Genomic DNA, 113361 nt, shown 5'->3' with positions numbered 1-113361 from the left:
TTGTTAGCGCGTATTGATCCGGTTAAGATCGGCACCCACCATTTGTATAGCGGTCGATGCGACGCGCCAACGCCGCTGATTGGCCGGTTCTGACCCGTTGCGGTCATTCAGATCCGAGACAAATTTCGTGCTTGCAAAACCTCTACCTTTGCAAGACCCAGAACGCTCATTATGGAACGCTGATTGTATGCTATGAACGTGTCACATCTATAACTTCAAAGTGTAGTTCCCGGCCTCGTCAAAATAGGGGGACATCGCCAGTCCTGCCGCATTGGCGAGGTGATCGAGGGTTCCCCGAAGCCCTCGTGCGGCTGTCGCGTCGTCGGCCGGAACTTGCTCAAAAATGGATTCGACCAAATGATAGGGCTGGTTCTTTAAAGTGCTTGACGGCATGTCGACAGACAGCGCGCCCTGAGGCAGGAAGTCTTGCAGCAAACGAAGGCCGCCTACACCCGTAAGGCTCGCCAAAATCGCTATAGGAGGCTCTGCGCCGAGCCGATGCAGCGCCTGCATGTAGAGCCGGGCATAGCGAATTATCGTAGCTTCTAGATGCGGCAAGATTAGCCCGTCGGAACCCCGCGCGATTGACGAACCTACCGCCTCGACAGCCCCCGTACGGAACACCTGCGTATAAGCGCGCTGGGGCTTAGGCGGGCCATCCATATTCGATGTGACGGTGAGGCCGTCAAACGTGATTTGATGACGGCGAGCATGCGTGTCGAGTAACGTTGGAAACTGATTTGGGTTACCGGCCGCTTGCTGGATCGGAAAAGTGCTACCGATACTGACGGCACTAAAGGGCACGATATGCAGAGCAAGCACACCACCATCGAGCAAGGTAACGGGTGTATCGCCGCCTTCGATCCGTGCTGACCGCTCGATGCGGAAGTTTCGGATTTTGTCGGCGACTGTGGCGGAGAGGGAAAAGACCGCGCGAAGCTCATCGACATCGATCATATATTTGCCGTTGCTGTCGCGCGCGTAGAAACGAAAGACGTTTTGATAAGTGACCTGGTGGGGCGGATTCCAGCTCTTGGCGATACGCATGACGATAGCTGCGCCCCCGCCTGCCAGCCGCACGGCGGCGGTTGACACTCCCGAGATCGCCGGTCGGATGCCAGACCTCAACAACTGCTCAAGGCGCAATATTTCCTTGTCGGGATCAGGGTTGCTTATGCCTACGATTTGCGAGGGCAATCCGTTCGTCTCGTCCATCCCAAAAACCAAGTAGCCGCCCTGGCTGTTTGCAAACGAACTAGCGTCGTATAGAAATTCTTTTTTGTCGGCGTCAGTCGATCCGACGGAATCTCGTTTGTAGTCGAGCGATTTTCCTTCCGGCTCGACGCCGATCAGGTCAACTAGATCGGTCTCGGTTAATTGAGTGGGCTGTCTATCTGCAAAAAGCATGGCGATTACCATTCCATGAGCACGTTGTAACTGCTCCGGCGGATTGCCGGTCAAACCGCGCCGGATGCGACGCGTCCTTTCGACCAAGCTCTACGTCGCTTCAAATAGTCTTCGTGCTTCGCTGCGCGGTCGCTCTCATATTCATCGATGATTCGGGCGATGTAATCCGGCGTTACCTCGTATACCGACCACCCTGGCTGTCCCGGAACCGGCTCCTCCTCGTTTCTCTCTGAGAAACCGGGAGCCGCCCCCAATTTTATCGCCCGCTTGTCTTTAGTGTGAGCGTGCGCCGTTATGTCGGCCAATTGCAGCAGCGGGCTGCATTCCTTTTTTTCAAGAGCGTAAGAGCGGAGTAGGTCAATTCCGCCCGTATCAAGCCTCCACCTTCTGTCCTCAAATAACCGGGCGGTGTCTTTTGCGTTCTTGTGCCCGTCTTCAACCACAACGGAGAGCTTGCTTTGCGGGCCATAGCCCATCACGGTTCGCATGAGCCCGTCAAGGACGCCCATGAAGCAGATGCCATATTGACTGGTACGATGCATCTTCTGGGGGCGACGGTCCAAAAAATAGGTTTTGTAAGTCTCATACGACAGCGATACCGTGAAGCACTCGGTGAGGTGTGACGCCCCCAGCCGGCCGAATTCCGTGTAGATATCGAAGCACTTTTCTGCTGACCATCCCTCGAACTCGCCCTGCAAGGCTCGAAATTCAGAGGCGTGAAATACCGTGAAGCCGAACTCGCGCTGGATGCGCGTCAGGGCGCGCCGGCATCTTTCCCAGCGACCAGCGGTCGAGAGCATGGCCGACATCACCATGTCCGGCGCGGGGCCGTGCGTATCGCTTTCGTCTATGTAAGCGGTAAAATTCATGTGTGAGCGCGCCAGTCGTCGGCATTCGCGTCTGCCACTCGGATTCTTGCCCCTCGCTTTAGCCAATTTTCCACCAATACGACAGTGCAGGACAACATGCCAAGCCCCTCTGACATGCTCGCTGTGAGCCAAACGGCTCAGCGTTTAGCCTCAGGCTACTATGCATTCCTTGTGGCTCACTTGGTCGCGGTGAACCCGAAATCGATCAATTCACTTCCGCCCCCAAAGGCGCTAGGCGAGGACCCGATTGGCGAAATCAAACGAAAGGACGGAACCACTCACACATTAAACCTGCGCCACTACCTTGATTTGCTCCGCCAAGATCATGGGCTGCAACGAGAGCTGTTACGGGCATGGGCCATGGGCGCGCTGCTGACACTAGGCGACGAACTAGAGAAACATGGCTATTTTGATCGAGTTCCAGAGTTGGAGCTTGTATATCACCTACGAAACGGAGTCGCTCACGGAAACCGCGTCAACATCACAAAAAACGGGCGAGCTCGGTTGGCAAGGTATCCAGCTCATAATCGAAACGCCGCTGTGAAAAGCCCTGCCGGGGTCTTTTATGAAATAACGCCTTTCCTGTCAGGGCAAGTGCTCTTCGACTTCATGGGGCCTGCCGACGTTATCGACTTACTGCAATCGGTCGAAATTCACCTCTCCAATGCAGCCGGTGCACGTCCGTAACGTCCATTCTGTTAAGCCCCGCCACCACTCAAAATCCTCGCTTTTTGAGTGGTGGCGCAAAAGGCGCATAAGCTCCAGTATGGAGTCCTCTCGGGCGAAGGTCTGCTCCCTGGCGCCCCTTGGCCGTTCGGGACCGCGAACGAGGAACTCTGGCCCGAATCGGTCATTGACCTTTGATGACCAGAAGGTCTCAAATCGGATGCAAGCGGCCCTTCCCAACGAATCCCGACGTGTCTACTATCGCGGGCGCTGCAATTCGTTCGTCAAGCGTGTTAACGGGGCTCGCCGGATGCGGATTTTTGTCTTTTACTCACGTTCGTTATTCTGGCCTGCAAGCCTTTACCGACTCGGCCGAACCGACAGAAGCCGCCGCACCTGTGTCGAGAGCCAAATCCTGCGGCGAATCTATCCCGAACACATCTACCGAAGAATTCAACAAGAAATGTATTGCATTGGCTGGCCCACTGGCGGCTATGCGAGGCGGAATGCTTGTCCTGCGCATGGACAATGGTGACAGAAAAAACTTCAATAACAAGGATGGAACTGGCGCAATGGAAGGAGGCTATGGCTATGGCCTCGCTGATTTTTATCCATCGACGCATATTTTCGTCGTGGCAGACTTCGGGGTAGACGCGGGTCGCATCATTGCTGTCGATGGTCGAACAGGACGCACGTTGGATTTCGGATATGCATCCCCTCATTTTTCGCCGCTCGGAAATTGGGCGCTTACGATCGAATATGATGTAGACGGAGTGACCGAGTCTGATTTCGCGATCCTCGATGTCCGAGGCAAAAAGCCAATTAAAATATGGGCGTCTAAAACTAGTAAGAAACGCTTGCCGGCGAAAGCCAAATTCGCTGCCTGGGTCAATGACAGAACGATAAGCTTTACGAGCTCCGGGCAAAAATCTGTGTTTCTTTTCCAAGCCGACAATGGCGCTTGGGACATAAGCACAACGATGCCTTCGAATTGAGGATGGCATCGATGACGGGCTGCCTGCGCATCCGCTTGCCGATGCCAAATCGATTCAAGTGAGCAAAGTTCCGAAATCTGCCTTCGATCGATTCCGGTCGTTTCGACGGTCTGCCTACGAACGTCCCCTTTTGGCGCCCCTTGGCCGTTTGGGACCGCGAACGAGGAACTGTGACCCTAAGCAGACCCTCAGCCCTGCATCCATGAAGCGAGCGGCTACGGACCTGCAATCCGCTAGACCTCTGGCCAGGATTTGCCTGCTAAGTAGGATTCATGGGCTTGATCAGCCGCCATAAGCCGATCGCAGATCGCGGATATCAGGAACCATATAATCGGCCACCTCCTGCCCACCCATGAATCGCGCGAAGTCCTCAGCGGTTTCGAGGCTGAAGAGGGCGACGCTGTAAAGCAGTTGCGGACGCGGGCGGTTCCATTCAATGTTGGGAGTGAAGCGCCCGTCGCCCTGAGTATAAAGGTGATGAGCATACAGATCACTCCATGCGCCATGCACATTCTGCGAAGCACCCGCGAATATCCCAAGGTAGGCTTTGGCAAGTCCTACGGCCTCGGCCTTCTCGTATAGGTTCTTTCCGCCCCAATCCCGTTCCCTTTTCGCGGGAGTTCCTCGGGCGCGACGCCCGAACTCTTGAACATCCGATCGATCGAGCGACGCATCCGATCCTCGATCGGACGTATGATGCCGCTACAAGCGTCGACGTTTTCATTGATCGCCTTGAGCAGGCGGCGCTCATGATCGAGCGAGTGCCTCACATAGCGATCAAGCAGAGCCAGATCGTACTCCTGCAGCAGATAGCGGATTGCCACAACGGTCTCGAAGGCGAGGCGCGCAAAAATGAAGCTGGTTTCCCGGCGATGCTGCACGGTCTGATCCAGCATAGCTGAAAGCAGCTTATAAAGGCGCACCATGTTGCCGCCGATAACAGCTTGATCTCGTGTCCAAGTTCCGTCGGGTCCGAGGATGCTAATGGCAATAGTGATGTAACTGCCGGTTTCGATCATGAGATCGAGTCCGAGACTCAAATAGTCTCGCTCGCTCTTGAAACCAGCAAGCCGTTCCGGGCTTACGTCGACCCGATCAATCTCTGGAAAAGGGGAAGCTCTCTTGCCTTCAGGGACTGCGTCTTTCATGCCATGTTCCGCTAAAGGAATCCGTTTCGCAGCCGCTCCGATTGCTCGGAGCGGTGCGTTCGATCAATCCTGAAAAACACGTTTTCGCCGCGTCACGGGTGGCAGTCACCCGAATACCGAACCTCGACGCCGACCACATCGGTCCACGAGGCGCCATCGTCTTTTGTTTGCAGATGAATCACCCCGCCGTACTTCGTTTCTCGATAAAATACCGAGGCCTTCTGGGCGCGGTTTGCGGAGCCGACAAGCTTTTCCGGGACAAACGGGGTGACGACCGGCTGAGACCCGGCCGGGCAAACGGGTTTTGGAAATTCTCGACCGCTGATCGCAGTCCCGCTGAAATCCGGGTCGAGGAAATTTGCTGACGCTTGCCCGCCGGCAACAACGGCGCCGAGCAACAAACCAAAGACGCCGACTGTTCTCTTCTTCGTCATGAAATAATCCTCCGTGGCCTATGCTTCGTCCGCGGCGCCCGCGAGAACCGCGGTTCGCCGGCGCGCAGCGCCGATGTCGGAATCGACCGAGGGAAAGACCGACCTTCCGCGCCTTCCGATACCGAAGGGTCCGTTCACCGATCACAGCTCCTAAATCGAGCCGCTCACCGCTTCGACCCCACCCGCCTGGCCTGCTGCTTGCGCGGCCGGCCCGAGACGATCGGCCGCGCGATCGTCGCGGGCATGGGATCGGCGTCCACGAGGACTCGCACCGATATTCCCAGCTTTCGAGCCATGCGGTCGAGCGTCGGCAGCGACAGCGTCGCCGTGCCCATGCAAATATTATAATATGTCTTATCGGAGACACCGAGCACTTCGACCGCGAAGCGCCGGCGCGGTATTCCGCACTTTTCCTCGATCTGCAGTAGCTTCGATCGAACGATCTTCAGCAGCTCAGGGCTATCGTTTTCGCAGGTTTTTTCACTCATTGGCGCATCACAGCCCGAATCGACTCCTCCGCGACTCTACCATCGAACTGGGCGGAAGAAGACGACTTACTTTCATTCCATCATAATGTAGGCTGTATGCTCGATTTGATTCGATGGAGGAGAACAGGCCCCGAAAAAAGAAAAGCCCGGCGCGACGGCCGGACCTCTCCAAGATCGCTAATGGGGGACGCCAATCCCTCAAAAGCCGGGAATATGAATGCACCGGCCACATTAGCGATCTTCCGAAAAATTGCAAGAGGTTGCGCGTCCCGCGCCACAGGATTTCTTTGCCTGTTTTCCGCTTAAATAGCGGAGAGCAAACGATGAATCACGCCCAGACGACAGGCTCGACGGGCCGTCGGCCCGACTTTGCCGCGAGTTATCACGCGAAAAAATTGTTCGACGCGCCCTTGTTCGCGGTCACAAACAAGGAATTGCTCAAAGCCGCTCGGAACGCCGTGAAAGCGCTGCGCCTCGATCGCAGCGAGCGCCAAACCCTCGAGCAGCTCGCGCTGTGCTTCGGCGGCCAACAACTCGCCCACGGCCTCTTATGCTGGCCCTCGAACGCTTCGATCTGCGACGCAACCGGAATGAGCGACAGCACCGTCCGCCGCGCGCTCTCCAAGCTCTGCCGCCGCGGGCTCATCACGCCGCGCGAGTCCGCAAACGGTAAACGGTTCCCGATCAAGAACGCGAGCGGGGAAATCGTCGACGCCAGAGGCTTCGACCTCACCCCCCTCTTTGCGCGCGCAGGCGAGTTTGCCGACCATGTGCGCATTGTCGAAATCGATCGACGCTTGAAGCGTCAACTCCGCGACGATCTCACGGCGATCCGCAACAAAGTGTTATGATCTGTGCGCGGACGACCCTCATGGTCTCGCCGGCGTCGCGAAGCGCGCCGAAGAGGTTCCCAGACCTTCTCGCGACAGTTCGGCCGACGAGCTCGCCGGAATCATCGGGTCATTCGCAGAGCTCGCCGAAGAAGCTCGGACACTCCGTTACACCGAAACCCTATCGGAGAATATAAGCGGGTATGCCCATCAAAATGACGGGCATACAAAACAAGAAGCTAAACGCTCTATCGAAGATTGCAACCAACGGAGCGACGCTAACGCGTCGCAACATCCTCACGAGAAGCGCGCCTCCGGCGCAACTTTTGACGCTAGCCGAGAAGAAGTGTCTGGGACCGTTCGGAAAACCGAACAGCATTCCGTGACCTTCGAGCTCGCAATTCCAAAGGATCTGTCCTTGTGGCGTGAGGCGTGCCCCGAGATCGAGTCCTTCGCTCCCGTTCGGTCGATCGAGGAAGCCTCCGCGACAGGCGCGACGCTCATCAAAGCCTGCGGACTTGCGCGCCACGCTTATGAGGACGCCATCCATCGTCTCGGCGCCCTCAACGCCGGGCTCCTCGCGCTCTTCGTCTACCAGCGACACGCAGACGGCGAACGCCCGGGCGGCACGCCCAGTTCGATCGCCGGGCGGCCTGTTCGTCACCTTCCTCCGGGATCGCCGACGGCCGCGAGGATCTCACCAAGCATTTGCACGCGATGCAGCGGCGCCGGCGAGCGAAGCGATACCACTAGGTCGAGGGCCGCCCGCCGATCGTGGCCGCTTCGGTTTCGCGTTCTTTCGAGCCAGCGCTTTCTTCGCAGTTTCCGCGGGGACGTCGGGCCGCGCATTGTTGTGCGTGCGTTCTGGTCGCGCCTGACGGCGGCCTATCGTCGCGAACGTCTTCCATCGCCAGACGGGTTGTTGCGCGAGATCGCTGTCTCGACACTCGCCCGCGTTCGGTCCTCGTCGCCATCGCCTTCAGGCGGAGCACGGCAGGCGGCGGGAATCGGCGCATGGTGAATCCAGTCGACGCTCGATCGCGGTAGAGCCGTTGTGTGAAGAGTAAGCATCCGGCGTGGGCCGCAGGCGATGGGCTGAAGCGTCAGGCGCCAGCGCGCGACTTCAGGTCTTTGTGGATTTCGATGAGCTCGACGAGAGTTTCGATGCCGAAGTCGGTGAATGCGAGAACGCCGTCGTCTCCGATGCCGTAGACCCAGATGACGCCGTCCTCGGTGTCCATTTCGAGAGCGACGTCGTGGATGAAGTCGACGCTCTCGCCGAGGCGCTCTGCGACGCGTTCGACGGTCGTGACATGATCGACCTTGTTGACGTGCATGCTCAGGCCGCCAGCGCCGATGCGCGCGGAGCCGACGCTCGCCAGTTCCACGGCAGCAGTTCATCGAGCCGATGCGCTGGATGTCCGGCGATGCGCGAGAGAACGTCGGCGAGCCAGGCCTGCGGATCGACGCCGTTCATCTTCGCGCTCACGATCAGGCTGTACATCGCTGCGGCACGCTGGCCGCCGCGGTCGGAGCCGCAGAACAACCAGCTTTTTCTGCCAAGGCGATGCCGCGCAGTCCGCGCTCGGCGGCATTGTTGGACAGGCACACGCGCCCATCCTCGAGGAACAGCGTGAAGGCCGGCCACCTCTTCAGCATGTAATGGATCGCCTTGGCGAGATCGTGCCCACGCGAGAGTTTGGCGAGCTGTTCGCGCAGATAGTTTTCCAGCGCGTCGACGAGGGCGGCTCGACGCCTGTCTGACGGCGAGACGTTCCCCGGCGCTCTTGCCGTTGATCGACCGCTCGATCGCAAACAGCTCGTCGATCCGGCGCACGATCTCGACGGCAATCGGAGAGAGCGGGATTTCCTTTTTCCCCGCCGCTTTGCGCCGCGCATTCTCGTCGATGTCCGCCATTGCGAAGAACGGCGCCGCGCATGGACCCAGCACGCGGCCTCGCAGATCGCGCCGGGCTCGCGCCCCGGCAGATACAGCTTGCCGTAGCCGTCATAGGCGTCCGCTTGCAGGATGCCGGACCAGTTCGCCAGATGGCCCTGCGGATGTTCGCCGCGCCGATCGCGCGAGTAATAGAACATCGCCGCTGCGGCCCGGCGCCGCCGAAGGGCGCGTCGTCGCGCACATAGACCCAGCAGCGGCCTGTGTCGGTCTTGCCCTTGGCCAGCACGGGAACCGTGGTGTCGTCCCCGTGCAGCCGCTCGGCTGCGGACATGCGCCTCGACGAGACGCCGCAGCGGATCGAGTGCGGCGCAGATGGAGCCGACGGCGTCGGCCATGGTCGACAAGGCGATCGGCGCGCCTTCGAGAGCATAGCGCTCGGACTGGCGGTTGAGCGGCTGATGCTGGCCGAACTTCTCGAAAGCGATCATCGCCAGCAGGCTCGGCCCCGCCCAGCCGCGCGACGACATGGAACGGCGCCGGCGCCTGGGTGATCTTCTCGCAGTCCCGGCAGGTGAACTTCTCCCGCACGGTCTCGATGACCTTCCACTGGCGCGGCGTCGTCTCCAGCGTCCGCGTCACATCCTCGCCGAGCTTGCGCAGGCGCGAACCGCCGCAGCAGCCGCAGGCCTTCGGCGCCTCGATCACCACGCGCTCGCGCGGCAGGTGGTCAGGAAAGGTTGCGCTCCGGCCGCTTGCGCTCGAAGCCGGCGACCGTGGTCGTCCTGGCGACGGCGCGCTCCGCGGCGAGTTCGTCTTCCGTCGCGTTCGCTTCCAGCTCTTCGAGCTCCAGCGACAACTGATCGAGCAGCCGCGCCGAGCGCTCCGACTTCTGCCCATAGATCTGCCGCTGCAATTTGGCGATCTGGAGCTTCTGCGCGGCGATCAGCGCCATGTCTTCCGACGCCTTGGCGAGCGCGACGGCGAGTTGCGCTTTCAGCACGGCGTTTTCGTCGAGAAGGGCTCGGGCGGCGGCGTCCATGAGGCGAAGTGAATCATAAAACGCGCGATTTGTGGCGCCCCAAAATGCAGCCGACCCCAGCTTTTTCGGCCTCACCCGGCGCTTTGTGGCCTCCAGGTGAGTTGCGGATTCCGCCAATCGATCCCCTCGAGCATATAGGCCATCTGCCCGGCCGAGATCGACACCGCGCCCGCGTTCGCCGAGGGCCAGATGAACTTTCCGCGGTCGAGCCGCTTGGCGTAAAGCGACAGGCCGACCCCGTCGTGCCAGAGGATTTTCGCGAGATCGCCGCGGCGCCCGCGGAAAATGTAAAGGTCACCCGCGTGCGGGTCGCGTTTCAACTGCTCCTGCACCTGAAGAGCCAGCCCCTGCATGCCGCGCCGCATGTCGGTGTGGCCGGTGGCGATCCAGACCCGGCAGCCCGCCGGCAGAGGGATCATCGACGCAGCGCCTTCACGACCCGCGACAGCGCGGCGGTCTCGACATCGGCCCACACGAGGATCCGATCCCCCTCGGCGAGAACGATCTCCATCTGGCCGGTCGGCCCTGGAGGGGAACATTCTGTCGTCGTGTCCGACGTGATCGTGACGGGCAGGATCGGCGCGAGATCCTGCGGCGCGGTCGGGACGACGCCGAACTGCCGACGCCAGGTGAAGAGTTGGTTGGTGTTGAGGTCGTGCCGCCGCGCGACCTCGGCGATCGAAGCTTCAACCTCGAGGCTCTCGTCGACGATCCGGCGCTTCTCTTCGAGAGACCATGATCGGCGCCGGAGAGCTGGGGGATCATCATCATTGCGCGACATCGGCGATAGTGTCCACTTGTAATAGAAGCGGACACGATCATCGCGCCACCTGTCAGGCAGCTATCTCAAAAACCGCAATCAACGCCAGGCGGCCGCCGCCGGAGGGATACTGTGAAGATGCGCCATCGAGAGTCTCTCTCTGGATAAGCTCTGAGACGCCTCTCCCTTCGCATGTCGTCAACGCATACGTCCCGTTGTCCGGGCGACGGCCACTGGACACGAAAATTTTCCCCTTGGCGCGTGCCGCGCCAATTCCTCGCGATCGCGCGCGAGCGCGCTTCAAAATTCCCGCGTCCGGACGTGGCTCGGCGCTTCGCTGGCCCCTCGCCTGCGGCTCGGGCTCTGCCCCGACAATTTCTGGCCGTTTAGCGCCTCCATCGCGAGGGAGATGGCTCCTTCGCAGAAAAATGGAGTGAGACAATGTTCGATATGGCCCGTTTCCACATCATCGGCCGCGTCGGCAATATCAAGACGTTCGAGAAGAACATGCGGATCTCGATCGCCGCGAACGCTTCCTACAAAGAAGGACGGCGAGTGGGTCGACGAAGCCGACTGGAACGAGGTGGTCGTGTTCGACAAGCGCACGATGCAATATGTCTCCGAGAAAGTCGGAAAGGGCGACTACGTCCGCGTCGAAGGTCGGCTGCGCCAGAACAGCTACGATCGCGCCAGCGAGACCGTCTACACCGTGGAACTCATTTGCGACGAGTTCAGCCGCTTGCCGAAGAGCGCCTGAACCTTCCGGGCCGCCCCGAGTGGGCGGCCCTGCCCTCGCGCCCCACTTTCTGATAGGATCACCGCCATGAACGCCCACTCGGTCACTTTCGACAAGCTCGTCTACCTCGACCGGCTCAAAGCCGCCGGTGTGCCGGACGACGTCGCACGCGCCCACGCCGAAGGCCTAGATCAAGCCTTGCGCGAGTCCGTTGCGACCAAAAGCGACTTGGAAAAAGTCGAGGCGTCGCTCCGCAGCGACATCACGAAGGTCGACGCCAAAATCGACGTCACCGGTGCCGACTTGCGAACAGAGATCGCAAACTCGGCAAACCGTCTCGCGGCCGAGTTCAACGCCACGATCTACAAAGCGATCGGCGTCGTCGGCGCAATGATCGCGGCGTCTTCTGTCGTCGCGCATTTTTGGAAATAGCCGACGCTCGACGGGCGGCTTCGGTCGCCCGCTTTCGATCAAAATGCCGCACGCCTCGCAAATACTCCGATGGTCTAACCCACGCGCTGTTTTCGCCGAGCCGGCGCCTCCCCGGGCATGAACTGAAACCAGCGACCGCCGAGCTCACCCTTATAGGGCTGGTTCAAATCCTTGCGCCTCAGCCGAAACGTCACCGTCGTATTCGGGACGCCGAGTGTCAGCGCCCACTCGTCCCCACTCTCTACTAAAGCATCGAAGCCTTCTCCGGGCCGATCCACGTCGGCCAAAAAAATCGAATGACTCATAATCATAGGTCCATAAGCCACTCGCGGAACGGAGGCGAGCTAACCCGACTCCCCGAACCGTCGTACATTGAAAGCGAAAGTATCGCTCTGCTTCTATTCCGATCGTCGTAAAAATGCCATAAGGAACTCAAAGAAATCGTATATCAAATGGAGAAAAAAAGGCGTTCGAGCGCGCCAAAAGCGTCGAGCTCGACAATTCCTAAGAAAAGCTAAATTGATCGTTGCGTTCGAAAAATTCGACGAGAAAATCAATCGTTTCGACTTTTTTTTTTTGGTTTCCTTGTCGGGAACTCGGGCGTAAACAAGCCTCGAATCACGGATGACATTCGAAAATTCAGCTGTAATTTAGCCGGAAAGAAGAATTCGAATTCAATTCACGGTCGACGATCCGACGTCGAATTCACCATCGTTTGCGAACTTTCCTCGAATGGCCTCGCCATCCCCTTCTCCGCATTGATAGACTGTCACGAATTCAGCGTTCGCTATGCGCGCAGCAGCAGATGCTTCGCAATGGTCGACTTGCCGACGTTTCCAGAAAAATTCATCACAGCAATCTTCATTCTTCAGATCTCCCTGTGCGGCGGAGCCAGCGCTTTAGCGGCTTCTCCGCTTCCATGAACTGAGTTGCGAAGTCGTCTCGCTTCTTTTTGTCGAGCATCGCCGCGGTTCTCTCATAATCGTCCGTCGCGCATCGTTCACCATATCATTTGATGAAGCCGACGACGACCTCTCCACAGCGCTCGATTTCGAACCCTCCGGCGCTTCCAAACGCCCTTTGCTTCCCCGCCGTCCCTCGGCTCGGAGCCTCGATCGGTATTTCCAAAATGTCCCGATCGACATCTGAAGCCCGACCTCCGACATCGCGGCTACCAGGTCTGCGGCGGTCGCTCCTTCCCTCTCCTTAAGCTCGAGCTCCGGCAGGATTTGACGCAGGAGCGCAATTTTCGATCGAGCGCGCACCTTCTTCACGGCCTCTCGCAGGCGGTCGACGTCTACGACCATTGGAGCGCTCTCGTCTTCGGACATGTGTTCTCCCTCCTAACGGAAGCTGAAGCTATCAGATCGGCTGCGGCGCGCCAATAGAATGTCTGGGACTGTCTCTGGTACTGTGTTGGAGTAGTCAGGTTCTGGGATTAAGTGTCTGGAATCATCAGGGAGTATTCCATAATGGACTTGATATATCGTGAAATGACTTAGAACTGCCTGTTTTGGTCATGAGAGGCGTTCGGTAGCGGAAATTCGAAAGTGAAACGAAGGCGAAAGGGGCAATAGAGTTTTTTCTTATTTGACAAGATACCGGTTTGTTGAGTATGCCTCGGACCAGGCGCTTTGCCAAGCGCGGTCGAGCCATGGCGGCGCGCGCCACGGCGCGCGAATTGCCCCCTCGCCCCGAACTCCCGCAATGGTGCAGACCCGAAAGCCCTCACGATCCAAGCGGCGCGTTCAGGCCGACATGACGGCCGAGGACTTCGCCCGGCTTGATCAAGCGTGTCGGCTATTCGGGGTCGAAAATCGGAATTGATCCGTCGGCTCACGCGGGCGGCGCTCGACGTGGGACCAGCGCTCTCCGTCGACAACGCAGCGAGCTTGCGAGCCGTCTCCAAGGAGCTGCGGGCGATCGGCCGCAACATCGCGCAGATCGTCAAAGGCATTAATCTCGGCTACGCGCCGCAGCTCGCCGAGGACGAGGCGTTGTTCCGCGCCACTCACCAGGCTCTGACCGATCTCGACGTGAGAATTCACGAAATGACGGTCGCTTACGGCACAAGGCTGCGCCGATCCGCGGGCCTGAAGCCTCTCGCCGAGAGAGAACCGGGCTGATGGAGCAAAATCTCCGAGTCTATCTCGTCGAGGAAATGAACCGCCTCGCGTCGCGCGCGCGAACCGCGACAGCCACCGCGAAGGACCGAGATCGGGAGATTTTGGAACGATCCGCGCCGAGGCGACCTGCGCGAGCTCCAAGCCGCTCGCGCCCAATCCGGGAACATTCGCGCGCCTCGCCGGCGGACCCGAATCCCCTTCCCCACGCGACCGATCGCGCGCTTCGTGGAACCACGATCACCGGGCGCGAGGACGAAGAAAAGCGCCGCAGCCTGCCGAACGCGCCGCACGGCGGGGCCGCGAAAGCCCCTCGCTCGTCCGGCGCCGCATCCAGCGGGCGTACGGAAGCGTTTCTAGGGCGTGGGGCCTCTCTGCAATCGCGGGCCGGCGCGCTGGCGGGCGGCTATCGGCCCGCCGTCGTGAAGGTCGTATCTTACGCACATGGAGCCTCACGCGCTTCCGCGACCGCGAACTATGTCGATCGCGAGGACGTCCACCTCGAAAGCCATGACGGCCTGGAATTGAAAGGCCGCGAGGCCATCAATGCGGAGATCGCCGCATGGTCAAAGGACTTCGAGCAAAGGGCTGAAAGTCAGGACGTGAGTTCCGTGCGGCTGGGCGTCATAGGCCTGCACGATACCGCCGTCGATCGCGAAGCGCTCGGAAAGGCGATGGCGGCAGCTTTCAAAGGCCACAGCTACGCATATCGCATCGAAAAGCTACCCGGCGGCGCCATCGAAGGACGCGCCGTCGTCGCGTTCGCCGGCACGTTAGGGATGCGAACCGAGACCGACTGGCGAGACGGCGTGCCTTTCGCCAAGACGATCGAGGAGCGGGAACGGTTCACAGTGACCACCCGCTCGATCGGAGACCCCGAGAACGCCTTCGCCGAGCGAGTCTTTGCGCCGAAATCCGAGGCGCGGATGAAGGCCCGCATCGAGGAAGCGACCGGCATTGGCCAGCACCGCCTCAGCATCGAGCCCGCGCGCCGGGCAATGGTCAATCGAGCGTCGTTCACCGCCTCACCCAGCTCGTCGATCGCGGGCCCGCCACTTCCGGGTCGGGCGCGACCCTCTCCGACCCTTCCTCAATTCAGGCGGAGTCGCGCGCATGGCGCGCGGATCTCCGCTCCTTCAAACCCCGCGACACGATGCATCTCATCATTTCGTCGAAGGCCGGAACCGACGTCGACGCCTTCGAGATCCGTCCGCGGCTTCCTCCACGAGCAGTTCTCGGATCACAAATTCATCTTCGGCGTTCACACCGACAAGGAGCACGCCGGCCATGTCCACGCTCACGCGATCGTCGCGGTTCGGAACGCCGAGGGTGTGAAAATTCACCCCGGTCCGCAGGACTTTCGGGCATGGCGCGAGGTATTCGCGGAGCACGCGCAGACTCAAGGCCTGAAGATCGTCGCGACCTCGGCGGCCGAGCGCGCGTCGTCCCAAAGCTACGGTCCGAAGGACAAAGCAATCGTAGATGCGGCGGAGCGTCCCCGGCCCGGGCGTGAAGCGCGCGACCGCGCTTATGCGCGCGATCCGGCAAACCAAACTCTCATCGAAAACGCGCGGCGTCGTATCGATCGCGCGCACACGAACCCCATTCGATTACCAGCCGGCGAACCTCAACGCATGGCGGTCAATGAGGCTCGCAGCGCCTGGTTCGACGTCGCCAAGGCGAATCCGACGAACACGACCGCGGTCGACTTGCTCAGACGTGTCAATATGTCCGCTGCCGCGGGAGACATCCTTGCAAAAATCGCAATTCGTGTAGAATCATATCATTCACAGGAGGGACCAATGGCCGGCGCCACATCCGAACAATTGTCTTCCGACCTCACGACTTTGAATGACATCGTCGATAGGGCGTCTCAAGCCCTCGACCCGTCCACACGCGAGACCTTCCTCGAAAGGTCCGGGCGCTACCTCGAAACTCTCGCTACGCGAGTTGACTTCACACGGCTGGCCGAGCAAGGCGCTCAGGCCGTTTCGGCACAGACCGTGCAAGCGGTCGCCGGCGTCCGCGGCCAGCAGCTGGTCGATCGTGCGCAAGAACTCGCAAGGACCGAATCCCAAGAGGCGCAAGCGGCGGGACGCGTGGCGGATGTGACTGCCGCGGCCGAACGTAGAGACGAGGCCAACGCCGGGCTCGACGCGACGAGCGCGAAAGACTTGCTCGACGAACGCCGAGCGGCAGCCATCACCGAACGTGACGCCGCGCGAGAGCAGCGAGAAGCGATCGCTGCGCGTGAAGCGGCCCGACAGATCGAGCAGAACCCCGCTCAGGTAATCTCGCAAAGCCTCGCGCAGGATGACCAGCTCGCCGCGCTCCGTCGCGAGCAGGAGCGTCTTGCCGAAGAGATGAAAGTCGAAGAGCGCCCGCAGCGGCAAACCCATGGACAGAAAATGTCCTGACGTCGCGACAGCCCGAATCGACGAAAAAAGGCCCGCAATCGCGGGCCTTTTTCACGTTTCCTCTCCACTCTCAGGAAGCTCACCAATATGGCCGATAATAAGGCCCGTAGTAGTAGCCATAGCGCGGCGCCGTCGCTGCGCCGATCACGGCTCCGCCTATCACACCGGCCGCGGCGGCCGTGGCCACCGCAGCAGCCGCCTGGTCCGATTGAGCGCGATTTTGCGCATAGTTCACGCGCGCACATCGCTCGAAGCGCCTTGTCCCTGGTCTCAGTCCTGCGGCTTCGCAAGTATATTCAGCGTTCGCCGCAGATTCTTGCACCGATTGACACGCAGACAGAGAAACGGACGCAAACCCCGTAATTACGAGAGCCTGTGCAAATTTACGCATTCCACAATCCTTTCGTCGTCTCACTTCAGTATAGCCTCGGCGCTCGAAGCGTCAGGCGCTCTCAATGAACCGGGCTACTTTTGCAAGCAGCGTCCGCCCATGACTCTTCGATCTCTATGCAGCAGCCCGGACCTCGTCCATTTGCTTGTTAAGCAGATTTCTCAACTCGAGCAGCGCTCTGTCTTCCATGACCCCACCCTCGATGAGCGCGTCCAACAATTCGATCACCTTTTGCCCGTCATCGGCTTGAACACCCTCGACCGCTTTCAAGACAGCGCCTATGGACAATTGGTCAACGGTCAATTGTGGCTCACTCGTCCCCTTCGACGGTTCGACGTCGTCGATCTTCGCCGTTTCCGCCGAAGGAACGACGGCCGCCGGCTCATTCCACCGATCGCCGGCCGCGCGGCGCGGACATCGGAATCCGGCTCTGGAGGCGGCTCATTGTCGCCGTCGATCGCCACATAGCCCGACTCCTCCGGGAGCGCGTGATCTGATCCAGTCGCCACAGGTCGCTTATCCGGTTTCGCGTCCTCGGTTCTCGCCCGGCGAGAAGCGGCCCCATATCGCGATCCTTCCACCGTTCCAGCTGCGGGAGCGGCATCGGAGCCTCGTGGTATCGCGCATAGAACTTCGCAAACGGCGAGTCCTCATAGTGACGCAAAATGCGCAGCACGAAAGGCTTCGCGCTTCGAACGACGAGGATCGCCTCGCGCGGGTCCATTTCCCCGCAATTCTTGCGGGTTGCGGAGAGGCTGTGCTTCGTAGTGAATGTTCTCCGTCGAGCTCGTGAACCATCCTGCCCTGCGCGTCGCACTGGCGTCACGACCTTGATCGTTCGATCGCCTAGAAGCTCAGACACGTAGTTCGCCGTCTCGAGATCGTCGATCGCCAGAAACAGCTTCACCTGCGATCCCGCCAGCGTCGACGCGCGGATCGCCTTACCGTAGAGCTCGTCGAGCTGCGACAGCGACTGTATGATGATCGCCATACGAAATTTATATCCGGCAGAGATCGTGATCTTCGTTATCAAGGAATCCATGCGGCCGAGGTGGTAGAACTCGTCCAGCATGATCAACACTTCATGCCGTTCCTCCGCGACGGCCGCTTGTTCATCATCAAGTCGTGGATCTGCTGAAACATGATGCGGATCACCGGCCGGAAAGAACGAGCTCGGCGAGGCCGCAATGCACAAAGACCGCCATCCTCTGCTGACGGAACTCGCGCAGATCAAAATCCGAAGTTGCCGTCGACGCGGAAACGAGAGGATTGTTCCACGGGTTCATCGCCATGTTCACGTTGAACACGGCGCTGTTGCGCGTCTCCGGCTCGAGCGCGACATATTGATTGAACCCATCGACGATCCAGCGCGGCAACAAGGGGCCTTCGCTCTTCACCAACCGTGCGAGCAGACTCGAAACGTCCTTGCCCGTCGTCGTCATCCTCGCGACGCCCCGGAGGTGACGTGAGCCTTCGCAATTCGGGGAAGTCAATACATAACCGATCAAAGTCGACAGCAGCATACGAGCAGAGCCCGACCATGTGTCGTCAGCACGCTCGGGAACGAGAAATCCCGCGACCACCATGCAGTCGGTCGGCATGTTTTCATCACGCCGGATGAAATCGAGCGGATTGTACCGATGCGTGCTCGCCGAACCGGGCGAAAACAGAAACACCTTCACGCCTTTGTCGCGAAGGAACCGGGACAAAATATCGAAGTTTTCCCTTTTCACGTCCCAAAATACGAACGAGCCGTCATGGTCGTAGCCGTTTGGAAGAATGAACCCGGTGCCCTTGCCGGAACGCGTCGGTCCGACAATCAGAAGATGCGCCGGATCGGCGTTTCGAATGAACCCGCCGTTCAGCACGCCCAATATAATTCCGCGCTTTCCTGTCATCCGCCGCTTCGCTGCATCCAGCACTGTGCCGAAGCTCGCATCCCCTTTGTGCTTCGCCGGCGCCATCGTCTTCGTGAGAATGAACAAGGCGGCGCCGATCGCGAACACGACGCCGACGGCAATCCCTCCCCGCTTCAGCGCCTCGTCTCTCGTGCCTGGATATTGAACTCTGCGCCAGAAATGCGACGGCGCAAGCAGGACAGTATCCGCGCCGAGCGACGACATATCGCGCCCAGAAAACTGTTGTTGCACGAGCGCCCAGCGGCTTTTTCCGTCGCTCGGATCACGCGGGTTATGTCTCGCCCCGACCGTAATCTCATAGGCGACGATCCAGACGACGAAAGCAACGATCGTGGTGACGACAAAGAGTCCGATCCTATCGGCCCAAACTCGCAGCATTCGACCCCCTCCGTCCTTGCCACGCGGCCATTCGAGAAAAATAGATTTCCGACGTGCCGCGCCAGCCACCAATCCGGCTTTGCTGGATAACGATCGGCAAGACAGATTGGACGTAGGATATGATCTCGTCTTTCCGCAGCCCGAGACCGCATTGCATCACCAACAGCGCCAATCGTTCGAAGGCCCCTGATGGACTGTCCGCATGGATCGTAGTGATCGATCCGGGATGACCCGTGTTCACTGCGCTCAAAAAGGAATACGCCTCCGACCCACGAATTTCGCCCAGAAAAATCCGATCTGGCCGCAAACGCATTGCCGCTTGCAAAAGGCTCTCGATCGTCACGCGCGCTTGGCCCTGATCGCCTTTCGAAGCGACGAGAGGTAGAAAGTTCCGCTGCAAGGGCTTCACCTCGCGCGTGTCCTCGATCGTAATGATTCTCTCGTCGAGGGGTATCTCTTTCAAAATTGCATTCAAGAATGTTGTCTTTCCGCTCGACGTTCCGCCTGACAAAAGGATCGAATACCGTTCGCGGACCGCTATGCGAATGAAATCCTCTATGCGCCCCGAGTCTAACGCCTCGCACAGGGACACATCGACGGCAGACAATTCATGAGCGCTGGACACTTTCGCGCGATCGAACGAGCCCATCTTACGGTAATCGTCCAGCGTCAACTCTTTGATGACTTGCTTGCGGATCGCAAAGCCGCCCCCGTCCGTGGTCGCCGGCGGCAACACGCCTTGAAACCGCTCCCCGCCCGGAAGCGCCGCAGACAACAACGGGTGCTCGCTATTTACACTCTGAGCGGAATAGCCGGCGACACGTTCCGCGAGATGTCGAAACCATTCACCCGTCGCTTCGCTGCATTCGACACGGCGCATCGCCGAGTCGCCCATCACTTCGACATAGAGCACGCCAGGTCCGTTGGCGACGATCTCAACGATCGAATCGTCATCTAGCCAGCGCCTAATTGGCGACAATGCCTGATCGAGGAAGATGGTCTTTGCGTCAACGGTGTTATCGACGAGCCTTGGCTTCGCGTTCACGTTTCAACTCCCGTAGCGCTTCCTTGACAGGGTCCGGGTAGAACGCCGAAAAATCGAGGTCTCTTCGCACGAAGACTACGATCCGCTCCCCCTGGTCCACGTAGATCGTCGGAGGAATGTTGATCGAATTGCGCAAGGCCTCTTCCGACAGCCTGGTCAAGGATTGAGAAATCTGTTGCGCGCCGATCTGACGTGCGTTGAGCAAATTCTGATTGGGCTGGGACGAGATTGTCGTCTGGGCGCCGGTCACAGGATCTGTGTACGTGTAATTCTGTGTTTGATTGTTATTCAGCTGGCTTTGTTGCCCGAGAGTCGAAACGAACTGCGCGACCCCGCCGATGACGCTGAGCGCGATGGCCGAGCCGAAACGCTCGACGTAATGTTCGTCCACAAATCCCGGGGCGCCCGCTCGACCAAGGTCGTCCGTGCCGATCGAGCCGAGCTGAACAGAAACTCCGTCAGGACGAAGAAGCCGAGTCCAAACGACAAAAACGCGTGTCTGTCCCCGAGCTAGACCAGAGCGATATTCGCCGAGCAGCGTCGATCCGCTCGGTATGAGCACTCTCCTTCCGTCGAATGAATATGTATCCTCCCTCGTGATCGCCTTTACCGAGCCGGGCAGATCGCTCTGGATGGCGCTCAGCAGCTCGCCTCGGATCATCGTCCCCTGAGCCACGAGCGCGTCTATTCGATCATTTTTCGTCGCGACCGACTTTTCGACGCCGGCCGATCCGGCGCTCGCCAAAAACCGACGATTGCCGTCCTCGTCGGCCGCCGCGCCTCCACCGACGGTGCCTCCATTCTCCGCCCCTGGCGCTTTCGCATTCCCCATCCCGCCGTCGAGAACCAGTTGCGGCGCACGTAGACGCTGCCATTTGAGCCTCTCTTCTTCCGCAGCGCGCTTGCGCGCCTCGGAATCGTCATCCACTAGCTGCGGCTCTGGAAAAGGAGGAGGCGCCAAGGCCGATGGCGGCGCCACTGGCGGGGGCGGAGTCTGGGGATCGGGCGGAGGTGGCGGGAGACTCACTTTCCCGAGATCCGTGGCGGGAAGGTCGATCGACGGCGCCGGATATTTCGTCGTCGCGAAATCCTCCTTCTCCGGCGTCGTCATGGATTTGGTCGTCTGATGCTGCGACGAATAGACTAACCATCCGACGAACGCGATGGCCGCAACAGGCACGCCAACCTTCACAAAGTTCCCTGTGGTGCTCGACGAGCGCTCCACTCCGCTTCGCGCGGCGTTTTCGAGCTCCCTCGCTCGATATTCATCCGGTGTCGGCATTCTCGCCTCGTCTGTTTCGAAATGAAAACGTCATTGGCTCGCCGCCGCGCGCTGCGGCGCGTACGGCTCGAGGCCAGTCGGCTCATAAGTATTGAACAGGCGTCGATTGAAGACACAGGTCACTTCCTGTCCGTTCCTCAACGTCCATTGGAAGTTCACCTTGTCCACAACGAGATATGCGCCTTCTTTATGAAAATTGACGACGCTTTCTTTGCGCTCGCGATCCACCGCGAAAATCGCGGGCGTCTCTTGGTCCGCCGTAAACCGGAACCACGTCTTCACCCCATCGTCGAACACCGCAACGGGCTTTGAAAGCGACGACCCCTTGTAGGCGTAATCGCTGTTCGCATTCGCGACCTTGAAATTCTTCGTATTGGGATAGGCCGCACGCTCTTTGGCCACTGCCAGCAGTTTCGCGTCGGCCTCGTCGTCGGGAAAGCGAAAGCGAATCTTGAAGACCTGGTCCTTTCCTTGCCGAAAGCCGGATCGCAAAATGAAGCTGTATATCCGCTTCGTCGTCACGACATTCAGATTGGACAGCGCGTCCTTCTCGACGGGCTTCACGAACAGGATGTTCTGCGCCTTGTTCGGCTCGACCTTCCAAGCGATCGAGTCTCCGAGCGCCATCGACTCGATCTTCTCATCCTCAGCGAGAACGATCATCGTCGAAACTCCGAAGGAGCCGTTCACGGCGACGACCTCGTCCGGTCGGTAGCTGATTTCCCTCACCCGGGCGTCGTACCGACCCGACCAGGGAGCCTGCTCGGCCCGCGCCGTTGGTACGCCTCCCGCTTCGACCCATGCGAGTAGCGCAATTGTCGTCAAACGACGTGCTCTCATGGCTTCGGCCCCCCCGCGGCGCCGACCGCAGGAACGGTCTCTTGATCGCGACGATATTCCGTCGTCTGAAAGCCCAAGGGATTATCGAAGCGCATCCCGTTCGAGAGCGGCGTGCCGGAGTAGCGAAACCTCACGAGCGACACCCAGTCGCGATGCACCACATTCGAGGACGAATGCTCATCGGTCGAAAAACGCACCAGCGCAGTCTTCTGATTCGGAAATGTGACGGACTTTATCTCGACCGACACGTCCGTCGACGTTCCGTAGAGCTTCACCAAATTTCGCGGGTTCGCCGGGCTGAAAATTTCTGTGAGGTCTCGTGACGCATCTCCAGTCGAGAGCAATTGCGCGAGATCGAAATTGCTCTTCAGCGCCTTGGGGTCATATGTTTCGCGCGCCTTCACATAACGCACGACGTTGAACATCGTGATCGCTTCGTCCTGCGAGAGAGCTCCATCGGCAAGGGGCCGCTTGATCTCGACGAAACCGGAAGAGCGGTCGACCTCGATGACATAGGGCTCGAACGTCTTCAGCGGGACCATCGACGCCAGAGCCGCGATGGAGCCGAGCGCGATCACGCTCATCACCGTGGCGATGATCCAGGCGAGCGACATCGACGTTCTCTGCCACCGCGCGCGATCCTCCTCCCAGCTCGCCCCCTCGCCATAGTAGTTTCTCAAATCGTCGCGTTGCTTCACGCGCGGCGGACCGTCATCATCATCCTTCATGTCTGTCCTCGAAATCGTAACATCGCCGCGCTTCCATCCGAACGGCTTTCAATGCACAAGACGTTCGTTGCGATCTCCCGCTGTCATGTCTAAATCTCACGGAAATGCATTGTTCCCGCGAGCGCGCCGAGAGGCGGTGCGCCCGCTCAAATCTGGTCCATTTTCTTTGCGAGAATGTCGGACGCCTGCCGGCCATAGATGCGATCATGTCGCGCGCGAATATTTTGGTCGCGCCATGACAGGTTCCAGCCTCCGCTTTCTCCTAGCCGGCCGGGCAAGCGAGCTCGATACACCCCACCCGCGGCGCCACCCAATGCCCCCGCCGCATATCCAACAGCGTACCGCCAAACTCCGCCGACAGAAGCGGCGTAGAGCGGTATGCCGCCGGTGACGGTCGACGCCAGCGACGGCAATTGCGCGGCGAGGAACAACCCGGTGAGCCCGACGACGAAGAAGGGCGCCAAGGCGGTCCAATCCACCATTCCGCTATTCAGCGCGTTCTGGAGATTGTCGAAGATCGGCTTCGTCACTGTGAGATAAAAGGCGAGAAAGGCGTAAGCCAGCAATTGAAGGGTCGCATACATGGCCACGCCGTTCAGCCACCCCGAAAAATAGCGTCCCGTCACGCTGAACAGCAGCAGAAGGATCACGATCGGAGCAAGTCCGAGCAGCAACCATAAAAAGACCTTCGACAAGATGATCGTGAACAGGGACACGGCTAGGAACAGCGCGACTATGACGACGCAGGCGAGCCCGACGAGAGCCGCCGCGAAGGATTCGAGAGACCATGTCCAATGAAGCTGGAAGCCTTTCGATATCTGGTTCCAGATATTCTCCAAAGCCGACACCACGGCGTTAGGAGAGCTGTAGGTGAAATTATTGCCCACGGTCAGGAGCTGATTGCCGATCGCCGTCGGGCCGTCATTAAAGAGGCCGTAGACCAAAGCGGTGAAATCGCTCCAAGTCGTCGCGATCGTGTAGATGACGAATGCTCGAAACAGCCGGAAGACCGCATCTGTCGCCGTTCCGGTCGCCGTCCCGGCCCATATGCCGTAACCCCAAAAAATCACATAGGCGGCGAGCATCAGCGTGGCTACGGATAGCCCACCGGGACCGTTCTGTGTCACGCTGCGCGCCAATTCCTGAAAAGCGCCCTGCACGTAGTTGCAACCGGTCTGGTCGACGTTAGACAGTATCGTCGGCAGGAGTCCCGAGCCGTAATTCGTGGCCGGACAATTTTGAAGGACCGTCATCGCAATGCTCCGGCGTTAATCGGCCTCAACGGCCCACAATCGTCGTTCTTCCGCGCCGCGACGAATGGACCGTATCGAACCGGTTTCAGCGGCTCCGCGTAAAACAGCGTCTGAACGGCGCCCGAGCCGTTGGGCGCCGGTTCCTCACGCCCGGGCGTCACGAGAGGCCCGCCGCTCTCTCTCATCGAGCAAGGCGCCTCGAGCGGCTTATAGCCGCAACCGCTCACGGTCGCCGTGATAGCGATAGCCAGCGCCAGACGACCTATTGTCTTCGCCATCATTATTGTCCGTAAGGCTTGAATTGCATCGCTCGCGCCGCCGCTGAAAATTGCGCGATGCGGTCGAGGTTGGCCTGATTGGCGGCCGCCGCGGCCGTGTTCACAGTCCCATTCAACTGGATGATCGATTGACCGTTCTGCGCTTGGATCTGCGAATTCTGGTCGATCGAGCCCTTCACATCCGGCGAGCTTCCGATCTGCCTTGCGCCGGAGCTGTAGGCGCCGCTGGCGCCTTGCACCGTCCCTTGTGTCGATGTGATGAGCCCGACGATCGTCGCCGCCGTATTCATCGAGGAGGTGTAGGCTTTGTCCGTGGGCAGGGCCGAACTCATGCCCGACAGCGATTGCACCAGATTGAGGCCGTTAATCAGGGTCGAGATGACGGACTGAGAATTACCGCCCAATCCCGCGAAAGACAGTGCGCCTCCCGAGATGACGGACCCTAGCGACGGCGCGTTGCCCATCGAAAAGCCGCCGCCTCCGAGCGCCATATTCGCGAGCGATCCTTGCGCGATCGACGAACGATCCCCGGTCACGGCTTGCAGCGTCTTCTGCACATTCGACAGAATGTCTTTATCGGTCGACAGGATCTGTTGCGTGTTCGCCGCCGTCTGTTGCGACTGAGTCAAATTCGCATTGTCGATCACAGGCACCTGGGCGTGCGCCGCGCCGACAAGAGCCACGCCGCACAGCAAGCTGAAATAAACCCGTCTCATGATCGTGTTCCTTTCACTGCGACTGAGAAGAAAGCGATTGCGTGGACGCGCTGACGCTCTCGAGGTAGACCACGATATTGCCGGCCCCGTCGACATACCGCCTTTCCCAACAGCCGCCGTCATTCAGCGACTGGCACACGGAGCTCGACGTCGCGATGCAGGGGTCGGCGGCGGTCCCATTGCCGCGATGGCCGACGCCACAGGCCGAATTCGCTGGCGCAATCGCGACCGCCCAGGGAGTGAACCGCATCGCCTGCGCGCCTTGGCTGAAGCCCGACACGCGCGCGACGTTGATGGCGTTGTACGCCTCGACCCAGAGATTGGCCGTCGCCATCACCTGGTTCCAACTGATGCCGTTTTGAACGCCGCCCGAAGAATTGGCGTCGTATCCGGCCATAATCGTCGCGCTCTGTCCCGCATACGCCGACGCCTGTTGGTATACCGGACCTGTGGTCGTGACCGTCGTCTGGGTGGCCATATTTCCGGCGACGACTTTCGCCGCCGCCGACTCCGTCGTTTGCACGGCCAGCTGCGGACCGGCGGCGCCGGAGACCGGCGCCGCCGCATCTGGATTATATTGCTTTACCGCTTGCGTGCCGGCGCTCTGGTTCGGGGAGCTCGTCGTATCGCGCGCGCTTCCTTGCTGGCCCGTGTGCGTCGCGCAATTAATGCCCTTTTGCTTCTTATTCTGGTCTTGTTGAACAGGAACCATCTTGTCCGTCTCCGACCGCGTCTGCGATTTCTGTGTCAATTGCGCCGCGTCTTCGACCGGCACATTCGCGCGAGCGTCGACGACGGCTAACGTCAAAAAACACGCGCTCAGTCGCAAAACTCTCATGTTGCGCTCCGTCCAGTGAAGATGGGCAGCCAGACGTCGGGATCATCGCCGACGCGATCAATGAGCGTATGCAGTTCCGCGACCGTCGATGTGCGTCCCGAAAGAACCTTGATGAGATCGGGCATCGAGCCGAGATCGAGCTTCGCGATCACAGAGTCTCCACCGTGCTTGATCAAGAACGACCGCGCCTCCGGCGTCGTTTCTCTGATCCAACGGATTTCCCGTTCTGAAAGACGAAATGCGTTCCGGTAACTTTCGTCATCGGCTTTTGCGTTAGGGAAAAACACGTTCGTCGAGGTCTGCTCGATCAATGTCGCCGCGGACTTCGAACGCACAATGTCGGAGGCGCTCTGCGTTCCGAATCCGACAATTCCATTCTGCTTACGGATCGTTTTCAGCTTGTCCTTGATGAAATAAGCAAAAACGTCATCATCGAGCAGCCTCCACCCTTCATCGAGAAAGAGCATCAGCGGCGTGCCGTCCAGCAGCTCGTCGATTCTGTGGAATATGTAAAGTAGCGCGGCCGTGCGGATGATCGGATCGTCCAGCACCTTCGTCATGTCGAAACCGAAAATGTGTGAGACCGAAAAGTGATCCTCCTCGTTGTTAAAGAGCCAGCCCTTCTGATCCTTCTTGATCCACGGCTCGAGCCGGGTGGACAGATCGCCCTCCCCCGCCTGAATCCGACCCCGCAGCAATGATTGGAACGCCTCCAATGACCGGCCTTTCGCCGGACCGGATACGACTGTCTTGATAGCGTTGCGGATCACCTGTTCTTCCGTCGCGGTCAGACCACCCGCGCCGCCTTCACGTCGCGGCGCGAGCATGAAAGAAAACAGCCGGAACAGGAACTCGCGGTTCTCGCCAGAGTCCGACAAAGTCAGCGGATTGAAACCGGTCGGCGTACCCGGATCGAGCACTTCATATTGACCACGCAGCGCTCGAATGAAGATTTCCGCGCCTCTGTCCTTGTCGACGAAGATGAGCTTTGGACGCGGCGCGACCCGCTGTGCCTGCGCCGCGATGAAGGACAGCCACACGGTCTTGCCTGAACCCGAAGGCCCGACTACAGTGAAATTGCCCAAATCCTCGACGTGGAAATTATAAAAATACGCTGTCTGCGACGCGGTTTGAAACACCGAGATCGCCGGTCCCCAATGATTGCCTTGCGGCGACCCACTCGGATAATTGTGCAACGAGACGAAGCCGGCGAGATTTTTCGAACTGATGATTGAATTGCGCGCGATATACGAGAAATTTCCCGGCCACTGCGCCCAAAAGGCCGGCTCCATGTCCAGGTCTTCGCGTATCCAGATCACCGACCGATCGGTAAGAGCTGCGCCCGCGGCGGTGACGGCAGCGTCGACTTCTTTCAGCGTCGCACCGAGAGGAACAACGGTGAAGTGATGCTGTCCATAAATCGCTTCCGAAGCCAGCAGCTCATCCCGCGCGTCGTTAAGGTGCTCGGCGATGATCGACCCGGCTTCATCCGACATATCCACTTGCCTCGCAACGCGATCGATATGGGACTGCGCCACAGGCCGATCGATAATTGCGAAGCTCTGTGTCACCACTATTTCGTGCGGAATCGTCAAAAGGTTGTCGAGGAACCCTGGACCCGTCAGAGCGGGATATTCTCTGAGAGAAATAACCGCGCCAAAGCGCGTGTCTTGCGATGATCCACCTCTAAGCTCGAAAGCGTTACGCCCGAAAAAAATCCGCTTCGTCGCGAGCGCCTCGTTCAGCGGCATCCTGGGCAAATGCATAGGCCGTGGAATAGCTCCGTTTCCGAGCTGAACAAGAAACTCTAGCGGCTCCGAGAACCATGATCCCTCTCTGTCGATCACACGCAGCTGCCGAGGCCGATAAGCTCCCAAGGCCGAGAGGATCGCCGTGGCGACATCTTTGAGCTCCGAGATCGCCTCTTGCTCTTCGTACGAGTCGCCGCCTTTGGTCTTCTTTCCCATAACGGACTGGGCGATTGCCTCGAACGTCCCCGCATGTCCCTGCAGCGGGCGACGCACGATGGTCAAATAAATATCGTTCACGAACATACGACGCTTTGCAAGGGCTGCGTCGTATCGTTCATCGATTTCGCGACACAAGGCGTTATCGAAGGTCGACTCGATCTTCGGCTCGACCTCGCGGCGAATGATGTGTGAGTAAATTGCGAAGCGGCTGTTGCCAAGAGCGCGCACAACGTCATTCCGTCCGTGCATCCGAACATTAATGTCAGACCAGTCCGCTGTCTGAAACGAAAACCCCTCCAGTTTCAGGAACGTCATCAACAGCCCTTTATTCGTCCGAATAATCCAATCATCGACGTGCCGTGAAAAGGGGAGATGCGACGCAACGGGTAGCTCGCGACGCGAGACGGTACCAAAGGTCAATTCGTTTCTCAAAGCGCTCAACATCGCGATCAAACCTTATAGGAGTCGCAACCCCAAAATGCTCTGGAGCGTGGAGGGCAACGTGAAAATCGGACAAAAAGGATCGAGAATATGCGATCGTCGCGAAGCGTCACCACATAGCCGAAAAGATGGAGCGGTATGATGCTGACGAGCATCATCAGATTGTGCGTCGCGAGAAACAGGACCGCCGTAAAAATACACTCGGCCCAGAAATAGTCCTGCGGCACGCCCTTGATCGTCGGCGCGCGTGTGAGTGCGCGCACGAGCGGGACCGTCATAGGCTTTTCGAGATCATCCGTGTTCATATATCACTCCGATCGATATCGCAGCGCAGAAGCAGCGTCGCTCCAAGGAGCGGCGCTGCTTCTGATTTGGTTACTGTCCAACCGCCGATTGGAAGAACTGGACGATTTGGACGGAACCGAACACGAGCACGATTCCGAAAATCACCGAGCCGGCGATGGCCCATGTCAGGCGCCCTGCCCAGGCGAAAAAGCCGAGCGAGATGACCGCCAACACCGCAAGTGACGTCGAAATCTGGCCGGTCAGAACCGAAACTAGCGTTTGCAGCGTCGATTGCACGGGCGCCAGATTGCCCGTCGCAAACGCCGGCGTCACGCTCAAGACGATTGAAGCTGCGATGACCGCGCATCGCTTCGCAACGGCCGAAGGAAATGATTTCAACATAGCTGTTCCTCTCATTTGGTTCCGACCTACTCGGCGTTCCAGACGAACCCGGACTTCCACCTTTCGTCACTGGTTCCAACTTCACCGCGACGCGAATGCGACGCATTCCGCTCGATCCTGTTCGCTGCAACATGCGCAGCCTTGGGACCGTGCGTCTTCACGACCTTTTCCCAGTCGTAAAAGTCGTTGAGGACATCGGCGACAAATTTCACCGTTTCGGGATACGGAGGCACGCCGCCATGTTCCGCCAATGCGGCCTCGCCGGCGTTGTATGCGGCCAGGATAAAGAGCGGGTTGTGGTAACGGCCGTGAAGATCACGAAGGAAGCGAATACCGCCCCGCACATTTTCCGAAGGATCGCAGATATCGACCTGATATCGCTCTGCCGTGTCCCGCGTGATTTGCATCAAGCCGACAGCGCCCTTCGGCGACAAGGCGTCCGACCTAAAATCGCTTTCCGCGCGTGCAACCGCGACAACAAAATCAGGATAGAAGTTTTCCTCTCTCGCGATCTGTTCGACGAGGGATCGAGCAGCCTCTCGCGAAATGGGCGACGTTGCGCAAGGAGAGTGCACCGGCGCGCTCTCGCTCAATCGCTCGACCGCTCCCGAAACTTGCCGCCCCGGGATAACCTTTCCCGAACTGTCGACCGTCGCCTCGAAGCGATCCCGCGCGCCGCGCAAATCGGACTCCCCGGCCGCGAGAGCGGTAGGAACGAATAAGATCAATGAAATGGCTCGAACCGATCGCCGCATGGCCGCCGCCGCTCGCTAATAACAAAAAATATGTTATACATTCAAATGAGTCCGGCGCAAGCTCCACGTACGGAGGCTTTCATGTCGAGGTCGAGTTTCCAAAAAATCGTTATTGCGGCATCGATATGCAGTCTAATACAGCCGGTTATGACTCACGCACAAGACGCAAGCTTTGCCTGCAAAGTGCTTCTCTGCGGCGCCGCCACCAACCCTTCCTGGTCCTCAATTCCGTATTGCGTGCCTATAATGCAACAGGCACTGGTTATGCAGGCATACGGATTCGCGGTCGGAATTTGCGCCGAAGCGATGCAGGGCGCTAATTCGAACAGCCAACAAAATCAGAGTGCTGGCGGTCCTGCCAATGGCTTGACCACAGGGCCGAGCGCCGGATCGAAGAGCGAATATCCTTGGGTCTACGGGCAGCCTAACCAGTGATCGGCGTTCAATATAATGGAATATGCAGCTAAATCGTTGGCATGGCGATCGATTTTTGGGGCTGCGTTGTGCTTCTGCTGGACGTCGCAGTCCGGGGCGCAGACTCGCGCCACCGATTCGCGCTGGTTTCCTATCCCCGAGACCGCGACATTCGAGACTGGCGATACGTGGGCGCATCAAGGACAGCGATATCGCCTCTATGGCGTGCAGTCCTGCTTGCGGGGCACCTTTTTCACCAATGAGCACGGCTTGAAGCGCGACTGCGGCGAGGCGAGCCTTGCTATGCTCGTCGCGCTTATTCGGGACTTGAAGCCTCTTTGTTACACCGCGGCGCAGATCGCAGGCGACACGACGCACTTCGTTATCTGCTTCGCTCAGATGGCGTCTGGAAAAAGCAAAGGGTCTCGCGTCGACCTCGGTATGTCCATCGTCACTCTCGGATACGCGGTCGCCTCGACTTCGCTCGAGGGGCGGCCCGTGCATCAGGCTTATGCCGAGGCCGAGAATTTAGCGCGCCGGTCGAAAGCGGGTCTCTGGGCCTATCCCGATTTCCCTGAGCCGATGTCGATCATATTGCGGGCCTACAGCAAAGCTAACGCGTCCCCGTCGACTCCCAGCCAGACGCTTCCCACGACGCGCTGACGCCTAGCGCGCCTAGCGCCTGTTCACGGATCGAATGCGCAAATATCGCCAACACGTCATGCCGACCGCCAGCATGACAAAAATGGCCGCGATCCACATCGCGGCGACGATCGAGCGGTCGACGAACCCAAGCGCGAGCCACTGGCGCTCCGTTCTCACAGTAAGGAAAACGATCAAGGTGGCGGCTACGGCCGCCACCGAGCCTACGCCCTTCCCCCTGCCCGTTATCATCGCCGCCTCTCTTTTCTCAGCAACTCCGCGAGCGCCTTTGGGTAACTGAGGTCGTTGTCCTCGGCGAATTTCGCGAATTCTCGAAGCACGGAAATCGGAAGTCGCATCGCCAACTGCTGCATTGGCTCCGCTGGCGTCTTGCTCGCCTTCGTTACGCGTTTCGTGCTCTCACGGCTCTCAAATCCGATTTCCTCGGCGACCCGATCCGCAGCCTGCGCTCGGACGCCGGGGCCTGCCTCGACTGTTCTAGGTTTCGGTTTGACCGAGGCCGCGAGCCCGCGGATGGCGTCGTTGGCCGATGAAAATCCGAATCCTCCGGTCTTCACTTCGTCGTTCATGCCGCCGTCTCCGCCGCAAGAGCCGAAACTATGCCAACCAGTTCCGCGCACACGATGGCTGCGTTTTGCTGCGCAGCCTCAAGGTTGCCGACCTTCAGGCCTTCCATTTCATGAAGGGCGAGCCTCTCTTCGAAGATAGCTTTGAAGGCTTGTCGTTCGACGAAGGCATTTTTGAAGCGATCGACGCCCGCCTTCGCGAGCTCGGCCTCCAACCGCCTCTGGGACGACGGCACGGGCGCGCCGATAGCGCACGTCCGCGTTAAAAGAACTTTGTAAGGCAACCGCCGATCCGGGTTCGACCGCTGCATCATTTTTTCCTCGCGTCGAACGGCCTCCACTGCCCGGGCCGCTTGCCGTCCGTCGACAGCGCTCGCTTGCATCGGAACCAAAACCAGATCCGAGAACGCCATTGCTCGGGTGACGAGGAGGGACGCCGTGCCCTCGAGATCGACAAATACGAATTGGTGCCTCGACGCCGCGTCGTCGATCATGTTCATGATCGTATCCTCGCGCGCGCCGCCGAGCACCTCGATCGTCGATTCCGAGCGGCCGTTCTGGCGCCAGTCGGTGATCGGCTGATTTGGGTCGGCGTCGATGACGCATACGCTCGCCCCCGCCTCGTGTGCCAGATAAGTGGCCAAGATAAGCGTGGAGGTGGACTTCCCCGCCCCCCCTTTTGGATTCGCGGCGGAAATGACGGCCATCGCAATGCTCCCCAAAAATGCTAGCCTAGATGCTAGCAACACGTTAGCCTAGCATCTAGGCTCGTCTGGATGCAAGGCTATCGGTTAGGCTAGGCGCTAGCCAAGATGCTAGCATAGCCACTAGCCTTGTAGTTTGGCGGTGTATAGGCTAGCTGCTAGCCTAGCAGTAAGTAACGCGTATATCACTGTTATTTTGAGGCTATCTCTCTGCCGAGAACGCCTTAATCCCAGCTTAGGACAACCCCGATCCATAAGCTCAAGGATACCCGACCCGCGTTCGAACGGCTCCTCAGGGATAAAAGCAACACCGGTCAATCCAAACGGGCCGCAAATTTCATATTGGGGGCTTGGTGGAACGCCGATAGCTGTGGCGGCTTCGACATCGTCGACGTCTTCAACGTCGACGAGTCTATCGCGGCCGATATGGCGACCGTTTTCAGCTACGTCGCGAGCCGGCCGATCACCGAATATCCCGAAGAATACCGCGCAGAAATCGAGGAGATCATTCGCCGATGGCGGCCGAAAGTGTCGCAGGCGCGCCAGGCGCGGGCTTAACGACATCGACCGCCGACTTCCGAAACCCCGACGCCGCCGGTATGCTACGGCGATGTGCGGACGCTTCACACAAGCATACACTTGGGCCGAGGTCGAAGCCTATTTGAACCTCCTCGGACCCCCGAGAAACTTGCGGCCGCGATACAACATCGCGCCGACCACCACGATCGACGTCCTTCGCCGCGAGGAGGGCGGTCGCCTGCTCGTCCCCATGCGTTGGGGACTCGTCCCCTCGTGGTGGAAAAAGCCGCTCAAGGAATTGCCAGCGACCTTCAACGCACGGGCCGAAACCGTCGCCGAAAAGCCGATGTTCAGGACAGCCTTCAAGTCGCGCCGGTGCATCATTCCTGCCTCTGGATTCTTCGAATGGACAGGGAGAGCAGGGGGCAAAATTCCTCACTATTTCAGTCGAGTTGACGGACGACCGTTGGCGTTCGCCGGGCTATGGGAAAGTTGGCGCGATCTCGAAGCAGCGGATACCGTCCTCTCCGCCACGATTATCGTCGGCCCTGCCAACTCCTGGATGACCTCCTTTCACGATCGAATGCCTATCCTCCTTGCCCCGGCTCATTTCGACGAATGGCTCTCCGGTCCCGACCCGACCGCTCTCCTAACGCCTCCGCCGGACGATTTTTTGCGTGAATGGCTCGTATCGACCCGCGTAAACAGGTCTGGAGTCGGCGACGACGATCCAACGATGATCGACCAAATTTCGAACCCGAATTCCTTCGGACCCGACCTCTAACGAAGCCCGAGGATTCTAAGACGCTCGGATCAATTAAATGCTCCAGGCTCTGAAGTGCTTCCGGCCCGTCAATTCACGAAGCCCGAGAGTTGAAATCATCCCCAACGCGGCCCTCTTGCTGACCCGCAGTTCACCGGCCACCAATGCCCCCGTCACCAAGGGCCGTGACAGCACCATTTCCGCGAGGGCCGGCAGCTTCGAATTCCCGCGTCGTCGCCCGACGCGGCGTCGCAAGAGATTAGCCTCTGTCGAAAGTCGATCGAGCTCCGCGAGCCCTGCTCGCGACGAGGCGGAAATTGCTTCGAGCACTGCTAAGATGCGCGTCGCGCGCGCCTTATGCCGGCGGCGCGCCCGAGGAATCGCTATCAAGCCCACATCCAGGCTTGGAAGATGCGCCTGCGCCTTGCCCCGAGCACGGAGCAGATCCGCGACCAGCAGCGAGCCCATCCACGCTTCACGCTGCAGAGGCTGAATTTCACACCAGGTCTCGTAGGCGACAGCGGCCGCCAGAACCGGCGCCAGCTCGTCTGTCTGCGAGCAGATCGCGCGCCAATCGGCGAGGGCGGCGCCTTCGTCCCAGTCCTCAGAGTAGACGAGCTCCCGGCCAGGAATCGGAGCCGACGCCGGCGAGCGCGAGCTGGCGACGCCGTCACGCAGTAGTCGTGAGGAGCTCGCGATCGCCGCGTCGATCACGGCGAACTCCGCAGCGAGCGGATCGTCGTCGACGACATTAGGGCAGGGGGAGGACTCGGGTTCGTCAGGCGACTCTTGCCGCCGCGGCGCGTCGAGCCTGCGGGCGAGCCAATCGCCCGGCGCGGCGGCCGCGATACGTCGGCGCTCATGCAACACCGCGTGCGCGCGCACCAATTCATGAGGAGCCCCCCGGACGTCCGTCTCCGCGTCGTGCAGCATCAGGTCCTCGAGATGGACCAGTTCGCCCGCGAGATACAGGTTCGCGCAGGCCTCCCCGAAGTTGGCGCGCGCGATCCAGCCGTCGCGGAAGGGGTTGCCGCGAAGCCGCTCGTCCAGCCTTGCGAGAGCGTCCTCGGCCGCTCCAATCGCCGCGTGCAGACCGAACTGACCGGGCAGCTCGACGAGCCAGTCTAGGTTTCCGATGCGCGCCGCCATTCGATCTCGCCTCTCTTCCAGACCGACAATCGACATTTTTGACCGGAGAATTCACCCCGGGCGCTCCGCCGAGCGCAAATCACAAGCAATTGAATATAAGCGCGATCAATTTAGAAACGGAAACTAAATCGCTATTTCTTTCCGCTACTCGGATAGGGGAGGGAAGGGTGATATTAGTATCGATAAGTACCTCTTATCGATACTCAGTGAACCAGCCTATTGACCAAGCGAGAAAGATGTCTGAAACTCTCAAAAGCCGGAATCCCGCCGGCGTTTCGCATCCCTTGAGGCGAGCATGTCCATCACCGTCAAAGTCGCCGAGGCCAAGACCAGGCTCTCCGAGCTCCTCGCCCTCGTCGAGGCGGGCGAGGAGATCGTCATCGCGCGCGGAAACGAGCCCGTGGCGAAGCTGACCGCGCTCGACGAGAAGGCGCGCCGCGCCGCCGTCATCGAGGAAATCTTGAAAGCGCGCGACAGCGGCGAGATCAAGCCGGTCACCCGTGAGGAAATTCTCGCATGGCGGCACGAAGGGCACAAATACTGATGCCGTTCGTCGTCGACGCCTCGCTCGCCGCCGCCTGGTTCCTGCCCGACGAGGACAGCCCGGCGGCGACCTCCCTCGCACGACGGCTCAGTGAGAAGCCCGGCGCCGTGCCGAACCTGTTTTTCCACGAGATGCGTAATCTTCTCGTCCTTGCCTGGCGGCGCAACAGGCTGTCCGAAGAGATGCTGTCCTATCAAATCGACCGTCTCGGCCGAATGCCGCTGCGTGACGCCGGCGGAGGGGAGGCGAAGCACATCGTCCGGCTCGCGCTCGTCCACGGGCTGACGGCTTATGACGCGGCCTATCTCGCGCTGGCGATCGCCGAACGGCTGCCGCTCGCGACTCTCGACAAAAAGCTGGCGACTGCCGCGCAGGCGGAAAAGATCCCCGTGCTCGGGCCGCTGGGGGGGCATGACATCCAGTGACAATTTCGCGATCGACGCGCTCGCCGGCTTTCTGCCGCTCGCGGCGCGGGATCGCCTGGCCGAGACGCTGACCGCCGCCGAGATCGACACGCTGACGCATCTCGCTAAAGCCGGCACGGGGCCGAATTCGTTGCGCGCGCTCGCCTCCGATCTCGGCTATCTCGAAGCCTGGGCGCGCGCTGCGAACGGCGTTCCGCTCGCCTGGCCGGCGACCGAGGCGACGGTGCTGCGCTTCATCGCGCATCATCTCTGGGACGCGGCGGAGCACGAGAGAAACGCCGAACACGGGATGCCAGAAGCGGTCGCCGCGACTCTCCGCGCCGAGGGACGCCTGAAATCCGACGGGCCGCACGCGCCGGCGACGGTGCGGCGCCGCCTCGCATTGTGGTCCAGCCTGCATCGCTGGCGCGGGCTCGAAGGGCCGTTCGCGAGTCCGTCGGTTCGTAATGCCCTGCGCCTCGCCATCCGCGCCGCTGATCGGCCGCGGACGCGCAAAAGCGCTTCAGCGATCACGCGCGATGTTCTCGACCGGCTGCTCGCGACCTGCGCGCGGAGCAGGGTGATCGACGTCCGGGATCGCGCACTGCTGCTGCTCGCCTTTGGATCGGGCGGGCGCCGCCGCTCGGAAATCGCACGGCTCAAAGTCGAGGATCTCGAAGAGCGCGACGCGGTCGCCGCTGATCCCGACGCGCCGAAGGGCGAAAAGCTTCCCGTCATGGCGATTCGATTGCGTCGGACCAAAACGTCCTCGACTGACGCCGGGGAAAGCGTGCTCGTCGTCGGCCGGCCGGTCGAAGCGTTGCGCGTATGGCTGGCCTTGGCGAAAATCGACGCTGGCGCCGTGTTCCGGCCGATCGACAAATGGGGCAACATCGGCGCCGCCGCGGTCGATCCCCAGAGCGTGAACGTGATGATCAAGAGCCGCTGCGCCGCCGCCGGACTCGATCCGGGAGAATTTTCGGCGCATGGGTTGAGGTCCGGTTATCTCACCGAGGCGGCCCGTGCCGGCGTACCGCTCCCCGAGGCCATGCAGCAATCGCGGCATCGCTCCGTGCAGCAGGCGGCGCGATATTACAATGAGGGAGAAATCGCGCGGGGCAGGGCGGCCAGGTTGGCCTGATCGGCAATTGATCAGGCCTGTGTTACCGGCTGAGATCGCGATCGTCATCCGATAGTCGGAATATCATCGGGCATGTGTGCGGGAAATTCATGAACGCGGTTGAAATTGAAGAAGCGATTTCGGCGCTGGCGGAGCGTCCCTTCGACGCCGAGGAGTTCGCGTATGCGTTTCTAGAAGCCTTCGGGAACAAGGAGACCACGCTCAAACGGCTGCGCAAGGGCGAGTCGAACAGGTCCGATCTGGGCGGCGTGCTGCAGACGAACAACATCCACATTGCCGTTTGCGAGTCCGGCGAAGTTACGCGGACGCTCGCGGCTTTGAAGGCCAGCCCTGCCACCGCTCGGGCGAAGGCGCGTTTTGTGCTGGCCACGGATGGCGATCTGTTCGAGGCCGAAGACCTCACGACCGATGACGCGCCGATCTCGTGCACCTTCGCCGATTTCCCGAACCACTTCGGCTTCTTCCTGCCGTTGGCCGGGATCACCACGGTCAAGCAGGTTCGTGAAAGCTCGTTCGACATCCGGGCGACCAGCCGCCTGAACCGTCTCTATGTCGAGTTATTGAAGGACAACCCTGAATGGGGCACAGCGCAACGCCGGCATGACATGAACCATTTCATGGCGCGGCTGATCTTCTGCTTTTTCGCGGAGGACACCGAGATTTTCGACAGCAGCGCCGCGTTCACCTCGGCGATCGAGACGATGAGCGCCAAGGATTCGTCGAACACCCATGAGGTGATCAGTGAACTGTTCCGCGCCATGAACACCAAGGCGGAAGCGCATGGCGCCGCCGGGGTTCCGCGCTGGGCGAGCCGCTTTCCCTATGTGAATGGGGGGCTATTTTCCGGCAGCACGGATGTGCCGCGCTTCAGCCGCATCGCCCGCTCCTACCTGCTGCATATCGGCAGCCTCGACTGGAAAAAGATCAACCCGGATATTTTCGGGTCGATGATCCAGGCCGTGGCGGATGATGCCGAGCGCGGTGCGCTCGGCATGCACTACACCAGCGTGCCAAATATCCTGAAGGTGCTGAACCCACTCTTCCTCGACGATCTGCGCGAGAAGCTGGAGGAGGCTGGCGACAACGGCCGCATGTTGCTCAACCTGCGCAAGCGAATGTCGAAGATCCGCGTGTTCGATCCAGCCTGCGGTTCGGGCAATTTTCTCGTCATCGCCTATAAGGAAATGCGGGCCATTGAGGCGGAGATAAATCGCCGCCGCGACGAGGCCGACCGCCGAACGGAAATTCCGCTGACGAACTTTCGCGGAATCGAGTTGCGCGACTTCCCGGCGGAGATCGCGCGCCTGGCGCTCATTATCACCGAATATCAATGCGACGTGCTTCACCGTGGTCAGAAGGAAGCGCTCCGGGACTTTCTACCGCTCGATGCGCAGAACTGGATCACCTGCGGCAACGCCCTGCGGCTCGATTGGCTCAGCATCTGCCCGCCGACGGGAACAGGTGTAAAGCATCATGCCGACGACCTGTTTCACACGCCTCTCAATCAGGCGCAGATCGATTTCGACAATGAAGGTGGTGAGACTTATATTTGCGGAAACCCACCGTATCAGGGTAGCAGGGACCGTGGAGTTTCACAGCAAGAAGACATGGAGCAGATATTTCCACGCTATCTCAAAACGTATAAAGATTTGGATTATGTAGCAAGCTGGCTTGTAAAAGCAGCCGAGTATTCTGAGCTAACACAAACCGCTTCCGCATTTGTTACCACAAATTCAATATGCCAAGGCGAGCAAGTAGGTATGCTGTGGCCAATTATTTTTGGGAAGGGGCAGGAAATATTCTTTGCTCATACATCATTTAGTTGGAGAAATAATGCAGCAAATAATGCTGGAGTGACATGTATTGTCATTGGGTTGCGCTCAAACATGAACGGTAAAGCAACGATTTTTGATGGGGAAATAGCTCGTTCCGTTACGAGTATCGGACCGTATTTGACGCCAGACTCAATTACGATCGTCTCAAAGTCAAATACTCAGATATCAGGTATCCCCCAAATGGTGTCTGGTAACAAGGCAACTGATGAAGGCAACTTTATTTTGTCGAAAATAGAGTATGACCAACTATTAACGCGGTTCCCATCAGCAGGTAAATTCTTAAGGAAGCTTGAAGGAGCAATGGAGTTTATCAGGGGACAATCTAGGTGGTGCATCTGGCTCGAAGATTCTGATATCGAGCAAGTTGCGCACATTTTTCCGATTGTGGAAAGAATTGAATGCGTACGAAAAGCGCGGAGCGCGAGTCGAGGAACACAGGCACGAAATGCCGCTACGTTTCCTCACCGCTTCGTATACGCTCCGCATCAGCCTGGAACGTCGATACTGATTCCAACTGTATCATCTGAGAGACGTACATATTTACCATGCGGTTATTTCGATGACAGGACTGTAATTGTAGCGCCAAATTTTGCGATGTATGGCGCTCCAATATGGTGCCTCTCCCTGATTTCATCTCGTCTGCATATAGTTTGGATTTCAGCAGTCTGTGGCAAGCTGAAAACAGATTTTCGGTACTCCAACACCCTCGGATGGAATACCTTTCCTGTTCCAACTCTGACAGAGAAGAACAAAACAGACCTGACCCGGTGTGCTGAAGACATATTGTTGGCTCGCGAGGCGCATTTTCCGGCCACCATCGCCGACCTTTATGACCCGGATTGCATGCCCGACGATCTTCGCGCAGCGCATGAACGTAACGACGAGATTCTAGAGCGCATCTACATCGGTCGCCGATTCAAGAACGACACAGAACGTCTTGAAAAGCTGTTCGAGCTTTACACCAAGATGAGCGCCGGAGCTGGCCCCGGGAAGAAGCGAAAGGTGGGCGCGGCATGAGCGTGATCGACACCGCCCCGACCGTTAGCGAGCCCGCCCCCGACGAACTCGAAGCACTGTTTGTCAACAACGCGGACCTAGAGAAGTTGAAGGCGTATTCAAATCGCTTCAACCCAATCCGGGTGATGCGAGCAGCCGACAAAGAATTGCGTCACTCCGCCATTTTGGGCTGGCTGTTCTCGCCCGGCGAGACACATGGTCTCGGCGACCACTTCCTTAAGGCCTTTCTTGGCGAGGCCCTAAGGGGGATGGGCAGGATGAAGCCTTCAGCACTTGATGTTGCTCAGGCCGATCTTCGTGATGCTGAAGTGAGACTGGAATGGCGCAACATCGACATCCTCGTGCTTTGCCCACGCAATCGATGGGCCTTCGTCATCGAGAACAAATTCCACAGCCAGCAGCACGACGGCCAACTCGCCACCTACAAGACGCGGGCGCACGAAACGCTCAATGCAGCCAGCGACGGCAATGGCGGCAGCGCCGAAAACATTGTGCGCGGCATCTTCCTGACACTTCATGAGGAAGAACCGCAGGACGCGGATTACGCTGCTATTCACTACCGAACGATTTGCGGCTTTCTAGGGCGTTTCCTCCGACCGGGGGCACACGCGATGTCGCCCGAGGTGCGGACGTTCCTTAGTCATTATCTCGAAATTCTTGAGGAAGAATCTGGCATGAGCGCCCAACGTACCGAGATGGAGATCCTCGCCCGGAAACTCTATCGTGACCACAAGAAGGTCATCGATTTCGTGATCGAACACGGGGCCGGATCAGATTTCGCGCTCGCCGCTCGAGCCATTTTTGGTGAAAATCCGAAGCCTTTATCTGAGCCTGTAGAGGTCGCAGGGCTGCCTCTATTGTTCAACGGACTCTCAAACAGCATGGTTTCATTTGTTCCACAGAGTTGGCTTGGTCCATTGCGGAAATTTGCCCGCACTTGGCCCGGATGCGAAAACTGGTGGGCAGGTCTCCCCGTGATTCTTTGGCTTGAGATCGCGACTGACAGCGATGGCATAAAGGGAAAGATCAAGCTTTCCGCCGAAGTCGGGCCTCTTTCGTCCGCGCAGGACCGGGCTCGTCTTATCAAGCGCATCGGGGCGGTTGACCTGCCCAACATCCAGTTCCAGTCGGGCGCCGCCGATCCCGGCCGCCGGTACTCTCGCTTCTTTAAGAAGAATACAATCAGTGTCGATGACGTGCATGCGTCCGAGGAAATTGAGCGGAAAATCCGCGCTTTGATTGGACGATTTTCTAATGAAATTAATGAGGTAAGTGTGGCTGTAGCTGCGTTCGTTTCCGAGGAGAAGGAGCTGCAGGCATGAGCGCGCAAGTTCCCTCCGTATCCGTTTCATACGCCACCAACGGCAGCTCGACCAAGGCCAACGAGTTCGGCATGCGGCCGATGCAGGAACGCGCGTTCGAAAAGCGCGGCGAGCAATATCTGCTGATCAAGTCGCCGCCGGCCTCGGGCAAAAGCCGTGCGCTGATGTTCATCGCCCTCGATAAGCTCGCCAATCAGGGTGTCAAACAGGCCATCATCGTCGTGCCGGAGAAGTCCATCGGCTCCAGCTTTCATGACGAGGAGCTGAGCAAGCACGGCTTCTGGGCCGATTGGCATGTCGAGCCGAAGTGGAACCTCTGCGATGCGCCGGGCAACGATAATGGCGGCAAGGTGAATGCGCTCGGCGCGTTCCTCCAAAGCGACGACAAGGTGCTGGTCTGCACCCATGCGACCTTCCGCTTCGCCGTCGACAAATTCGGGGTCGAAACCTTCGATGATCGGCTGATCGCGGTGGACGAATTCCACCATGTCTCGGCCAATCCAGACAACAAGCTCGGCCTGCATCTGGGCGAGTTCATCACGCGCGACCGAGTGAATATCGTCGCAATGACCGGCTCCTATTTCCGGGGCGACGCGGTGGCGGTGCTCGCGCCGCAGGACGAGGGCAAGTTCGAGACCGTCACCTACACCTACTATGAGCAGCTCAACGGCTATCAGTATCTGAAGAAGCTCGACATCGGCTATTTCTTCTATTCGGACTCGTATGCCGACGACCTTCTGAAGGTGCTGAACCCCGTCGAGAAGACGATCATCCACATTCCCAACGTCAATTCGCGCGAGAGCACGAAGGACAAGATCAAGGAGGTGGAGCACATAATCGAGACGCTCGGCGAATGGCAGGGGACAGACCCTGCGACCGGCTTCCAGCTGGTCAAGACCGCCGACGGGAGGATTCTGCGCATCGCCGATCTGGTCGATGACGATCCCGCCAAGCGCGACCGGGTGTCCGCCGCGCTGAAGGATCCGGCGCAGAAAAACAATCGCGACCACGTCGACATCATCATCGCGCTCGGCATGGCGAAGGAAGGCTTCGACTGGATCTGGTGCGAACATGCGCTGACAGTCGGCTATCGCTCCAGCCTCACCGAGATCGTACAGATCATCGGCCGCGCGACCCGCGACGCGCCGGGCAAGACCCGCGCCCGCTTCTCGAACCTGATCGCCGAACCGGCAGCCGCTGACGACATTGTCACCGAAGCCGTCAACGATACGCTTAAGGCGATTGCCGCCAGCCTGCTGATGGAGCAGGTGCTGGCGCCCCGTTTCGAGTTTAAGCCGAAAAACCCGCAGAGCGGTCCGACGCCGGGCTTCGATTATGGCGAGGGCGGCTACGATCCGAACAAGTGCAATGTTGGCTTCAACGAGGAATCCGGCAAGTTCCAGATCGAGATCAAGGGGCTGGCCACGCCGAAGAGCGAGGAAGCGACCCGTATCTGCCAAGAGGATCTGAACGAGGTAATCGCTGCCTTCGTACAGGACAAGACGACGATCGAGCGCGGGCTGTTCGACGAAGAGTTGGTTCCCGAGGAGCTGACTCAGGTGCGCATGGGCAAGATCATCAAGGACAAATTTCCGCACCTCGACGCCGAGGATCAGGAAGCCGTTCGCCAACACGCGGTGGCGGCGCTGAATTTGACCCAGAAAGCGAAGGAAGTCGCGGCGGGCAGTTCGCTTGGCGAAGAGAGCGCAAATACGGCTTTTGTTGACGGCGTCCGAAAGTTCGCGATGGATGTGCGAGAGCTGGACATCGACTTGATCGACCGGGTCAATCCGTTCGGCGAAGCCTACGCCATTCTCGCCAAGACGATGAGCGAGGAAAGCCTAAAGCAGGTTGCTGCGGCTATCGCCGCCAAGCGCACCAGCCTGACGCCGGAGGAAGCCAAGGTGATCGCTAAACGCGCCGTGGAGTTCAAGCGGGAGCGCGGACGTCTCCCGTCAATCAGCTCGGCCGACGCGTGGGAAAAGCACCTGGCCGAGGGCGCCGCCGCATTTGTCCGCTTCAAGGATGAGGGCCGCTATGAGTGATCTCGACCTTGATGAACTGCGTTCGGAACTCGATGATTTCGCGCAGCCGGAAAAGAAGGGCGGCCGTTCGCCCCGCGAGGAACGCATTATCGCGGGCTTTGAAGAGATTCAGCGCTTTGTCGAGAAAAGCGGCCATGCTCCGCGCCATGGCGAGGGCGGCGACATATTCGAACGGCTATACGCCGTCAGGCTTGATCGACTGCGCGAACTGGAAGAATGCCGCTCGGTTCTCACACCGTTCGATCGCCAGGGATTGCTGACCGGCGCGCCAGTTGCGTCCTCCGCGCCGGTGGACGCGATGGATGACGATGAACTGCTCGCAGAATTGGAGGGCGCCGCCGGTTCATCCGACATCACAAAGTTGCGCCACGTGCGCACGAGCGCGGAAAAGCGTGAAGCCGAAGAAATCGCGAACCGGGAAAAGTGCCTCGATTTCGAGACGTTCAAGCCTCTCTTCGAGGAGGTGCAGAGCGACCTGGACGGGGGACGGCGCACCACGAGAAGGTTCGTCAAGGATGCAGGTTTCCTGAAGGCGGATATCCACGCCGGTCAGTTTTTCATCATCGGAGGTCAAACCGCCTACGTCGCCCAGGTCGGAGAGCCTATCAAGGCGCCGAACGGAGAGACTGACGCGCGGCTCAGAGTCATTTATTCCAATGGCACTGAGAGCGATCTGCTGCTGCGGTCGCTCCAGCGCGCACTCTACAAGGATGAGGCTGGTCGGCGGATTACCGAGCCGACCGCTGGGCCTTTGTTCGAGGAACAGACCTCCGATAACGATGAAGCTAGTGGAACCGTCTACGTGCTGCGGAGCAAATCTGAACATCCGCTTGTCACGGCCAATCGCGATATCCTGCATAAGATAGGCGTAACAGGCGGAAACGTCGAACGCCGCATTGCCAATGCCCGCCTCGATCCGACCTTCCTCATGGCCGATGTTGAGGTCGTTGCTACTTACGAATTATACAACATCAATCGCGCGAAACTCGAATCCGTGATCCATAAGATTTTCGGCGGCGCTCGCATGGACATCGAGATCAAAGATCGCTTCGGGCAGCCGGTCGTGCCCAAAGAATGGTTCCTTGCACCGGTGTTCGTTATCGATGAGGCTGTCAGGCGGATCAAGGACGGCACAATCACGGGTTACATATACGATCGAAAGACCGCGCGATTGGTTCTGGCCTCGGCAAAAGATCGATGACAAACGCGCATGCCGCCGATGCGGCAACCTCGTCGAGGCCGGGCAAGGCGTGCGCATGCTGGAGTCGGTGCAGCAGTTGCGCCGTCGTTCCATGCGGCTACCTGTCAACGTCATCGAAGATAGAGCGGTTCGCGGCCAGCGCGTCTGACAACGGTGTCTCCCTCTTCTGCGTTACGATATGAGTCCAGTCAGAATCGTCTTCGGACTCTTCGTCGCGTTTGCGTTTACGCCTTTGCAGTGACTCTATCGACCGCATCACCTGATTCCGCGCGTTATCTACCGATACGATAGCATCATCGTCGACGCCGATTGCTTCAACGCGGTCGAGAAGCGCCTGGAGCTTCTTGAAGTGGTCATCTGGCTCCTCATCCAAGTCAGCATCGGCGGCAATCTCGTCGATCCGTTCTTCAAGCGATGGTAGCACCTTCGTGCGCAGGGCCAATCCCAATTTGATCAGCCGAAAGGGCGGAATGAGCGCGAGCGTTGTCGCGTCGTCGAAAAAGGAGACGTCCAAGTGTTTCAGGACTGCATCCTCCAATGCTTCGGCAATTTCTTGCCGTAGCTTGTGCGGTAGCAGGCCAATGATGTTCGCTCTGGCGAACGTGGCGATCCGCGGATCGTTGGCAGCCAAATCGGTTTTCCAGCAGGAACGCTCAAGCAGGTTCGGAAACTGCCGGAGCGATTTCGCGAAAACGGCCTCGCTAGCGCGGTATGCAAGGAATTGAAATAGCATCCAATTGCGGTACCACTCATCGGGGGTTCGCCCAAGCCGATCGACCAGTGCGTCGTCAAGCGTCGATGGTATGGCAAGAGCGTCTCGGATGAGCGGTGATCCTTCACAGGTAAAGCTACCGAGGATCGTGTCGGTGGTCGCGCCGCGGATGAGCGCTGCCATCATATGGGGCTTCTGACGAAGTATCTCCGTTAGCGCATCCGAGATTGTCGGATGCGAGAAAATCCATTTAGTCCCTGATAGCTTAAGGAACGACCCTTTGAGTTCTGCGAAACATTCTTGGATCCTGGTCAGGCTGAAGCCGGTAAGTTCGGCCACGGCTTGTGCCGAGGACGAATCATGGTTACCCGGATCGAAGCCAGACTGATGAACATAGATCAAGAGGAGGGCGGCTTGCAGCTGGTCGTCCAACGCGTTCACGGTATCGATTAGGTGCTCGCGAGGCTCTTCCATAAACCTGACCAGCGACGCCTCACGGGGTAACAGACCTTTCGTGAAATTTGGGTCGCCAAGTCGTTCTGCGATGCCAGGGAGGAAATCATTTACAGCTGCGACCGCCGTCAAGTGCGGCTTCACACTCGTGCGCCAGCTTTGGCTCTGCCCACCGAAATTGATGTGATTGTATAGGATCTGGGACTTTTCTTCGAAGGCCAAGTCGCCGACATCGACGACGGCACTGTCATTCGCGAACTGTGGGAGGTTGCGTTGACCCAGCCGAAGCCGCGCGGCTTCATAGATGTGCTTGCGGGACGTCAGCAGGAAACGATTGCCGTGCGCGATAGCTGCGCGCAGCTTCGCGAAAGCCGATGTCCAGTCCTGCACATAGTCGATTCGCAGCACATTCGAGCCGAAAGCATCGTCGATCCAGAAGAAGCGGCCCGGGTCATTTGGGTTCCATCCAGCCTCGAAGTCGCGCGGGCTGGTCAGTGCGAGGACCGTGCTGTCGGGATTTTCCGAGGCGATCGTTGAGATGACGGCACCAATCGCTGACTTGCCGCTCGATGGATTGCCGAGCAGCAGCACAACGCCATGCTTGGCGATGGCATGCACGGCGTCGCGATGCGCTTGAGTTGGCACGTAAGTGCGCAGCTTTGGGATCCAACTGGCGAGAAGCGCGCGGCTCTGCTCGCTCAAACGTTCGTCGACGATCGAGGTAAGGTCGCCGAGCCCGTATACCTGCGGGACTAAGGCGCGCAGCCGCGCGCTACTCCGGATCGTACGCACGATATATTGCCGGCCGAGGACGTGCGGCTTGCGTACGCCAAGCTGGCGGAGCTTCGCTCGCATCTCGGCAGCGACCGGCGCATCAACACTCATGTTGGTCATAAATGCATAAGTGTGGGCTTGCCCAGCTGCGACAAGTTCTTCGACGTGGGCGATTTCGGGATTGAGGTCGTTCACCTTGAGCGTCTTTCCCGCGTTGGATGTATGTTTACACTGCACCGTGCCTATGGGCTGCTCTTCAGTCCTGGACGGGATGAGAAATATAGCGTCCTGACCACCGTCCTGGGCTTCTCGAAATATCTCCACAGGACGGCCAAGGACCACTTCGCAAACTTGAGAGCAGAGATCCTGGAAAGCACGCCACCCGATCGTATGCAGCGCCAAATCGGACCACGGGCCGACGGCCCGCCTAATGCAAGCTAAATCGTTGCCGTTCTCCGCTCTCTCGCTACTCACAGGATCCCTCTCAATATTATTTCCGCAAACAGTGAAATTGCCGCTCGATCATGCGGACATGGTCAAAGGCATTATATTGCCGATAAGTCGAATGTCGTCCGGCTTCCCATTGATGTTATTCCACGCGCGGAGCACCGCGTGCATCTTTTCGAGATAGTCCAAGTCAGGCGGCAGCGCCCCAAACGGCTCGTGCTCCACGCCATCACAGATATCGACGAGAAACTGCTGCAGTTTCTCGCGCAGCGCCGGATCTTCCACGACGCGCAAATAAGCTGATATTGGCTTGTCCTTACCCAGCTCGGCCCCTCCGAGACTGCGTTCAAAATCGGGAATGCTGCAACGGTGGCGAACGGCAATACCGGTGTTTCGACATGCGACGATTTGATCGTAGATCGACTGGTTCATGGTCCACATCCCGTTTCGGCCACCTTCGTGGTTGAACGGCCAGTCGACGTCATGGACAATGCTGAACGGCACACGAAAATGTCGCAACATCGTGATCAGCCCAGGCAAAATTGCCTTGCCGCGAGCGCGTATCACCGTTGCCCGGCCCGCCAGTTCATGATTCTCACTAACGATAGCAGCGATGAAGGCCGCGTGCTCAGTGTCGCCTTCTACGAGGATCGGATGCGAACCGAAAAACACCTCTGAGAACCCGACGTCCATTTGCTGGACCGCCTTTAGATTGCGCTTGGTATCGGGGTCGAAGGCCACATCGTCAGCCCGATATGTCTTGCTTCCGAGTGGCGACGTGTCCCCTCCGGCGCGCTCCAATCGCACGATTGTCGTGTGGTCTTCGAGCGGATTGACGAAATAGGGTGAGTGTGTCGTCATCATCACCTGCCACTCGGGATCCTCCGCTAGCTGGTAAAGATGTCGTTGGGCGGCTCGAGCCGCCATCGGATGAAGGGCATTCTCAGGTTCGTCGATTAGCAGGAGATAGCCGGGGAAAGCGGGATCATCCTTATCCGGTTCCTTCTCTCCCTTTCGGAAGGCCTCGAGCTTTTCGAGTGCAGCGGCTTTCGCTTCCTCACTTTTCGCGATCTTCAAAGCCTTTTCTAACGCAGTCTCGGTTTCGTTGAACCGCGAAAGTTGATTATGGACTGTGAGCATCGACCAAAACAGCGCTCGCCGGGCACCCGCCCCTTGTTGCTCCACCGAAGTTTCGACGTCGCCATCCGTAACCCGAATGCCGGAGCCTTCCTTGAGAAGCTTCTCCAAGTCGTATTTCGGCTCTGCCATCGCGACATCGAGCCGGATTCCCAGACCGGGAAAGACGCCCGCGAATCCATCTTTAATTTGTTCAGCTATTTTGGTGAAGCGCGCTTCATGCGCCTTGGACAGGTTAGAGACGATGTTGGCGAGCTTCGAGACGGATTGTGCGAGGTCGGACGTCGGATCCTTTTGCAACTCGCTCAAATCTTTTGCGAAGGGTGAGAGCGCCAGGGCCAGTAGCACGGCTTGGGTTTCCGACGCATCTTGCAGCGATCCGATTCTCAACGGGCGCGGCAGGCGGGATTTGAAGACGTTGTCGGCACCGCCGGCCTTTTCATTGTTCGACCAGAGGCCGGCCACGGGGTCCCAGGTCTTCCGGAGAGGCGATCCATCGGGTGCCCATTCCCAACGGCTGCGGACGACCAGATAATCGCCCACCTTGGATTTCCACTTCTCGTCGACATTCGCCACGCCTTCGGGGATGTGGACGTCGAGTTCTACGACCGATGGTTCATCACCGGGGGTCCAACGGCAGCGGTCTCGTGAACCTACAAATAGACTTGGTTTAATGGCAAGCTCGTAAGCGCGCAAAATGGTTGATTTGCCCGCGTTGTTCTTGCCTACCAAGCACACCACGTTATCGAGAGCCACCTCGATACCTTCTGGGCCGATGCACCCAAGGTTCCTAACAACCAGCTTCAGTAGCTTCGAGCGATTGGCCACTCCCGCCTCCCCAAATCATGCATGAATCCGTGCTTCAGTAACCCTGATCGAAAAGATACGCCAGTGCAGAGTTTAAGGTCGGAAATGGGTTGATCCTGAAGAAAGCTTCATTTTACTCCCGCTCCCGCGCGCTGCGTTCGAAGCACAAGCTGCTTCCGGCGATCGGTTTACAGCAGCTTTCAGGATTACGGCCGTCGACCACCTCACGGCGTCGTTGCAGCAACATCCCTGGAAATCGGCTTATGATCATACCCGGCCGTTGAGCGCTGTCGGCGGGCACACTCCCGTCTATGCGTGATGGGCGTCTGTATTAGCCGGAGCGCGGATTGGAGCAATTCGTTCAGGTGTACCTCGAGCGTTAGCACATCCTAGAGTGAGAGTGGGGACCGGATTTCTATGACGGGTAAAACGCCGAGAGAGAGTCTTTCGGCCGCCTGGTCACGGAGTTTGATCCCATGAACATCCAAGTTCTCGACTCCCGCCGTGAATTCACCAATGGCTACAAAGTCGACGTGTCGCGCGGGGAGCGTGTCGGCCGCGTTTCTTCCGAGTGGTTTTCTCGTCCCGCCGACGAGCGGTTTCTCTCGCTTGGCGAGCTGGCATGCGCCGTGCGCGGCCGCGCCGATCGAAGCCGCACCCGTGTCGTCGAAACCTCGCTTATCCATGTCGAAGCAGATCGCGCGAACGCCGAGCGCCTGTCTCTGATCCTTCCGGGCGCTGAGGCGCCCATGGCTCCGACGCATTGGAGTTTCGGGCAGCTCGCGAGCCATGTCGGCGCGCCGGCCTCCTATCTCCGCCAGCTTCCGGCAGCGATCGCCGGCATCAATCTCCAATATGGCCTGACGTCGCACCGCGCGGAGCAGATCAAGACACTGGAGACCGACGATAACCGCGTCGAGCTGCGAGCGGTAACCGGCCCCGATTACGGGCGTATCTTCGATCACGAGCTCGTCGAAGCCGTGCAGCGCATCGCTGGCAATGGCACGGGCGACACGCGCTGGAAAGTTCCGGGCGTCCTCGATTGGTCGACAGGCGTCTACAATCCGCGTGTGGACATCACGAAAGACACGACGACGCTCTATGCCTCCGATCGCGACGTCTTCCTGTTCCTCGTCGATGATTTGAATCCCATAGAGGCGGGCCGCCTCCCGGATGGCTCGCCGGACCTTTATTTCCGTGGGTTTTATTGCTGGAACTCGGAGGTCGGAGCGAAGACGCTCGGGATCGCGAGCTTCTATCTGCGGGCCGTGTGTCAGAATCGCAATCTCTGGGGCGTAGAAAATTTCGAGGAGATCACCATCCGCCACAGCAAATACGCCGCTTCTCGCTTCGCACATGAGGCGGCTCCTGCGCTGTTGAATTTTGCGAACTCGTCACCGACGCCTTTCATCAATGGCATTAAGGCTGCGCGCGAACGCATCGTGGCGAAGACTGACGAAGATCGCAACGAATTCTTGCGGCGGCGCGGCTTCTCGAAGGCCGAAACGAGCAAGATCATCGACACGGTGTTGGTGGAGGAGGGCCGTCCGCCGGAATCGATTTTCGATTTCGTGCAGGGCATCACGGCCGTCGCGCGTGACAAGCCGCATCAGGACGTTCGCCTCGATATGGAGGCGAAGGCGAAGAAGCTGCTTGATCTAGCGGCCTGAGTCCGAAGAACCGCGAGGCGGTTGTCTCGAGCTCTGCGATCATGGCGCTGCCCGCTCCTTAAAGGGAGAGGGCGGCGCTTCGCTCATTGACGAGCAAAAGGTCGAGAGAGAGGCTCTCGGCGGCTTGTCGCGGAGCAACGACCATGGCCAAAGCCACTCAGAAAATCACCCTCTCCTCCTCACGCGATATTCCGTTCGACAAGCTCGTCTTGTCGCAGGCGAATGTTCGCCGCGTGCAGGCCGGAGTTTCGATCGAAGAACTCGCCATCTCGATCGCCCGGCGCGGACTGATCCAGAGCCTCCACGTTCGCCCGATCCTGGACGCTGACGGAACGGAAACCGGGAAATTCGAGGTTCCCGCTGGCGGTCGCCGATATCGCGCCCTCGAATTGTTGGTCAAGCAGAAGCGCCTCGCGAAAAATGCTCTCGTCCCCTGTGTCGTCGGAGACGCGGCGAGCGACGTTCTGATCGATGAAGTGTCGCTCGCGGAAAACATCGACCGCGCGCCGCTTCATCCGCTCGACCAGTTTCGTGGTTTCAAGGCCATGATCGACAAGGGCATGACCGAAGAAGCGGTCGCGGCCGCCTTTTTGGTCGACGTCCATGTCGTGAAGCAGCGTCTGCGCCTTGTGTCGGTCTCGCGCGCTTTGCTCGACGTCTACGCCGGGGAAGAGATGACGCTCGAGCAGCTCATGGCGTTCACGGTTTCGCACGATCACGCGCGGCAGGAGCAGGTCTGGAATTCTCTCCGCAACGGCTATCAGAAAGAACCCTACAACATCCGTCGGGCGCTTACAGAAACCGCCGTGAGCGCCACTGACAAACGCGCCTTCTTCGTCGGCGTGGCGGCCTATGAGGCCGCAGGTGGCGTTATTCTCCGAGACCTCTTCGAGGATGATCGAGGCGGATGGCTCCAGGATGTCGCCCTCCTCGATCGTCTTGTCGCGGAAAAGCTCAGGAACGTCGCTGACGACATCGCGGGGGAGGGCTGGAAATGGGTCCAAGCCGCCGTCCATCTTCCCTACGGGTTGACGAACGGCTTGCGCAGGCTGCCGGGAACTGCTGCCCTGACCGAAGACGAACGCGCGACGCGTGAGGAGCTTCGGGAAGAGAGCGACAGACTCGTCGAGCAATATGAGCAGGCTGACGACATCCCCGACGAAGTCAACAATCGCCTCGAGGAAATCGACGCGGCGCTTGAGGCTTTCGAGGACCGCCCCGTTCGGTATGAGCCTGATGACATTGCTCGCGCTGGCGTCTTCGTGAGCCTCGGCGGCAACGGCTTGCCGAAAGTCGACCGCGGCTATGTTCGTCCCGAAGACGAGCCGGCGCCCGAAGGCGACGACGACAGCATGACGGAGACCGCTGAATCTCGACCCGCAGCACCGATGGCTCCCCTCGTCCAGCGAGCCGTCATCACGATCGGCGGCCAAGCGGCGCAGCCCGAGGAGGAGCCGGAGGAGGACGGCATCAAGCCACTGCCCGATCGCCTGGTCGCGGAGCTGACCGCCCACCGCACGCTCGCTCTGCGAGATGCGGTCGCGAATAATCCTCACGTCGCGATGACCGCTCTCCTCCATAAGCTGGTCTCGGATGCGTTCGAACACCGATCCGCAACCGGGGCTCTGGAGGCGCACGTTCGCCAGGTCATGTTCCCTGCGCAGTCCGAGGATCTGAACGATTGCCAATCCGCGAAGTCCGTCGCCGATCGGCACGAGCGCTGGGGAGACCACATCCCCGCCGACGACGAAGCTCTGTGGAACTGGCTCACCGCGCTCGAAGTTGACAGACGTATGGAGCTTCTCGCCCATTGTGTCAGCTATGGCGTCAATGCGCTCCATGAGCGCCCGAATCCATACAGTGGTTCGGGCGTCAGCGACCACGCGCTGAAGGTTCGCCTTTCTCAGGCCGATCGACTGGCTCGAGCGACCGGCCTGGACATGGCGCAGGTGGGCTGGCGTCCGACCGTCGGCAACTATTTCGGGCGCGTGACCAAAGCGCGCATCGTCGAAGCCGTGCGCGAGGGGGCCGGCGAGCGTGCCGCGGAACTCATCGGCCATATGAAGAAAGGCGAGATGGCCAAAGAGGCCGAACGCCTTCTCCAGGACACCAATTGGCTGGCGGAGCCGCTGCGTCTCGCTGACGGCGAGGACGTTTTCGAAACCGCGGATCGGGAAACCGCGGATCGGGAGGGCGGAGACGAGGCTCTGCCCGCCTTCCTCGCCAGCGACGACGACGATGAAGACGGCGCGGCTGACACCGAAGAAGACCAAGAACAGCCGATGGCCGCCGAATAGGCGATTCCGAAAAGGGCGGCGCAAGTCGCCCTTCACATCTCGATCGAAGGCGCCCCGCCGTAAGGCCGGGCGCTTTTTTTGTGCCCCGTGAAGAGAGGGAGAGGGCCGTCGGCCGCGAATGAGTTCGGCGGCTTCGAGAGAGAGCGTCCGCCGGGCTTACCGATGGTCCGCTCTCCATGAGGCCGATTCAATGAATTTTCTCGCGCCCGTCCTTTCGACCCAGCAACACTCCTTCGATCCTGCACCCACTGACGGCGCCGCCGCCATCCTCTCCGCTGCGCATCTTCTCGTTCCCAGTCTCGAACGCGGCGAAAAGATCGACGCCGGCGTCCTGCGCGACGTTATGGAAAACGCGTTTGGCGCATCGGATGGTTCCGGCGCATGGAGCTGGAAAGCCGCCTATGAGGCCTGTGAGGTCGCGACCGTCCTGTTCCTGGGCAAATATGGCAAGGCGCTGTTCCGCAAAGCACCAACTGCGGCCGCCCGTCTTTCCGCGCTGACGAAAATATCCCTGTTGCTGCCGACCCATACGCGCCGCTCCGAGGAGAGCCAAGCGCTTCAGCAATTCTCGACGCCCGTTCCGCTCGGCCTGGCGGCCTTCACGGCCGCCGCGATCGCACCGTCCGACCGCGTGCTGGAGCCGTCCGCCGGAACAGGGCTCCTCGCGATCTTAGCGAGGACGACGACCAGCTCCCTCATACTCAACGAGCTCGCCGAGACACGCGCGAGATTGCTCGCCGCGCTCTTTCCGTCGATTTCCATCACGCGGTTCGACGCCGCGCAGATCGACGATCACCTCGGCGCCGAGACGATACCGTCCGTAGTCCTCATGAATCCGCCGTTCTCGGCTATGGCCCATGTTGCAGGACGGGTCCAGGACGCCGGCTTTCGCCACATCGCCTCGGCGCTCAACCGCCTCGCGCCGGGCGGACGCCTCGTCGCGATCACCGGCGCCAATGTCGGCCCGGACATTCCCGATTGGCGTGATTCATTCATTCTCTTGCAGGAGCGCGGGCGCGTCGTGTTCACCGCCTCTATTGCGGGCGCGGTTTATGCCAAGCACGGCACGACCTTTCCGACTCGGCTCACAGTTATCGAAAAGAACCCGGCCGACGATCCGACGCTGTTCCCGGCGTCGCCCGGCCTCGCGCCGAATGTCGCGACGCTTCTCGAGTGGATCGAGCACAGCGTTCCGCCGCGCTTACCACTCGCCTTGCCCAAGAGCTCCGCGCCGATCGCCGCCGTGGCGCCCATAACCGCGCGCAGCTACATCTCCCGCCGGGCCGAGACTCGCCCGCGCCTCGCGCCGATCGCGGACCCTACTGGCATTCCGCTCGCCTATGAGACAATCGACTCGACCCCGCCGGAAAGCACACGTCTGACCGAGGCGATCTACGAAGAATATGGATTACAGTCGATCCGCATTCCCGGCGCGCAGCCGCACCCGACCAAACTCGTCCAGTCCGCGGCGATGGCGAGCGTCGCGCCACCGAAGCCAGCCTATCGCCCCATGCTACCGGCGAATAGCCTTCAACGCCTTTCCGACGCGCAGCTCGAAACCGTCATCTACGCCGGCGAGGCGCACAGTGATTATCTCTCCGGATCATGGACGGTCGACACAACCTTCGACGTCGTCCAGGCGGTAGCCGAGGGCGTCGAAAACGCCGTTCGCTTCCGGCGCGGCTTCATGCTCGGCGACGGCACGGGCGCCGGCAAGGGCCGCCAATCCGCCGGGATCATCCTCGATAATTGGATGCAGGGCCGGCGCAAGGCGCTTTGGATCAGCAAATCCGACAAGCTGATCGAGGACGCGCAACGCGATTGGTCCGCGCTCGGCATGGAGCGATTGCTCGTGACGCCCCTCTCGCGTTTCGCGCAAGGCAAGCCGATCACGCTTCGCGAGGGCGTCCTGTTCGCCACCTACGCCACGCTGCGCACCGATGACCGAGGCGAGAAGATGTCGCGCGTCCGCCAGCTCGTCGAATGGCTCGGAGCAGATTTCGATGGCGTCATCATTTTCGACGAAAGCCACGCCATGCAGAACGCCGGCGGCGGGAAAAGCGAGCGCGGCGACGTCGCCCCCTCGCAGCAGGGTCGCGCAGGCCTTCGTCTGCAACACGCTCTCCCCAACGCCCGCGTCGTCTACGTCTCCGCCACAGGCGCGACGACCGTCCACAATCTCGCCTACGCTCAGCGGCTCGGCCTTTGGGGTGGCGACGATTTTCCCTTCGCCACCCGCGCCGAGTTCGTCGAGGCCATCGAGGACGGGGGCGTCGCAGCGATGGAGGTGCTCGCGCGCGATCTGCGTTCACTTGGCCTCTACACTGCCCGATCGCTCTCCTACGACGGCGTAGAATACGAGCTCGTCGAGCACCGCCTCACCGAGGAGCAGCGCAGCATCTACGACGCCTACGCCGGCGCGTTCTCGATCATCCACCGCAATCTCGACGCTGCGATGGAGGCCGCCAATATCACCGGCTCCAGCGGAACGCTGAACCGCCAGGCTAAGGCCGCCGCGCGTTCCGCGTTCGAGAGCGCCAAGCAGCGGTTCTTCGGCCATTTGCTCACGAGCATGAAAACGCCGACGTTGATCCGCTCGATCGAGCGCGATCTCGGGGACGGCCACGCTGCCGTTGTGCAGATCGTTTCCACCGGCGAAGCGCTCATGGAGCGCCGTCTCGCGGAAATCCCCACCGACGAGTGGAAGGACGTTCGCGTCGATATCACGCCGCGCGAATATGTACTTGATTATTTGGCTCATTCCTTCCCGGTTCAGCTCTATGAGCCCTTCACCGACGCCGAAGGAAACCTATCATCGCGCCCAGTCTATTGCGACGGACAGCCGGTCGAAAGCCGCGAAGCCCTCGCGCGCCGCAACGATTTGATCGAACGGCTCGCGTCGCTCCCGCCGGTTCCGGGCGCTCTGGACCAGATCGTTCAGCGCTTCGGCTCCGAAATGGTCGCGGAGGTCACGGGCCGGTCACGGCGTATTGTGCGAAAGGGCGAACGTCTCGCCGTCGAGAACCGCGCCCCTTCGGCCAATCTTGCCGAAACCGCGGCCTTCATGGACGATCAAAAGCGCATTCTCGTCTTCTCCGACGCCGGCGGAACCGGGCGCAGCTATCATGCCGAACTCTCGACGAAGAATCAGCGCCTGCGCGTTCACTATCTGCTCGAACCCGGCTGGAAGGCCGACGCCGCCATTCAGGGGCTCGGGCGCACCAATCGCACGAACCAGGCGCAGCCGCCGCTCTTTCGGCCCATCGCGACAGATGTAAAAGCGGAAAAGCGCTTCCTTTCCACAATCGCCCGCCGGCTCGACACGCTCGGCGCGATCACTCGCGGACAGCGCCAGACCGGGGGGCAGGGCCTGTTCCGCCCCGAGGATAACCTCGAAAGCGTCTATGCGCGCGATGCGCTGCGCCAGCTCTATCTTCTCATCGTGCGCGGAAAAATCGACGGCTGCTCTTTGCAATGCTTCGAGGACGCCACCGGACTGACGCTGACCGATGACAATGGAATCAAGGACGACTTGCCGCCGATCACGACGTTCTTGAACCGCCTGCTCGCGTTGACCATCGACCTTCAGGGAATTCTCTTCACGGCGTTCGAGCAACTTCTCGACGCAAAAGTCGCCGGCGCGATCGCGAGCGGCGTCTATGACATCGGCCTCGAGACGCTGAAAGCGGAGAGTTTTATCGTCTCAGATCGCACCACGATCTACACCCACCCCGCGACCGGCGCGCAAACCACCTTGCTCACCATCGCACAGCGCGAGCGCAATCGACCCGTCTCTCTCGAAGACGCGCTCGCCGTTTGCGAGCAGGCGGGAGGCAAGCTTCTCGTGAATCGGAAATCAGGACGCGCCGCCGTGCAGCTCCCGGCGCCGTCGTTCATGCTCGACGACGGCGAAATCGAGCGGCGCGTCCGCCTCGTTCGCCCCATGGAGCAACGCCACGCCTCTCTCGGGACGATGACCGAGAGCAGCTGGGAGGAAGCCTGCCGAGAGGCGTTCGCAAGCGCTTGGCAGGCCGAGCTCGCCGACGTTCCGCCTTTCACCGAAAGCACGATCCATGTCGTCGCGGGGCTCCTTCTCCCCGTCTGGAAGCGTCTCCCAAACGAGTCGACACGCGTTTATCGCCTCCAGACGGACGCCGGAGATCGCATCATCGGCCGCAGAGTTTCACCGGCATGGGCCGCGACCGCAGCTACGACAGGCGCGATAACGCTGTCTCCCGACGACGCCCATGCTGCGTTGGTCGACGGCTCCACGATCATCCATCTCACCGAAGGAATGCAATTGCGTCGCGCTCGCGTTATGGGCGCCAACCGCATCGAGCTTTCCGGCTTCTCAGAGCCGATGCGAGAACGCCTACGCGCCTATGGGCTTTTCACGGAGATCATTTCCTGGAAGCTGCGGTTCTTTGTTCCGATCGACGCCAGCGGTCGATCCGTGCTCGGTCGATTGCTCGAAACATATCCGATCGAGCGTATCACCGATCGAGAGCCATGATGATCGTTCTAGCAATTACGATCATGCGTCTCTATCGCGTTTCAGCCCATTGGCATCGGAGCTTTGCTTTGGTCGGCGCCTATCATTGGCGCCGGCACTCCCCGGAGCTTGTCCCCCACAATTATATCAGCGTCGCGTCGTGGGGCGAGTTTCGATAGTGCTAACCCGGAAAATTCAGCGTAGGTTGGCGGGGGTGGTACAGCCTTTTGATTTGGCGTAGAGTTCGGGTGTCGAATCCAACTCGCGCCATTTCGAAGCCGCCACGCCCCGCCATGAACGATTTTACCCTGCCGCTTTCCGGCCTGTCACCTGTTTCCGGCAAGGCTGTCGTCGCCAAATTCGACGGCGGCCTGCTGTCATCCGATGGCGGCGTGCTGCTGCTGCGTGAGATCGAGCAGCGCCTGCGCGTCGCGGAGCGGCTCGCCGGCTGCATCCGTGATCCGCGCGATCCCGATCTCGTCACCCATACGCTCGCCGACATCATTCGCTTTCGCCTCCTCATGATCGGCGCCGGCTATGAGGACGGCAACGACGCCTCGGCGCTGCGCGGCGATCCGATGTTCAAGATGGCGCAAGGGCTCGCGCCTTCCGAGCGCGAGCTCGCCTCGCAATCAACGATCTCGCGCTTCGAGAATCTGCCGGACGCTCGCGCTCTGCTGCGCATGGGCCGCGCCATGGCCGATCTCTATTGCGAGTCGTTCCATCGCGTTCCAGAGCGCATCACGCTCGACATCGACGACACTTTCGACGCCGTCCATGGAGGCCAGCAACTCCGCCTCTTCAATGCGCATCATGACGAATATGGCTTTCAGCCGATCGTCGTGTTCGACGGCTCCGGCCGCTTCGTGTCCGCCATGCTGCGGCCGGCCAAGCGCCCCAGCGGAAAAGAGGCCGAACGCTTCCTGCGCCGCCTGCTGCGCAGCATCCGCGCCAATTGGCCGAGAACGAAAATTCTGCTGCGCGCCGACAGCCATTATTGCACGCCCGAGACGATCGACTTCTGCCGCGCCAATGGCCTCGACTTCATCTTCGGCGTCGCCCCGACGACGACGCTGAGGTCGCATATCCTCGGGCTCGAAGCCAAAACCAAGGCCGTGTTCGAAGCGGCGCCTTCGGCCGGCAAGGCGCGGCGCTACAAGGAATTCCTCGACGGCGCGCAGAGCTGGAGCCGCGTCGAGCGTATCATCGCGCGAACCGAAGCCGGGCCCGACGGCGTCGACACGCGCTTCGTCGTCACCAATCTCGAGGCCCGCAACGCCCGCCGTCTCTATGAAGATGTCTACTGCCGGCGCGGCCAGGCCGAGAACCATATAAAATCCTGGAAGACGCATCTTTGCGCCGACCGAACCTCATGCATGAAAGCGACGGCCAATCAGCTTCGCCTGTTCCTGCACGCCGGCGCCTATTGGATCATGTGGGGCCTGCGCATGGCCGCGCCCAAGCGCTCGTCTTGGCGCACGGCTCAGTTCGATACTCTTCGTCTGCGCCTCGTGAAGATCGCCGCGCGCGTCGTCGAGATGAAGACCGCCATCAAAATCCATCTGCCGACCAGCTGTCCCGACCGGCAATTCCTCCGCATTGCGCTCGCGCGCATCCCGCGCCTCGCGACATGAAGCGCGGGGCGAGCGCCCCCGAAATCCGAACCCTTTTCCCTCAACCCGCAAGCCTTCGCCGTTCGAAACTCCGGCCCGCCGCCAGAGCCGCTGGCGCTGCGCGCGCGGTTATCTCGAACCCAAAAAATCTTCCACTTCACCGCGCGAGCCGGTCAAGCGCTGCATAATCGCGGCTAAGTCGGCGCCGACATCGATCCGTTCGGCAGGGCGGGGCAGATCTCGGCGAGAACCCAGAAGGAAGTCGGGCCGAGGCGCTGGCGCTGTCAGGACGAGTTTTCGGCTCTGTGTCGCGGCCGATCTCGCCGGCCGCGTCTCCCTTTGGCGTTTCACGATCCGGCTCGATCGATCTTGGAGTTTCGGCCGTGTCTCTCGCTCATCGGATAGCGATCGAGAGAAGAAGCGAAGGGCTTCTTGTCGCCTGAGGCGTTTGTTTGATTTCGCTTCCTAAGTCGTCGGTGAGAGCCGCGCTCGCGGCCTTCTTTAGAGGGCGATCGATCGGCAAGCGGTTCGGACCGGCAACGGCCGCGGCCGACTATTTTCCGTCGCGGCCTGAAGGCCGCGTTCCATCGCGAAGCAAAATAGTCGACCTCTAGCCGTCCTTCGCTTTGCTACGGCCCTCCGCTTCGCTCCGGGTGCAGGTCCCGCCCCGCGTGCCGCTTTCGTCGCCATGAAGGCCGCGGCGGACGCGGCTGACCGACGAAGAGGGAAGCATCATGATCACTGAACGCGAAGACGACAACGAGCCCCAGCACGCTTCTTCCCCCACCGACCATCTCTTGCAGGAGCTCCAGCTCTACGGCCATCGCCCCTTCGAAGACGAGCCCGACCGCAGACCATTGCCCGAAGGTGGCCTCGTTGCGGGAGCCGTTTCGGACATTTTTGACGCACTCATTGTCGCGCTGCAGGACACGCGCCTCGAACCCGACCTTCCCGACCTTCTGTGGTCCACGGTCAATCTCTTTCAGCGCGCCGCCGAACGGGTCGATCGTCAGCTCGACGACAACGAACAGTCGCAACGACGCTCCCAGCGTGAGCAGGATGGTGGCGAGATCAAATCCGTCGAGCTCGAGCGCCTGATCGCTGAAGGCCAGACCTTGCTCGAGCGTCGCGACGCCTTCGAACTGATGCGCGACCAGGCCGCCGATCACTTCGAACGACACACCGGCTCCGCCTGGCGTCCCCGCAGTCGCTCAATGGTCAATCATCGCAATCTCACTGCCGCAATGATCGACAGCCGCGACTTTCTCGCCGCGAAAAAACGTGCAGACAACGAAGTGCTCCTGCCCCCCGGTCCGAAAATCGCCGTCACTGGCGGACTCGATTTCAACGACCATCGCCTTATCTGGGCGAAGCTCGATCAAGTGCGGGCCAAACACCCCGACATGGTTCTCCTCCATGGCGGCTCGCCGAAAGGCGCCGAGCTGATCGCAGCCCGTTGGGCCGATCACAGAAAGGTCACTCAGATCGCTTTCAAGCCCGACTGGACCAAACACGCCAAGTCGGCGCCCTTCAAACGCAACGACGCCATGCTCGAAACCCTTCCGATCGGCGTCATCGTCTTTCCCGGAACCGGCATTCAGGAAAATCTCGCCGACAAGGCCCGCAAGCTCGGTATCCCGGTCTGGAAATTCGGAACTGGAGGCGCTTGAGCGCCTCCCCCTTCGAAACCGGCCCTCCACCCTCTTCGCCCGCGCCTGTTGGCAAACCGGCTTTTCTTCATTAAACAATACGCTGTAACCAATTTGAGGGCCGCTCCATGACCTCGCGCAATTTTTTTGTGATTTCGGGCAATGTATCTCAGGCCCCCCGTCAATTCGGGGACCGAACTCCCAAAACCGTCATAACCATAGGCGTCGATGAATTTTGGACTGACAAAGAAACGGGGGAGCGGAAGAAAAAAACCGACTTCCTGACAGCTTTCACCTTCAACCGAAAAATTGGCGATTACATTATCGCCAACGTCAAGATCGGGTGGCAAGTCAACATAGACGGCCGCATTAGGGCCAATTCTTACGAAAAGGGCGCCGATCGCATCTACACGACGGAACTGGAGATCGGCCGGATTGACGCGCATCCCATAAGCGACACACGCGGCGGCGACGACGAGTAGTCTCGTTCGGGGACGACAAGGCCCATCGGCTCACATGCCGCGGTCCAGAAAGATTCGGCAAAAACCGGCAACCACTAATTCCCGCCATCGTATTTATTTTTTCATCGCCGAAATTTGCGGAGACTGACCTTGGCTCGCATTCTCATCGTAGGCGGCAGCGGATTTATCGGACGGCATATTGCCGGCCGACTCCGAGATCGCGGGCATGAGGTCAACGCCTCATCGCGGGTCGAGATCGATCTGGCTCGTGACGGCGAAGCCCAACTTCGCGATAAGCTCGCGAACTTCGAAGTCGTTATCAATTGCGCGGGGCTCGTTAGGGACGTCGGCGCCAATAGCATGGCCGCCGTCCATGCGGATGGCGCCTCCAATCTCTTTCGCGCCTGCCTCGCTGTAGGCGTCACGCGGCTCATCCACGTCTCGGCCCTCGGCGTGGAGAGCCAAGGTGAAACCATCTATCAGCGCAGCAAGGCGGTCGCTGAGGAGCAACTCGCCGCGCTCGATCCGGACGGCGCACGCTTGGACTGGCGCATCCTGCGCCCCTCGCTCGTCGTCGGACGGGGCGGCGCGAGCACGCGCTGGCTGCTCGCCGCCGCTGTCCTCCCCTTTCTTCCGAGCTTCGGCGACGACGCTTGGCGTTTTCAGCCCGCGCACGTCAGCGATCTCGCCGAGGTCGCCGCGCGCATCGCGGAAGGCGCGCCCTCCCCCAGGCGCTTCAATGTCGTCGGCCCGGAGCCGATGACGACGGACACGCTGCTCGCGCTGTTGCGCGAGTGGCTCGGCTTGAAGCCCGCGCGCTTCTTTCGCGTGCCCTACCGCTTGTTTCTGCTCGCGGCCTCAATCGGCGGTCGTGTCACGACCGGCCCGCTCAATCGCGAGGTGGTGAAGCTCCTCTCTCGTGGCAATGTGGCGGATTGTTCGCCGATGACAGCCGCGCTCGGCCGGCCGCCGCGCTATATTCGCGACGCTCTGGCGCTGGAGCCGGCCTGCGGGGCGGACAGGCAGGCGGCGCGACTGTTCTTCCTGCCTCCGGTGCTGCGTTGGAGCCTCGGCCTGTTGTGGGTCGCGACGGGCTTTCTCTCCTTCGGACTCTATCCGCAGGAGAAGAGCTATGCGCTGCTCGCCGAGATAGGCGTTCACGGCGCGCTCGCCGACTTTGCGCTCTATGGGGGCGCGGCGGTCGATCTCCTGCTCGGCGTACTGTTGCTGCTGCGCTGGCGCCCTGCCCTCGTCGGCGCCGCGCAGCTCGCGACCATGCTTGCCTTCACGATCATCGCGGCCCGTCTGCCGTCGGACTATTGGCTGCATCCCTTCGCGCCGCTGCTCAAGAATCTGCCGATAGCTGCGGCGATCCTCGTCATGATCGCATTGGAGTCCTGACCCATGCTCGATCCCGTCACTCTGAAGACCGCGCACATCATCAGCTCGACTATCTTGTTCGGCACGGGGATCGGCACGGCCTTTCACGGCCTCGCCAGCAATCTGCGCGGCGATTTGCGGGCCATCGTCGTCGGCAACAGAAATGTCGTGCTCGCCGATTGGCTGTTCACAACCCCCGCCGTCATCGTGCAGCCCGTCACTGGAGTGCTGCTCGCATTGGATCAGGGCTGGCCGCTGGATACCCCCTGGCTCCTCGCGGCCGTCGCGCTCTATCTCTTCGTCGGCGCCTGCTGGCTGCCGGTCGTGTGGCTGCAAATCCGCATGGCGCGCATCGCCGCGCAATGCCTCGAGAAAGATGCGGCTCTGCCGGCCGTCTATCGCACCTATCTCCTCTGGTGGTTTACCCTCGGCTGGCCCGCTTTCGCCGCCATGATCCTGATCTTCTGGCTGATGGTCGCTAAGCCGCAGTTCTAGGATGAAAAATGATCGCCACGAGCAACAAGACGAACGCTGAACGTGCGGCGCCGACAGTGCGCCGCTGGAGCTCCGGCCTCATAGCGAGGTCCATTGCCCTGCTCGTGGCAACGGTCCCGGCTCACGCCGAAGCCCCCTCGGAACCGGCGTGCAAAGCGGATTGCGTCCAGGCCCTAGTCAATGGCCTGCATCTGTCGATCCCGCGCGTCTATTTTGCCTCTCCTCCGAAAGGAGACGGCACAAATCACGACATATTTCTTAGCGCTCTCCTACCCGACCTTGCTCCGGCGACACGCAAAAATCGACTCGCAGTGCCTTCCGCCGTCTGGGGTGAGGGATGGGGGCCGACGCTCAATATGCTAATCGAGGAGCCACGAGCAGCGACGTTTCACACGATCCTCAAAGCGCACCTGGGTCGAGATGTCCTCACAGGATCGTACCCAATCTGGGATGGCCTTGAGACGGCCTCGAGTGAAGATCCACACCAACAAAATGACGGCTTCTTTTTACGGGAAGATGATAAGCTGAATTTCATCATGACATGCACTATAAACGGAACTGTCAATTTCCCTGCTTGCGTAGAGTTTTTCTTCTACCGCAACGCATTGGTGCAGCTAACATTTGGACGCCATCGGATCTCGGACTGGCGTTCGATCCGCGACAGCGCAATTGCATTTATTGACCGTTTCACGATCCTTCCCTCCGATCGCGAAGGGCCGCGAGATGCGCGCTGATCGTACGACTCCTACAAGGCCGATTGCCGTCGCCGGCGCTGCGTTGACCGCCGTTCTTGCGTTCATGATCCCGGCTCACGCCGAGGCGCGCACTGAACTGGCCTGCAAGACCGATTGTGTCCAGGTCCTCGTCAATGGCCTGCATCTGTCCATTCCTCGACCATTTTTTGCCTACCCGCCGAAAGAGGACGGATCGGATCAGGGAATTTTCTTGAAGGCTCTGCTTCCAGATATCGTCCCCGCCACTCGAAACAATCAATTGGCTGTGCCGTCTGAAGTCTGGGGCCAGGGATGGGGACCAATGCTAAACCTGCTTATCGGCGGTTTGCGTGGCGCAACGATGGAAAGCACCTTTAAAGCGCGTTTGCGAGGAGCTACGATCGAAGGCCCACATGCTGAATGGGATGGCCTTGAGACGGTCACTAGCGAAGATCGAAATCAGAGACATGATGGGTTCGTTCTTCGTGAAGGCAACGAGCTTAAACTGATAATAGCCTGCGACATGGCAGGAACGGTAAATTTCCCTAGCTGTAGCGAATTCTTTTTTTATCAAAAGAGCCTCGTGAAACTCACGTTCGGGCGAAGTCACTTAGCCGAGTGGCGTCAAATACGCGATCATACAATCGCTTTAATAAATCACATGACTGTTCCGTGATGACGACATTCAATGAAAGGAGTATCACATGTCTCTTACCCAAAATCAGATCGATGAAATCACTGCCGCCCGTGATCAAGCGCTGGCGACGGGCGGAACGTCTGGAGCGACGATCTATTACAGCGCGATCGCACACTATTTCCCTTATGGCAATCTCGCCGCATCGGTGCAGAACCCAACTTCATGGGCTTCCATCGTTGCGAACACCTATGCGCAAAACAAGCTGGTTCATGACCTAGGCTTGACATATTCGGCAGCGAATCAAGAAGCTATTCGCCTCGATCTCATCAATCGCGATTATGCCGCTAGAACGCAAGCTGGCTGGAATGATATTACTCCGAGCGACATCGCCAACTACCACTCGTTGACGTTCTCTCTAACCTACTTCGGCAATCCCCATGCTCAGGAAGCCTGGACGCCATACAACATCATCGAGACCCTCGGCTCGAACTACGACTGGATGACGGCGACGCTCACCCACTATGCCGAAACCTATTTGGCAATGATCGGCCACCAGCTTTTCGGAAATCCGGCCGATGCGAATTACGGGAGCGCCTTCGATTGGGTCCAAGATATGCGCGTCGGCTATGTCATCGACTGGCGCAATTACACGTTCGTGAAGGGGGACGGCGTTTGGGCGACGGCCGCAACGCAATACATCGGCGATCACGCGGTCACGCCGATCACAAATCTCATCGTCCCGATTTCGAGCGCCGGCGCATCGGCTGACAACCCTTTCTACTCGGACGCAATCGAAGGCGTTCTGCTGGATGCGGTGATGACCAGCTCCGATCCAGGAGTCCTCGCGCCATTCGTCAGTGATCGAGGCGGCTCGATCGCTGTAGACATTGCTGCGGCCTCTGCGGCCGCGTCAAGCGATGCTGGGTGGCTGAGCACCATGCTCACCGGCGAAAAGCTCGCAGCAATCGGAACCTTCGACCAGGCGAATTGGAACCTGCTGCAAAATGACCCTGGATACGCCGAAGCCTTCTCCCTTATCGACGCCTTCGGGCCAGACCAATTCGTTTTTCAGACCACTGGCGCCTCCGTCGCCGCGGATCTCTCCGGCCGCTCCGCTGTACTCGGCGGCGCCAACAGTGGCGAGTTCTTCGCCGGCGACAACGGTTCCCTCATTCTGAGCGGCGGAGGCTCTGATCGAATCCATGATGGCGCGTCGCAAGACTTCCTTTTCGGCGGCGCCGGAGCCGATTACATCAGCACAGCCGTCGGCGGCGACATCATTGATGGAGGAACCGGCAACGACGTCATCGATGCAACGCAAGTTCCTCAAAATTGGAACAACGATGGCACTTTGGTCGATGGAGCAACCGTGCTGCTTCGACGCGGCAGCGGCCATGACTACGTGCAGGTCGCCACGCAGAGCGGCGGTCTTGGCGGCAGCGCGACCGTATCCGGTATCAACACGATTGAGTTCGATGGCGTGACCTCCGACGACGTCACGCTGTATTGGGACGCGGCGCTCACCAACACTTCCGGAGTCCCGGGCAGCTCCTATTATTCGGAGACGTGGAAAGGGAACGCTGCGCTCGTATTGAAAGATACTGGCGACTCGATCTTCATCGGCCCTGTGACAGGATCTGACATCGATATGAATGGTGTCGCCTATCATGGGATCGGCTCGGACACAGGGTTCATCCAACTCGCGTTTCAGGACCAAACTCTGGTAGACTGGAGCTTGCTGTTCACGATCAACCACAACATCACCTTGGGAGCCCTGCCTTCGGTCTTTTCCTCCGCGCCCAGCGATTATGTGGCCGGCTCTCTGATCTCCTAGGACATCCGCATGATCCGTCCGCTCCTCGCCGCGATCGCCATCGTGTCTGCGCCCGGCGTTTGCCGGGCGCAGACCGTATACACTCCGAACACGCCGGCCCAACTTCCGCCCATGCGTGTCGAAGTCCTCGACTCGACAAGCTTCCGCGACATCGAGACCGGGTCTGTCTATCGCCTCTACGGGGTTGATTCTTGCCGGGCCGGGCAGCTCGCCACTCTCGCCCGGCAGCATTGGCCTTGCGCCGCGGTCGCCACGGGCTGGCTCGTGAACGCCACGCTCGGAAAATGGGTATCCTGCAACATTCTACGCGAGCAGGACGCGGTTCGCTTGGCCCGCTGTTCATCCTCAGAGCATTCCGACCTCGCGGCAGACATGCTCAAAGAGGGACTCGCCGTCACATTGCCGCCGGATCGAAACGAGCTCGTTCGCGCTTATGGCGCGGCTCAGGAACAGGCAAAAAAGACTTACCGGGGTCTCTGGTCCAGCCAATTCACTATGCCCTGGGAAGTGCCCACTCCAACCGCGGCGCAAGTCTCAAACGAATAGATCCGGTTATCCGCTTGCCTTGGTGCGCCCCGGCCGGCTATTTGTGATTCACTAAAATTTAGGGTGCATCCCCATGAAGCTTTTCCGCCGCTTTGCGTTTCTCTCTGTCGCCGCGCCGATCGCCGCTTGCAATTCAACGGTACCGGAGCCTGTCGCCCTCCTCGCCCCAAGCCGAGAGCCACTGCTGGCACCGGCGAGAGTCGTTCCTGGCCGCCTCGAATATGCTCAGGAGCCGGACACATTCGCCCCAGTGCTCGCTCGCCAGGCCCCTTACCCGACGCAGGACCAGGCCAACAACGCCTTTCGCCGCGACTATCTCGTAACGCTCGACCCTGCTCGCTCGAGCCCGGACGATCGAAAGGCTGTTCGTGTCCAGGTCTTCGCCTGCGCGCCTGGCACGCTCAACGACACGACCGGCCGGATCGAGCCCCCGCAGGGCGAGGCCATTCACTGTGCCACTGATTTCTACAACGCCTCAGACCTGCGCCTGTCTCGCGAGACCGTGAATTACTACTACTACGCAGGCGCGTGGCACATGCGCCCTACCGATCCGCCGCACGCCGCGGCGCCGTGGATCAACCCTGAAGCGTCGCCCACCGACAACTTTGCTTGGCTACCCTTTGGCCGCCGCACCACGCCCTATAAAAATTGACCACTCGCAATGGCGGTTCCTCTTTCAGAGGAGCTCCACGCGACATGCCGATGCGTTACACCGGATCAATTCACCACTCGCCTCGGCCGTCACGCTGAACACCACGAATTCCTCGTCGAGACACATCGCGCCGACATCGTCTCTCTGGGCGTCGACCACGACGCCCTCGAGCCATTGCGACCCATCCTCGGCCTCCACATGCACCAAAATGTCGGCGGTCCGATCGCCTGACGGGACATGCCGGCATCGTCGACGGTCGTTTTCGGGCAAGCGAGCGAAGGCTAGCGCGAGCTCGCCAGCCAGATCATCTTGCTCCACAAACTCACCGCTCTTTGTCATCGAAGTCTCCGTTTCACTCGTCAGAGCAATCTTTCATCTCGCAAGAGCCCCGTCGGCATCACCGGGCTTCGCCCCCTTCGAAACCCGAAGCTCTCCTTATCCACGATTTCCGACATGCGTTCGCAGGCCCTTACGAGCGCCAAAAGCGGATCGCCATCCGCGACATTCAACCAGAATTCAGCGATCTTTATCGCTTCCGGCTTTCCTTCGAATCCTGTCGGCACGGCGATCTTGCACCCGTGCGACCTTTCCTCCGACGATGGCAGATCGTCTGGCGCCCAGGTGACTTCGCCGGGAGCCTCCTCCCCCAGCTCGGCAAATCCTTCCCCGGCGCCAAAATGCGCTTCCTCCCGCTCCGTCATCGCGTCACCGATCCGGTTGCTGTCCTGCGCCCTGCCAACCGACGACAGATGCGCTCAGATAAGATTCGAGCCGCCGCTTGCGCCGGCCGCGCCGCCAATCGATCCAATGCGATCGCCGCCGCCGTCGTCGCGCCGATCGCCGCGAGCATCATCACCTCGCCTGAAGCCGATCGCTCCAACGCGGCGCGCGTCATCGCGAAAATCGGGAGATGCACGAGATAGATCGAGAACGAGAGCCGCCCAATCGAAGCCAGCGCCGCCCAGCCCCGCCTCTCCTCCCTTACGCTGCCTGCGACCACGAATCCGAAGATCGCTGCAACGAGGACCAGGCCAGCGCCGGAAGCGCCGCCGCCGAACACCCGCGCCAGCGTCGCCGCGATCATCAACCAGAATGTCGCAAGGCCCACTCCGATCGGCGGCGCGCGCTCGCACCACGACCCCGCCGATCGCTGCTCTTGCGCGAGGAGCGCGCCGATCATCAGACCATCGGCCCTGAACGCCCATAGGAAGCCGCCCCACGGCCTTGGTGTTAGTGCGCCGGCCAGCAAAATGGCGGCAGCGACGGCGCGCGTCTGGTTCAGCGACAAGGCCCCAACCAAGGGCGCCACCGCGTAAAACTGCATTTCGATCGCGAGGGACCAGAAATGCGACGTCGCCAGCGCATCGCCGCAGTCCCCTGCCCCTTCGAAGCAGGGCGCCCAATGAAAATTTCCGTAGAATCCTGCCGCCGCCTCCAGATCCGCGATCGAGGCGCCGGACGCCCACAGCGCGATCGCCGCGATCGTCGCCCACGCAGGCAGGGCGATCCGCAGCGCGCGCCGCGCCCAAAAAGCCATGGCGCCCCGCCAAAATTCTGTGCCGGCGGCCTCTCTCAACGCATGGACGTTTTGGACGATCACAAATCCCGAGATCACGAAAAACAGATCGACGCCCACGCCGAACACCGGGAGGTTAAACGCGCTCGCCGTTGCCGCGTCTCGCCCGAAGACAAGCCCGAGATGCGACAGTAACACCGACGTGATCGCCAGCCCGCGCAGCTCGTCCAATGCATCGAGCCTGCCCATCGAATGCCCTATCCGAAATTAGATCGGGCTATATTATGATGAAATCCCGCCGTTAGGCCAGCGCTGGTCGCGCGCCCTCGGGAACTGTCGCTTAACGATTAAGGGAGCAGGAACCGAACGTCGACGGCGGAAGCAGCAGCGCCGGGCCAGCGGCGCAACCGGAGGAGATAGGCTCCCCCGGCTGTGGCGGAAGCCCCGCCTCGACACGGAGGTGATCGCTGTGTGGTTCATACCACTGAGCTTCACCCTTAGAATCGAAAGGACCCGGAACCACTGGCGAGTGCTGATCCGGGTCCAGCTGATCTTCTAAGGCCAGGGGCGTCGGGCGAAAGCCCGGCGTCCCACTCCGTGAAATATAGCGCAGAATGCCACAGCCCGCAATTTCGCCCCAGGGCTTCCTGCCCAGTCTTCACTTGTCACCAGAGGCGCGCCTCTTTTTTCGGCAGTGGCGGTCTTCTCTTGCGCGGGATTCCATAGCCGCACAACCGCCGGCGGCAGCGTCACTCCCAAGATCTCCAGGACGACTGCGTCCGGATATTTCGACTCGATGTTCATCCGCGCGTACCCGGCGCTCGCGGAGGCCACGCCTTTCTCCCAGGCCGAATCTGGCGCTGAGCGCTTTGTTTTCGAGGGGTCTCCGAGCTAAGCCGAACTCTGGTCGCGCCGCCTCTATCAAAGATCGCGATATCATATATTATATTGAAATCCATTTCTCATCTTCTACGGACTGTTCCTCGATGCCCCGCCTTTCCATCGCCCTCCTCGCCGTCCTCCTCCCCTCTTTCACTAGCGCGCAGGGCCTCACCCCGCATCCTGAGACGTGGCGACCAGTCGTCTATCGCGACCTGCAGATCCCCGGCCCGGAGGATCGACCCTTCGTCGATCTGTGGGCCGACATGATTTCGAAAAACAACCGCGCCTACCAATCCGCAGGCGACACACGCTACGCCGTCGGCAATGCGCCGGTTCGCGAGTCCCACGTCGTCATCCGCGGGGGCGATAAAGTGGCTTTGCTCAGCGTGCTGGACACCGCGCTGTCCTGCACTGTCGTCGCCGCCGACGCAATTAGCAACATAACAGTCAAGCTATGCCCCATGCGTCTCGCGTTCTGGAAAGGCAGCTCGTCGATTATCCGACAGGGGAAGGGCTGCTATCTCGAGCCTGGCCCAAAGCCGGCGAATTTCTCGCCGGACCCCTCTTTCGCCGTCTCTTACGCGTCCTATGATGTCGACGCCAAAGCCATTATGCTCGGCGTTATTCTGGCGCATAAGGCGGTCGAAAAATGTTCGCAGACCGTCTCGCTCTATAAGAAATGAGGCGCGACGATGCTCAAAAAAATTTATATCTCACTAGTTAAATGGTCCGCGATGATAATCGCCGGCAATATTATATTTTTGATTTACTCGGGCTTCACAGGCGCTGCCATTTCCGGCCGACTTGGCCTTCTCTGCGCCGTCCTGTTCGTCGTCTCGTTGATCGTGTTCTCTTCTGCTTATCTTTTCGAGCCTCTCTTACATAGTCCCGCTAACCACACAGGTAACGTCTCCCCGCTCTTTCCTGCTGGCATTGACGACGAATTCGAACAACAGCGCCTGACCGCGATCGCCCACCGACAGGCAGCGATTGACGCGGACACTCGCCACGCCGCCGTCGTTGCCGAACAACAGCGCCGGCTCGAGACGGCTTGGTGGGTCAACCGAAATCGGCTTTAGAGATCACGAGCGCGCGCGGCGCGAGCCTGCGCGCCGCGCCGCCCGACACGTCAAACCTCCTCCGCAGCTTCGGCTCGAGCCGCGCGCGCTACGAGCAGCCTCTCGACCTCCTCCCAATAGTTGTAGATGCTCCGGCTCCTCTGACGCCTGCCGGCGGCCTTTCCAAGACGCGCCTGCTTCAGCGCGTCTGCCCCGTGCTCTTCGAGCAACGCATCAGCAGCGCGCTCGACCGTGACATTCCGCCAAACGAACCCGTTCGGAAGCTTGCTTTTCTTTTCGCCATGCATGTGTCAGTGGCTCCACCGCTTCGCCTCTTCGAGCAACAGCACCATTTCTCGGCGAGCCGTCTCGTCGACAGCGCTGCGCGTCACCCGCGCATAGACGCAAGCCCAAAAGATCAATTCGCTCGGCTTTTGCTCGAAGACCGCAGATGCGCACAAATGACCGATCAGCACCGTGAGATAGTCTGGCTCCGACCCGAAATGCGTCTCCAGAAACTCGGCGGTTTCCGCCGCGCTGTGCTTGATCCAGTCCTTCGTTCTCAAAAAATCTCGCGTGTCAATCATGATGACAGCCTCCAATTGTTGAGGCTGTCCGCCTGGCCGGGCGGATGTTGATAACGCCGAGATCCAGCGCGCGCGGCTTTTCAGCGCACGTCTTTCGACGCGAGCTTTGGACATGGCCAAGCGCCACCCGCCCGATAGGGGCACCTTCGATCTCGAGGTTATCAAGCCTCGTCCCCCCGTTCGGGAGATCAGGAATCTTTACACGATCACTTGCTTTCGCAAAGCCGAAAATCGCCCTTTGCATCGTCAGCTCCTCGTTTCTCGTAAGGTGATGGCACGCCATCACCTTCGAGCTCGTGCGGAACAGCGGTGGGGGTGGTGCAAGGCCCGACGCAGCGACGCCCGCCACGCGGGCGTCGGAAACCTCACCATGCGCAACGCGGTTGCACCGAGCCGCTTGCGGCGACGTGCGACCGACTTGCTGCATGGCGAGGTCAAGGCGGGCCTTGCGGCGCCAGGGGAGGCAGAGCCTCCCCGAGAGCCACGCCCATAAAAAAAGCGCCCGTCTTCACGGGCGCCGCATAGCTGAAATCGAAAATGAAATTTACGCCTTTCGAACTGTGCGGCCTTTCCTGCCCGCCGGCGATCTCGTCGCACCGACTGCCTCTCGCCGATTACCAGCGACCGCCCTGCTCTTCGCCGGCGGACTCGCAGCGGGCTTCTGCTCTTCCTCGCTCGGGGCCGCCGCTTCCACAAACGCCTTTTTCCCGCTCGTCGAGTCAGCTTCGTTCACGCTGAACTCGTCCAAAGAAAAGCGCTGTCGAGACTGTCGACGCTCCTGTACCCGATGCTGGATTTTCTCGACGTCTATGTTCTCGCCCGCCAGCCACGCTTTCACGACCTTCTGGTCAATTCCCAGCATCTCCCACGCCGTCAGACCGAGCGCCTGAGCCGTTCGCTCCACCGTCCAGAAGGTCGGATTTCCAACGCCTTTCAGCAAGTTATAATACGACCCGAGCGACATCCCTATCCTCCGCAGAAACGTCGTCAGATCGGGATATTCCTTCGATTTCCTTTCCAGCATCAACGCGAACACCGCTCCTATCACAGTGTCTCGGTCTTCCCCTTCCGATTGCGTCGGCGTGTTCATCTTGGCGCCCCTCTTTGAAGTCTTTTTTTTTCGCTGCGATGCCCCCGCGTCATGCGTTTTGCCCTTCCTTTTCCCCGACAAATCGCGCCGCATCTCCAGTTCCTAGATATAGAGCAGCTATTTTGGTGGCAATTCGTAAAATCAATTAAAAATTAAAATCGACTCGGCAGGTCCACTTTCGATTGTCGCTCCGGCTCCACATGCTTTCGAAATGACGATCGAACGCCGCAACCACCGTCTTGTCCGTTATCAGCAAAAGACTGTTATCTTGTGCTTTCAGCCCCGACACGCTCGCGTTCGCGCTTCCCGTTCGCCATACCGCCCCGTCTGCGCTCCAATCCTTGTCATGCATCAAATCTTGCAATGCGGATTTTAGCAGGACTGTGACATTCGCCGTCTCAGCCAGGCGGCATAGAGGATGATCCGGCCGAAGCTTGAGCAGCCTGAGTTCCCGCGGATCGAGATACAGCCTCACCGTCTTGCCGCGCTCAGCAGCGCGAGCCAGCGCCCCTATGACCCGGTAGTCGCTCAAAACATACAGAGCGGCGTTCACATGGCCCCCGCCTGGCAAAGCGTCGAGACTGCGCACGTCCAACGCTTCGAGATCTTCCTCTGGCGAAAAATGCGCCACTGCGCTCGATTCAGCGAACCCCGCTCGCGTCCCGGACAGAAGACAGATCGCCGCCAATCCTGCCGCCGCCATCCGTCGCAAATCGCTCGTCGAACCCGTCATTCAAAAACCTCGCAGGTCATTTCATGGGCGTCTCGTTCCGACCGCGCTCTACTCGCGGCGCAAGCGCCGCTCCCGAAGCCGCCAAAGGCGTCTTCGCCTGTCGGTGACGATCGCTGACGCTTTCGACCCGCGGGAACTATACTACATTTTAAAATAAAGCCCAGATTTCCGATTCTTCCAAGCCTTTTCCATCCCCCGCGCGCGGCGCGAATTTGAGGGGAGAGAGGGCGTTCCCCCTCCTCCCCTCGCAATCAGAAAATCGGGTCTCCCCGAGCTTCCGCGCGGCGCAAATGCCGCTTGTGCAGCCCGGGCGATCCCCCTCCCGATTTTCTGATTGCCACCCCTCTCTCCCCCGTCTCGCCGACCGGCAAGGGCGATGGCGAGGCCATCGCCCGCCAGGCGATTAAAAGGGGAAAATCACAATGGACGACGCTAAAATCATCGATATCGGACTCAAAGCTCTGCGACTGCATATCGCACGCCTCGAGGACGAGGGAACCCAACACGTCAACCTCGCGGCAGCCATCGAGCTGCAAGATCAATTCGCTATCAGCGGCATGAATGCCGAAGACTTTCAGTTGTTCGCCCTCGCGGACTTGCTCGCGAAAATCGCCACTTGGCCGCAGTCGCGCCTCGCCGGCCTCGCACGCGCGAGCCTCACAGAAGCCGCCGAGCGCTGCCGCAAGCAGGCGCTCGCGCTCATCGACGCATGACGCCAAACGCGGCGGCCTCGCGCCGCCGCTCGCCCCCGCCAATCCCGAATTTTGCGAGACATCGCCATGCTCACCGCCTATCTGATCGATCCGACCGCCGCGACAATCTGCAAGGTGCGGCTCAACCCCTCCAATGTCGGCGCCGCCCTGCGCCACCATATCGGCTGCAAATTGCTCGATCGCGTCTGGATCGACGATCGGCACTTCGTCCACCTCGACGAAGAGGCCTTACTCGCTCCAGTGACAGGCCTGTGGTACGTCCCGCACAGCTCTCCTCAGCCCTACGCCGGCCGCGCCGTGATCCTTGCCGAAGCCCGCAACGGCGCCGTTGAGGAACCGCTCCGCCCCATCGAACATTTCGCGTCGGCGATCCGTGTCGCCCGCCCCGTCGCCGTATCTCAGTTCACCGACATCGAGCCCGCGCCCGCCGACGCTATGGGCGTCAACGTCATCATCGGCGCCCGCCTCGCCGGCTTCAAGCTCGAGCTCGAAGACCTGCCGCTTTCCGTCCTGCAAAGCTGACGATCTGCGGCGTTCTCGAACCTATCAGTATAATGTATAGTGCTGCCCGCAGTTCGGTTCCGGCGCGTCCTCCCCCCGCGTCCTCGGCCGGAGCCTGCGCCCGCGCGCCGTCTCCTGCGGGGCGCGGGCGCATTGCTGGTATATTCATTTTAGGATATAAGGATATTCCGAAAAGGATATACCGCCATGCCGCTCTACATCAAAGACGACGCCGTCGATAAGCTCGCCGCCCAGGTGCAGGAAGCCACCGGCGCGCCGAGCAAGACCGAAGCCGTTCGCCGGGCGCTCGAAAACGAGCTCGCCCGAAGCCGCAAGAGCAAGCCGCTCGGCGAGCGGCTCGCTCGCGCCAAGCTGATCGCCGCCGACATCGGCGAGCCTGACCCCGCCTTCGACATGAAGGCCTTCACCAACGAAATGTGGGGCGTGTGATGTTCCTCGACGCTTCCGCGATCGTCGCCATCCTCAACGAAGAGCCAGAGGCCGAGTCTTTTGAGAATGCGATCGAGCAGCATTCGAGAAAAGTGCTCGTGTCGCCCATCGCCCGCTTCGAGGCCATCGTCTCGCTCGCCGCCTCGCGCGCGAAACGGCGCAAAGTGAAAACCAGCGCCGAAGCCATCGCCCTCGCGATCCAGAGCGTCGACGCGCTGCTCGAAGAAGTCGAGGCCAACGAAGTCGGCATCCTCGCCGGCATCGGCCAAAAGGCCGTCGACGCCGCCGCCAATTACGGCCGCGTCGTCGCGCATCCGGCCGACCTCAATCTCGGCGATTGCTTCGCCTATGCCGTCGCCAAGGCCTACCGGGAGCCGATTCTCTTCAAGGGGAATGATTTCGACAAGACAGACTTGAAGCAGGTGAAGACATGACAGCAAAAGACATTGCGCTGCGCCTTCGTGGCCATTCGACCGGCGCCGGTTATCTATGCCGCTGCCCAGTGCCTCAGCATGGAAAGGGACGCGGCGACCTTCGGCCCTCGCTCGCGCTCTCCGATGGAGATCGAGGCCTCGTCTATCATTGCTTCGCAGGATGCGCCCCCGCAGACGTGCGCGCTCAGATCGATAAGCTCGATCTTTCCGCGCCTCCGCCTCCCGCGGAGAGAGCCGCCCCCGCAACGAGCAAGAACAGGACGACCTCGGAAGGCGCCCGCGCCATCTGGCGCGCCGCAAGGCCCGTCGCCGGCACCATCGCGGAAACCTATCTGCAGGCCAGAGGCTTTCGCGCCGCGCCCCCGCCCACGATCCGCTTTCTGCCCGGCTACCCATATTCCCGGTGCGAACGCTTCCCCTGCCTGGTCGCCGCCGCTCAGGCGCCTTCGCGCGAAATCGTCGCCGTCCAGCTCACCTTTCTCCATCCCGGCGGCCGACGCAAAGCCGACGTGGACGAACCCCGCCGTACCATTGGCCCGCTCGGCGTCGGCGCGCTCCGGCTCGCCCCTCTCGCCAATCATCTCGGCGTCGCCGAAGGCTTCGAAACCGCCTGGGCCGCCATGTTGATGCGCGCGGTTCCCACCTGGGCGACCCTCGGAACGGAACGCCTGCTGAAGATCGCCATTCCTGCGAGCGTCAAGCGCGTCACCGTCTTCGCCGACCCCGACGCCCCCGGCATCGCCTGCGCCAACCGCTTCGCCGCCGCGCATCCGCGCCTCCTCGTCGACATCGCGACGCCCGAGACCGGAGCCGAGGATTTCGCCGCCGAATATGAGGATCGTCAGCTCGCCCACGCCTCCTGATCCTCCACTAAAATTTCTGCGCGTGCGTTGAATCGCCTCCCGTGCTATTTCTCGGCCGTTTTTGCCGCCGAGCGCTCGGAGGACGATCATGTTTCGACGCGACTGCCATCATCCCTTCGATTTCGATTTTGCAGCCTGCCATCGCCCCGTGCGCCGTCAAGGCGACCCTGTGGGCGCGCTCCGCGCGGCCTTGACCGCGCGCCAAGCCGATGGCCGACGCCGCCGAAATTCTGGAAGGAGTTTCGCTATGTGCATCGCCTCGACATGTCTGATCCTCGCCACTTTTGGCTCATCCAACGTCGTCGCCGAAGAGGCACAAAAGCATCGTCTTCTTGCACAGGATTTGAACCTCGTCGCTCGACCCGAGAGCGATATCCAGTTGCAAATCTGGCAGGACAAACTGCCGGACTTAGTCAAGCAGCGTGAAGCACTTCGCCGAATCACGCCGAACTTGAAGCTTCCAATGTCTACGGAGGTTTTTACGACGTCTTTCAAGGACGGCGATCGAACGCTCGTGGTCTCCGCGCTCAATTTTCGATGCGCCACTGCGCAGGCCATTCCCCACGAAATAGACTGTCCTGCACGAGTCGCGGAAGTTCGGGCAGGCTCACTGCGTATCCTCAAACAGCTACCGGAATTTCCGGTTATCGCCGTGCGTGGCACGTACGGTTTCGACGCCAGCTCAAACCAGAATCAAAAATACAAAACAGTCGTCACTTTCGATCGGGAATCGCATCGTCTGATCCCGGATGTCGTGTACGACGGAGAAGTCGGGCAGCGCGACCCAATTAATCTGCAATAGCCGGGACGCGACAATGAAAACATTCTCTCACAGCGCTTCGGCTTTGATGATGGCGTGTCTCCTGTCTTCCGGTTCAGCGTTTGCTTGTGCCACTTACAATGCGGCGCAGATCTCGGAAGCTATACAAAATTCATCGTATGCTGACGACGCATTGAAAAGTAGCTCATGCACATGGGGCGGCGCCGCCGTCGCAGAGTCCGGGGGGAACACCTGCGCCTCGAACGGAAACAATTTCGGAGTCTTGCAGCTTACGAGTGGCAATCTTCCCGCAGGAATGTCGTCGAGCCAGTATCTCAATTTGTCTCTTCAACAACAGGTCGATATCTGGCTTCAGCAAGCCGGGCCTTCATCGCAAGGCAACGCCTTCAACACACTCAACTCCCAAGTCGGGCAGTCCATCAACGGCTATACGGTCACGCAAGGAACCGTCGCAGCTTGCGCGCAATTTGGTTCTCTTATTTGTTCAAAAGACTTGGCTTCCCTTCAGGCGTCTGGGCAGTGCCCGAGCCTAGGAAATGGCGGTGTTCGAGCAACACGCGCAACGCTTGCGAACCGAACTGCAAACCTCGATGGAAACGGGCAGAGCATTTGTTCATGGGGTAACGCCATTCAAAACAAGATCAATGCTTCTGGATGTTCTAATCAGAAATCTGGCCAGAACGATTGCCCCCAATCGCCTACACAAGACACCGGCACACCTACGATCGCGTCCAGCGATCCATTGCCGAGCGCCGCTTCGCAGCCAACAGCCGCGAGCTCGGACATCAACGTCTCACCAACGCAAATCTGAATTGCTACCCCAGTGGCCGCACAGTCTGGCGCGTGCCGATCAAGGAAGGAAAAGCGACTTACGAACCTGGCTACAAGATCCCGGCTGGAAATTCAGATAAGTCCGCCGCGAGCGGCCTCATAGGAGCAGTCTTTTCACGATGAAGAAGTCGAACACTGTTACGCGCGATACGCTGGCCGCCGCCGCATACCACGCGGTCCCTAAAATCACTCGCGACGACGCCAAGAAAATCGTCGATGAAATGTTCGCGGAAATCGTTAGCGCGATCGGCATTAAAGAGCACGTCAAACTCAGCGGCTTCGGCTGTTTCCTCCTGCGTTCGAAATCCGAGCGTCCAGGCAGAAATCCGCGGACCGGCAGGCCGGCGATCATCTCAGCCAGAACCGTCGTTTCGTTTCGCCCGTCGTGGCGATTCTTGGAGACGCTCAACCGCAAAGATGCGCTCGTCTCCGATCGCGCAAAGCGCGCTCGCGACGACGATGATGTCGACCCTCCTCTCGAGCAGTCGCTCGACACCGCAGCCGTCAAGGCGCTCGTCGCGGCCGCGCGCGCGAGATCGCGGCCCGAGTTCTATGCGGCAAAGCAAGCGGCCATGGCTGCTTCGCCGAGCGCCGGCGATATCCCCGCCGTCCGTGAGATGCTCGGAGATCTTCAGTCGACGCCTTGGCCGCCGGCCGGCCCCGATTCAGACCACGACATAGAGGCTAATCCTCCTTGGATCGAATTAATGAACGCCTGCTTGTTCTCGGAAATCCTTCTCGTCGATCTCGGTATTCTCGAGGAGGCGGGAGACGAGCCGTCTCCGCCCGACACAACGTCGGTGGCTGCCGCTCCAACGCGTGACGTTTCCGATGATGGCGACGATGTAGTCGCCCACGACGATGCTGGTCGAGCGATCACAAACGCCGATCTCGTGCTCGAAAGCTATCGACGGCCGCCCGAGGACGCCGTGGCGAATTTGCTGCCGCCACCGGATTTCAAAGGAAACGAAGATGATTGGGAGAGGTGGGGTCTCATCGAACAAATTCGTGCGCGGCGTCGATCCACGAAACGACACAGCGACCTGCTCGATCGCTCCGTTTAAAGGCCTTACACATGCTCTCGACCAAGCAAGCCACGATATTGATCCTCTTCTACTGGGTCTCGGTCGTGGGCGCTTTCATTATCGGTCGCCAATTGCCGGTGTTATTCGGCGTGCAACTTTGACCCCCATACGAGGGGGATCAGCGTCGAAAATTGACCCCCTCAGGTGAAGGCCGGACAGTCCGCCCGCAATGGTTGAAACGGCGGGCGGTGGGGGATGTTGATTGTGGAGACGATCGGACGAATCCGTCGCGAGCATTTCGTCAAGGGCAAGACGATCAAGGAGATCGTTCGCGATCTGGGCATTTCACGGAACACGGTCCGCAAGGCGCTGCGGTCGGAGGCAACCTCCTTCGCCTACGAGCGCGACAATCAGCCGTTTCCCAAGCTCGGACCTTGGTCGGACAAGCTCGATGAGTTTCTGGCGGAGAACGAGAAGAAGGCGCAGCGCGAGCGGCTGACCCTAATCCGCATTTTCGAGGATCTGAGCGGGCTGGGCTACGCGGGCGGCTATGACGCCGTGCGTCGCTACGCGCGCAAATGGCGCAGCGAGCAAGGCTCGCTGACAGCCGCCGCCTATGTGCCACTGAGCTTCGAGCCGGGCGAAGCCTACCAGTTCGACTGGAGCCACGAGATCGTTTTGCTCGACGGCGTGACGACGACCGTGAAAGTCGCGCACATGCGTCTGTGTCACAGCCGCATGCTTTTCGTTCGCGCCTATCCGCGTGAGACGCAGGAGATGGTTTTCGACGCACATGATCGCGCCTTTTCCTTCTTCAGGGGCGCCTGCACGCGCGGCATCTACGACAATATGAAGACGGCGGTGGAGACGATCTTCGTCGGCAAGGAGCGCAAGTTCAATCGTCGCTTCGCGCAAATGTGCAGCCACCATCTCGTCGAGCCGGTCGCCTGCACGCCGGCCTCAGGCTGGGAGAAAGGCCAGGTCGAAAATCAAGTCGGCCTGGCGCGGGAGCGGTTCTTCACGCCGCGCCTGCGGTTCAAGACCTATGAGGATATGAACGCCTGGCTTCTCGATAAATGCGTCACCTACGCCAAGGCGCATCCGCATCCAGAAATCGCGGACAAGACGGTCTGGGAGGCGTTCGAGGAAGAGCGCCCGAAGCTGGTCCCGCTGCGCGGGCGGTTCGACGGATTCCACGAGCTGACGGCGTCGGTGTCGAAGACCTGCCTCGTGCGCTTCGACAATAATAAATACTCGGTCAATGCGAGCGCTGTCGGCGCCCCGGTCGAGATTCACGCCTACGCCGACCGCGTCGTCTTTCGCCAAAACGGGCGGGTGGTCGCCGAACATGCTCGCGCCTTCGGACGCGGCGCGACAATCTTCGATCCTTGGCATTATGTGCCGGTTCTCGCGCGCAAGCCCGGCGCGCTGCGGAACGGCGCGCCCTTCAAGGACTGGGTGTTGCCGGGAGCGATCGAACGCGTGCGGCGCAAGCTCGCCGGCAGCGACGATGGCGACCGCCAGATGGTCAAGATTCTGGCCGCCGTCCTCGATGATGGATTGACCGCCGTGGAGGCCGCCTGCGCCGAGGCGCTCAGTCAAGGCGTCCATTCCGCCGACGTCATTCTCAACATTCTCGCCCGCCGGCGCGAGCCGCCGCCACCGCCGACGATCCCGACGCCCGAGTCGTTGACGCTGCTGCACATGCCGCTCGCCGACTGCGCCCGCTATGATCAATTGAGGAGAACAGCCTGATGGAACGCACCAAGCTCTTCGATCTCATGGGAGAGCTCAAGCTCTTCGGCATGAGGAACGCCTATGACGAGGTGATGTCGAGCGGCATAAAGAGGCAGCATGAGCCGCCGCGCATCGTCGGCGATCTTCTCGAGGCGGAAATCGCCGAAAAGCATGCGCGCTCCATCAAATATCAGATGACGATCGCCAAACTGCCGCTGGCGAAGGACTTCGACGGCTTTCAGTTCGACGGCACGCCGATCAATGAAGGGCTGGTGCGCGATCTCGCCGGCGGCGGCTTCCTCGACCAACAACGTAATTGCGTTCTCGTCGGCGGAACCGGTACGGGGAAGACTCATCTTTCGATAGCGATCGCCAGAAATTGCATTCGCGCAGGAAAACGCGGCCGATTCTTCAATACCGTCGAGCTCGTCACTAGGCTCGAGACTGAAGCGCGGGGAGGCCGTCAGGGACGCTTTGCGGAATATCTCACGAGAATGGACTTCATCATTCTCGACGAGCTCGGCTATCTGCCCTTTGCGCAATCGGGCGGACAATTGCTCTTCCATCTGATCAGCCGGCTCTACGAGCGAACGTCGATCATCGTCACCACCAATCTCGCCTTTGGCGAATGGCCCAGCGTGTTCGGCGATGCGAAAATGACCAGCGCGCTGCTCGATCGCCTCACTCACCATTGCGACATCGTCGAAACCGGCAATGAAAGCTGGCGCTTCAAGAACCGCGCCTGACGCCCCCGATCACATCGCGAACCGAAACGCACTCGCCCCGGCTGCGCAACCCCGCCAGCTCCGCCGGGGCGAGCGCTCGCGTTCCGCCCTATGAAAAATGGGGGTCAATTTTGAACGCCGATCGGGGGTCAATTTTGGATGCCGATTGACATGCCGGACTTCCTTTCCGAGCTTCGAAGCATACAAGCCGACTTCGAGAAGAGGCGCGTCGACGTCGTGGACTTGAAAAAGCAAATTGACGAACTGAATCGCCGGTGCTTCCAGGACAGCTATTAGAGAGACGAGCCAGCCAATATGCCGATCTCACTTTGGCCGACTCGCCGTCGCCGCGTCTCGAAGCAAAATCTCCGACCGGTACGGCATCCGCCGGCCGTCGTTGCGCCACCACAATCGCACTTCCATGGCGTGTTCATCGTCAGGCTTCATCAAGAGCTCGAAGACTGGCGTGCGACCCGCCTCGATGCCATCGACGAATGCTGGTCTCCTCTCGCTTTGGCTATGATTGAAATCGAAATCCACGTGCTCTTGCGAGCCGTTCGTGAGAACGCCGACAAATTGGAGTTGTTCGGGAGAATGCCGAAAGGTTGATTTGTTAGCGCGTATTGATCCGGTTAAGATCGGCACCCACCATTTGTATAGCGGTCGATGCGACGCGCCAACGCCGCTGATTGGCCGGTTCTGACCCGTTGCGGTCATTCAGATCCGAGACAAATTTCGTGCTTGCAAAACCTCTACCTTTGCAAGACCCAGAACGCTCATTATGGAACGCTGATTGTATGCTATGAACGTGTCACATCTATAACTTCAAAGTGTAGTTCCCGGCCTCGTCAAAATAGGGGGACATCGCCAGTCCTGCCGCATTGGCGAGGTGATCGAGGGTTCCCCGAAGCCCTCGTGCGGCTGTCGCGTCGTCGGCCGGAACTTGCTCAAAAATGGATTCGACCAAATGATAGGGCTGGTTCTTTAAAGTGCTTGACGGCATGTCGACAGACAGCGCGCCCTGAGGCAGGAAGTCTTGCAGCAAACGAAGGCCGCCTACACCCGTAAGGCTCGCCAAAATCGCTATAGGAGGCTCTGCGCCGAGCCGATGCAGCGCCTGCATGTAGAGCCGGGCATAGCGAATTATCGTAGCTTCTAGATGCGGCAAGATTAGCCCGTCGGAACCCCGCGCGATTGACGAACCTACCGCCTCGACAGCCCCCGTACGGAACACCTGCGTATAAGCGCGCTGGGGCTTAGGCGGGCCATCCATATTCGATGTGACGGTGAGGCCGTCAAACGTGATTTGATGACGGCGAGCATGCGTGTCGAGTAACGTTGGAAACTGATTTGGGTTACCGGCCGCTTGCTGGATCGGAAAAGTGCTACCGATACTGACGGCACTAAAGGGCACGATATGCAGAGCAAGCACACCACCATCGAGCAAGGTAACGGGTGTATCGCCGCCTTCGATCCGTGCTGACCGCTCGATGCGGAAGTTTCGGATTTTGTCGGCGACTGTGGCGGAGAGGGAAAAGACCGCGCGAAGCTCATCGACATCGATCATATATTTGCCGTTGCTGTCGCGCGCGTAGAAACGAAAGACGTTTTGATAAGTGACCTGGTGGGGCGGATTCCAGCTCTTGGCGATACGCATGACGATAGCTGCGCCCCCGCCTGCCAGCCGCACGGCGGCGGTTGACACTCCCGAGATCGCCGGTCGGATGCCAGACCTCAACAACTGCTCAAGGCGCAATATTTCCTTGTCGGGATCAGGGTTGCTTATGCCTACGATTTGCGAGGGCAATCCGTTCGTCTCGTCCATCCCAAAAACCAAGTAGCCGCCCTGGCTGTTTGCAAACGAACTAGCGTCGTATAGAAATTCTTTTTTGTCGGCGTCAGTCGATCCGACGGAATCTCGTTTGTAGTCGAGCGATTTTCCTTCCGGCTCGACGCCGATCAGGTCAACTAGATCGGTCTCGGTTAATTGAGTGGGCTGTCTATCTGCAAAAAGCATGGCGATTACCATTCCATGAGCACGTTGTAACTGCTCCGGCGGATTGCCGGTCAAACCGCGCCGGATGCGACGCGTCCTTTCGACCAAGCTCTACGTCGCTTCAAATAGTCTTCGTGCTTCGCTGCGCGGTCGCTCTCATATTCATCGATGATTCGGGCGATGTAATCCGGCGTTACCTCGTATACCGACCACCCTGGCTGTCCCGGAACCGGCTCCTCCTCGTTTCTCTCTGAGAAACCGGGAGCCGCCCCCAATTTTATCGCCCGCTTGTCTTTAGTGTGAGCGTGCGCCGTTATGTCGGCCAATTGCAGCAGCGGGCTGCATTCCTTTTTTTCAAGAGCGTAAGAGCGGAGTAGGTCAATTCCGCCCGTATCAAGCCTCCACCTTCTGTCCTCAAATAACCGGGCGGTGTCTTTTGCGTTCTTGTGCCCGTCTTCAACCACAACGGAGAGCTTGCTTTGCGGGCCATAGCCCATCACGGTTCGCATGAGCCCGTCAAGGACGCCCATGAAGCAGATGCCATATTGACTGGTACGATGCATCTTCTGGGGGCGACGGTCCAAAAAATAGGTTTTGTAAGTCTCATACGACAGCGATACCGTGAAGCACTCGGTGAGGTGTGACGCCCCCAGCCGGCCGAATTCCGTGTAGATATCGAAGCACTTTTCTGCTGACCATCCCTCGAACTCGCCCTGCAAGGCTCGAAATTCAGAGGCGTGAAATACCGTGAAGCCGAACTCGCGCTGGATGCGCGTCAGGGCGCGCCGGCATCTTTCCCAGCGACCAGCGGTCGAGAGCATGGCCGACATCACCATGTCCGGCGCGGGGCCGTGCGTATCGCTTTCGTCTATGTAAGCGGTAAAATTCATGTGTGAGCGCGCCAGTCGTCGGCATTCGCGTCTGCCACTCGGATTCTTGCCCCTCGCTTTAGCCAATTTTCCACCAATACGACAGTGCAGGACAACATGCCAAGCCCCTCTGACATGCTCGCTGTGAGCCAAACGGCTCAGCGTTTAGCCTCAGGCTACTATGCATTCCTTGTGGCTCACTTGGTCGCGGTGAACCCGAAATCGATCAATTCACTTCCGCCCCCAAAGGCGCTAGGCGAGGACCCGATTGGCGAAATCAAACGAAAGGACGGAACCACTCACACATTAAACCTGCGCCACTACCTTGATTTGCTCCGCCAAGATCATGGGCTGCAACGAGAGCTGTTACGGGCATGGGCCATGGGCGCGCTGCTGACACTAGGCGACGAACTAGAGAAACATGGCTATTTTGATCGAGTTCCAGAGTTGGAGCTTGTATATCACCTACGAAACGGAGTCGCTCACGGAAACCGCGTCAACATCACAAAAAACGGGCGAGCTCGGTTGGCAAGGTATCCAGCTCATAATCGAAACGCCGCTGTGAAAAGCCCTGCCGGGGTCTTTTATGAAATAACGCCTTTCCTGTCAGGGCAAGTGCTCTTCGACTTCATGGGGCCTGCCGACGTTATCGACTTACTGCAATCGGTCGAAATTCACCTCTCCAATGCAGCCGGTGCACGTCCGTAACGTCCATTCTGTTAAGCCCCGCCACCACTCAAAATCCTCGCTTTTTGAGTGGTGGCGCAAAAGGCGCATAAGCTCCAGTATGGAGTCCTCTCGGGCGAAGGTCTGCTCCTGGCGCCCCTTGGCCGTTCGGGACCGCGAACGAGGAACTCTGGCCCGAATCGGTCATTGACCTTTGATGACCAGAAGGTCTCAAATCGGATGCAAGCGGCCCTTCCCAACGAATCCCGACGTGTCTACTATCGCGGGCGCTGCAATTCGTTCGTCAAGCGTGTTAACGGGGCTCGCCGGATGCGGATTTTTGTTCTTTTACTCACGTTCGTTATTCTGGCCTGCAAGCCTTTACCGACTCGGGCCGAACCGACAGAAGCCGCCGCACCTGTGTCGAGAGCCAAATCCTGCGGCGAATCTATCCCGAACACATCTACCGAAGAATTCAACAAGAAATGTATTGCATTGGCTGGCCCACTGGCGGCTATGCGAGGCGGAATGCTTGTCCTGCGCATGGACAATGGTGACAGAAAAAACTTCAATAACAAGGATGGAACTGGCGCAATGGAAGGAGGCTATGGCTATGGCCTCGCTGATTTTTATCCATCGACGCATATTTTCGTCGTGGCAGACTTCGGGGTAGACGCGGGTCGCATCATTGCTGTCGATGGTCGAACAGGACGCACGTTGGATTTCGGATATGCATCCCCTCATTTTTCGCCGCTCGGAAATTGGGCGCTTACGATCGAATATGATGTAGACGGAGTGACCGAGTCTGATTTCGCGATCCTCGATGTCCGAGGCAAAAAGCCAATTAAAATATGGGCGTCTAAAACTAGTAAGAAACGCTTGCCGGCGAAAGCCAAATTCGCTGCCTGGGTCAATGACAGAACGATAAGCTTTACGAGCTCCGGGCAAAAATCTGTGTTTCTTTTCCAAGCCGACAATGGCGCTTGGGACATAAGCACAACGATGCCTTCGAATTGAGGATGGCATCGATGACGGGCTGCCTGCGCATCCGCTTGCCGATGCCAAATCGGATTCAAGTGAGCAAAGTTCCGAAATCTGCCTTCGATCGATTCCGGTCGTTTCGACGGTCTGCCTACGAACGTCCCCTTTTGGCGCCCCTTGGCCGTTTGGGACCGCGAACGAGGAACTGTGACCCTAAGCAGACCCTCAGCCCTGCATCCATGAAGCGAGCGGCTACGGACCTGCAATCCGCTAGACCTCTGGCCAGGATTTGCCTGCTAAGTAGGATTCATGGGCTTGATCAGCCGCCATAAGCCGATCGCGCAGATCGCGGATATCAGGAACCATATAATCGGCCACCTCCTGCCCACCCATGAATCGCGCGAAGTCCTCAGCGGTTTCGAGGCTGAAGAGGGCGACGCTGTAAAGCAGTTGCGGACGCGGGCGGTTCCATTCAATGTTGGGAGTGAAGCGCCCGTCGCCCTGAGTATAAAGGTGATGAGCATACAGATCACTCCATGCGCCATGCACATTCTGCGAAGCACCCGCGAATATCCCAAGGTAGGCTTTGGCAAGTCCTACGGCCTCGGCCTTCTCGTATAGGTTCTTTCCGCCCCAATCCCGTTCCCTTTTCGCGGGGAGTTCCTCGGGCGCGACGCCCGAACTCTTGAACATCCGATCGATCGAGCGACGCATCCGATCCTCGATCGGACGTATGATGCCGCTACAAGCGTCGACGTTTTCATTGATCGCCTTGAGCAGGCGGCGCTCATGATCGAGCGAGTGCCTCACATAGCGATCAAGCAGAGCCAGATCGTACTCCTGCAGCAGATAGCGGATTGCCACAACGGTCTCGAAGGCGAGGCGCGCAAAAATGAAGCTGGTTTCCCGGCGATGCTGCACGGTCTGATCCAGCATAGCTGAAAGCAGCTTATAAAGGCGCACCATGTTGCCGCCGATAACAGCTTGATCTCGTGTCCAAGTTCCGTCGGGTCCGAGGATGCTAATGGCAATAGTGATGTAACTGCCGGTTTCGATCATGAGATCGAGTCCGAGACTCAAATAGTCTCGCTCGCTCTTGAAACCAGCAAGCCGTTCCGGGCTTACGTCGACCCGATCAATCTCTGGAAAAGGGGAAGCTCTCTTGCCTTCAGGGACTGCGTCTTTCATGCCATGTTCCGCTAAAGGAATCCGTTTCGCAGCCGCTCCGATTGCTCGGAGCGGTGCGTTCGATCAATCCTGAAAAACACGTTTTCGCCGCGTCACGGGTGGCAGTCACCCGAATACCGAACCTCGACGCCGACCACATCGGTCCACGAGGCGCCATCGTCTTTTGTTTGCAGATGAATCACCCCGCCGTACTTCGTTTCTCGATAAAATACCGAGGCCTTCTGGGCGCGGTTTGCGGAGCCGACAAGCTTTTCCGGGACAAACGGGGTGACGACCGGCTGAGACCCGGCCGGGCAAACGGGTTTTGGAAATTCTCGACCGCTGATCGCAGTCCCGCTGAAATCCGGGTCGAGGAAATTTGCTGACGCTTGCCCGCCGGCAACAACGGCGCCGAGCAACAAACCAAAGACGCCGACTGTTCTCTTCTTCGTCATGAAATAATCCTCCGTGGCCTATGCTTCGTCCGCGGCGCCCGCGAGAACCGCGGTTCGCCGGCGCGCAGCGCCGATGTCGGAATCGACCGAGGGAAAGACCGACCTTCCGCGCCTTCCGATACCGAAGGGTCCGTTCACCGATCACAGCTCCTAAATCGAGCCGCTCACCGCTTCGAACCCCACCCGCCTGGCCTGCTGCTTGCGCGGCCGGCCCGAGACGATCGGCCGCGCGATCGTCGCGGGCATGGGATCGGCGTCCACGAGGACTCGCACCGATATTCCCAGCTTTCGAGCCATGCGGTCGAGCGTCGGCAGCGACAGCGTCGCCGTGCCCATGCAAATATTATAATATGTCTTATCGGAGACACCGAGCACTTCGACCGCGAAGCGCCGGCGCGGTATTCCGCACTTTTCCTCGATCTGCAGTAGCTTCGATCGAACGATCTTCAGCAGCTCAGGGCTATCGTTTTCGCAGGTTTTTTCACTCATTGGCGCATCACAGCCCGAATCGACTCCTCCGCGACTCTACCATCGAACTGGGCGGAAGAAGACGACTTACTTTCATTCCATCATAATGTAGGCTGTATGCCTCGATTTGATTCGATGGAGGAGAACAGGCCCCGAAAAAAGAAAAGCCCGGCGCGACGGCCGGACCTCTCCAAGATCGCTAATGGGGGACGCCAATCCCTCAAAAGCCGGGAATATGAATGCACCGGCCACATTAGCGATCTTCCGAAAAATTGCAAGAGGTTGCGCGTCCCGCGCCACAGGATTTCTTTGCCTGTTTTCCGCTTAAATAGCGGAGAGCAAACGATGAATCACGCCCAGACGACAGGCTCGACGGGCCGTCGGCCCGACTTTGCCGCGAGTTATCACGCGAAAAAATTGTTCGACGCGCCCTTGTTCGCGGTCACAAACAAGGAATTGCTCAAAGCCGCTCGGAACGCCGTGAAAGCGCTGCGCCTCGATCGCAGCGAGCGCCAAACCCTCGAGCAGCTCGCGCTGTGCTTCGGCGGCCAACAACTCGCCCACGGCCTCTTATGCTGGCCCTCGAACGCTTCGATCTGCGACGCAACCGGAATGAGCGACAGCACCGTCCGCCGCGCGCTCTCCAAGCTCTGCCGCCGCGGGCTCATCACGCCGCGCGAGTCCGCAAACGGTAAACGGTTCCCGATCAAGAACGCGAGCGGGGAAATCGTCGACGCCAGAGGCTTCGACCTCACCCCCCTCTTTGCGCGCGCAGGCGAGTTTGCCGACCATGTGCGCATTGTCGAAATCGATCGACGCTTGAAGCGTCAACTCCGCGACGATCTCACGGCGATCCGCAACAAAGTGTATGATCTGTGCGCGGACGACCCTCATGGTCTCGCCGGCGTCGCGAAGCGCGCCGAAGAGGTTCCCAGACCTTCTCGCGACAGTTCGGCCGACGAGCTCGCCGGAATCATCGGGTCATTCGCAGAGCTCGCCGAAGAAGCTCGGACACTCCGTTACACCGAAACCCTATCGGAGAATATAAGCGGGTATGCCCATCAAAATGACGGGCATACAAAACAAGAAGCTAAACGCTCTATCGAAGATTGCAACCAACGGAGCGACGCTAACGCGTCGCAACATCCTCACGAGAAGCGCGCCTCCGGCGCAACTTTTGACGCTAGCCGAGAAGAAGTGTCTGGGACCGTTCGGAAAACCGAACAGCATTCCGTGACCTTCGAGCTCGCAATTCCAAAGGATCTGTCCTTGTGGCGTGAGGCGTGCCCCGAGATCGAGTCCTTCGCTCCCGTTCGGTCGATCGAGGAAGCCTCCGCGACAGGCGCGACGCTCATCAAAGCCTGCGGACTTGCGCGCCACGCTTATGAGGACGCCATCCATCGTCTCGGCGCCCTCAACGCCGGGCTCCTCGCGCTCTTCGTCTACCAGCGACACGCAGACGGCGAACGCCCGGGCGGCACGCCAGTTCGATCGCCGGGCGGCCTGTTCGTCACCTTCCTCCGCGGGATCGCCGACGGCCGCGAGGATCTCACCAAGCATTTGCACGCGATGCAGCGGCGCCGGCGAGCGAAGCGATACCACTAGGTCGAGGGCCGCCCGCCGATCGTGGCCGCTTCGGTTTCGCGTTCTTTCGAGCCAGCGCTTTCTTCGCAGTTTCCGCGGGGACGTCGGGCCGCGCATTGTTGTGCGTGCGTTCTGGTCGCGCCTGACGGCGGCCTATCGTCGCGAACGTCTTCCATCGCCAGACGGGTTGTTGCGCGAGATCGCTGTCTCGACACTCGCCCGCGTTCGGTCCTCGTCGCCATCGCCTTCAGGCGGAGCACGGCAGGCGGCGGGAATCGGCGCATGGTGAATCCAGTCGACGCTCGATCGCCGGTAGAGCCGTTGTGTGAAGAGTAAGCATCCGGCGTGGGCCGCAGGCGATGGGCTGAAGCGTCAGGCGCCAGCGCGCGACTTCAGGTCTTTGTGGATTTCGATGAGCTCGACGAGAGTTTCGATGCCGAAGTCGGTGAATGCGAGAACGCCGTCGTCTCCGATGCCGTAGACCCAGATGACGCCGTCCTCGGTGTCCATTTCGAGAGCGACGTCGTGGATGAAGTCGACGCTCTCGCCGAGGCGCTCTGCGACGCGTTCGACGGTCGTGACATGATCGACCTTGTTGACGTGCATGCTCAGGCCGCCAGCGCCGATGCGCGCGGAGCCGACGCTCGCCAGTTCCACGGCAGCAGTTCATCGAGCCGATGCGCTGGATGTCCGGCGATGCGCGAGAGAACGTCGGCGAGCCAGGCCTGCGGATCGACGCCGTTCATCTTCGCGCTCACGATCAGGCTGTACATCGCTGCGGCACGCTGGCCGCCGCGGTCGGAGCCGCAGAACAACCAGCTTTTTCTGCCAAGGGCGATGCCGCGCAGTCCGCGCTCGGCGGCATTGTTGGACAGGCACACGCGCCCATCCTCGAGGAACAGCGTGAAGGCCGGCCACCTCTTCAGCATGTAATGGATCGCCTTGGCGAGATCGTGCCCACGCGAGAGTTTGGCGAGCTGTTCGCGCAGATAGTTTTCCAGCGCGTCGACGAGCGGGCGGCTCGACGCCTGTCTGACGGCGAGACGTTCCCCGGCGCTCTTGCCGTTGATCGACCGCTCGATCGCAAACAGCTCGTCGATCCGGCGCACGATCTCGACGGCAATCGGAGAGAGCGGGATTTCCTTTTTCCCCGCCGCTTTGCGCCGCGCATTCTCGTCGATGTCCGCCATTGCGAAGAACGGGCGCCGCGCATGGACCCAGCACGCGGCCTCGCAGATCGCGCCGGGCTCGCGCCCCGGCAGATACAGCTTGCCGTAGCCGTCATAGGCGTCCGCTTGCAGGATGCCGGACCAGTTCGCCAGATGGCCCTGCGGATGTTCGCCGCGCCGATCGCGCGAGTAATAGAACATCGCCGCTGGCGGCCCGGCGCCGCCGAAGGGCGCGTCGTCGCGCACATAGACCCAGCAGCGGCCTGTGTCGGTCTTGCCCTTGGCCAGCACGGGAACCGTGGTGTCGTCCCCGTGCAGCCGCTCGGCTGCGAGGACATGCGCCTCGACGAGACGCCGCAGCGGATCGAGTGCGGCGCAGATGGAGCCGACGGCGTCGGCCATGGTCGACAAGGCGATCGGCGCGCCTTCGAGAGCATAGCGCTCGGACTGGCGGTTGAGCGGCTGATGCTGGCCGAACTTCTCGAAAGCGATCATCGCCAGCAGGCTCGGCCCCGCCCAGCCGCGCGCGACGACATGGAACGGCGCCGGCGCCTGGGTGATCTTCTCGCAGTCCCGGCAGGTGAACTTCTCCCGCACGGTCTCGATGACCTTCCACTGGCGCGGCGTCGTCTCCAGCGTCCGCGTCACATCCTCGCCGAGCTTGCGCAGGCGCGAACCGCCGCAGCAGCCGCAGGCCTTCGGCGCCTCGATCACCACGCGCTCGCGCGGCAGGTGGTCAGGAAAGGTGTTGCGCTCCGGCCGCTTGCGCTCGAAGCCGGCGACCGTGGTCGTCCTGGCGACGGCGCGCTCCGCGGCGAGTTCGTCTTCCGTCGCGTTCGCTTCCAGCTCTTCGAGCTCCAGCGACAACTGATCGAGCAGCCGCGCCGAGCGCTCCGACTTCTGCCCATAGATCTGCCGCTGCAATTTGGCGATCTGGAGCTTCTGCGCGGCGATCAGCGCCATGTCTTCCGACGCCTTGGCGAGCGCGACGGCGAGTTGCGCTTTCAGCACGGCGTTTTCGTCGAGAAGGGCTCGGGCGGCGGCGTCCATGAGGCGAAGTGAATCATAAAACGCGCGATTTGTGGCGCCCCAAAATGCAGCCGACCCCAGCTTTTTCGGCCTCACCCGGCGCTTTGTGGCCTCCAGGTGAGTTGCGGATTCCGCCAATCGATCCCCTCGAGCATATAGGCCATCTGCCCGGCCGAGATCGACACCGCGCCCGCGTTCGCCGAGGGCCAGATGAACTTTCCGCGGTCGAGCCGCTTGGCGTAAAGCGACAGGCCGACCCCGTCGTGCCAGAGGATTTTCGCGAGATCGCCGCGGCGCCCGCGGAAAATGTAAAGGTCACCCGCGTGCGGGTCGCGTTTCAACTGCTCCTGCACCTGAAGAGCCAGCCCCTGCATGCCGCGCCGCATGTCGGTGTGGCCGGTGGCGATCCAGACCCGGCAGCCCGCCGGCAGAGGGATCATCGACGCAGCGCCTTCACGACCCGCGACAGCGCGGCGGTCTCGACATCGGCCCACACGAGGATCCGATCCCCCTCGGCGAGAACGATCTCCATCTGGCCGGTCGGCCCTGGAGGGGAACATTCTGTCGTCGTGTCCGACGTGATCGTGACGGGCAGGATCGGCGCGAGATCCTGCGGCGCGGTCGGGACGACGCCGAACTGCCGACGCCAGGTGAAGAGTTGGTTGGTGTTGAGGTCGTGCCGCCGCGCGACCTCGGCGATCGAAGCTTCAACCTCGAGGCTCTCGTCGACGATCCGGCGCTTCTCTTCGAGAGACCATGATCGGCGCCGGAGAGCTGGGGGATCATCATCATTGCGCGACATCGGCGATAGTGTCCACTTGTAATAGAAGCGGACACGATCATCGCGCCACCTGTCAGGCAGCTATCTCAAAAACCGCAATCAACGCCAGGCGGCCGCCGCCGGAGGGATACTGTGAAGATGCGCCATCGAGAGTCTCTCTCTGGATAAGCTCTGAGACGCCTCTCCCTTCGCATGTCGTCAACGCATACGTCCCGTTGTCCGGGCGACGGCCACTGGACACGAAAATTTTCCCCTTGGCGCGTGCCGCGCCAATTCCTCGCGATCGCGCGCGAGCGCGCTTCAAAATTCCCGCGTCCGGACGTGGCTCGGCGCTTCGCTGGCCCCTCGCCTGCGGCTCGGGCTCTGCCCCGACAATTTCTGGCCGTTTAGCGCCTCCATCGCGAGGGAGATGGCTCCTTCGCAGAAAAATGGAGTGAGACAATGTTCGATATGGCCCGTTTCCACATCATCGGCCGCGTCGGCAATATCAAGACGTTCGAGAAGAACATGCGGATCTCGATCGCCGCGAACGCTTCCTACAAGAAGGACGGCGAGTGGGTCGACGAAGCCGACTGGAACGAGGTGGTCGTGTTCGACAAGCGCACGATGCAATATGTCTCCGAGAAAGTCGGAAAGGGCGACTACGTCCGCGTCGAAGGTCGGCTGCGCCAGAACAGCTACGATCGCGCCAGCGAGACCGTCTACACCGTGGAACTCATTTGCGACGAGTTCAGCCGCTTGCCGAAGAGCGCCTGAACCTTCCGGGCCGCCCCGAGTGGGCGGCCCTGCCCTCGCGCCCCACTTTCTGATAGGATCACCGCCATGAACGCCCACTCGGTCACTTTCGACAAGCTCGTCTACCTCGACCGGCTCAAAGCCGCCGGTGTGCCGGACGACGTCGCACGCGCCCACGCCGAAGGCCTAGATCAAGCCTTGCGCGAGTCCGTTGCGACCAAAAGCGACTTGGAAAAAGTCGAGGCGTCGCTCCGCAGCGACATCACGAAGGTCGACGCCAAAATCGACGTCACCGGTGCCGACTTGCGAACAGAGATCGCAAACTCGGCAAACCGTCTCGCGGCCGAGTTCAACGCCACGATCTACAAAGCGATCGGCGTCGTCGGCGCAATGATCGCGGCGTCTTCTGTCGTCGCGCATTTTTGGAAATAGCCGACGCTCGACGGGCGGCTTCGGTCGCCCGCTTTCGATCAAAATGCCGCACGCCTCGCAAATACTCCGATGGTCTAACCCACGCGCTGTTTTCGCCGAGCCGGCGCCTCCCCGGGCATGAACTGAAACCAGCGACCGCCGAGCTCACCCTTATAGGGCTGGTTCAAATCCTTGCGCCTCAGCCGAAACGTCACCGTCGTATTCGGGACGCCGAGTGTCAGCGCCCACTCGTCCCCACTCTCTACTAAAGCATCGAAGCCTTCTCCGGGCCGATCCACGTCGGCCAAAAAAATCGAATGACTCATAATCATAGGTCCATAAGCCACCTCGCGGAACGGAGGCGAGCTAATTCTAATATAAGTTTCCTTGCGAGAATACCGCATATCAGTCCCAAAAATCCCCACACAGCCGGCCCGCTCGTCATCAACACGGTCGCGATTGACGCGGCCTCGGGCGCTCCGTTCGACGCCGGACCCGCCGGCTCCAGCCACAGCGGAACCGAACAGGCCCGCTTACCCTGAGAGACGAAATCATTCTTGCCGCTGCAATTCTCCTGAAGAGTGACTTTCAAATCCGTGTTCGCCCTCGCCAGCCGCAACCATTCCTCCGCGTCTGCGCGCATCGCCAGAGCCTGGACTCCTCCCTTCATTTCGTCGCGCTCAATTCGACCGAATGCGTATCCCATCCCACCAGCGACGAGCGCCGCAAGCGCGATCGCGCCCGCCGTGAGGATACGCGCTCGAGAAACCGAATGGTCAGAAGCGTTCTGCAACGCCGCCGCGGCAGCGCGACGAACCTCCCCCTTCGTTTCCTCGACCGTCTTCTCGATTTCTTTATCTATCTTGACTTTCGCCGCGAGAATCGCGGCGGCCGTAACCGGCCCCATCGCATCGCGAGCAGCCTCTCTCACCCGCTCTGGAAATTCCCCCACGGCCTTGGGAAGATCATCGGTCGCCTTCCCGAGCACGCGCGCAGCTTCCTCGACCGCCGGCAACGTCTTCTTCAGATCATCCGCGCGATCGAGCAGCGTTCCAACGTCACCGAGGAGTTCCGCCAGCAAAGCCTCGCGATGCGTGTTCGCCTTCGAGCTGCCCATGATCGGTCACCTACCGTGTGATCGACGAGAAAACGTGATCCAAGTTCGCGCGCGCGGAGGCGGCAAGACGTTTCATTGAAATCAAAGACGCCAGATCGGCCTTTTCATCCGCCGATTTGGCCTCTTTCAATTTCGCCTTGTAATCCGTTTCATCGGCGAGAAGTTCTTCTATCGTAACATTCCGCGCTCGCAGCCTCTGATAAAGCTCTGAAAAATGAATCACTGCCTTCGGATCGATCACGAACGACTTCTTTTGCTTTTGGAACGCGAACAGCGGCGCGAACAAATCCTCGATCGATTCCTCGGGCTCGAGCATATTGAAGACGACCCGAATTTTTCGTGCCTCGACGCCCATATTCACGAGGCTATCAATCGTCGAGATCGTGTCTTTGATCTGTTTGTGCTCTTTCACCGCCGGCACGACAAAGAGGTCGACGTCCTCGTGCGAGCCTCGGTAACGACGCATCAATTTCACGAAGTCCTCGACATTCGACGATCCGACGTCGATCACTGCCGCGTCAATCACCATCAGCCGTTCTTGCAGCTCGCCGAACTCCTTTCCTCGAATGGCCTCGCCATCCCCTTCGTCCGCATTGATAGACTCGACGGTCACGAATTCAGCGTTCGCTATGCGCGGCAGCAGCAGATGCTTCGCAATGGTCGACTTGCCGACGTTTCCAGAAAAATTCATCACAGCAATCTTCATTCTTCAGATCTCCCTGTGCGGCGGAGCCAGCGCTTTAGCGGCTTCTCCGCTTCCATGAACTGAGTTGCGAAGTCGTCTCGCTTCTTTTTGTCGAGCATCGCCGCGGTTCTCTCATAATCGTCCGTCGGCGCATCGTTCACCATATCATTTGATGAAGCCGACGACGACCTCTCCACAGCGCTCGATTTCGAACCCTCCGGCGCTTCCAAACGCCCTTTGCTTCCCCGCCGTCCCTCGGCTCGGAGCCTCGATCGGTATTTCCAAAATGTCCCGATCGACATCTGAAGCCCGACCTCCGACATCGCGGCTACCAGGTCTGCGGCGGTCGCTCCTTCCCTCTCCTTAAGCTCGAGCTCCGGCAGGATTTGACGCAGGAGCGCAATTTTCGATCGAGCGCGCACCTTCTTCACGGCCTCTCGCAGGCGGTCGACGTCTACGACCATTGGAGCGCTCTCGTCTTCGGACATGTGTTCTCCCTCCTAACGGAAGCTGAAGCTATCAGATCGGCTGCGGCGCGCCAATAGAATGTCTGGGACTGTCTGGTACTGTGTTGGAGTAGTCAGGTTCTGGGATTAAGTGTCTGGAATCATCAGGGAGTATTCCATAATGGACTTGATATATCGTGAAATGACTTAGAACTGCCTGTTTTGGTCATGAGAGGCGTTCGGTAGCGGAAATTCGAAAGTGAAACGAAGGCGAAAGGGGCAATAGAGTTTTTTCTTATTTGACAAGATACCGGTTTGTTGAGTATGCCTCGGACCAGGCGCTTTGCCAAGCGCGGTCGAGCCATGGCGGCGCGCGCCACGGCGCGCGAATTGCCCCCTCGCCCCGAACTCCCGCAATGGTGCAGACCCGAAAGCCCTCACGATCCAAGCGGCGCGTTCAGGCCGACATGACGGCCGAGGACTTCGCCCGGCTTGATCAAGCGTGTCGGCTATTCGGGGTCGGAAAATCGGAATTGATCCGTCGGCTCACGCGGGCGGCGCTCGACGTGGGACCAGCGCTCTCCGTCGACAACGCAGCGAGCTTGCGAGCCGTCTCCAAGGAGCTGCGGGCGATCGGCCGCAACATCGCGCAGATCGTCAAAGGCATTAATCTCGGCTACGCGCCGCAGCTCGCCGAGGACGAGGCGTTGTTCCGCGCCACTCACCAGGCTCTGACCGATCTCGACGTGAGAATTCACGAAATGACGGTCGCTTACGGCACAAGGCTGCGCCGATCCGCGGGCCTGAAGCCTCTCGCCGAGAGAGAACCGGGCTGATGGAGCAAAATCTCCGAGTCTATCTCGTCGAGGAAATGAACCGCCTCGCGTCGCGCGCGCGAACCGCGACAGCCACCGCGAAGGACCGAGATCGGGAGATTTTGGAACGATCCGCGCCGAGGCGACCTGCGCGAGCTCCAAGCCGCTCGCGCCCAATCCGGGAACATTCGCGCGCCTCGCCGGCGGACCCGAATCCCCTTCCCCACGCGACCGATCGCGCGCTTCGTGGAACCACGATCACCGGGCGCGAGGACGAAGAAAAGCGCCGCAGCCTGCCGAACGCGCCGCACGGCGGGGCCGCGAAAGCCCCTCGCTCGTCCGGCGCCGCATCCAGCGGGCGTACGGAAGCGTTTCTAGGGCGTGGGGCCTCTCTGCAATCGCGGGCCGGCGCGCTGGCGGGCGGCTATCGGCCCGCCGTCGTGAAGGTCGTATCTTACGCACATGGAGCCTCACGCGCTTCCGCGACCGCGAACTATGTCGATCGCGAGGACGTCCACCTCGAAAGCCATGACGGCCTGGAATTGAAAGGCCGCGAGGCCATCAATGCGGAGATCGCCGCATGGTCAAAGGACTTCGAGCAAAGGGCTGAAAGTCAGGACGTGAGTTCCGTGCGGCTGGGCGTCATAGGCCTGCACGATACCGCCGTCGATCGCGAAGCGCTCGGAAAGGCGATGGCGGCAGCTTTCAAAGGCCACAGCTACGCATATCGCATCGAAAAGCTACCCGGCGGCGCCATCGAAGGACGCGCCGTCGTCGCGTTCGCCGGCACGTTAGGGATGCGAACCGAGACCGACTGGCGAGACGGCGTGCCTTTCGCCAAGACGATCGAGGAGCGGGAACGGTTCACAGTGACCACCCGCTCGATCGGAGACCCCGAGAACGCCTTCGCCGAGCGAGTCTTTGCGCCGAAATCCGAGGCGCGGATGAAGGCCCGCATCGAGGAAGCGACCGGCATTGGCCAGCACCGCCTCAGCATCGAGCCCGGCGCGCCGGGCAATGGTCAATCGAGCGTCGTTCACCGCCTCACCCAGCTCGTCGATCGCGGGCCCGCCACTTCCGGGTCGGGCGCGACCCTCTCCGACCCTTCCTCAATTCAGGCGGAGTCGCGCGCATGGCGCGCGGATCTCCGCTCCTTCAAACCCCGCGACACGATGCATCTCATCATTTCGTCGAAGGCCGGAACCGACGTCGACGCCTTCACGAGATCCGTCCGCGGCTTCCTCCACGAGCAGTTCTCGGATCACAAATTCATCTTCGGCGTTCACACCGACAAGGAGCACGCCGGCCATGTCCACGCTCACGCGATCGTCGCGGTTCGGAACGCCGAGGGTGTGAAAATTCACCCCGGTCCGCAGGACTTTCGGGCATGGCGCGAGGTATTCGCGGAGCACGCGCAGACTCAAGGCCTGAAGATCGTCGCGACCTCGGCGGCCGAGCGCGCGTCGTCCCAAAGCTACGGTCCGAAGGACAAAGCAATCGTAGATGCGGCGGAGCGTCCCCGGCCCGGGCGTGAAGCGCGCGACCGCGCTTATGCGCGCGATCCGGCAAACCAAACTCTCATCGAAAACGCGCGGCGTCGTATCGATCGCGCGCACACGAACCCCATTCGATTACCAGCCGGCGAACCTCAACGCATGGCGGTCAATGAGGCTCGCAGCGCCTGGTTCGACGTCGCCAAGGCGAATCCGACGAACACGACCGCGGTCGACTTGCTCAGACGTGTCAATATGTCCGCTGCCGCGGGAGACATCCTTGCAAAAATCGCAATTCGTGTAGAATCATATCATTCACAGGAGGGACCAATGGCCGGCGCCACATCCGAACAATTGTCTTCCGACCTCACGACTTTGAATGACATCGTCGATAGGGCGTCTCAAGCCCTCGACCCGTCCACACGCGAGACCTTCCTCGAAAGGTCCGGGCGCTACCTCGAAACTCTCGCTACGCGAGTTGACTTCACACGGCTGGCCGAGCAAGGCGCTCAGGCCGTTTCGGCACAGACCGTGCAAGCGGTCGCCGGCGTCCGCGGCCAGCAGCTGGTCGATCGTGCGCAAGAACTCGCAAGGACCGAATCCCAAGAGGCGCAAGCGGCGGGACGCGTGGCGGATGTGACTGCCGCGGCCGAACGTAGAGACGAGGCCAACGCCGGGCTCGACGCGACGAGCGCGAAAGACTTGCTCGACGAACGCCGAGCGGCAGCCATCACCGAACGTGACGCCGCGCGAGAGCAGCGAGAAGCGATCGCTGCGCGTGAAGCGGCCCGACAGATCGAGCAGAACCCCGCTCAGGTAATCTCGCAAAGCCTCGCGCAGGATGACCAGCTCGCCGCGCTCCGTCGCGAGCAGGAGCGTCTTGCCGAAGAGATGAAAGTCGAAGAGCGCCCGCAGCGGCAAACCCATGGACAGAAAATGTCCTGACGTCGCGACAGCCCGAATCGACGAAAAAAGGCCCGCAATCGCGGGCCTTTTTCACGTTTCCTCTCCACTCTCAGGAAGCTCACCAATATGGCCGATAATAAGGCCCGTAGTAGTAGCCATAGCGCGGCGCCGTCGCTGCGCCGATCACGGCTCCGCCTATCACACCGGCCGCGGCGGCCGTGGCCACCGCAGCAGCCGCCTGGTCCGATTGAGCGCGATTTTGCGCATAGTTCACGCGCGCACATCGCTCGAAGCGCCTTGTCCCTGGTCTCAGTCCTGCGGCTTCGCAAGTATATTCAGCGTTCGCCGCAGATTCTTGCACCGATTGACACGCAGACAGAGAAACGGACGCAAACCCCGTAATTACGAGAGCCTGTGCAAATTTACGCATTCCACAATCCTTTCGTCGTCTCACTTCAGTATAGCCTCGGCGCTCGAAGCGTCAGGCGCTCTCAATGAACCGGGCTACTTTTGCAAGCAGCGTCCGCCCATGACTCTTCGATCTCTATGCAGCAGCCCGGACCTCGTCCATTTGCTTGTTAAGCAGATTTCTCAACTCGAGCAGCGCTCTGTCTTCCATGACCCCACCCTCGATGAGCGCGTCCAACAATTCGATCACCTTTTGCCCGTCATCGGCTTGAACACCCTCGACCGCTTTCAAGACAGCGCCTATGGACAATTGGTCAACGGTCAATTGTGGCTCACTCGTCCCCTTCGACGGTTCGACGTCGTCGATCTTCGCCGTTTCCGCCGAAGGAACGACGGCCGCCGGCTCATTCCCACCGATCGCCGGCCGCGCGGCGCGGACATCGGAATCCGGCTCTGGAGGCGGCTCATTGTCGCCGTCGATCGCCACATAGCCCGACTCCTCCGGGAGCGCGTGATCTGATCCAGTCGCCACAGGTCGCTTATCCGGTTTCGCGTCCTCGGTTCCTCGCCCGGCGAGAAGCGGCCCCATATCGCGATCCTTCCACCGTTCCAGCTGCGGGAGCGGCATCGGAGCCTCGTGGTATCGCGCATAGAACTTCGCAAACGGCGAGTCCTCATAGTGACGCAAAATGCGCAGCACGAAAGGCTTCGCGCTTCGAACGACGAGGATCGCCTCGCGCGGGTCCATTTCCCGCAATTCTTGCGGGTTGCGGAGAGGCTGTGCTTCGTAGTGAATGTTCTCCGTCGAGCTCGTGAACCATCCTGCCCCTGCGCGTCGCACTGGCGTCACGACCTTGATCGTTCGATCGCCTAGAAGCTCAGACACGTAGTTCGCCGTCTCGAGATCGTCGATCGCCAGAAACAGCTTCACCTGCGATCCCGCCAGCGTCGACGCGCGGATCGCCTTACCGTAGAGCTCGTCGAGCTGCGACAGCGACTGTATGATGATCGCCATACGAAATTTATATCCGGCAGAGATCGTGATCTTCGTTATCAAGGAATCCATGCGGCCGAGGTGGTAGAACTCGTCCAGCATGATCAACACTTCATGCCGTTCCTCCGGCGACGGCCGCTTGTTCATCATCAAGTCGTGGATCTGCTGAAACATGATGCGGATCACCGGCCGGAAAGAAACGAGCTCGGCGAGGCCGCAATGCACAAAGACCGCCATCCTCTGCTGACGGAACTCGCGCAGATCAAAATCCGAAGTTGCCGTCGACGCGGAAACGAGAGGATTGTTCCACGGGTTCATCGCCATGTTCACGTTGAACACGGCGCTGTTGCGCGTCTCCGGCTCGAGCGCGACATATTGATTGAACCCATCGACGATCCAGCGCGGCAACAAGGGGCCTTCGCTCTTCACCAACCGTGCGAGCAGACTCGAAACGTCCTTGCCCGTCGTCGTCATCCTCGCGACGCCCCGGAGGTGACGTGAGCCTTCGCAATTCGGGGAAGTCAATACATAACCGATCAAAGTCGACAGCAGCATACGAGCAGAGCCCGACCATGTGTCGTCAGCACGCTCGGGAACGAGAAATCCCGCGACCACCATGCAGTCGGTCGGCATGTTTTCATCACGCCGGATGAAATCGAGCGGATTGTACCGATGCGTGCTCGCCGAACCGGGCGAAAACAGAAACACCTTCACGCCTTTGTCGCGAAGGAACCGGGACAAAATATCGAAGTTTTCCCTTTTCACGTCCCAAAATACGAACGAGCCGTCATGGTCGTAGCCGTTTGGAAGAATGAACCCGGTGCCCTTGCCGGAACGCGTCGGTCCGACAATCAGAAGATGCGCCGGATCGGCGTTTCGAATGAACCCGCCGTTCAGCACGCCCAATATAATTCCGCGCTTTCCTGTCATCCGCCGCTTCGCTGCATCCAGCACTGTGCCGAAGCTCGCATCCCCTTTGTGCTTCGCCGGCGCCATCGTCTTCGTGAGAATGAACAAGGCGGCGCCGATCGCGAACACGACGCCGACGGCAATCCCTCCCCGCTTCAGCGCCTCGTCTCTCGTGCCTGGATATTGAACTCTGCGCCAGAAATGCGACGGCGCAAGCAGGACAGTATCCGCGCCGAGCGACGACATATCGCGCCCAGAAAACTGTTGTTGCACGAGCGCCCAGCGGCTTTTTCCGTCGCTCGGATCACGCGGGTTATGTCTCGCCCCGACCGTAATCTCATAGGCGACGATCCAGACGACGAAAGCAACGATCGTGGTGACGACAAAGAGTCCGATCCTATCGGCCCAAACTCGCAGCATTCGACCCCCTCCGTCCTTGCCACGCGGCCATTCGAGAAAAATAGATTTCCGACGTGCCGCGCCAGCCACCAATCCGGCTTTGCTGGATAACGATCGGCAAGACAGATTGGACGTAGGATATGATCTCGTCTTTCCGCAGCCCGAGACCGCATTGCATCACCAACAGCGCCAATCGTTCGAAGGCCCCTGATGGACTGTCCGCATGGATCGTAGTGATCGATCCGGGATGACCCGTGTTCACTGCGCTCAAAAAGGAATACGCCTCCGACCCACGAATTTCGCCCAGAAAAATCCGATCTGGCCGCAAACGCATTGCCGCTTGCAAAAGGCTCTCGATCGTCACGCGCGCTTGGCCCTGATCGCCTTTCGAAGCGACGAGAGGTAGAAAGTTCCGCTGCAAGGGCTTCACCTCGCGCGTGTCCTCGATCGTAATGATTCTCTCGTCGAGGGGTATCTCTTTCAAAATTGCATTCAAGAATGTTGTCTTTCCGCTCGACGTTCCGCCTGACAAAAGGATCGAATACCGTTCGCGGACCGCTATGCGAATGAAATCCTCTATGCGCCCCGAGTCTAACGCCTCGCACAGGGACACATCGACGGCAGACAATTCATGAGCGCTGGACACTTTCGCGCGATCGAACGAGCCCATCTTACGGTAATCGTCCAGCGTCAACTCTTTGATGACTTGCTTGCGGATCGCAAAGCCGCCCCCGTCCGTGGTCGCCGGCGGCAACACGCCTTGAAACCGCTCCCCGCCCGGAAGCGCCGCAGACAACAACGGGTGCTCGCTATTTACACTCTGAGCGGAATAGCCGGCGACACGTTCCGCGAGATGTCGAAACCATTCACCCGTCGCTTCGCTGCATTCGACACGGCGCATCGCCGAGTCGCCCATCACTTCGACATAGAGCACGCCAGGTCCGTTGGCGACGATCTCAACGATCGAATCGTCATCTAGCCAGCGCCTAATTGGCGACAATGCCTGATCGAGGAAGATGGTCTTTGCGTCAACGGTGTTATCGACGAGCCTTGGCTTCGCGTTCACGTTTCAACTCCCGTAGCGCTTCCTTGACAGGGTCCGGGTAGAACGCCGAAAAATCGAGGTCTCTTCGCACGAAGACTACGATCCGCTCCCCCTGGTCCACGTAGATCGTCGGAGGAATGTTGATCGAATTGCGCAAGGCCTCTTCCGACAGCCTGGTCAAGGATTGAGAAATCTGTTGCGCGCCGATCTGACGTGCGTTGAGCAAATTCTGATTGGGCTGGGACGAGATTGTCGTCTGGGCGCCGGTCACAGGATCTGTGTACGTGTAATTCTGTGTTTGATTGTTATTCAGCTGGCTTTGTTGCCCGAGAGTCGAAACGAACTGCGCGACCCCGCCGATGACGCTGAGCGCGATGGCCGAGCCGAAACGCTCGACGTAATGTTCGTCCACAAATCCCGGGGCGCCCGCTCGACCAAGGTCGTCCGTGCCGATCGAGCCGAGCTGAACAGAAACTCCGTCAGGACGAAGAAGCCGAGTCCAAACGACAAAAACGCGTGTCTGTCCCCGAGCTAGACCAGAGCGATATTCGCCGAGCAGCGTCGATCCGCTCGGTATGAGCACTCTCCTTCCGTCGAATGAATATGTATCCTCCCTCGTGATCGCCTTTACCGAGCCGGGCAGATCGCTCTGGATGGCGCTCAGCAGCTCGCCTCGGATCATCGTCCCCTGAGCCACGAGCGCGTCTATTCGATCATTTTTCGTCGCGACCGACTTTTCGACGCCGGCCGATCCGGCGCTCGCCAAAAACCGACGATTGCCGTCCTCGTCGGCCGCCGCGCCTCCACCGACGGTGCCTCCATTCTCCGCCCCTGGCGCTTTCGCATTCCCCATCCCGCCGTCGAGAACCAGTTGCGGCGCACGTAGACGCTGCCATTTGAGCCTCTCTTCTTCCGCAGCGCGCTTGCGCGCCTCGGAATCGTCATCCACTAGCTGCGGCTCTGGAAAAGGAGGAGGCGCCAAGGCCGATGGCGGCGCCACTGGCGGGGGCGGAGTCTGGGGATCGGGCGGAGGTGGCGGGAGACTCACTTTCCCGAGATCCGTGGCGGGAAGGTCGATCGACGGCGCCGGATATTTCGTCGTCGCGAAATCCTCCTTCTCCGGCGTCGTCATGGATTTGGTCGTCTGATGCTGCGACGAATAGACTAACCATCCGACGAACGCGATGGCCGCAACAGGCACGCCAACCTTCACAAAGTTCCCTGTGGTGCTCGACGAGCGCTCCACTCCGCTTCGCGCGGCGTTTTCGAGCTCCCTCGCTCGATATTCATCCGGTGTCGGCATTCTCGCCTCGTCTGTTTCGAAATGAAAACGTCATTGGCTCGCCGCCGCGCGCTGCGGCGCGTACGGCTCGAGGCCAGTCGGCTCATAAGTATTGAACAGGCGTCGATTGAAGACACAGGTCACTTCCTGTCCGTTCCTCAACGTCCATTGGAAGTTCACCTTGTCCACAACGAGATATGCGCCTTCTTTATGAAAATTGACGACGCTTTCTTTGCGCTCGCGATCCACCGCGAAAATCGCGGGCGTCTCTTGGTCCGCCGTAAACCGGAACCACGTCTTCACCCCATCGTCGAACACCGCAACGGGCTTTGAAAGCGACGACCCCTTGTAGGCGTAATCGCTGTTCGCATTCGCGACCTTGAAATTCTTCGTATTGGGATAGGCCGCACGCTCTTTGGCCACTGCCAGCAGTTTCGCGTCGGCCTCGTCGTCGGGAAAGCGAAAGCGAATCTTGAAGACCTGGTCCTTTCCTTGCCGAAAGCCGGATCGCAAAATGAAGCTGTATATCCGCTTCGTCGTCACGACATTCAGATTGGACAGCGCGTCCTTCTCGACGGGCTTCACGAACAGGATGTTCTGCGCCTTGTTCGGCTCGACCTTCCAAGCGATCGAGTCTCCGAGCGCCATCGACTCGATCTTCTCATCCTCAGCGAGAACGATCATCGTCGAAACTCCGAAGGAGCCGTTCACGGCGACGACCTCGTCCGGTCGGTAGCTGATTTCCCTCACCCGGGCGTCGTACCGACCCGACCAGGGAGCCTGCTCGGCCCGCGCCGTTGGTACGCCTCCCGCTTCGACCCATGCGAGTAGCGCAATTGTCGTCAAACGACGTGCTCTCATGGCTTCGGCCCCCCCGCGGCGCCGACCGCAGGAACGGTCTCTTGATCGCGACGATATTCCGTCGTCTGAAAGCCCAAGGGATTATCGAAGCGCATCCCGTTCGAGAGCGGCGTGCCGGAGTAGCGAAACCTCACGAGCGACACCCAGTCGCGATGCACCACATTCGAGGACGAATGCTCATCGGTCGAAAAACGCACCAGCGCAGTCTTCTGATTCGGAAATGTGACGGACTTTATCTCGACCGACACGTCCGTCGACGTTCCGTAGAGCTTCACCAAATTTCGCGGGTTCGCCGGGCTGAAAATTTCTGTGAGGTCTCGTGACGCATCTCCAGTCGAGAGCAATTGCGCGAGATCGAAATTGCTCTTCAGCGCCTTGGGGTCATATGTTTCGCGCGCCTTCACATAACGCACGACGTTGAACATCGTGATCGCTTCGTCCTGCGAGAGAGCTCCATCGGCAAGGGGCCGCTTGATCTCGACGAAACCGGAAGAGCGGTCGACCTCGATGACATAGGGCTCGAACGTCTTCAGCGGGACCATCGACGCCAGAGCCGCGATGGAGCCGAGCGCGATCACGCTCATCACCGTGGCGATGATCCAGGCGAGCGACATCGACGTTCTCTGCCACCGCGCGCGATCCTCCTCCCAGCTCGCCCCCTCGCCATAGTAGTTTCTCAAATCGTCGCGTTGCTTCACGCGCGGCGGACCGTCATCATCATCCTTCATGTCTGTCCTCGAAATCGTAACATCGCCGCGCTTCCATCCGAACGGCTTTCAATGCACAAGACGTTCGTTGCGATCTCCCGCTGTCATGTCTAAATCTCACGGAAATGCATTGTTCCCGCGAGCGCGCCGAGAGGCGGTGCGCCCGCTCAAATCTGGTCCATTTTCTTTGCGAGAATGTCGGACGCCTGCCGGCCATAGATGCGATCATGTCGCGCGCGAATATTTTGGTCGCGCCATGACAGGTTCCAGCCTCCGCTTTCTCCTAGCCGGCCGGGCAAGCGAGCTCGATACACCCCACCCGCGGCGCCACCCAATGCCCCCGCCGCATATCCAACAGCGTACCGCCAAACTCCGCCGACAGAAGCGGCGTAGAGCGGTATGCCGCCGGTGACGGTCGACGCCAGCGACGGCAATTGCGCGGCGAGGAACAACCCGGTGAGCCCGACGACGAAGAAGGGCGCCAAGGCGGTCCAATCCACCATTCCGCTATTCAGCGCGTTCTGGAGATTGTCGAAGATCGGCTTCGTCACTGTGAGATAAAAGGCGAGAAAGGCGTAAGCCAGCAATTGAAGGGTCGCATACATGGCCACGCCGTTCAGCCACCCCGAAAAATAGCGTCCCGTCACGCTGAACAGCAGCAGAAGGATCACGATCGGAGCAAGTCCGAGCAGCAACCATAAAAAGACCTTCGACAAGATGATCGTGAACAGGGACACGGCTAGGAACAGCGCGACTATGACGACGCAGGCGAGCCCGACGAGAGCCGCCGCGAAGGATTCGAGAGACCATGTCCAATGAAGCTGGAAGCCTTTCGATATCTGGTTCCAGATATTCTCCAAAGCCGACACCACGGCGTTAGGAGAGCTGTAGGTGAAATTATTGCCCACGGTCAGGAGCTGATTGCCGATCGCCGTCGGGCCGTCATTAAAGAGGCCGTAGACCAAAGCGGTGAAATCGCTCCAAGTCGTCGCGATCGTGTAGATGACGAATGCTCGAAACAGCCGGAAGACCGCATCTGTCGCCGTTCCGGTCGCCGTCCCGGCCCATATGCCGTAACCCCAAAAAATCACATAGGCGGCGAGCATCAGCGTGGCTACGGATAGCCCACCGGGACCGTTCTGTGTCACGCTGCGCGCCAATTCCTGAAAAGCGCCCTGCACGTAGTTGCAACCGGTCTGGTCGACGTTAGACAGTATCGTCGGCAGGAGTCCCGAGCCGTAATTCGTGGCCGGACAATTTTGAAGGACCGTCATCGCAATGCTCCGGCGTTAATCGGCCTCAACGGCCCACAATCGTCGTTCTTCCGCGCCGCGACGAATGGACCGTATCGAACCGGTTTCAGCGGCTCCGCGTAAAACAGCGTCTGAACGGCGCCCGAGCCGTTGGGCGCCGGTTCCTCACGCCCGGGCGTCACGAGAGGCCCGCCGCTCTCTCTCATCGAGCAAGGCGCCTCGAGCGGCTTATAGCCGCAACCGCTCACGGTCGCCGTGATAGCGATAGCCAGCGCCAGACGACCTATTGTCTTCGCCATCATTATTGTCCGTAAGGCTTGAATTGCATCGCTCGCGCCGCCGCTGAAAATTGCGCGATGCGGTCGAGGTTGGCCTGATTGGCGGCCGCCGCGGCCGTGTTCACAGTCCCATTCAACTGGATGATCGATTGACCGTTCTGCGCTTGGATCTGCGAATTCTGGTCGATCGAGCCCTTCACATCCGGCGAGCTTCCGATCTGCCTTGCGCCGGAGCTGTAGGCGCCGCTGGCGCCTTGCACCGTCCCTTGTGTCGATGTGATGAGCCCGACGATCGTCGCCGCCGTATTCATCGAGGAGGTGTAGGCTTTGTCCGTGGGCAGGGCCGAACTCATGCCCGACAGCGATTGCACCAGATTGAGGCCGTTAATCAGGGTCGAGATGACGGACTGAGAATTACCGCCCAATCCCGCGAAAGACAGTGCGCCTCCCGAGATGACGGACCCTAGCGACGGCGCGTTGCCCATCGAAAAGCCGCCGCCTCCGAGCGCCATATTCGCGAGCGATCCTTGCGCGATCGACGAACGATCCCCGGTCACGGCTTGCAGCGTCTTCTGCACATTCGACAGAATGTCTTTATCGGTCGACAGGATCTGTTGCGTGTTCGCCGCCGTCTGTTGCGACTGAGTCAAATTCGCATTGTCGATCACAGGCACCTGGGCGTGCGCCGCGCCGACAAGAGCCACGCCGCACAGCAAGCTGAAATAAACCCGTCTCATGATCGTGTTCCTTTCACTGCGACTGAGAAGAAAGCGATTGCGTGGACGCGCTGACGCTCTCGAGGTAGACCACGATATTGCCGGCCCCGTCGACATACCGCCTTTCCCAACAGCCGCCGTCATTCAGCGACTGGCACACGGAGCTCGACGTCGCGATGCAGGGGTCGGCGGCGGTCCCATTGCCGCGATGGCCGACGCCACAGGCCGAATTCGCTGGCGCAATCGCGACCGCCCAGGGAGTGAACCGCATCGCCTGCGCGCCTTGGCTGAAGCCCGACACGCGCGCGACGTTGATGGCGTTGTACGCCTCGACCCAGAGATTGGCCGTCGCCATCACCTGGTTCCAACTGATGCCGTTTTGAACGCCGCCCGAAGAATTGGCGTCGTATCCGGCCATAATCGTCGCGCTCTGTCCCGCATACGCCGACGCCTGTTGGTATACCGGACCTGTGGTCGTGACCGTCGTCTGGGTGGCCATATTTCCGGCGACGACTTTCGCCGCCGCCGACTCCGTCGTTTGCACGGCCAGCTGCGGACCGGCGGCGCCGGAGACCGGCGCCGCCGCATCTGGATTATATTGCTTTACCGCTTGCGTGCCGGCGCTCTGGTTCGGGGAGCTCGTCGTATCGCGCGCGCTTCCTTGCTGGCCCGTGTGCGTCGCGCAATTAATGCCCTTTTGCTTCTTATTCTGGTCTTGTTGAACAGGAACCATCTTGTCCGTCTCCGACCGCGTCTGCGATTTCTGTGTCAATTGCGCCGCGTCTTCGACCGGCACATTCGCGCGAGCGTCGACGACGGCTAACGTCAAAAAACACGCGCTCAGTCGCAAAACTCTCATGTTGCGCTCCGTCCAGTGAAGATGGGCAGCCAGACGTCGGGATCATCGCCGACGCGATCAATGAGCGTATGCAGTTCCGCGACCGTCGATGTGCGTCCCGAAAGAACCTTGATGAGATCGGGCATCGAGCCGAGATCGAGCTTCGCGATCACAGAGTCTCCACCGTGCTTGATCAAGAACGACCGCGCCTCCGGCGTCGTTTCTCTGATCCAACGGATTTCCCGTTCTGAAAGACGAAATGCGTTCCGGTAACTTTCGTCATCGGCTTTTGCGTTAGGGAAAACACGTTCGTCGAGGTCTGCTCGATCAATGTCGCCGCGGACTTCGAACGCACAATGTCGGAGGCGCTCTGCGTTCCGAATCCGACAATTCCATTCTGCTTACGGATCGTTTTCAGCTTGTCCTTGATGAAATAAGCAAAAACGTCATCATCGAGCAGCCTCCACCCTTCATCGAGAAAGAGCATCAGCGGCGTGCCGTCCAGCAGCTCGTCGATTCTGTGGAATATGTAAAGTAGCGCGGCCGTGCGGATGATCGGATCGTCCAGCACCTTCGTCATGTCGAAACCGAAAATGTGTGAGACCGAAAAGTGATCCTCCTCGTTGTTAAAGAGCCAGCCCTTCTGATCCTTCTTGATCCACGGCTCGAGCCGGGTGGACAGATCGCCCTCCCCCGCCTGAATCCGACCCCGCAGCAATGATTGGAACGCCTCCAATGACCGGCCTTTCGCCGGACCGGATACGACTGTCTTGATAGCGTTGCGGATCACCTGTTCTTCCGTCGCGGTCAGACCACCCGCGCCGCCTTCACGTCGCGGCGCGAGCATGAAAGAAAACAGCCGGAACAGGAACTCGCGGTTCTCGCCAGAGTCCGACAAAGTCAGCGGATTGAAACCGGTCGGCGTACCCGGATCGAGCACTTCATATTGACCACGCAGCGCTCGAATGAAGATTTCCGCGCCTCTGTCCTTGTCGACGAAGATGAGCTTTGGACGCGGCGCGACCCGCTGTGCCTGCGCCGCGATGAAGGACAGCCACACGGTCTTGCCTGAACCCGAAGGCCCGACTACAGTGAAATTGCCCAAATCCTCGACGTGGAAATTATAAAAATACGCTGTCTGCGACGCGGTTTGAAACACCGAGATCGCCGGTCCCCAATGATTGCCTTGCGGCGACCCACTCGGATAATTGTGCAACGAGACGAAGCCGGCGAGATTTTTCGAACTGATGATTGAATTGCGCGCGATATACGAGAAATTTCCCGGCCACTGCGCCCAAAAGGCCGGCTCCATGTCCAGGTCTTCGCGTATCCAGATCACCGACCGATCGGTAAGAGCTGCGCCCGCGGCGGTGACGGCAGCGTCGACTTCTTTCAGCGTCGCACCGAGAGGAACAACGGTGAAGTGATGCTGTCCATAAATCGCTTCCGAAGCCAGCAGCTCATCCCGCGCGTCGTTAAGGTGCTCGGCGATGATCGACCCGGCTTCATCCGACATATCCACTTGCCTCGCAACGCGATCGATATGGGACTGCGCCACAGGCCGATCGATAATTGCGAAGCTCTGTGTCACCACTATTTCGTGCGGAATCGTCAAAAGGTTGTCGAGGAACCCTGGACCCGTCAGAGCGGGATATTCTCTGAGAGAAATAACCGCGCCAAAGCGCGTGTCTTGCGATGATCCACCTCTAAGCTCGAAAGCGTTACGCCCGAAAAAAATCCGCTTCGTCGCGAGCGCCTCGTTCAGCGGCATCCTGGGCAAATGCATAGGCCGTGGAATAGCTCCGTTTCCGAGCTGAACAAGAAACTCTAGCGGCTCCGAGAACCATGATCCCTCTCTGTCGATCACACGCAGCTGCCGAGGCCGATAAGCTCCCAAGGCCGAGAGGATCGCCGTGGCGACATCTTTGAGCTCCGAGATCGCCTCTTGCTCTTCGTACGAGTCGCCGCCTTTGGTCTTCTTTCCCATAACGGACTGGGCGATTGCCTCGAACGTCCCCGCATGTCCCTGCAGCGGGCGACGCACGATGGTCAAATAAATATCGTTCACGAACATACGACGCTTTGCAAGGGCTGCGTCGTATCGTTCATCGATTTCGCGACACAAGGCGTTATCGAAGGTCGACTCGATCTTCGGCTCGACCTCGCGGCGAATGATGTGTGAGTAAATTGCGAAGCGGCTGTTGCCAAGAGCGCGCACAACGTCATTCCGTCCGTGCATCCGAACATTAATGTCAGACCAGTCCGCTGTCTGAAACGAAAACCCCTCCAGTTTCAGGAACGTCATCAACAGCCCTTTATTCGTCCGAATAATCCAATCATCGACGTGCCGTGAAAAGGGGAGATGCGACGCAACGGGTAGCTCGCGACGCGAGACGGTACCAAAGGTCAATTCGTTTCTCAAAGCGCTCAACATCGCGATCAAACCTTATAGGAGTCGCAACCCCAAAATGCTCTGGAGCGTGGAGGGCAACGTGAAAATCGGACAAAAAGGATCGAGAATATGCGATCGTCGCGAAGCGTCACCACATAGCCGAAAAGATGGAGCGGTATGATGCTGACGAGCATCATCAGATTGTGCGTCGCGAGAAACAGGACCGCCGTAAAAATACACTCGGCCCAGAAATAGTCCTGCGGCACGCCCTTGATCGTCGGCGCGCGTGTGAGTGCGCGCACGAGCGGGACCGTCATAGGCTTTTCGAGATCATCCGTGTTCATATATCACTCCGATCGATATCGCAGCGCAGAAGCAGCGTCGCTCCAAGGAGCGGCGCTGCTTCTGATTTGGTTACTGTCCAACCGCCGATTGGAAGAACTGGACGATTTGGACGGAACCGAACACGAGCACGATTCCGAAAATCACCGAGCCGGCGATGGCCATGTCAGGCGCCCTGCCCAGGCGAAAAAGCCGAGCGAGATGACCGCCAACACCGCAAGTGACGTCGAAATCTGGCCGGTCAGAACCGAAACTAGCGTTTGCAGCGTCGATTGCACGGGCGCCAGATTGCCCGTCGCAAACGCCGGCGTCACGCTCAAGACGATTGAAGCTGCGATGACCGCGCATCGCTTCGCAACGGCCGAAGGAAATGATTTCAACATAGCTGTTCCTCTCATTTGGTTCCGACCTACTCGGCGTTCCAGACGAACCCGGACTTCCACCTTTCGTCACTGGTTCCAACTTCACCGCGACGCGAATGCGACGCATTCCGCTCGATCCTGTTCGCTGCAACATGCGCAGCCTTGGGACCGTGCGTCTTCACGACCTTTTCCCAGTCGTAAAAGTCGTTGAGGACATCGGCGACAAATTTCACCGTTTCGGGATACGGAGGCACGCCGCCATGTTCCGCCAATGCGGCCTCGCCGGCGTTGTATGCGGCCAGGATAAAGAGCGGGTTGTGGTAACGGCCGTGAAGATCACGAAGGAAGCGAATACCGCCCCGCACATTTTCCGAAGGATCGCAGATATCGACCTGATATCGCTCTGCCGTGTCCCGCGTGATTTGCATCAAGCCGACAGCGCCCTTCGGCGACAAGGCGTCCGACCTAAAATCGCTTTCCGCGCGTGCAACCGCGACAACAAAATCAGGATAGAAGTTTTCCTCTCTCGCGATCTGTTCGACGAGGGATCGAGCAGCCTCTCGCGAAATGGGCGACGTTGCGCAAGGAGAGTGCACCGGCGCGCTCTCGCTCAATCGCTCGACCGCTCCCGAAACTTGCCGCCCCGGGATAACCTTTCCCGAACTGTCGACCGTCGCCTCGAAGCGATCCCGCGCGCCGCGCAAATCGGACTCCCCGCCGCGAGAGCGGTAGGAACGAATAAGATCAATGAAATGGCTCGAACCGATCGCCGCATGGCCGCCGCCGCTCGCTAATAACAAAAAATATGTTATACATTCAAATGAGTCCGGCGCAAGCTCCACGTACGGAGGCTTTCATGTCGAGGTCGAGTTTCCCAAAAAATCGTTATTGCGGCATCGATATGCAGTCTAATACAGCCGGTTATGACTCACGCACAAGACGCAAGCTTTGCCTGCAAAGTGCTTCTCTGCGGCGCCGCCACCAACCCTTCCTGGTCCTCAATTCCGTATTGCGTGCCTATAATGCAACAGGCACTGGTTATGCAGGCATACGGATTCGCGGTCGGAATTTGCGCCGAAGCGATGCAGGGCGCTAATTCGAACAGCCAACAAAATCAGAGTGCTGGCGGTCCTGCCAATGGCTTGACCACAGGGCCGAGCGCCGGATCGAAGAGCGAATATCCTTGGGTCTACGGGCAGCCTAACCAGTGATCGGCGTTCAATATAATGGAATATGCAGCTAAATCGTTGGCATGGCGATCGATTTTTGGGGCTGCGTTGTGCTTCTGCTGGACGTCGCAGTCCGGGGCGCAGACTCGCGCCACCGATTCGCGCTGGTTTCCTATCCCCGAGACCGCGACATTCGAGACTGGCGATTACGTGGGCGCATCAAGGACAGCGATATCGCCTCTATGGCGTGCAGTCCTGCTTGCGGGGCACCTTTTTCACCAATGAGCACGGCTTGAAGCGCGACTGCGGCGAGGCGAGCCTTGCTATGCTCGTCGCGCTTATTCGGGACTTGAAGCTCTTTGTTACACCGCGGCGCAGATCGCAGGCGACACGACGCACTTCGTTATCTGCTTCGCTTCAGATGGCGTCTGGAAAAAGCAAAGGGTCTCGCGTCGACCTCGGTATGTCCATCGTCACTCTCGGATACGCGGTCGCCTCGACTTCGCTCGAGGGGCGGCCCGTGCATCAGGCTTATGCCGAGGCCGAGAATTTAGCGCGCCGGTCGAAAGCGGGTCTCTGGGCCTATCCCGATTTCCCTGAGCCGATGTCGATCATATTGCGGGCCTACAGCAAAGCTAACGCGTCCCCGTCGACTCCCAGCCAGACGCTTCCCACGACGCGCTGACGCCTAGCGCGCCTAGCGCCTGTTCACGGATCGAATGCGCAAATATCGCCAACACGTCATGCCGACCGCCAGCATGACAAAAATGGCCGCGATCCACATCGCGGCGACGATCGAGCGGTCGACGAACCCAAGCGCGAGCCACTGGCGCTCCGTTCTCACAGTAAGGAAAACGATCAAGGTGGCGGCTACGGCCGCCACCGA

The 113361-nt window shown here is 59.9% G+C and carries 110 protein-coding genes and 4 pseudogenes; 51 read left to right on the top strand and 63 right to left on the bottom strand.

Annotation, left to right across the window (positions count from 1 at the left end; translation table 11 throughout):
- Nucleotides 1-207: 207 nt before the first annotated feature.
- Nucleotides 208-1461: a helix-turn-helix domain-containing protein gene (locus tag IY145_RS23875; protein ID WP_196410724.1), complete on the bottom strand. Its 1254-nt coding sequence runs from the start codon at nucleotides 1459-1461 to the stop codon at nucleotides 208-210.
- Nucleotides 1458-2276 carry a DUF3800 domain-containing protein gene (locus tag IY145_RS23870; RefSeq protein ID WP_196410723.1) on the bottom strand — a complete coding sequence of 273 codons (819 nt, stop codon included), beginning with the start codon at nucleotides 2274-2276 and terminating at the stop codon, nucleotides 1458-1460. The genes IY145_RS23875 and IY145_RS23870 overlap by 4 nt, the downstream gene beginning before the upstream one ends.
- 84 nt (nucleotides 2277-2360) lie before the next feature.
- Here IY145_RS23870 and IY145_RS23865 point away from each other — a divergent pair, with 84 nt between their 5' ends.
- Both IY145_RS23865 and IY145_RS23860 read left to right on the top strand, forming a co-directional pair.
- Nucleotides 2361-2963, top strand: a complete 603-nt coding sequence (locus tag IY145_RS23865; protein WP_196410722.1) for a hypothetical protein — start codon at nucleotides 2361-2363, stop codon at nucleotides 2961-2963.
- A 230-nt stretch (nucleotides 2964-3193) separates the two neighbouring features.
- Nucleotides 3194-3937, top strand: coding sequence for a hypothetical protein (locus IY145_RS23860; RefSeq protein WP_196410776.1), 744 nt, complete (start codon nucleotides 3194-3196; stop codon nucleotides 3935-3937).
- A gap of 282 nt (nucleotides 3938-4219) precedes the next feature.
- Here the strand turns inward: IY145_RS23860 and IY145_RS26655 are convergent.
- The 4 genes and pseudogenes from IY145_RS26655 to IY145_RS23845 form a co-directional block, all read right to left on the bottom strand.
- Nucleotides 4220-4543 (bottom strand): annotated as a pseudogene (locus IY145_RS26655) (DUF5677 domain-containing protein); the annotation flags it as partial.
- Complete coding sequence (locus IY145_RS23855; RefSeq protein ID WP_409455328.1) at nucleotides 4495-4956, bottom strand: DUF5677 domain-containing protein; 462 nt, start codon at nucleotides 4954-4956, stop codon at nucleotides 4495-4497. The gene IY145_RS23855 and the pseudogene IY145_RS26655, both read right to left, overlap by 49 nt.
- 221 nt (nucleotides 4957-5177) lie before the next feature.
- On the bottom strand, nucleotides 5178-5519 hold the full coding sequence (locus tag IY145_RS23850; RefSeq protein WP_196410719.1) for a hypothetical protein: 342 nt from the start codon (nucleotides 5517-5519) through the stop codon (nucleotides 5178-5180).
- 164 nt (nucleotides 5520-5683) lie between these two features.
- The gene (locus IY145_RS23845; protein WP_196410774.1) at nucleotides 5684-6007 is read right to left on the bottom strand and encodes a helix-turn-helix transcriptional regulator; all 324 of its coding nucleotides are present in this window, start codon (nucleotides 6005-6007) and stop codon (nucleotides 5684-5686) included.
- 113 nt (nucleotides 6008-6120) lie between these two features.
- Between IY145_RS23845 and IY145_RS23840 the strand changes: the two genes are divergently transcribed.
- Nucleotides 6121-6858 carry a helix-turn-helix domain-containing protein gene (locus tag IY145_RS23840; protein WP_196410773.1) on the top strand — a complete coding sequence of 246 codons (738 nt, stop codon included), beginning with the start codon at nucleotides 6121-6123 and terminating at the stop codon, nucleotides 6856-6858.
- A 1082-nt stretch (nucleotides 6859-7940) separates the two neighbouring features.
- On the opposite strand, the gene IY145_RS23830 is transcribed toward IY145_RS23840, so the two are convergent.
- From IY145_RS23830 to tnpA (IY145_RS23815), 4 genes and pseudogenes are all read right to left on the bottom strand, one after another.
- Nucleotides 7941-8174, bottom strand: a complete 234-nt coding sequence (locus IY145_RS23830) for a hypothetical protein (protein WP_026597733.1) — start codon at nucleotides 8172-8174, stop codon at nucleotides 7941-7943.
- A 2-nt stretch (nucleotides 8175-8176) separates the two neighbouring features.
- A pseudogene (gene tnpC, locus IY145_RS23825) lies at nucleotides 8177-9776 on the bottom strand (IS66 family transposase).
- Nucleotides 9777-9847: 71 nt separating this feature from the next.
- Nucleotides 9848-10195 carry an IS66 family insertion sequence element accessory protein TnpB gene (gene tnpB, locus IY145_RS23820; protein ID WP_026597646.1) on the bottom strand — a complete coding sequence of 116 codons (348 nt, stop codon included), beginning with the start codon at nucleotides 10193-10195 and terminating at the stop codon, nucleotides 9848-9850.
- Nucleotides 10192-10557 (bottom strand): IS66-like element accessory protein TnpA, encoded by a 366-nt coding sequence (tnpA, locus tag IY145_RS23815; protein WP_026597645.1) that lies wholly within the window; start codon nucleotides 10555-10557, stop codon nucleotides 10192-10194. The genes tnpB (IY145_RS23820) and tnpA (IY145_RS23815) overlap by 4 nt, the downstream gene beginning before the upstream one ends.
- A gap of 388 nt (nucleotides 10558-10945) precedes the next feature.
- Between tnpA (IY145_RS23815) and IY145_RS25950 the strand changes: the two genes are divergently transcribed.
- From IY145_RS25950 to IY145_RS23795, 4 genes are all read left to right on the top strand, one after another.
- Nucleotides 10946-11293 (top strand): single-stranded DNA-binding protein, encoded by a 348-nt coding sequence (locus IY145_RS25950; RefSeq protein ID WP_246722415.1) that lies wholly within the window; start codon nucleotides 10946-10948, stop codon nucleotides 11291-11293.
- 129 nt (nucleotides 11294-11422) lie between these two features.
- A complete protein-coding gene (locus tag IY145_RS23805; RefSeq protein ID WP_196410714.1) occupies nucleotides 11423-11704 on the top strand; it encodes a hypothetical protein in 282 nt (93 codons plus the stop codon).
- A gap of 1823 nt (nucleotides 11705-13527) precedes the next feature.
- Nucleotides 13528-13830 carry a hypothetical protein gene (locus tag IY145_RS23800; protein ID WP_196410710.1) on the top strand — a complete coding sequence of 101 codons (303 nt, stop codon included), beginning with the start codon at nucleotides 13528-13530 and terminating at the stop codon, nucleotides 13828-13830.
- Nucleotides 13830-16244 (top strand): relaxase/mobilization nuclease domain-containing protein, encoded by a 2415-nt coding sequence (locus IY145_RS23795; RefSeq protein ID WP_196410771.1) that lies wholly within the window; start codon nucleotides 13830-13832, stop codon nucleotides 16242-16244. Before IY145_RS23800 ends, IY145_RS23795 begins: the two co-directional genes overlap by 1 nt.
- A 79-nt stretch (nucleotides 16245-16323) precedes the next feature.
- Here the strand turns inward: IY145_RS23795 and IY145_RS25945 are convergent, their stop codons facing one another.
- From IY145_RS25945 to IY145_RS23720, 15 genes are all read right to left on the bottom strand, one after another.
- Nucleotides 16324-16479, bottom strand: a complete 156-nt coding sequence (locus tag IY145_RS25945; RefSeq protein ID WP_246722409.1) for a hypothetical protein — start codon at nucleotides 16477-16479, stop codon at nucleotides 16324-16326.
- A gap of 270 nt (nucleotides 16480-16749) precedes the next feature.
- Nucleotides 16750-16938, bottom strand: coding sequence for a hypothetical protein (locus IY145_RS23785; protein WP_196410770.1), 189 nt, complete (start codon nucleotides 16936-16938; stop codon nucleotides 16750-16752).
- Between the two features lie 79 nt (nucleotides 16939-17017).
- Entirely contained in the window at nucleotides 17018-17830 is an 813-nt protein-coding gene (locus IY145_RS26225; protein WP_196410769.1) for a type IV secretory system conjugative DNA transfer family protein, read from the bottom strand.
- Nucleotides 17787-18599 (bottom strand): type IV secretory system conjugative DNA transfer family protein, encoded by an 813-nt coding sequence (locus tag IY145_RS26220; protein WP_196410768.1) that lies wholly within the window; start codon nucleotides 18597-18599, stop codon nucleotides 17787-17789. The genes IY145_RS26225 and IY145_RS26220 overlap by 44 nt, the downstream gene beginning before the upstream one ends.
- 310 nt (nucleotides 18600-18909) lie before the next feature.
- Nucleotides 18910-19977: a P-type DNA transfer ATPase VirB11 gene (virB11, locus tag IY145_RS23770; protein WP_312030650.1), complete on the bottom strand. Its 1068-nt coding sequence runs from the start codon at nucleotides 19975-19977 to the stop codon at nucleotides 18910-18912.
- Nucleotides 19949-21259: a type IV secretion system protein VirB10 gene (gene virB10, locus IY145_RS23765; protein ID WP_196410706.1), complete on the bottom strand. Its 1311-nt coding sequence runs from the start codon at nucleotides 21257-21259 to the stop codon at nucleotides 19949-19951. The genes virB11 (IY145_RS23770) and virB10 (IY145_RS23765) overlap by 29 nt, the downstream gene beginning before the upstream one ends.
- A 30-nt stretch (nucleotides 21260-21289) precedes the next feature.
- Nucleotides 21290-22099, bottom strand: a complete 810-nt coding sequence (gene virB9 / locus IY145_RS23760) for a P-type conjugative transfer protein VirB9 (protein ID WP_196410705.1) — start codon at nucleotides 22097-22099, stop codon at nucleotides 21290-21292.
- Nucleotides 22096-22827: a virB8 family protein gene (locus tag IY145_RS23755; protein ID WP_196410704.1), complete on the bottom strand. Its 732-nt coding sequence runs from the start codon at nucleotides 22825-22827 to the stop codon at nucleotides 22096-22098. Before IY145_RS23755 ends, virB9 (IY145_RS23760) begins: the two co-directional genes overlap by 4 nt.
- A gap of 146 nt (nucleotides 22828-22973) precedes the next feature.
- Nucleotides 22974-24080, bottom strand: coding sequence for a type IV secretion system protein (locus IY145_RS23750; protein ID WP_196410703.1), 1107 nt, complete (start codon nucleotides 24078-24080; stop codon nucleotides 22974-22976).
- A 280-nt stretch (nucleotides 24081-24360) separates the two neighbouring features.
- Complete coding sequence (locus IY145_RS23745; RefSeq protein ID WP_246722408.1) at nucleotides 24361-25170, bottom strand: type IV secretion system protein; 810 nt, start codon at nucleotides 25168-25170, stop codon at nucleotides 24361-24363.
- Nucleotides 25088-25786: a hypothetical protein gene (locus tag IY145_RS23740; protein WP_196410702.1), complete on the bottom strand. Its 699-nt coding sequence runs from the start codon at nucleotides 25784-25786 to the stop codon at nucleotides 25088-25090. The genes IY145_RS23745 and IY145_RS23740 overlap by 83 nt, the downstream gene beginning before the upstream one ends.
- A 122-nt stretch (nucleotides 25787-25908) precedes the next feature.
- Nucleotides 25909-28326, bottom strand: coding sequence for a VirB4 family type IV secretion system protein (locus IY145_RS23735; protein WP_196410787.1), 2418 nt, complete (start codon nucleotides 28324-28326; stop codon nucleotides 25909-25911).
- 5 nt (nucleotides 28327-28331) lie between these two features.
- Complete coding sequence (locus tag IY145_RS23730; RefSeq protein WP_196410701.1) at nucleotides 28332-28628, bottom strand: type IV secretion system protein VirB3; 297 nt, start codon at nucleotides 28626-28628, stop codon at nucleotides 28332-28334.
- Between the two features lie 70 nt (nucleotides 28629-28698).
- Complete coding sequence (locus tag IY145_RS23725; RefSeq protein ID WP_196410767.1) at nucleotides 28699-29010, bottom strand: TrbC/VirB2 family protein; 312 nt, start codon at nucleotides 29008-29010, stop codon at nucleotides 28699-28701.
- 26 nt (nucleotides 29011-29036) lie between these two features.
- The gene (locus IY145_RS23720; protein WP_246722414.1) at nucleotides 29037-29738 is read right to left on the bottom strand and encodes a lytic transglycosylase domain-containing protein; all 702 of its coding nucleotides are present in this window, start codon (nucleotides 29736-29738) and stop codon (nucleotides 29037-29039) included.
- Here IY145_RS23720 and IY145_RS23715 point away from each other — a divergent pair.
- Nucleotides 29738-30085, top strand: coding sequence for a hypothetical protein (locus IY145_RS23715; RefSeq protein WP_196410790.1), 348 nt, complete (start codon nucleotides 29738-29740; stop codon nucleotides 30083-30085). The genes IY145_RS23720 and IY145_RS23715 overlap by 1 nt on opposite strands.
- Nucleotides 30086-30215: 130 nt before the next feature.
- Complete coding sequence (locus IY145_RS23710; protein ID WP_246722413.1) at nucleotides 30216-30842, top strand: thermonuclease family protein; 627 nt, start codon at nucleotides 30216-30218, stop codon at nucleotides 30840-30842.
- Between the two features lie 227 nt (nucleotides 30843-31069).
- Here the strand turns inward: IY145_RS23710 and IY145_RS23705 are convergent, their stop codons facing one another.
- Both IY145_RS23705 and IY145_RS23700 read right to left on the bottom strand, forming a co-directional pair.
- Complete coding sequence (locus IY145_RS23705; protein ID WP_196410765.1) at nucleotides 31070-31411, bottom strand: hypothetical protein; 342 nt, start codon at nucleotides 31409-31411, stop codon at nucleotides 31070-31072.
- Nucleotides 31408-32115, bottom strand: a complete 708-nt coding sequence (locus tag IY145_RS23700) for a ParA family protein (RefSeq protein WP_196410764.1) — start codon at nucleotides 32113-32115, stop codon at nucleotides 31408-31410. Before IY145_RS23700 ends, IY145_RS23705 begins: the two co-directional genes overlap by 4 nt.
- A 339-nt stretch (nucleotides 32116-32454) precedes the next feature.
- On the opposite strand from IY145_RS23700, the gene IY145_RS23695 reads away from it, so the two are divergent.
- Both IY145_RS23695 and IY145_RS23690 read left to right on the top strand, forming a co-directional pair.
- Nucleotides 32455-32670, top strand: coding sequence for a hypothetical protein (locus IY145_RS23695; RefSeq protein WP_246722412.1), 216 nt, complete (start codon nucleotides 32455-32457; stop codon nucleotides 32668-32670).
- A 52-nt stretch (nucleotides 32671-32722) separates the two neighbouring features.
- A complete protein-coding gene (locus tag IY145_RS23690) occupies nucleotides 32723-33415 on the top strand; it encodes an SOS response-associated peptidase (RefSeq protein ID WP_196410763.1) in 693 nt (230 codons plus the stop codon).
- A gap of 33 nt (nucleotides 33416-33448) precedes the next feature.
- Here the strand turns inward: IY145_RS23690 and IY145_RS23685 are convergent, their stop codons facing one another.
- The gene (locus IY145_RS23685; protein WP_196410762.1) at nucleotides 33449-34543 is read right to left on the bottom strand and encodes an RHE_PE00001 family protein; all 1095 of its coding nucleotides are present in this window, start codon (nucleotides 34541-34543) and stop codon (nucleotides 33449-33451) included.
- A 295-nt stretch (nucleotides 34544-34838) separates the two neighbouring features.
- Here IY145_RS23685 and IY145_RS23680 point away from each other — a divergent pair, with 295 nt between their 5' ends.
- From IY145_RS23680 to IY145_RS23650, 7 genes are all read left to right on the top strand, one after another.
- The gene (locus IY145_RS23680; RefSeq protein ID WP_099832019.1) at nucleotides 34839-35087 is read left to right on the top strand and encodes a type II toxin-antitoxin system Phd/YefM family antitoxin; all 249 of its coding nucleotides are present in this window, start codon (nucleotides 34839-34841) and stop codon (nucleotides 35085-35087) included.
- Complete coding sequence (locus IY145_RS23675) at nucleotides 35087-35512, top strand: type II toxin-antitoxin system VapC family toxin (RefSeq protein ID WP_099832018.1); 426 nt, start codon at nucleotides 35087-35089, stop codon at nucleotides 35510-35512. Before IY145_RS23680 ends, IY145_RS23675 begins: the two co-directional genes overlap by 1 nt.
- The gene (locus tag IY145_RS23670; RefSeq protein ID WP_196410761.1) at nucleotides 35499-36632 is read left to right on the top strand and encodes a site-specific integrase; all 1134 of its coding nucleotides are present in this window, start codon (nucleotides 35499-35501) and stop codon (nucleotides 36630-36632) included. The genes IY145_RS23675 and IY145_RS23670 overlap by 14 nt, the downstream gene beginning before the upstream one ends.
- An 89-nt stretch (nucleotides 36633-36721) precedes the next feature.
- Nucleotides 36722-39484, top strand: coding sequence for a class I SAM-dependent DNA methyltransferase (locus tag IY145_RS23665; RefSeq protein ID WP_196410760.1), 2763 nt, complete (start codon nucleotides 36722-36724; stop codon nucleotides 39482-39484).
- Nucleotides 39481-40806, top strand: a complete 1326-nt coding sequence (locus IY145_RS23660) for a PD-(D/E)XK nuclease family protein (protein WP_196410759.1) — start codon at nucleotides 39481-39483, stop codon at nucleotides 40804-40806. The genes IY145_RS23665 and IY145_RS23660 overlap by 4 nt, the downstream gene beginning before the upstream one ends.
- Entirely contained in the window at nucleotides 40803-42851 is a 2049-nt protein-coding gene (locus tag IY145_RS23655) for a DEAD/DEAH box helicase (protein WP_196410758.1), read from the top strand. Before IY145_RS23660 ends, IY145_RS23655 begins: the two co-directional genes overlap by 4 nt.
- The gene (locus tag IY145_RS23650) at nucleotides 42844-44052 is read left to right on the top strand and encodes a GIY-YIG nuclease family protein (RefSeq protein WP_196410757.1); all 1209 of its coding nucleotides are present in this window, start codon (nucleotides 42844-42846) and stop codon (nucleotides 44050-44052) included. The genes IY145_RS23655 and IY145_RS23650 overlap by 8 nt, the downstream gene beginning before the upstream one ends.
- 97 nt (nucleotides 44053-44149) lie before the next feature.
- Here the strand turns inward: IY145_RS23650 and IY145_RS23645 are convergent, their stop codons facing one another.
- Together IY145_RS23645 and IY145_RS23640 are read right to left on the bottom strand one after the other, a co-directional pair.
- Entirely contained in the window at nucleotides 44150-46186 is a 2037-nt protein-coding gene (locus IY145_RS23645; RefSeq protein WP_312030652.1) for a hypothetical protein, read from the bottom strand.
- Between the two features lie 327 nt (nucleotides 46187-46513).
- Nucleotides 46514-48403 (bottom strand): AAA family ATPase, encoded by a 1890-nt coding sequence (locus tag IY145_RS23640; RefSeq protein WP_196410755.1) that lies wholly within the window; start codon nucleotides 48401-48403, stop codon nucleotides 46514-46516.
- 455 nt (nucleotides 48404-48858) lie between these two features.
- Here IY145_RS23640 and IY145_RS23635 point away from each other — a divergent pair, with 455 nt between their 5' ends.
- The 13 genes from IY145_RS23635 (at nucleotide 48859) to IY145_RS23575 (ending at nucleotide 66821) form a co-directional block, all read left to right on the top strand.
- Nucleotides 48859-50052, top strand: a complete 1194-nt coding sequence (locus tag IY145_RS23635) for a DUF932 domain-containing protein (protein ID WP_196410754.1) — start codon at nucleotides 48859-48861, stop codon at nucleotides 50050-50052.
- 143 nt (nucleotides 50053-50195) lie between these two features.
- Nucleotides 50196-52349: a ParB/RepB/Spo0J family partition protein gene (locus IY145_RS23630; RefSeq protein WP_196410753.1), complete on the top strand. Its 2154-nt coding sequence runs from the start codon at nucleotides 50196-50198 to the stop codon at nucleotides 52347-52349.
- A 190-nt stretch (nucleotides 52350-52539) separates the two neighbouring features.
- Nucleotides 52540-56862: a strawberry notch family protein gene (locus tag IY145_RS23625; RefSeq protein WP_196410752.1), complete on the top strand. Its 4323-nt coding sequence runs from the start codon at nucleotides 52540-52542 to the stop codon at nucleotides 56860-56862.
- 272 nt (nucleotides 56863-57134) lie between these two features.
- Complete coding sequence (locus IY145_RS23620; protein WP_196408705.1) at nucleotides 57135-58475, top strand: IS1380 family transposase; 1341 nt, start codon at nucleotides 57135-57137, stop codon at nucleotides 58473-58475.
- Between the two features lie 713 nt (nucleotides 58476-59188).
- Entirely contained in the window at nucleotides 59189-60124 is a 936-nt protein-coding gene (locus tag IY145_RS23615; RefSeq protein WP_196410751.1) for a DUF2493 domain-containing protein, read from the top strand.
- A 107-nt stretch (nucleotides 60125-60231) separates the two neighbouring features.
- Nucleotides 60232-60585, top strand: coding sequence for a single-stranded DNA-binding protein (locus IY145_RS23610; RefSeq protein WP_196410750.1), 354 nt, complete (start codon nucleotides 60232-60234; stop codon nucleotides 60583-60585).
- Between the two features lie 114 nt (nucleotides 60586-60699).
- Nucleotides 60700-61965, top strand: a complete 1266-nt coding sequence (locus IY145_RS23605) for an SDR family oxidoreductase (RefSeq protein ID WP_312030651.1) — start codon at nucleotides 60700-60702, stop codon at nucleotides 61963-61965.
- A gap of 3 nt (nucleotides 61966-61968) precedes the next feature.
- A complete protein-coding gene (locus IY145_RS23600) occupies nucleotides 61969-62439 on the top strand; it encodes a DUF2269 domain-containing protein (protein WP_196410748.1) in 471 nt (156 codons plus the stop codon).
- Nucleotides 62440-62447: 8 nt separating this feature from the next.
- The gene (locus IY145_RS23595) at nucleotides 62448-63173 is read left to right on the top strand and encodes a hypothetical protein (RefSeq protein ID WP_196410747.1); all 726 of its coding nucleotides are present in this window, start codon (nucleotides 62448-62450) and stop codon (nucleotides 63171-63173) included.
- 43 nt (nucleotides 63174-63216) lie between these two features.
- On the top strand, nucleotides 63217-63828 hold the full coding sequence (locus IY145_RS23590; RefSeq protein ID WP_196410746.1) for a hypothetical protein: 612 nt from the start codon (nucleotides 63217-63219) through the stop codon (nucleotides 63826-63828).
- A 28-nt stretch (nucleotides 63829-63856) separates the two neighbouring features.
- Entirely contained in the window at nucleotides 63857-65623 is a 1767-nt protein-coding gene (locus tag IY145_RS23585) for a hypothetical protein (RefSeq protein WP_196410745.1), read from the top strand.
- Between the two features lie 9 nt (nucleotides 65624-65632).
- Nucleotides 65633-66169: a thermonuclease family protein gene (locus IY145_RS23580; protein ID WP_196410744.1), complete on the top strand. Its 537-nt coding sequence runs from the start codon at nucleotides 65633-65635 to the stop codon at nucleotides 66167-66169.
- 73 nt (nucleotides 66170-66242) lie between these two features.
- The gene (locus IY145_RS23575; protein ID WP_196410743.1) at nucleotides 66243-66821 is read left to right on the top strand and encodes a hypothetical protein; all 579 of its coding nucleotides are present in this window, start codon (nucleotides 66243-66245) and stop codon (nucleotides 66819-66821) included.
- A gap of 24 nt (nucleotides 66822-66845) precedes the next feature.
- Here IY145_RS23575 and IY145_RS23570 read toward each other — a convergent pair whose 3' ends face one another.
- Both IY145_RS23570 and IY145_RS23565 read right to left on the bottom strand, forming a co-directional pair.
- Complete coding sequence (locus tag IY145_RS23570) at nucleotides 66846-67160, bottom strand: hypothetical protein (RefSeq protein ID WP_196410742.1); 315 nt, start codon at nucleotides 67158-67160, stop codon at nucleotides 66846-66848.
- Between the two features lie 358 nt (nucleotides 67161-67518).
- Nucleotides 67519-68568 (bottom strand): acyltransferase, encoded by a 1050-nt coding sequence (locus IY145_RS23565; protein ID WP_196410741.1) that lies wholly within the window; start codon nucleotides 68566-68568, stop codon nucleotides 67519-67521.
- Between the two features lie 755 nt (nucleotides 68569-69323).
- Between IY145_RS23565 and IY145_RS23560 the strand changes: the two genes are divergently transcribed.
- Both IY145_RS23560 and IY145_RS23555 read left to right on the top strand, forming a co-directional pair.
- Nucleotides 69324-69902, top strand: a complete 579-nt coding sequence (locus IY145_RS23560; RefSeq protein ID WP_196410740.1) for a hypothetical protein — start codon at nucleotides 69324-69326, stop codon at nucleotides 69900-69902.
- Between the two features lie 9 nt (nucleotides 69903-69911).
- A complete protein-coding gene (locus tag IY145_RS23555) occupies nucleotides 69912-70298 on the top strand; it encodes a hypothetical protein (RefSeq protein ID WP_196410739.1) in 387 nt (128 codons plus the stop codon).
- 50 nt (nucleotides 70299-70348) lie between these two features.
- Here IY145_RS23555 and IY145_RS23550 read toward each other — a convergent pair whose 3' ends face one another.
- The 4 genes from IY145_RS23550 to IY145_RS23535 form a co-directional block, all read right to left on the bottom strand.
- Nucleotides 70349-70585 (bottom strand): hypothetical protein, encoded by a 237-nt coding sequence (locus IY145_RS23550; RefSeq protein WP_196410738.1) that lies wholly within the window; start codon nucleotides 70583-70585, stop codon nucleotides 70349-70351.
- 3 nt (nucleotides 70586-70588) lie between these two features.
- Nucleotides 70589-70864 (bottom strand): hypothetical protein, encoded by a 276-nt coding sequence (locus IY145_RS23545; protein WP_196410737.1) that lies wholly within the window; start codon nucleotides 70862-70864, stop codon nucleotides 70589-70591.
- Nucleotides 70865-71408: 544 nt separating this feature from the next.
- Complete coding sequence (locus IY145_RS23540; RefSeq protein WP_196410736.1) at nucleotides 71409-71954, bottom strand: hypothetical protein; 546 nt, start codon at nucleotides 71952-71954, stop codon at nucleotides 71409-71411.
- A gap of 145 nt (nucleotides 71955-72099) precedes the next feature.
- Nucleotides 72100-72687: a phospholipase D-like domain-containing protein gene (locus IY145_RS23535; protein ID WP_196410735.1), complete on the bottom strand. Its 588-nt coding sequence runs from the start codon at nucleotides 72685-72687 to the stop codon at nucleotides 72100-72102.
- A 422-nt stretch (nucleotides 72688-73109) separates the two neighbouring features.
- On the opposite strand from IY145_RS23535, the gene IY145_RS23530 reads away from it, so the two are divergent.
- From IY145_RS23530 to IY145_RS23480, 11 genes and pseudogenes are all read left to right on the top strand, one after another.
- On the top strand, nucleotides 73110-73400 hold the full coding sequence (locus IY145_RS23530) for a hypothetical protein (RefSeq protein WP_196410734.1): 291 nt from the start codon (nucleotides 73110-73112) through the stop codon (nucleotides 73398-73400).
- A gap of 66 nt (nucleotides 73401-73466) precedes the next feature.
- A complete protein-coding gene (locus IY145_RS23525) occupies nucleotides 73467-73922 on the top strand; it encodes a hypothetical protein (RefSeq protein ID WP_196410733.1) in 456 nt (151 codons plus the stop codon).
- Nucleotides 73923-74108: 186 nt separating this feature from the next.
- Nucleotides 74109-74351, top strand: coding sequence for a type II toxin-antitoxin system VapB family antitoxin (locus IY145_RS23520; protein WP_196410732.1), 243 nt, complete (start codon nucleotides 74109-74111; stop codon nucleotides 74349-74351).
- Nucleotides 74351-74785: a type II toxin-antitoxin system VapC family toxin gene (locus IY145_RS23515; protein ID WP_196410784.1), complete on the top strand. Its 435-nt coding sequence runs from the start codon at nucleotides 74351-74353 to the stop codon at nucleotides 74783-74785. The genes IY145_RS23520 and IY145_RS23515 overlap by 1 nt, the downstream gene beginning before the upstream one ends.
- Nucleotides 74782-75648, top strand: a complete 867-nt coding sequence (locus IY145_RS23510) for a toprim domain-containing protein (RefSeq protein ID WP_196410731.1) — start codon at nucleotides 74782-74784, stop codon at nucleotides 75646-75648. The genes IY145_RS23515 and IY145_RS23510 overlap by 4 nt, the downstream gene beginning before the upstream one ends.
- An 88-nt stretch (nucleotides 75649-75736) precedes the next feature.
- Nucleotides 75737-76450 (top strand): hypothetical protein, encoded by a 714-nt coding sequence (locus IY145_RS23505; protein ID WP_196410730.1) that lies wholly within the window; start codon nucleotides 75737-75739, stop codon nucleotides 76448-76450.
- 13 nt (nucleotides 76451-76463) lie between these two features.
- The gene (locus tag IY145_RS23500; protein ID WP_196410729.1) at nucleotides 76464-77240 is read left to right on the top strand and encodes a hypothetical protein; all 777 of its coding nucleotides are present in this window, start codon (nucleotides 76464-76466) and stop codon (nucleotides 77238-77240) included.
- A gap of 139 nt (nucleotides 77241-77379) precedes the next feature.
- Nucleotides 77380-78324 carry an integration host factor subunit alpha gene (locus tag IY145_RS23495; RefSeq protein WP_196410728.1) on the top strand — a complete coding sequence of 315 codons (945 nt, stop codon included), beginning with the start codon at nucleotides 77380-77382 and terminating at the stop codon, nucleotides 78322-78324.
- A gap of 216 nt (nucleotides 78325-78540) precedes the next feature.
- A pseudogene (gene istA / locus IY145_RS23490) lies at nucleotides 78541-80107 on the top strand (IS21 family transposase).
- Nucleotides 80040-80768 carry an IS21-like element helper ATPase IstB gene (gene istB, locus IY145_RS23485; protein WP_196410726.1) on the top strand — a complete coding sequence of 243 codons (729 nt, stop codon included), beginning with the start codon at nucleotides 80040-80042 and terminating at the stop codon, nucleotides 80766-80768. Before istA ends, istB begins: the two are co-directional and overlap by 68 nt.
- A 294-nt stretch (nucleotides 80769-81062) precedes the next feature.
- Entirely contained in the window at nucleotides 81063-81356 is a 294-nt protein-coding gene (locus IY145_RS23480; protein WP_196410725.1) for a hypothetical protein, read from the top strand.
- 208 nt (nucleotides 81357-81564) lie between these two features.
- Here IY145_RS23480 and IY145_RS23475 read toward each other — a convergent pair whose 3' ends face one another.
- Together IY145_RS23475 and IY145_RS23470 are read right to left on the bottom strand one after the other, a co-directional pair.
- Nucleotides 81565-82818, bottom strand: a complete 1254-nt coding sequence (locus IY145_RS23475) for a helix-turn-helix domain-containing protein (RefSeq protein ID WP_196410724.1) — start codon at nucleotides 82816-82818, stop codon at nucleotides 81565-81567.
- Nucleotides 82815-83633, bottom strand: coding sequence for a DUF3800 domain-containing protein (locus IY145_RS23470; RefSeq protein WP_196410723.1), 819 nt, complete (start codon nucleotides 83631-83633; stop codon nucleotides 82815-82817). The genes IY145_RS23475 and IY145_RS23470 overlap by 4 nt, the downstream gene beginning before the upstream one ends.
- Nucleotides 83634-83717: 84 nt before the next feature.
- On the opposite strand from IY145_RS23470, the gene IY145_RS23465 reads away from it, so the two are divergent.
- Together IY145_RS23465 and IY145_RS23460 are read left to right on the top strand one after the other, a co-directional pair.
- A complete protein-coding gene (locus tag IY145_RS23465; RefSeq protein WP_196410722.1) occupies nucleotides 83718-84320 on the top strand; it encodes a hypothetical protein in 603 nt (200 codons plus the stop codon).
- A gap of 165 nt (nucleotides 84321-84485) precedes the next feature.
- Nucleotides 84486-85295, top strand: a complete 810-nt coding sequence (locus tag IY145_RS23460) for a hypothetical protein (RefSeq protein WP_196410721.1) — start codon at nucleotides 84486-84488, stop codon at nucleotides 85293-85295.
- Between the two features lie 234 nt (nucleotides 85296-85529).
- Here the strand turns inward: IY145_RS23460 and IY145_RS23455 are convergent, their stop codons facing one another.
- The 3 genes from IY145_RS23455 to IY145_RS23445 form a co-directional block, all read right to left on the bottom strand.
- A complete protein-coding gene (locus IY145_RS23455; RefSeq protein WP_196410720.1) occupies nucleotides 85530-86447 on the bottom strand; it encodes a DUF5677 domain-containing protein in 918 nt (305 codons plus the stop codon).
- A 92-nt stretch (nucleotides 86448-86539) separates the two neighbouring features.
- Complete coding sequence (locus IY145_RS23450) at nucleotides 86540-86881, bottom strand: hypothetical protein (RefSeq protein ID WP_196410719.1); 342 nt, start codon at nucleotides 86879-86881, stop codon at nucleotides 86540-86542.
- A gap of 150 nt (nucleotides 86882-87031) precedes the next feature.
- Nucleotides 87032-87370 carry a helix-turn-helix transcriptional regulator gene (locus IY145_RS23445; RefSeq protein ID WP_196410718.1) on the bottom strand — a complete coding sequence of 113 codons (339 nt, stop codon included), beginning with the start codon at nucleotides 87368-87370 and terminating at the stop codon, nucleotides 87032-87034.
- Nucleotides 87371-87484: 114 nt separating this feature from the next.
- On the opposite strand from IY145_RS23445, the gene repC reads away from it, so the two are divergent.
- Nucleotides 87485-88954 carry a plasmid replication protein RepC gene (gene repC / locus IY145_RS23440; protein WP_196410717.1) on the top strand — a complete coding sequence of 490 codons (1470 nt, stop codon included), beginning with the start codon at nucleotides 87485-87487 and terminating at the stop codon, nucleotides 88952-88954.
- Nucleotides 88955-89305: 351 nt separating this feature from the next.
- Here the strand turns inward: repC and IY145_RS23435 are convergent, their stop codons facing one another.
- The 4 genes from IY145_RS23435 to tnpA (IY145_RS23420) form a co-directional block, all read right to left on the bottom strand.
- Nucleotides 89306-89539 carry a hypothetical protein gene (locus IY145_RS23435; RefSeq protein ID WP_026597733.1) on the bottom strand — a complete coding sequence of 78 codons (234 nt, stop codon included), beginning with the start codon at nucleotides 89537-89539 and terminating at the stop codon, nucleotides 89306-89308.
- A gap of 2 nt (nucleotides 89540-89541) precedes the next feature.
- On the bottom strand, nucleotides 89542-91152 hold the full coding sequence (gene tnpC / locus IY145_RS23430; protein ID WP_196410716.1) for an IS66 family transposase: 1611 nt from the start codon (nucleotides 91150-91152) through the stop codon (nucleotides 89542-89544).
- Nucleotides 91153-91223: 71 nt separating this feature from the next.
- Nucleotides 91224-91571, bottom strand: coding sequence for an IS66 family insertion sequence element accessory protein TnpB (tnpB, locus tag IY145_RS23425; RefSeq protein WP_026597646.1), 348 nt, complete (start codon nucleotides 91569-91571; stop codon nucleotides 91224-91226).
- Nucleotides 91568-91933 (bottom strand): IS66-like element accessory protein TnpA, encoded by a 366-nt coding sequence (gene tnpA / locus IY145_RS23420; RefSeq protein ID WP_026597645.1) that lies wholly within the window; start codon nucleotides 91931-91933, stop codon nucleotides 91568-91570. Before tnpA (IY145_RS23420) ends, tnpB (IY145_RS23425) begins: the two co-directional genes overlap by 4 nt.
- A 420-nt stretch (nucleotides 91934-92353) precedes the next feature.
- Between tnpA (IY145_RS23420) and IY145_RS23415 the strand changes: the two genes are divergently transcribed.
- Together IY145_RS23415 and IY145_RS23410 are read left to right on the top strand one after the other, a co-directional pair.
- Nucleotides 92354-92668, top strand: a complete 315-nt coding sequence (locus tag IY145_RS23415) for a single-stranded DNA-binding protein (protein WP_196410715.1) — start codon at nucleotides 92354-92356, stop codon at nucleotides 92666-92668.
- Nucleotides 92669-92797: 129 nt separating this feature from the next.
- Entirely contained in the window at nucleotides 92798-93079 is a 282-nt protein-coding gene (locus IY145_RS23410) for a hypothetical protein (RefSeq protein WP_196410714.1), read from the top strand.
- Between the two features lie 307 nt (nucleotides 93080-93386).
- Here the strand turns inward: IY145_RS23410 and IY145_RS23405 are convergent, their stop codons facing one another.
- From IY145_RS23405 to IY145_RS23395, 3 genes are read right to left on the bottom strand one after another with little or no spacing between them, the layout of a single operon-like run.
- A complete protein-coding gene (locus IY145_RS23405) occupies nucleotides 93387-94175 on the bottom strand; it encodes a hypothetical protein (protein WP_196410713.1) in 789 nt (262 codons plus the stop codon).
- 10 nt (nucleotides 94176-94185) lie between these two features.
- Nucleotides 94186-94881: a StbB family protein gene (stbB, locus tag IY145_RS23400; protein WP_196410712.1), complete on the bottom strand. Its 696-nt coding sequence runs from the start codon at nucleotides 94879-94881 to the stop codon at nucleotides 94186-94188.
- Entirely contained in the window at nucleotides 94878-95348 is a 471-nt protein-coding gene (locus IY145_RS23395) for a hypothetical protein (RefSeq protein ID WP_196410711.1), read from the bottom strand. The genes stbB and IY145_RS23395 overlap by 4 nt, the downstream gene beginning before the upstream one ends.
- Nucleotides 95349-95839: 491 nt before the next feature.
- Here IY145_RS23395 and IY145_RS23390 point away from each other — a divergent pair, with 491 nt between their 5' ends.
- Together IY145_RS23390 and IY145_RS23385 are read left to right on the top strand one after the other, a co-directional pair.
- The gene (locus tag IY145_RS23390; protein WP_196410710.1) at nucleotides 95840-96142 is read left to right on the top strand and encodes a hypothetical protein; all 303 of its coding nucleotides are present in this window, start codon (nucleotides 95840-95842) and stop codon (nucleotides 96140-96142) included.
- The gene (locus tag IY145_RS23385; RefSeq protein WP_196410709.1) at nucleotides 96142-98559 is read left to right on the top strand and encodes a relaxase/mobilization nuclease domain-containing protein; all 2418 of its coding nucleotides are present in this window, start codon (nucleotides 96142-96144) and stop codon (nucleotides 98557-98559) included. Before IY145_RS23390 ends, IY145_RS23385 begins: the two co-directional genes overlap by 1 nt.
- A gap of 79 nt (nucleotides 98560-98638) precedes the next feature.
- Here IY145_RS23385 and IY145_RS25935 read toward each other — a convergent pair whose 3' ends face one another.
- From IY145_RS25935 to IY145_RS25370, 15 genes and pseudogenes are all read right to left on the bottom strand, one after another.
- Entirely contained in the window at nucleotides 98639-98794 is a 156-nt protein-coding gene (locus tag IY145_RS25935; protein WP_246722409.1) for a hypothetical protein, read from the bottom strand.
- Nucleotides 98795-99064: 270 nt separating this feature from the next.
- A complete protein-coding gene (locus IY145_RS23375) occupies nucleotides 99065-100960 on the bottom strand; it encodes a type IV secretory system conjugative DNA transfer family protein (protein WP_196410707.1) in 1896 nt (631 codons plus the stop codon).
- A gap of 268 nt (nucleotides 100961-101228) precedes the next feature.
- Entirely contained in the window at nucleotides 101229-102296 is a 1068-nt protein-coding gene (gene virB11, locus IY145_RS23370) for a P-type DNA transfer ATPase VirB11 (protein ID WP_312030650.1), read from the bottom strand.
- Nucleotides 102268-103578, bottom strand: coding sequence for a type IV secretion system protein VirB10 (gene virB10 / locus IY145_RS23365; protein ID WP_196410706.1), 1311 nt, complete (start codon nucleotides 103576-103578; stop codon nucleotides 102268-102270). The genes virB11 (IY145_RS23370) and virB10 (IY145_RS23365) overlap by 29 nt, the downstream gene beginning before the upstream one ends.
- 30 nt (nucleotides 103579-103608) lie before the next feature.
- Nucleotides 103609-104418, bottom strand: coding sequence for a P-type conjugative transfer protein VirB9 (gene virB9, locus IY145_RS23360; RefSeq protein WP_196410705.1), 810 nt, complete (start codon nucleotides 104416-104418; stop codon nucleotides 103609-103611).
- Entirely contained in the window at nucleotides 104415-105146 is a 732-nt protein-coding gene (locus IY145_RS23355) for a virB8 family protein (protein WP_196410704.1), read from the bottom strand. Before IY145_RS23355 ends, virB9 (IY145_RS23360) begins: the two co-directional genes overlap by 4 nt.
- Before the next feature lie 146 nt (nucleotides 105147-105292).
- Entirely contained in the window at nucleotides 105293-106399 is a 1107-nt protein-coding gene (locus IY145_RS23350; RefSeq protein WP_196410703.1) for a type IV secretion system protein, read from the bottom strand.
- Nucleotides 106400-106679: 280 nt separating this feature from the next.
- Nucleotides 106680-107489 (bottom strand): type IV secretion system protein, encoded by an 810-nt coding sequence (locus IY145_RS23345; protein WP_246722408.1) that lies wholly within the window; start codon nucleotides 107487-107489, stop codon nucleotides 106680-106682.
- Nucleotides 107407-108105 (bottom strand): hypothetical protein, encoded by a 699-nt coding sequence (locus IY145_RS23340; protein ID WP_196410702.1) that lies wholly within the window; start codon nucleotides 108103-108105, stop codon nucleotides 107407-107409. Before IY145_RS23340 ends, IY145_RS23345 begins: the two co-directional genes overlap by 83 nt.
- A gap of 122 nt (nucleotides 108106-108227) precedes the next feature.
- Complete coding sequence (locus IY145_RS26370; protein WP_312030649.1) at nucleotides 108228-108383, bottom strand: hypothetical protein; 156 nt, start codon at nucleotides 108381-108383, stop codon at nucleotides 108228-108230.
- A 20-nt stretch (nucleotides 108384-108403) separates the two neighbouring features.
- Nucleotides 108404-110620, bottom strand: a complete 2217-nt coding sequence (locus IY145_RS23335; RefSeq protein ID WP_312030648.1) for a VirB4 family type IV secretion system protein — start codon at nucleotides 110618-110620, stop codon at nucleotides 108404-108406.
- 29 nt (nucleotides 110621-110649) lie between these two features.
- The gene (locus tag IY145_RS23330) at nucleotides 110650-110946 is read right to left on the bottom strand and encodes a type IV secretion system protein VirB3 (protein WP_196410701.1); all 297 of its coding nucleotides are present in this window, start codon (nucleotides 110944-110946) and stop codon (nucleotides 110650-110652) included.
- Between the two features lie 70 nt (nucleotides 110947-111016).
- Nucleotides 111017-111327 (bottom strand): annotated as a pseudogene (locus IY145_RS23325) (TrbC/VirB2 family protein).
- A 26-nt stretch (nucleotides 111328-111353) separates the two neighbouring features.
- Nucleotides 111354-112148 carry a lytic transglycosylase domain-containing protein gene (locus tag IY145_RS23320; protein ID WP_312030647.1) on the bottom strand — a complete coding sequence of 265 codons (795 nt, stop codon included), beginning with the start codon at nucleotides 112146-112148 and terminating at the stop codon, nucleotides 111354-111356.
- 1024 nt (nucleotides 112149-113172) lie between these two features.
- Nucleotides 113173-113361 (bottom strand): hypothetical protein (locus tag IY145_RS25370; protein WP_210332880.1); only part of this gene is annotated, 189 nt, incomplete at its 5' end.

The organism is Methylosinus sp. H3A (assembly GCF_015709455.1).
Taxonomy (GTDB): domain Bacteria; phylum Pseudomonadota; class Alphaproteobacteria; order Rhizobiales; family Beijerinckiaceae; genus Methylosinus.
Note: the sequence above shows the minus strand (reverse complement) of the source record. Positions and strands in the feature narration are given on the sequence as shown.

What these genes read in the sequence shown, in the direction of transcription:
- IY145_RS23715 (WP_196410790.1), top strand. Translation starts at nt 29,738, where the DNA reads ATGAAATGGCTCGAACCGATCGCCGCATGGCCGCCGCCGCTCGCTAAT.
- IY145_RS23540 (WP_196410736.1), bottom strand. Translation starts at nt 71,954, where the DNA reads ATGAACACGCCGACGCAATCGGAAGGGGAAGACCGAGACACTGTGATA.
- IY145_RS23405 (WP_196410713.1), bottom strand. Translation starts at nt 94,175, where the DNA reads ATGGGCAGCTCGAAGGCGAACACGCATCGCGAGGCTTTGCTGGCGGAA.
- repC (WP_196410717.1), top strand. Translation starts at nt 87,485, where the DNA reads ATGGAGGAGAACAGGCCCCGAAAAAAGAAAAGCCCGGCGCGACGGCCG.
- IY145_RS23615 (WP_196410751.1), top strand. Translation starts at nt 59,189, where the DNA reads ATGATCACTGAACGCGAAGACGACAACGAGCCCCAGCACGCTTCTTCC.
- IY145_RS23755 (WP_196410704.1), bottom strand. Translation starts at nt 22,827, where the DNA reads ATGAAGGATGATGATGACGGTCCGCCGCGCGTGAAGCAACGCGACGAT.
- IY145_RS23500 (WP_196410729.1), top strand. Translation starts at nt 76,464, where the DNA reads ATGAAAACATTCTCTCACAGCGCTTCGGCTTTGATGATGGCGTGTCTC.
- IY145_RS23745 (WP_246722408.1), bottom strand. Translation starts at nt 25,170, where the DNA reads ATGTCGACGGGGCCGGCAATATCGTGGTCTACCTCGAGAGCGTCAGCG.
- IY145_RS23610 (WP_196410750.1), top strand. Translation starts at nt 60,232, where the DNA reads ATGACCTCGCGCAATTTTTTTGTGATTTCGGGCAATGTATCTCAGGCC.
- IY145_RS23725 (WP_196410767.1), bottom strand. Translation starts at nt 29,010, where the DNA reads ATGTTGAAATCATTTCCTTCGGCCGTTGCGAAGCGATGCGCGGTCATC.
- IY145_RS23330 (WP_196410701.1), bottom strand. Translation starts at nt 110,946, where the DNA reads ATGAACACGGATGATCTCGAAAAGCCTATGACGGTCCCGCTCGTGCGC.
- IY145_RS23830 (WP_026597733.1), bottom strand. Translation starts at nt 8,174, where the DNA reads ATGCACGTCAACAAGGTCGATCATGTCACGACCGTCGAACGCGTCGCA.
- IY145_RS23650 (WP_196410757.1), top strand. Translation starts at nt 42,844, where the DNA reads ATGAGTGATCTCGACCTTGATGAACTGCGTTCGGAACTCGATGATTTC.
- IY145_RS23515 (WP_196410784.1), top strand. Translation starts at nt 74,351, where the DNA reads ATGTTCCTCGACGCTTCCGCGATCGTCGCCATCCTCAACGAAGAGCCA.
- virB9 (WP_196410705.1), bottom strand. Translation starts at nt 22,099, where the DNA reads ATGAGAGCACGTCGTTTGACGACAATTGCGCTACTCGCATGGGTCGAA.
- IY145_RS23385 (WP_196410709.1), top strand. Translation starts at nt 96,142, where the DNA reads ATGGAGCAAAATCTCCGAGTCTATCTCGTCGAGGAAATGAACCGCCTC.
- IY145_RS23395 (WP_196410711.1), bottom strand. Translation starts at nt 95,348, where the DNA reads ATGTCCGAAGACGAGAGCGCTCCAATGGTCGTAGACGTCGACCGCCTG.
- IY145_RS23345 (WP_246722408.1), bottom strand. Translation starts at nt 107,489, where the DNA reads ATGTCGACGGGGCCGGCAATATCGTGGTCTACCTCGAGAGCGTCAGCG.
- IY145_RS23795 (WP_196410771.1), top strand. Translation starts at nt 13,830, where the DNA reads ATGGAGCAAAATCTCCGAGTCTATCTCGTCGAGGAAATGAACCGCCTC.
- IY145_RS23580 (WP_196410744.1), top strand. Translation starts at nt 65,633, where the DNA reads ATGATCCGTCCGCTCCTCGCCGCGATCGCCATCGTGTCTGCGCCCGGC.
- tnpC (WP_196410716.1), bottom strand. Translation starts at nt 91,152, where the DNA reads ATGGACGCCGCCGCCCGAGCCCTTCTCGACGAAAACGCCGTGCTGAAA.
- IY145_RS23455 (WP_196410720.1), bottom strand. Translation starts at nt 86,447, where the DNA reads ATGAAAGACGCAGTCCCTGAAGGCAAGAGAGCTTCCCCTTTTCCAGAG.
- IY145_RS23495 (WP_196410728.1), top strand. Translation starts at nt 77,380, where the DNA reads ATGAAGAAGTCGAACACTGTTACGCGCGATACGCTGGCCGCCGCCGCA.
- IY145_RS23690 (WP_196410763.1), top strand. Translation starts at nt 32,723, where the DNA reads ATGTGCGGACGCTTCACACAAGCATACACTTGGGCCGAGGTCGAAGCC.
- IY145_RS23445 (WP_196410718.1), bottom strand. Translation starts at nt 87,370, where the DNA reads ATGAGTGAAAAAACCTGCGAAAACGATAGCCCTGAGCTGCTGAAGATC.
- IY145_RS23855 (WP_409455328.1), bottom strand. Translation starts at nt 4,956, where the DNA reads ATGATCGAAACCGGCAGTTACATCACTATTGCCATTAGCATCCTCGGA.
- IY145_RS23655 (WP_196410758.1), top strand. Translation starts at nt 40,803, where the DNA reads ATGAGCGCGCAAGTTCCCTCCGTATCCGTTTCATACGCCACCAACGGC.
- IY145_RS23750 (WP_196410703.1), bottom strand. Translation starts at nt 24,080, where the DNA reads ATGACGGTCCTTCAAAATTGTCCGGCCACGAATTACGGCTCGGGACTC.
- IY145_RS23730 (WP_196410701.1), bottom strand. Translation starts at nt 28,628, where the DNA reads ATGAACACGGATGATCTCGAAAAGCCTATGACGGTCCCGCTCGTGCGC.
- IY145_RS23845 (WP_196410774.1), bottom strand. Translation starts at nt 6,007, where the DNA reads ATGAGTGAAAAAACCTGCGAAAACGATAGCCCTGAGCTGCTGAAGATC.
- IY145_RS23355 (WP_196410704.1), bottom strand. Translation starts at nt 105,146, where the DNA reads ATGAAGGATGATGATGACGGTCCGCCGCGCGTGAAGCAACGCGACGAT.
- IY145_RS23575 (WP_196410743.1), top strand. Translation starts at nt 66,243, where the DNA reads ATGAAGCTTTTCCGCCGCTTTGCGTTTCTCTCTGTCGCCGCGCCGATC.
- virB9 (WP_196410705.1), bottom strand. Translation starts at nt 104,418, where the DNA reads ATGAGAGCACGTCGTTTGACGACAATTGCGCTACTCGCATGGGTCGAA.
- IY145_RS23450 (WP_196410719.1), bottom strand. Translation starts at nt 86,881, where the DNA reads ATGACGAAGAAGAGAACAGTCGGCGTCTTTGGTTTGTTGCTCGGCGCC.
- IY145_RS23630 (WP_196410753.1), top strand. Translation starts at nt 50,196, where the DNA reads ATGGCCAAAGCCACTCAGAAAATCACCCTCTCCTCCTCACGCGATATT.
- IY145_RS23680 (WP_099832019.1), top strand. Translation starts at nt 34,839, where the DNA reads ATGTCCATCACCGTCAAAGTCGCCGAGGCCAAGACCAGGCTCTCCGAG.
- IY145_RS23520 (WP_196410732.1), top strand. Translation starts at nt 74,109, where the DNA reads ATGCCGCTCTACATCAAAGACGACGCCGTCGATAAGCTCGCCGCCCAG.
- IY145_RS23585 (WP_196410745.1), top strand. Translation starts at nt 63,857, where the DNA reads ATGTCTCTTACCCAAAATCAGATCGATGAAATCACTGCCGCCCGTGAT.
- virB10 (WP_196410706.1), bottom strand. Translation starts at nt 21,259, where the DNA reads ATGCCGACACCGGATGAATATCGAGCGAGGGAGCTCGAAAACGCCGCG.
- IY145_RS26220 (WP_196410768.1), bottom strand. Translation starts at nt 18,599, where the DNA reads ATGGCGCCGGCGAAGCACAAAGGGGATGCGAGCTTCGGCACAGTGCTG.
- IY145_RS23600 (WP_196410748.1), top strand. Translation starts at nt 61,969, where the DNA reads ATGCTCGATCCCGTCACTCTGAAGACCGCGCACATCATCAGCTCGACT.
- IY145_RS23340 (WP_196410702.1), bottom strand. Translation starts at nt 108,105, where the DNA reads ATGGTTCCTGTTCAACAAGACCAGAATAAGAAGCAAAAGGGCATTAAT.
- IY145_RS23510 (WP_196410731.1), top strand. Translation starts at nt 74,782, where the DNA reads ATGACAGCAAAAGACATTGCGCTGCGCCTTCGTGGCCATTCGACCGGC.
- stbB (WP_196410712.1), bottom strand. Translation starts at nt 94,881, where the DNA reads ATGAAGATTGCTGTGATGAATTTTTCTGGAAACGTCGGCAAGTCGACC.
- IY145_RS23470 (WP_196410723.1), bottom strand. Translation starts at nt 83,633, where the DNA reads ATGAATTTTACCGCTTACATAGACGAAAGCGATACGCACGGCCCCGCG.
- istB (WP_196410726.1), top strand. Translation starts at nt 80,040, where the DNA reads ATGGAACGCACCAAGCTCTTCGATCTCATGGGAGAGCTCAAGCTCTTC.
- IY145_RS23705 (WP_196410765.1), bottom strand. Translation starts at nt 31,411, where the DNA reads ATGAACGACGAAGTGAAGACCGGAGGATTCGGATTTTCATCGGCCAAC.
- IY145_RS23710 (WP_246722413.1), top strand. Translation starts at nt 30,216, where the DNA reads ATGGAATATGCAGCTAAATCGTTGGCATGGCGATCGATTTTTGGGGCT.
- IY145_RS23560 (WP_196410740.1), top strand. Translation starts at nt 69,324, where the DNA reads ATGCCCCGCCTTTCCATCGCCCTCCTCGCCGTCCTCCTCCCCTCTTTC.
- IY145_RS23660 (WP_196410759.1), top strand. Translation starts at nt 39,481, where the DNA reads ATGAGCGTGATCGACACCGCCCCGACCGTTAGCGAGCCCGCCCCCGAC.
- tnpA (WP_026597645.1), bottom strand. Translation starts at nt 91,933, where the DNA reads ATGTCGCGCAATGATGATGATCCCCCAGCTCTCCGGCGCCGATCATGG.
- IY145_RS23735 (WP_196410787.1), bottom strand. Translation starts at nt 28,326, where the DNA reads ATGTTGAGCGCTTTGAGAAACGAATTGACCTTTGGTACCGTCTCGCGT.
- IY145_RS23545 (WP_196410737.1), bottom strand. Translation starts at nt 70,864, where the DNA reads ATGATTGACACGCGAGATTTTTTGAGAACGAAGGACTGGATCAAGCAC.
- IY145_RS23570 (WP_196410742.1), bottom strand. Translation starts at nt 67,160, where the DNA reads ATGACAAAGAGCGGTGAGTTTGTGGAGCAAGATGATCTGGCTGGCGAG.
- virB10 (WP_196410706.1), bottom strand. Translation starts at nt 103,578, where the DNA reads ATGCCGACACCGGATGAATATCGAGCGAGGGAGCTCGAAAACGCCGCG.
- IY145_RS23685 (WP_196410762.1), bottom strand. Translation starts at nt 34,543, where the DNA reads ATGGCGGCGCGCATCGGAAACCTAGACTGGCTCGTCGAGCTGCCCGGT.
- IY145_RS23740 (WP_196410702.1), bottom strand. Translation starts at nt 25,786, where the DNA reads ATGGTTCCTGTTCAACAAGACCAGAATAAGAAGCAAAAGGGCATTAAT.
- IY145_RS23550 (WP_196410738.1), bottom strand. Translation starts at nt 70,585, where the DNA reads ATGCATGGCGAAAAGAAAAGCAAGCTTCCGAACGGGTTCGTTTGGCGG.
- IY145_RS23525 (WP_196410733.1), top strand. Translation starts at nt 73,467, where the DNA reads ATGCTCACCGCCTATCTGATCGATCCGACCGCCGCGACAATCTGCAAG.
- IY145_RS23850 (WP_196410719.1), bottom strand. Translation starts at nt 5,519, where the DNA reads ATGACGAAGAAGAGAACAGTCGGCGTCTTTGGTTTGTTGCTCGGCGCC.
- IY145_RS23415 (WP_196410715.1), top strand. Translation starts at nt 92,354, where the DNA reads ATGTTCGATATGGCCCGTTTCCACATCATCGGCCGCGTCGGCAATATC.
- IY145_RS25950 (WP_246722415.1), top strand. Translation starts at nt 10,946, where the DNA reads ATGGCTCCTTCGCAGAAAAATGGAGTGAGACAATGTTCGATATGGCCC.
- IY145_RS23675 (WP_099832018.1), top strand. Translation starts at nt 35,087, where the DNA reads ATGCCGTTCGTCGTCGACGCCTCGCTCGCCGCCGCCTGGTTCCTGCCC.
- IY145_RS23535 (WP_196410735.1), bottom strand. Translation starts at nt 72,687, where the DNA reads ATGACGGGTTCGACGAGCGATTTGCGACGGATGGCGGCGGCAGGATTG.
- IY145_RS23700 (WP_196410764.1), bottom strand. Translation starts at nt 32,115, where the DNA reads ATGGCCGTCATTTCCGCCGCGAATCCAAAAGGGGGGGCGGGGAAGTCC.
- tnpB (WP_026597646.1), bottom strand. Translation starts at nt 91,571, where the DNA reads ATGATCCCTCTGCCGGCGGGCTGCCGGGTCTGGATCGCCACCGGCCAC.
- IY145_RS23350 (WP_196410703.1), bottom strand. Translation starts at nt 106,399, where the DNA reads ATGACGGTCCTTCAAAATTGTCCGGCCACGAATTACGGCTCGGGACTC.
- IY145_RS23635 (WP_196410754.1), top strand. Translation starts at nt 48,859, where the DNA reads ATGAACATCCAAGTTCTCGACTCCCGCCGTGAATTCACCAATGGCTAC.
- IY145_RS23555 (WP_196410739.1), top strand. Translation starts at nt 69,912, where the DNA reads ATGCTCAAAAAAATTTATATCTCACTAGTTAAATGGTCCGCGATGATA.
- tnpA (WP_026597645.1), bottom strand. Translation starts at nt 10,557, where the DNA reads ATGTCGCGCAATGATGATGATCCCCCAGCTCTCCGGCGCCGATCATGG.
- IY145_RS23670 (WP_196410761.1), top strand. Translation starts at nt 35,499, where the DNA reads ATGACATCCAGTGACAATTTCGCGATCGACGCGCTCGCCGGCTTTCTG.
- IY145_RS23665 (WP_196410760.1), top strand. Translation starts at nt 36,722, where the DNA reads ATGAACGCGGTTGAAATTGAAGAAGCGATTTCGGCGCTGGCGGAGCGT.
- IY145_RS23505 (WP_196410730.1), top strand. Translation starts at nt 75,737, where the DNA reads ATGTTTCGACGCGACTGCCATCATCCCTTCGATTTCGATTTTGCAGCC.
- IY145_RS23595 (WP_196410747.1), top strand. Translation starts at nt 62,448, where the DNA reads ATGATCGCCACGAGCAACAAGACGAACGCTGAACGTGCGGCGCCGACA.
- IY145_RS23625 (WP_196410752.1), top strand. Translation starts at nt 52,540, where the DNA reads ATGAATTTTCTCGCGCCCGTCCTTTCGACCCAGCAACACTCCTTCGAT.
- IY145_RS23530 (WP_196410734.1), top strand. Translation starts at nt 73,110, where the DNA reads ATGGACGACGCTAAAATCATCGATATCGGACTCAAAGCTCTGCGACTG.
- IY145_RS23620 (WP_196408705.1), top strand. Translation starts at nt 57,135, where the DNA reads ATGAACGATTTTACCCTGCCGCTTTCCGGCCTGTCACCTGTTTCCGGC.
- IY145_RS23435 (WP_026597733.1), bottom strand. Translation starts at nt 89,539, where the DNA reads ATGCACGTCAACAAGGTCGATCATGTCACGACCGTCGAACGCGTCGCA.
- IY145_RS23870 (WP_196410723.1), bottom strand. Translation starts at nt 2,276, where the DNA reads ATGAATTTTACCGCTTACATAGACGAAAGCGATACGCACGGCCCCGCG.
- IY145_RS23840 (WP_196410773.1), top strand. Translation starts at nt 6,121, where the DNA reads ATGGAGGAGAACAGGCCCCGAAAAAAGAAAAGCCCGGCGCGACGGCCG.
- IY145_RS23480 (WP_196410725.1), top strand. Translation starts at nt 81,063, where the DNA reads ATGCCGATCTCACTTTGGCCGACTCGCCGTCGCCGCGTCTCGAAGCAA.
- tnpB (WP_026597646.1), bottom strand. Translation starts at nt 10,195, where the DNA reads ATGATCCCTCTGCCGGCGGGCTGCCGGGTCTGGATCGCCACCGGCCAC.